This window comes from Streptomyces sp. NBC_00086 (assembly GCF_026343255.1).
Taxonomy (GTDB): Bacteria; Actinomycetota; Actinomycetes; order Streptomycetales; family Streptomycetaceae; genus Streptomyces.
Map to the genome: position 1 here is coordinate 4,956,960 of NZ_JAPELZ010000001.1, position 115,343 is coordinate 5,072,302.

Sequence of the window (115,343 nt, forward strand, 5' to 3'; positions counted from 1 at the left end):
GTGAGAACCCGTACGCGCAGCAGCCCCAGCCGCAGGGCCCGTACGGCTCGCAGCCCCAGACCCAGCCGCAGGGCCCGTACGGCCAGCAGCCGCAGGGTCCCTACGGCCAGCAGCCGCCCGGGGGCTACGGCTTCCCGCCGCCCCCGAACACGGTCCCCGGCGCCCCCGGCATGCCGCCCGGTCCGCCCGGCGGGCCGAAGAAGAAGCTCGCTGTGCTGATCGCGGCCGCCGTCGCCGGCGTGCTCATCCTGGGCACCGGCGGCTACTTCGCGTTCTTCGCCGGCGCGGACAAGGGCAAGGACAAGGTCATCGGGCAGGACACCACGCCGCCCGCCGACGACAAGGCCTCGCCCTCCGCCTCCGTGGACAAGGGAGACGGCAGCGGCAACGGCAGCGAGGAGGAGGAAGACCTCAACGCCGGCCGCAAGCAGGGTGAGGGCAAGGTCCTCTGGTTCAAGAGCAGCAAGATCAACGGCCCCGGCTCGGGCGTCGACTCCAAGGGGCAGTGGATCGTCGGCGACACCGTCGTCAAGTCCGTCTGGAAGTCGGTCACCGGCTACGGGATCAAGGACGGCAAGGAGAAGTGGACCCTCACCCTCCCCGCCGTGATCTGCGGGGTCACCGGCATGACCGAGGGCGGCAAGACCGTCGTCATGTACGAGAACGGCGAGTCCGACGGCGCCGACTGCAACCAGATGCGGATGATCGACCTCAAGGCCGGCAAGGAGGGATGGTCGAAGGAGGTCCCGAAGGAAGGGCTCTTCGACATCTTCACCTCCCCCGACCTCGCCCTCACCGGCGACTCCGTCGTCGTCAACCGGATGGGCATGAGCAGCGCGTTCAAGGTCAGCACCGGGGACAAGCTCTTCGACAACAAGCGTGAACAGGGCTGCCAGCCCAGCGACTTCTCCGCCATGAACGGCAAGATGATCGCCATCGCGACCTGCCAGGACACCGACAAGACCGTCCAGGTCATGGACGCCGACCCGGCCACCGGCAAGAACACCTGGATCTACAAGCTCCCCAAGGGCTTCCAGGTCAAGAACGTCTACTCGCTGGACCCGATCGTCCTCGACCTCGGCAACAGCGAGAGCAAGGAACGCTCCATCGTGGTCCTCGGACCCGACGGCAAGCAGCGCACCACCGTCTCCGGCGAAGGCACCTTCCCCGTCGGCTGCGGCGGCACCTTCAGCTTCAGCCGCTCGATCCAGAGCTGTGGTTCCTCCTACGTGGACGCGAACACCCTCTACCTGCCCACCAAGGCCGACATCGGCAAGGCGAACGAGATCGTCGCCTTCGACCTCGCCACCGGCAAGGTGAAGTGGCGCACCCCGGCCGGCGAGGGCCGCACCCTCACCCCGCTGAAGGCGGCGGGCGGCCAGGTCGTCGTCTACCGCGAGGCGGAGAGGGACAAGGGCGGCGAGGTCCTCACGATCCCGGCCGCCGGGGGCACGCCCACCGCGGTCCTGCGCAACCCGTCCGGCGCCGCCGCCCCGGTGGAGAGCTCCTTCCTCGCCCCGAAGGTGGACTACGTGGACGGCCGGCTGTTCGTCTCCGCCTCCCACCTGAAGGCCGACAACAAGAGCGAGAAGTTCCTGATGGTCTTCGGCAAGTGAGCGACCGCCCCGAGAACGAGCAGTCCGCCAAACCGCCCACCGAGAGGCAGTAGCACCGATGAGTACCCCGCCGCCCCCCAGCCAGCCGCCGTCCGGCGGTTTCGGCGCGCCGCAGGACCCGCCGCCGGGCGGTTTCGCCGCGCCCCCGCCCGCGCACCCGGCCATGCCGGCCGGCCCCCCGCCGCCGCCCCCGGCCCAGCCGCCGACGGTTCCGGCCGGACCGCCCGCCGGGCAGGCCTCGTACGGCTACCCGCAGGAGCAGGCCTACGGCTACCCGCAGCAGCCGCAGCCCGTCACCGCGCCCATGTACGCGGCCCAGGGCCCGGCGGTCCCGGCCGGCGGCCGCGGCAACGAGGTCCGCACCCAGCTGATGATCGTCGGCGCGGCCCTCCTGGCCATCGTCCTCATCGTCGGCGGCGGCTTCTGGTACGTGTCCGGCGAGGACGAGGGCTCCGGCAACCAGCCCGTGGCCGGCGGCAGCGCGAGCCCCGGCGGCGACAAGGCGCCGGGCGGCGGCGGCACCGAGAAGGTGCCGGCCAAGACCAAGTCGAAGACCCTGGTCAACGTCCCGATGCCGGAGTCGAAGGAGATCGTCCAGATCCCCGGCTCCTGGCTCACCGACACCACCTACGCCAAGTCCGACATGGGCAAGGTCGTCGGCTACAACCTGGCCGACGGCGCAAAGAAGTGGGAGGTCCCGCTCGGCGCCAACGTCTGCGCCGCCAGCCGCTGGGTCTCGGACAACAAGACGGCGATCCTCTTCGACGAGGCCCTGCCGACGGCCGAGAAGCCGTACCAGCCGTGCAACCAGGTCGGTGTCATCGACCTGAACGCCGGCAAGCTCCTGTGGAAGGCCACCATGAAGGCCCAGGGAGGCGGCGACAAGCCCATCAAGTTCGACGGGGTGACCGTCAGCGGCCAGACCGTGGCAGCGGGCGGACTGTACGGCGGCGGCGCCTGGAACCTCGCCGACGGCAAGGTCCTGTGGACGCCCAAGGTCGACGCGGACGACTGCAGCGACCTCGGCTACGGCGGCGGCCCGGCCCTCGGCGTGATCCGCCGTTGCGGCCGGTACGGGAGCTACGTGCTGTCCGCCCAGTTGCTCGACCCGGTCACCGGCGCACCGAAGTACTCGTACAAGCTCCCCCCGGGTGTGGAGGACGGCCAGATCGTCTCCACCAAGCCGCTGATCGCCGCGGCGGACGTCAACCACACCTCCAAGAACGCCATCGGCGTCAGCGACCTGTTCGTCGTCGACGACGCGGGCCAGCTCAAGGCGCGCATCCCGCTCACCTCGGGCAACTACAACCCCGAGTGCGGCACCGAGGTCGAGGACTGCACCAACATGGTCGTCGGCAACGGCAAGCTCTACCTGCCGACGGAGGAGCACAAGGGCTCGAGCGAATCCGGCCGCACCAACGAGATCGTCTCCTTCGACCTGGAGACCGGCAAGCTGACCGCCGACCGCGCGGACGCCGGCGAGCGCTACACGATCTACCCGCTGCGCATGGACGGCTCCAACATCATCGCCTTCAAGGTTCCGCCCTACGACGGCGGCGGCCAGGTCGTCTCCATCGACGGCAAGACGATGAAGGAGACCCTGCTCATGCAGCACCCGGCGACGAAGGAGTCCCAGCGCGCCGAGACCCAGTTCCTGCCGGACTCCGGTGAATTCCGCTACGGCAACGGGAAGCTCTTCATCGCCCGCACCGCGGTCATGAGCAAGTCCTCGGTGGCAACGGATCCCTATTACACCTTCGTCTCCTTCACCACCGGCTGAGCCGCCTCGGAACGAGTACGTTCAGGCGCCACCGCGTCAGGGTGACCTGAGCGCGCGCGACTGCACCCGAAGCCCCCGGAAGGTCCGTCCTTCCGGGGGCTTCTGCGCGGTTACCGCACCGCGCCGTCGAACAAGCGTGTAGCTTGCCGGGGCAGAAGGGCGGGGGTGGGTACCTCAATGGGCGTACGGGTCATGGTGGTCGACGAGCACCGGCTGCTGGCCGAGGCGCTCGCCTCGGCCCTGAAACTGCGCGGCCACCGGGTGCTGGCGGCTGCGGCCCCGGCCGCGGGCGCCGCCGAACTGGTCATCAGCCGGGCGCCGGAGGTCTGCCTGCTGGGCACCGCCACGCCCGCCGAGCCCGGGGTCTTCGAGCCGATCGTCCGGATCAAGCGGGAGCGTCCTCAGATCGCCGTGGTCGTCCTGGGCCCGGTGCCCAGCCCGCGCGGGATCGCCGCCGCCTTCGCGGCCGGCGCCTCGGGGTACGTACGCCACGACGAGCGCATCGAGGGCGTGGAGCGGGCGCTGGCCAAGGCCCGGGCGGGGGAAGTGGCCATCGCGCCGCAGCTGTTGCAGGGGGCCTTCGCCGAACTGCTCAACCCCGCAGCCCAGCCCGACGACGAGGGCAGCCGGCTGCTGCGGCTGCTCACCCCGCGCGAGGTGGAGGTGCTGGTCCGGGTCGCCGAGGGCGAGGACACCCGGCTCATCGCCGCCGGCATGGCCATCGCGCCGAGCACCGCGCGCACGCACGTCCAGCGGGTGCTGATGAAGCTGGGCGTGGGCTCGCGGCTGGAGGCGGCCGCGCTGGCTGCCCGTACCGGTCTGCTGGACCGGGCCGGACTGCCGCCGTCGGGGGGCGCCCGGCCCTGATCCGGGTCCGGGATTTCCCCGGCGGCGCGGATTCGGGTATGCCGGTGACCAGCACGCGTACGGCGCGTGCTTTTCCCCGGCGAGAGGCAGCAGGCACGTGAGCGAGATCGCGTCTTCCAAATACCTGGTCACCGGCGGAGCCGGATACGTGGGCGGGGTGGTCGCCGCCCACCTCCTGGAGGCGGGGCACGAGGTCACCGTCCTCGACGACCTCTCCACCGGCTTCCGTTCCGGGGTGCCGGCCGGCGCCGCCTTCATCGAGGGCCGCATCCAGGACGCCGCCGAACACCTGGACCCCTCCTACGACGGGGTCCTGCACTTCGCGGCCTCCTCGCAGGTCGGCGAATCCGTGGTGAACCCGGGCAAGTACTGGGAGAACAACGTCGGCGGCACCCTGGCCCTGCTGGCCGCGATGCGCGGGGCGGGCGTGCGCCGGCTGGTGTTCTCCTCCACCGCGGCCACCTACGGGGAGCCCGGCGACGGGCCGCTCACCGAGTCCTCGGTGACCGCCCCCACCAACCCGTACGGGGCCTCGAAGCTGGCCGTCGACCACATGATCGCGGGGGAGTGCACGGCGCACGGCCTCGCGGCGGTCTCGCTGCGCTACTTCAACGTGGCCGGGGCGTACGGGCAGTTCGGCGAGCTGCACGACCCCGAGACCCACCTGATCCCGCTGGTGCTGCAAGTGGCGCTCGGCGAGCGGGAATCGATCTCCGTGTTCGGCGAGGACTACCCGACCCCGGACGGCACCTGCGTACGGGACTACATCCACGTCGCCGACCTGGCCGAGGCCCACCTGGCGGCGCTGCGGGTGGCCGCCGAGGGGGAGCACCTGGTGTGCAACCTCGGCAACGGCAGCGGGTTTTCGGTCCGCGAGGTCATCGAGACGGTCCGCAAGGTCACCGGGAAGGAGATCCCCGAGGTCGTGGCCCCGCGCCGGGCCGGCGACCCGGCCTTCCTCGTCGCCTCCGCCCGCACGGCCCACGAGCGCCTCGGCTGGACCCCGACCCGCTCGGACCTCACGGGCATCGTGACGGACGCCTGGAACTTCACCCGCGCCCGGCGCGGCTGAGCCCACGGGCACCCCTGAACCACCCCGGTCGCAGCCGCGCCCCCGCCCCCACCAGGGCAGGGGCGCGCGTGTGGTGCGGGCGCGCCCTCGCCGGGCGCTTCGCGCGGGCGCCCGGCGTGCGCACGCCGAGTGAAATACCCCCCGTGCAACTGCCCATGGCACACCACGGGACGCAACGGGACCTCCACGGAAGGGGAGTAGTCGATTTCAAGCCATCCTGCGGCCCCTCCGGAAGCGCCTCGCCGGAAAATCGCTCGGAAAACTTCTGCAATTCGGCCAACCACGAGCCGACCCCGGCCCTACGCTGATGCGTGACACCGGTGGGGGCCGGTGTTGATTCAGGGGTCGAGACAAGTCGGGTACGACGTCCGGTCCGGGGTAGTGCAGAGATGTCACGGCGGCGGCCGGGGCGCCTGCGGATCACCCGGTCCGGGCGTCGTACCCGCAGCCGTCCGTTCCCCGACCCTTGGGGGTTTTGTGGTCCGTATCCGGGTACTCGTGGTCGACGATCACCGCATCTTCGCCGAATCTCTCGCCGCCGCGCTCGCGGCCGAACCGGACGTGGACGTCTCCGCGGCCGGCAGCGGCCCCGCCGCGCTGCGCTGTCTCGAACGCGCGGTGGCCGAGGGCCGCCGCTTCGACGTCCTGCTGGTCGACTCGGACCTGGCCGCCGTCCCCGCGGGCGTCCCCGTGCAGCGGGAGTCCGGCTCCGCGCCGCCCGCCGCCGACGGGATCGCGCTGGTGGCAGGCGTCCGGGTATCCCATCCCGAGGTCCGTACGGTCGTACTCGCCGAGCGCGACGACGCCCGCCGGGCCGCCCTCGCGCTCCAGGCGGGAGCTTCGGGCTGGGTGGCCAAGGACTGCTCGCTCTCGCGGCTCCTGGCCGTCGTCCGCGGAGTCCTGCGCGAGGAGACGCACCTTCCGCCCGCGCTGCTCACCGGAGTGCTCCGCGAGCTGACCGCGGCGCGCAAGCACCGTACCGACAGCGAACGGCTGGTGGAGTCCCTGACGCCCAGGGAGCACGAGGTGCTGCGCTGCATGGTGGCGGGGCTGGGCCGCAAGGACGTGGCCGCGCGGCTGTTCCTCTCCCCGCACACCGTCCGCACCCACATGCAGAACGTGCTGGGGAAGCTGGGCGTGCACTCGACGCTCGCGGCGGTGGCCCTGGCCCGGCGGGCCGGAGTACGCCCCGCCGACCTGCCCGGACTGCCGGGGCAGGGACTAACCGGGGATGTTGTCGAACGGAGCGGTCAACTGGCGTAGCAGGCCGGCGAGATCGCCGCGCTGCGTCCGCGAGAGCTGGGCCAGGATCGCCCGTTCCTGGGCCAGCAGCCCGGCGAGCGCCTGGTCGGCGCGGTCGCGGCCCTCGGGGCTGAGGCGCACCAGGACCCCGCGCCGGTCGTTGGGGTCCGGCAGCCGTTCGACGAGGCCCTTCTTGGCGAGCCGGTCGATGCGGTTGGTCATGGTCCCGGAGGTCACCAGGGTCTGCGTCAAAAGCTGGCCGGGGGAGAGCTGGTAGGGCGCGCCCGCTCGCCGCAGCGAGGTCAGCACGTCGAACTCCCAGGGCTCCAGGCCGTGCTCGGAGAAGGCCAGTCGGCGGGCGCGGTCGAGGTGCCGCGCGAGCCTGCTGACGCGGCTGAGCACCTCGAGTGGTTCCACGTCGAGGTCAGGGCGTTCCCGCCGCCATGCCGCGACCAGTCGGTCGACCTCGTCCTCCATGCGGATCAGTGTAAAGGGTCTGTCGACGTGAAGTCTCTTTAAATCGAGTATCTCGATTCCAAGTATCTTGACATCGAGATATATTTTTCGCCACCATGGGGCATGGAGGGGGCCGGAGCAGCTTCCGATTCCGACCGTACTGCCAGCAGGGAGGCTCGAACATGCATTCCGATACCGCGCCGGCCAGGATTCCGGCGTCGACCACCGGCACCGCCACCACGACGGCGCCCCCGACATCCGCATCCCCCACGGACGACGCGCCCGTCGCGCCGACCGCCCCCACGTGGGACCCGCAGCAGTACCTCCGGCACGCGGGCCACCGGGCCAGGCCCTTCCTCGATCTCCTGGCCCGCATACCGGAGCTCCCCTCCAAGGCCGCCCGCATCGCGGACCTCGGCTGCGGACCCGGCAACGTGACCGCGCTCCTCGCGGACCGCTGGCCCGAAGCCCACATCACCGGCTACGACCTCTCCCCGGAGATGCTCCACCGTGCCGACGCCGAATACGCCGGCCCCACCGGTGGCGGGGGCAAGCTCGACTTCCGCCACGGCAACCTCGCCGACTGGCTCCCGGAGGAGCCCCACGACCTGATCGTCTCCAACGCCGCCTTCCAGTGGGTCCCCGGCCACGCCGGCTCCTTCGCCCCCTGGATCAACGGACTGCGCCCCGGCGGTACCTTCGCCTTCCAGATCCCCGGCAACTTCACCGCCCCCAGCCACCGGATCCTCGCCGAGCTGTGCGACGCCCCGCGCTGGCGGGCCCGGCTCGCCGGACACGGAGCGCGCTACATCCACATCCTGGAACCCTCCGGATACCTCGAGCGGTTCACCGAACTCGGCTGCACCGCCGACGTGTGGGAGACCACGTACCACCAGCTGCTCCAGGGCCCCGACCCGGTACTGGACTGGGTCAAGGGCACCGCACTGCGGCCCGTGCTCACCGCGCTGGCCGACGACGAGGAAGCCGCCGCGGCCTTCCTGGCCGAGTACCGCGCCCTGCTCCGCGAGGCCTACCCCATGGGCCCCCGCGGCACCGTCTTCCCGTTCCGCCGGATCTTCGCCGTAGCCCGCAGGGAGGCCTGAGCATGCTCGCCGGAGTCGACCACGTCCAGCTCGCCGCCCCGCCCGGCTCGGAGGACCGGCTGCGCGCGTACTACACCGAGGTGCTCGGCATGACCGAGATCCCCAAGCCGCCGGTGCTGGCGGCGCGCGGCGGCTGCTGGTTCGCCGCCGGGCCTGTCCAGCTCCACCTGGGCATCGAGGAGGACTTCCACCCCGCCCGCAAGGCCCACCCGGGACTCAGGGTCGACGGCATCGTGACCTACGCCGAAAGACTTCAGGCGCGAGGCGCCACGGTCGTCTGGGACGACAACCTGCCGGGACACCGCCGCTTCTACTCCGAGGACCCGGTGGGCAACCGGCTGGAGTTTCTGGAACCGCACGGCCTGGAACCGCACGCCCCGGAACGCGCCGGCCACTGAACCGCCTCGGCGCACACGAAGGCGCCCCGCCACCGGAGATCCGGTGACGGGGCGCCTTCGCGTGGGGGTGGACCGGCCGGAGCAGGTCCACCCCGGACCGCCTAGAACAGGTCGATGTAGGCGTTCCAGCCGCCACCCGCGGGGGTGTTGCCCTGGAAGGTGTTCAGGCCCTTGAGGCCCGTCGCCTTGTACAGGTACGCGGTGCCGCCGGCGTCGACGCCGACGAGGTCGGTGCGGCCGTCACCGGTGATGTCGCCGACCGCGGCCAGCTTCTTCAGGCCGTTCCAGCCGCTGGCACCGATCTTGATGCGGTCGCCGAAGACGGAGGTGCCGTTGCCCGGGTAGGCCCACAGCGAGCCGTCGGTACCGCGGGCGAGCAGGTCGGCGCGGCCGTCACCGGTCACGTCGCCGGCACCGAAGAGCTTGTTGTAGATGCCCCAGCCGGCGCCGAGGCGGACGCGGGAACCGAACTGGTTGCCGTTGCCGCGGCTCGGGTAGAGCCACAGCACGTTGGACTTGTCACGGGCCAGCAGGTCGCCGTAGCCGTCGGCGGTGACGTCGCCGACACCGACGAGGGCGTTGTAGATGCCCCAGCCGCCGCCCACGAAGTCGCCGTTGTTGTAGAGGTCGCCGCCGACCCACATCAGCCAGTTGGTCTGGTTGAGAGCGCTGAAGGAGGAAGCCACGGACAGGCCGACCTGGTTCACCGGCGCCTCGCCGGGCGCGAAGACCTCGTCACGGTTGCCGAAGCCACCGTTCATCTTGCCGTAGTAGTAGTACACGGCGCCGTTGGAGGTGCGGGCGACCAGCTCGGAACGGCCGTGCGCGGGCACGCCGCCCTGGCCGGCGTACAGGTTGGTGTACTCCCAGTTGACGCCCATCGCCACACGGCTGTCGAAGCCGCCGGAGGCGTTGGGGCGGTAGCTCCACATCTTGCCGCCCGAGTCGCGGCCCACGACCCAGCTGGTGCCCGCCTCGCTGGAGGTCATCACCTGGAGCTGGTTGTACATGTTCCAGCCGGTGCCGCGCGCGACGCGGTTGCCGAACCCGGCGCCGTTGCCCGGGTACATGTAGAGCGCGCCGCCCGGCGTGGCCGCCAGGAGGTCGGTCTTGCCGTCGTTGTTGAAGTCGCCGCCGCCGAGGATCTGGGAGTAGATGTCCCAGCCGCCGCCGAGGGCGACCCGGCTGCCGTACGGGGTGCCCGAACCGGCCGTGCCGTTGCCCGGGTACAGGTACAGGGCACCGGCGTGCGTGCGGGCCAGCAGGTCCGGGTTGCCGTCGCCGGTCACATCACCGACACCGGTGACCTTGTTGTAGATGCCCCAGCCGTTGCCGGACGAGCCGGTGCGGTCGGCGCTGTACTTGTCCGCCTTCAGCAGCGACAGCTTGCCGCTGACGGAGAGCGTCAGGAGCTCCGGGCGACCGTCGTGGTCGAGGTCGCCGGCCGGGATGACGTCCTTGAAGTCCTCGCCGGAACCGCCGTCCGCGAGGATGTACTGCGGATCCTGCGGGTCGTTGAAGGTCTTCAGGTACCACGTGCCGTCGATCGTCCGGTACAGGATGTCCTGCCAGCCGTCGTGGTCGACGTCGAACAGCGGGGTCACCGCGGCGGCCGCGCTGCGGGTGCCGGCCTTGGCCTTGGCCGCAGGGGCCTTCGGGTGGACGCCCGTGGCGCGGGATTCGACCTTGGGCCGCTCGGCCTTCGCCGTCGGAACCGGCTTCTCGGTGGCCGAGACCGGACCGGAAAGGAGCATGCCCGCCGCGACGGCGAGGGCGGTGCAGGCCGCGATGCGGCCGGAGCGCGAGGAGCGCATGAAAGACAAGAGGTCTCCCTGGTAGTCAGGCGAAACCGGGTTGAACGATCTCGTTCACGGCGCGCGGCAGAGCTGCGCTGCACGTGAAACGGCATTCCCCCCCGGGAGTTACCGAAGACTACCTGTGTGACGGGCGTTGTCTAGACATTAAACGGGCAATTTTGATCACGTTCAGAACGCAGTGGTGCCCGGGGCTCCGGGCCCCGGGCACCAGGTGCGACGCCCCGCTCACGCACCGCGAACGGACGGCCGAGCACTCACTTCTTCCGGTGGCCCACCAGGCGCGGCTTCGCCTCCAGGTTCTCCAGTCCGTGCCAGGACAGGTTCACCAGATGGGCGGCCACCTCGGCCTTCTTCGGCTGGCGCGTCTCCAGCCACCACTGCCCGGTCAGGGCGACCATCCCGACCAGCGCCTGCGCGTACAGCGGGGCCAGCTTCGGGTCGAAGCCGCGGGCCTTGAACTCAAGGCCGAGGATGTCCTCGACCTGTGTGGCGATATCGCTGATCAGCGAGGCGAAGGTGCCCGTCGACTGGGCCACGGGGGAGTCCCGGACCAGGATCCGGAAACCGTCCGTGTAGCTCTCGATGTAGTCCAGCAGTGCGAACGCCGCCTGTTCCAGCAGCTCCCTCGGGTGCCCGGCCGTCAGCGCGCCCGTCACCCCGTCCAGCAGCTGGCGCATCTCGCGGTCCACGACGACCGCGTACAGGCCCTCCTTGCCGCCGAAGTGCTCGTAGACCACCGGCTTGGAGACTCCGGCCTTCGCCGCGATCTCCTCCACCGACGTGCCTTCGAACCCCTTCTCGGCGAACAGGGTGCGGCCGATGTCCAGCAGTTGCTGACGCCGTTCGGCGCCCGTCATCCGGACCCGGCGGGGGCGCCTGGGCTTCTCGCTGCTGGAACTGCTGCCGTCGTTTCCCACGCCCCCCATCATGCCGCGTTCGACACTTCTTCCTTGCGCCGGGCGTCGATGCGGGCCTCGGACGGCCAGCGGACGTCGGACGCCCAGCCCAGCTGTTCGAACCAGCGGATCAGGCGCGCACTGGAGTCGACCTGGCCGCGCAGCACGCCGTGCCGGGCGGAGGTCGGGTCGGCGTGGTGCAGGTTGTGCCAGGACTCGCCGCAGGACAGCACCGCCAGCCACCACACGTTGCCGGAGCGGTCGCGCGACTTGAAGGGGCGCTTGCCCACCGCGTGGCAGATCGAGTTGATCGACCACGTCACGTGGTGCAGCAGCGCGACGCGGACCAGGGAGCCCCAGAAGAACGCCGTGAAGGCGCCCCACCACGACATCGTCACCAGACCGCCCACCAGCGGCGGCAGCGCCAGCGAGAACATCGTCCAGAAGATGAAGTCGCGCGAGATGCGGCGGATCGCCGGGTCCTTGATCAGGTCCGGGGCGTACTTCTGCTGGTCGGTCTGCTCCTCGTCGAAGAGCCAGCCGATGTGCGCCCACCACAGGCCCTTCATCAGGGCCGGCACCGTCTCGCCGAAGCGCCACGGCGAATGCGGGTCGCCCTCGTGGTCGGAGTACTTGTGGTGCTTGCGGTGGTCGGCCACCCAGCGCACCAGGGGTCCCTCGACCGCCATCGAGCCCATGATCGCCAGGGCGATGCGCAGCGGCCGCTTCGCCTTGAAGGAACCGTGCGTGAAGTAGCGGTGGAAGCCGATGGTGATGCCGTGGCAGGCCAGGAAGTACATGAAGACCATCAGGCCCACGTCCAGCCAGCTCACCCCCCAGCCCCAGGCGAGCGGAAGCGCCACCAGCAGGGCGAGGAAGGGGACGGTGATGAACAGCAGCAGCGCGATCTGTTCCACGGACCGCTTGTTCTCACCGCCGAGGGTCGCGGACGGAACGGACGCGCCGGAAGGCGCCGAGGCGTCCTCGATCACGTCGGGACTGATGGTCATAGGTGTGTCCCCTGAGGGTGAGGGAGTCGGCAGGCGCGCCGCCCGGCCACACATCCCTACGGGTGCGTAACCTACGGCAACGTAAGTATGGCAAAGGTCCCCCGCGGGGCAAGAGGAGCGCGCCCGCAGCAGGGCCCATCGGCCCGAGCCGCAGGGCCGTCGTCCCGCCTGGTGACACACGGACCTGGTCACCGGTACGGGCCACCTATCCTGGTGTCGTCGGACAGCGTGGTCCGCACGGGCAGCCCGAGCTGCGCATCAGGAGCGGTGGCACCGCCGGACCCAGGTCCGGGCGGGCACCACCGCGCACACTCGGAGCCCACCTCCCAGTAGCGCTCGAAACACTGCAAGGAGCCGCACCTGTGAGCAGTGCCGACCAGGCCCACTCGACCACCGCCCCCGCGACGTCCCCCGCCGGCGCGGCCAACGCAGAGCTGCGCGCGGACATCCGCCGCCTCGGCGACCTCCTCGGCGAGACCCTCGTACGCCAGGAGGGCCAGGACCTCCTCGACCTGGTCGAACGCGTCCGGGCCCTCACCCGCACCGACGGCATCGCGGCAGCCGAGCTGCTCGGCGACACCGACCTGGAGACCGCCGCCAAGCTGGTGCGAGCCTTCTCCACCTACTTCCACCTCGCCAACGTCACCGAGCAGGTGCACCGCGGCAAGGAGCTGCGCGCCCACCGCGCCGCCGAGGGGGGCCTGCTGGCCCGCACCGCCGACATGCTCAAGGACGCGGACCCGGAGCACCTGCGCCAGACGGTCAAGAACCTCAACGTCCGCCCCGTCTTCACCGCGCACCCCACCGAGGCGGCCCGCCGCAGCGTCCTGAACAAGCTGCGCCGCATCGCGGCCCTCCTGGAGGAGCCCGTCGCGGGCGCCGGCGAGCGCCGCCGCCACGACCTGCGCCTCGCGGAGAACATCGACCTCGTCTGGCAGACCGACGAACTGCGCGTGGTCCGTCCGGAGCCCGCCGACGAGGCGCGCAACGCCATCTACTACCTCGACGAGCTGCACGCCGGCGCCGTCGGCGACGTCCTGGAGGACCTCGCCGCCGAGCTCCAGCGCGTCGGCGTGGAGATTCCGGCCGGCACCCGCCCGCTCACCTTCGGCACCTGGATCGGCGGCGACCGCGACGGCAACCCCAACGTCACCCCCGAGGTGACCCGGGACGTCCTGATCCTCCAGCACGAGCACGGCATCACCGACGCCCTGGAACTCATCGACTTCCTGCGCGGACTGCTGTCGAACTCCATCCGCTACACCGGTGCCACCGAGGAGCTCCTCACCTCCCTGCAGGCCGACCTGGAGCGCCTCCCCGAGATCAGCCCGCGCTACAAGCGGCTGAACGCCGAGGAGCCGTACCGCCTCAAGGCCACCTGCATCCGCCAGAAGCTCCTCAACACCCGCGAGCGCCTCGCCAAGGGCATCCCGCACGAGGAAGGCCGCGACTACCTCGGCACCGCCGAGCTGCTCACCGACCTCACCCTCATCCAGACCTCCCTGCGCGAGCACCGCGGCGCGCTCTTCGCCGACGGCCGCATGGACCGCACCATCCGCACGCTGGCCGCCTTCGGCCTGCAGCTCGCCACGATGGACGTGCGCGAGCACGCGGACGCCCATCACCACGCGCTGGGCCAGCTCTTCGACCGGCTCGGCGAGGAGTCCTGGCGCTACGCGGACATGCCCCGCGACTACCGCGGCCGCCTCCTGGCCAAGGAGCTGCGCTCGCGCCGTCCGCTGGCGCCCACCCCGGCCCCGCTCGACGCGGCCGGCCAGAAGACGCTCGGCGTGTTCGGCGCCATCAAGGACGCCTTCGAGAAGTTCGGCCCCGAGGTCATCGAGTCCTACATCATCTCGATGTGCCAGGGCGCCGACGACGTCTTCGCCGCCGCCGTCCTCGCCCGCGAGGCCGGCCTGATCGACCTGCACGGCGGCTGGGCCAAGATCGGCATCGTCCCGCTCCTGGAGACCACCGACGAGCTCAAGGCCGCCGACGTCATCCTCGACGAGATGCTGGCGGACCCCTCCTACCGGCGCCTCGTCTCGCTGCGCGGCGACGTCCAGGAGGTCATGCTCGGCTACTCCGACTCCTCCAAGTTCGGCGGCATCACCACCTCCCAGTGGGAGATCCACCGCGCCCAGCGCCGGCTGCGCGACGTGGCCCACCGCTACGGGGTGCGCCTGCGCCTCTTCCACGGCCGCGGCGGCACCGTCGGCCGCGGTGGCGGCCCCTCGCACGACGCGATCCTCGCGCAGCCCTGGGGCACCCTGGAGGGCGAGATCAAGGTCACCGAGCAGGGCGAGGTCATCTCCGACAAGTACCTCGTCCCCTCGCTGGCCCGCGAGAACCTGGAGCTGACCGTCGCGGCCACCCTCCAGGCCTCCGCGCTGCACACCGCCCCGCGCCAGTCCGACGAGGACCTGGCCCGCTGGGACGCGGCCATGGACACCGTCTCGGACGCCGCGCACGACGCGTACCGCGCGCTCGTCGAGGACCCGGACCTGCCGGCGTACTTCTTCAAGGCCACCCCCGTGGACCAGCTCGCCGACCTGCACCTGGGCTCGCGCCCCTCGCGCCGCCCCGACTCCGGCGCGGGCCTCGACGGCCTGCGCGCCATCCCGTGGGTGTTCGGCTGGACCCAGTCCCGCCAGATCGTCCCCGGCTGGTACGGGGTCGGCTCGGGCCTCAAGGCCCTGCGCGAGGCGGGCCAGGGCGACGCCCTGACCGAGATGGGCGAGCGCTGGCACTTCTTCCGCAACTTCCTGTCCAACGTCGAGATGACGCTGGCCAAGACGGACCTGCGGATCGCCCGCCACTACGTCGACACCCTGGTGCCCGACGAGCTCAAGCACGTCTTCGCCCGCATCGAGGCCGAGCACGAGCTGACCGTCCGCGAGGTCCTGCGGATCACCGGGGGTGAGAAGCTCCTCGACTCCAACCCGGTCCTCCAGCAGACCTTCTCGGTCCGCGACGCCTACCTGGACCCGATCTCCTACCTCCAGGTCTCGCTGCTGGCCCGCCAGCGCGCGGCCGCCGAGCGCGGCGAGGAGGCGGACCCGATCCTGTCCCGGGCCCTGCTCCTCACCGTCAACGGTGTCGCGGCCGGTCTGCGCAACACCGGCTGAGGTTTCGTACGGCGTACGACGGAGCCCCCGTCACCGGATCGATCCGGTGACGGGGGCTCCGTCGTCGGTCCCTCTAACTGTTGTACGTGGACTGCGCGCGCTCCAGGCCCTCCTGGATCAGGCACTCCACGGCGTCCGCCGAACGGTCGACGAACCAGTCCAGCTCCTTGCGCTCCGTCGAGGAGAAGTCCTTCAGCACGAAGTCGGCGACCTGCATCCGGCCGGGCGGGCGGCCGATGCCGCAGCGCACCCGGTGGTAGTCCGGGCCCATCGACTTGGTCATCGACTTCAGGCCGTTGTGGCCGTTGTCCCCGCCGCCCAGCTTCAGCCGCAGCGTCGGGTAGTCGATGTCCAGCTCGTCGTGGACCGCGACGATCCGGTCCAGCGGCACCTTGTAGAAGTCCCGCAGCGCCGTCACCGGGCCGCCGGACAGGTTCATGAACGACATGGGCTTGGCCAGCACCACGCGCCGGTTCAGCGGTCCCGGCGGGCCCATCCGGCCCTCGACCACCTGGGCGCGGGCCTTGTGCGCCTTGAACTTGCCGCGCATCCGCTCCGCCAGCAGGTCGGCCACCATGAAACCGATGTTGTGGCGGTTGCCCGCGTATTCCGCACCCGGGTTCCCGAGGCCCACGATCAGCCAGGGCGCCGCGTCGTCCGACATCAAAAGCTCCTTATACGAAGACGACCGCCGTCCCGCTCCAGTGGAGCCGGACGGCGGTCGTTCAGCAAGTGCTGAGGGTGAGCGGTGAGGCTCAGGCCTCGGTGCCCTCGGCGGCCGGCTCCTCGGTGCCCGCGCCGATGACCTGCAGGACGGCGATGTCGCCGTCGACGGCCAGGGTGGTGCCGGCCGGGAGGACCAGGTCCGAGGCGGTGATGGTGGCACCGGCCTCGAGGCCCGCGATGGAGACGGTGACCTCGGTCGGGATGTGCGTGGCCTCGGCCTCGACGGAGATGGTGTTCTGGAGGGTCTCCAGCATGTTGCCGCCCGGGGCCAGCTCGCCCTCGGTGACGATCGCGACGTCGACGGTGACCTTCTCGCCCTTCTTGACGATCAGGAAGTCGACGTGGGAGATCGAACGCTTCAGCGGGTGCTTCTGAACGGCCTTCGGGATGACCAGCTCGGTGCCGGCGCCCTCGATGTCCAGGGAGAGCAGGACGTTCGGGGTGCGCAGCGCCAGCTGGAGCGCGTGGGCGTCCACGTTGACGTGCTTCGGGTCGGTGCCGTGGCCGTAGATGACCGCGGGGGTCAGGGCGTCACGACGGGCCTGACGGGCGGAACCCTTGCCGAAGTTCTCGCGGACCTTCGCGGAAAGCTTGATCTCGGACATGCTCACTCCTCGTGGGGTGACGGAAATGGACGACAGTCACCCGGCCGGAACACGGCCTGCTACGAAGAGCGCGTCGATAACGGAGCATCCATACCCGTTTGAAACGGGTACGGCCTCCCTCGCCGAGCAACTCAAGGAGTATACCCGGCGGGGAGGCCGTACCCAAAAATGATCTAAACCCTAAGGGGTCAGCACAGTGCGGACGTGCTTACTGCTGCTCTTCGAACAGGCTGGTGACCGAGCCGTCCTCGAAGACCTCGCGCACGGCGCGGGCGATCATCGGGGCGATGGAGAGCACCGTGATCTTGTCGAGCTCGAGGTCGGACGGGTCCGGCAGGGTGTTCGTGAACACGAACTCGCTGACCTTGGAGTTCTTCAGGCGGTCGGCGGCCGGGCCCGAGAGGATGCCGTGCGTGGCCGTCACGATGACGTCCTCCGCGCCGTGCGCGAAGAGCGCGTCGGCGGCGGCGCAGATGGTGCCACCCGTGTCGATCATGTCGTCGACCAGGACGCAGACGCGGCCCTTGACCTCACCGACGACCTCGTGGACGGTCACCTGGTTGGCGACGTCCTTGTCGCGGCGCTTGTGCACGATCGCCAGGGGGGCGTCCAGGCGGTCGCACCAGCGGTCGGCGACGCGTACGCGGCCGGCGTCCGGGGAGACGATCGTCAGCTTGGAGCGGTCGACCTTGGCGCCGACGTAGTCCGCGAGGACCGACAGGGCCGAAAGGTGGTCGACCGGGCCGTCGAAGAAGCCCTGGATCTGGTCGGTGTGCAGATCGACCGTGAGGATGCGGTCCGCACCCGCGGTCTTCAGCAGGTCCGCGACCAGGCGGGCCGAGATCGGCTCGCGGCCCTTGTGCTTCTTGTCCTGGCGGGCGTATCCGTAGGACGGGACGATCACGGTGATGGAGCGTGCCGACGCGCGCTTGAGCGCGTCGATCATGATCAGCTGCTCCATGATCCACTTGTTGATCGGAGCCGTGTGGCTCTGGATCAGGAAGCAGTCCGCGCCACGCGCCGACTCCTGGAAGCGGACGTAGATCTCGCCGTTCGCGAAGTCGAAAGCCTTGGTCGGCACGAGGCCGACACCGAGCTGGTGCGCGACCTCCTCGGCCAGCTCGGGGTGGGCGCGGCCGGAGAAGAGCATCAGCTTCTTCTCGCCGGTCGTCTTGATCCCGGTCACAGCACTGTCTCCTCAGACGTGGGAAAGCTGCTCGCCCCCATGTGCGTCCGTCCCGCACACGGTGAGCCAGCCGAATTGCGTTCACCTATCACGGTACGCCGTCTCGGGCGTAGCCGTTTCCGGTCAGTTCACCTCAGCGTTCGTCGGAGTCCTCGTGGACCGCCGACTGAGCCGCCGTTGCGGCGGCACTTCCCGGACGCTTGCGGGCCACCCAGCCCTCGATATTCCGCTGCTGGCCACGGGCCACGGCCAGGGCGCCGGGCGGCACGTCCTTCGTGATCACGGAGCCGGCGGCGGTGTAGGCGCCGTCCCCGATGGTGACGGGTGCCACAAACATGTTGTCCGAGCCCGTCTTGCAGTGTGAGCCGACGGTGGTGTGGTGCTTGTGCTCACCGTCGTAGTTCACGAACACGCTGGCGGCGCCGATGTTCGTGTACTCGCCGATCGTCGCGTCGCCGACGTAGGACAGGTGCGGGACCTTGGTGCCCTCGCCGATCGTGGCGTTCTTCATCTCCACGTACGTGCCGGCCTTGGCCTTCGCGCCCAGGTTCGTGCCCGGACGCAGGTACGCGAAGGGGCCCACGCTCGCGGAGGCACCGACGACGGCGGTGTCCGCCACCGTGTTGTCCACCCGGGCGCCGGCGCCGACATGCGTGTCCTTCAGGCGGGTGTTGGGGCCGACCTCGGCCTGCTCGGCGACGTGCGTGGTGCCGAGCAGCTGGGTGCCGGGGTGCACGATCGCGTCCTGGCCGAAAGTCACCGTCACGTCGACGAGCGTGCTCGCCGGGTCGACGATCGTCACGCCGGCGAGCATGGCGCGCTCCAGCAGGCGGGCGTTGAGCAGGGCGCGGGCCTCGGCGAGCTGGACCCGGTTGTTGATCCCGAGGATCTGCCGGTGGTCCGCGCCCACGGCCGCGCCGACGCGGTGGCCGGCCTCGCGCAGGATGCCGAGCACGTCGGTGAGGTACTCCTCGCCCTGGCTGTTGTCGGTGCGGACCTTGCCGAGCGCGTCCACGAGCAGGGCGCCGTCGAAGGCGAAGACCCCGGAGTTGATCTCGGCGATGGCGCGCTGGGCGTCGGTGGCGTCCTTGTGCTCGACGATGGCGGTGACCGCCCCGTCGGCGCCGCGGATGATCCGGCCGTACCCGGTGGAGTCGGGGACCTCGGCGGTCAGCACGGTGACGGCGTTGCCGTCGGCCTCGTGCGTGGCCGTCAGGGCGGCCAGGGTCTCGCCGGTCAGCAGCGGGGTGTCGCCGCAGACGACGACCACGGTGCCGGCGGGACGGTCGGCGCCGAGCTCTTCGAGGGCCATCCGGACGGCGTGCCCGGTGCCGTTCTGCTCGTACTGGACTGCCGTGCGGACGTCGGCGTCGACCGAGGCGAGGTGCGCGGTGACCTGCTCGCGGGCGTGCCCGACGACGACGACGAGGTGGGTGGGGTCCAGCTCGCGGGAGGCGGCGACGACGTGACCGACGAGCGAACGCCCGCTGATCTCGTGCAGAACCTTGGGTGTGGCCGACTTCATGCGGGTGCCTTCACCCGCTGCGAGTACGACGACGGCTGCCGGGCGGTTGGCGCTCACGGGTGTGCCCTTCGGCTTCGGGTGGTGGACCCGTGAAGGATACCGGTGGGTTTAAGGCCCTAAACGAGGGTGGGTCCCGACCGAGGCGGTCAGGACCCGAAGTACAGCAAATGTTGCGCTGTGAGCTCCCGGAGAAGGATTCGAACCCTCATTCAATGGACCAAAACCATTTGTCCTGCCCTTAGACGATCCGGGATGGTTCGCCATTTATGTCCGATTCGACTGATCGAACTGCGATGCAGCCCCTACTATGCCGCACCACCAGCCTTCGACGCGACGGTACAGACCGGCGCTTTGAAGCACCCGTACCGCGAGGCACCCGTGGTAGCTCTCGCCGGTGTTCTTTCGGACGGTCTTCGGGTTGTGCCGCTTGAGTGTCGTTTTGAGGAACTGTGCCTGCGGCACCCCGGCGAGATCCGCCCAGAAGGCCTCCGCGCCGACGACATCGGCTGATTCGTGGATCGTCACGGCGAACCGCAGGTCCTCGTCCTTCACTCCGAGGAGACGCAGCCAGGCGAGGTAGGTGGTCACCATGCCGGCGTCGCTGTTCACGAAGACCGCACGCTCGCGTCGGGCGTACGTCTTGTCCTTGCTGCCCTCGGACCAATAGAGGCTGACGCCCACGAGGAAGAGGTCGCGCTCCGAAAAGCTGCCGATCTCCGCAGCCGCATCCCGCTTGACCTGGCGGCGCTCCTCGTCACGGATCTCAAGTGTCCGTTCCCAGCCTCGCCGCGCTATGGCGGAGGACTCCTCCCTCGTGCGTTGCCGCTCCGGCTTCGGGAGGTCGCGGACCCAGAGGGAGATGGAGCTTTTCGAGCAGCCCAGCTCGATCTGGATCTGGTCGTACGTGAGGCCCTTGAGGCGGAGCTCGCGGGCGCGGTCGCGGAGGTCGTCCTTCGCGTTCGGGCGCTTCGTCCATTCCGGTGGGGGCTCGCCCTGGAGGAGGCGGTTGAGGATCTCGCCGTTGAAGACCTGGAGGCGGTCGCGGATCTGGCGGCGGCTGAGGCCCTCGCGGCGCAGGGCGAGGGCTTGTTCGCGGAGGGTTTCGAAGTCGGCGTATTTGCTCATACATAGAGCGTCGTCCGGAATGTGGGACTCCGGTCTCAGTCCGTGGGTGATTCAGTCGGACGTGCGATTACCGGTGGTTCGTTGGAATTGGCGCCGCCGGTGTGCTGTCGCCGCTGCGTAGGCTGGACCGTATGACCAGTACGGGGGAAGAGCAGGGAGAGGCGGGGGCCGGGCGGGACGGGCCCCTGTGGTGGGAGAGTCGCAGGTCGGCCCTGCTGGACGCGGGGCTCGGGGCGGTGTCCGCCGTCGAGGGCGGGGTGGAGGGCGTCCGGTTCGCCCGCGAGGCCGGGATCCCGGTCTTCGCCGGGGTGCTGTTCGGGGTACTGGTCGGGTCCGTGCTCGTGCTGCGGCAGCGCTGGCCGATCCTCGTGGTGCTGGTCGGCATCGCGGTGTCGCCGGCGGCCATGGGGTTCCTGCTCGTGGTGGTCGGGCTGTACACGCTGGCCGCCTCCGAGGTGCCCCGGCGGATCACCGCGACCCTGGCGTCGATGTCGCTGGCCGCGTTCTTCGTGGTGATGTTCATGCGGACCCGGGCTGACCCCGAGGTCAGCCTCACCCTCGTCATCACCCTGTCCGTGTTCGTGGCGGTGGCGCTGACCGTGCCGCCAGTGCTGTTCGGGCTGTACACGGCGGCCCGCAGACGGCTGATGGAGAGCCTGCAGGAGCGCGCGGACTCGCTGGAGCGGGAGCTGTCGCTGCTCGCGGACCGGGCGGAGGAACGCGCCGAGTGGGCCCGTACGGAGGAGCGGACCCGGATCGCGCGGGAGATGCACGACGTCGTGGCGCACCGGGTGTCGCTCATGGTGGTGCACGCGGCGGCCCTCCAGGCGATCGCCGCCAAGGACCCGGTGAAGGCGGCGAAGAACGCGGCGCTGGTCGGGGACATGGGACGGCAGGCACTGACGGAGCTGCGCGAGATGCTCGGCGTCCTGCGGGCCCAGGCGCCGAAGCCGGCGGCCGTGGCCGCGCCGGTGGCGCTGGTGGGGAGCTTCGACGACGGGCCGACGCTGGCCGCGCTGGAGGCGCTGGTCGGGCAGTCGCGGGCGGCCGGGATGTCCGTCGAGCTCGATGTGCGCGGCGAGTGCTCCGCGTACCTGGCGGAGGTGGAACAGACCGCCTACCGGGTGGTGCAGGAGGCCCTGACCAACTGCCACAAGCACGCCGCGGGCGCCCGGGTCGTCGTACGGCTGGCGCACCGGGAGGGCGAGGTGGCCATGCAGGTGGAGAACGGCCCCTGCGACGGCAAGGCGGCCGAACCGGGACTGCCGAGCGGCGGGAACGGCCTGGTCGGCATGCGCGAGCGGGTCCTCGCCCTGGGCGGGGTGTTCGTGTCCGGCCCGACGGACGAGGGCGGCTTCAAGGTCTCGGCGGTCCTGCCGAGCGGGCGGGGGTAGCGGGGATGGCCTGGGATCCGGTGGCGGAGCTGACGGACGAGGAGCGGAAGAGCTTCCGGCGGGGCGGGGAGGACTCCGCGCGGTTGTGGCTGAACGTGCCGGGGCCGTTCTGGACGGGCGAGACGGACAACTGCTGGACGGGCCGGATGGAGGCCCCGGCCAACGTGCTGTACACGGCGGAGAGCGCCTACTGCACCGAGTACGTGTTCCGGCAGCCGAGGGATCCGGCGGAGGTCCGGGCGGTGGCCGAGGCCGCCTGGGCCGAACCCATCGGGGAGTACCACTGCGACGGGGACCTGCGGTGGACGCCGGCCGAGGTGCGCGCGTGGTGGGCGGACCGGGGGCGGGTCGCCCTGCACCTGGCCGAGTCGCTGGCGGACTTCGGGAAGGGCGGCTCGGTCGCCGACGCCGATGCGGCCGCCGGCGTACGGGACTTCCAGGCGTATCTGGACGGTGGCCTCGCCGTCGATCTGCGGGCGTATCTTTTCCGGCTGGAGGAAGGCCGCTACCCGGAGGCCGGGGAGCGGCTCCCGCGGTTGTGACGCGGGGCGACAGGGGGGAAGCGGGGATGACGGTGGGCTGGGATCCGGTGGCGGAGCTGACGGACGAGGACCGGAAGCTGTTCCAGGGGCGATGGGAGAAGCGGCTCTGGCTGAACGTGCCGGGGCCCTTCTACACGGGCGAGACCGACACGTGCTGGACCGGGCGGCTGAACGCGCCCCGCAACGTGATGTACGCGGCGAGTACCGAGGGCACCCTCGAATACGTCTTCCGGCAGCCGCGCAGCCCGATCGAGGTGCGCGAGGTGGTCGACGCGGCGGACGAGGAGCCCTTCCAGGAGTACGCGTACGACGGGGACCGCTGGTGGACCCCGGAGACGGTGCGCCGGTGGTGGGCCGGGCGGAGCCGGGTCGAGGAGCACCTGGTGCTCACGCTGGCCGAGTACGGGGACAGCGTCCACCCCGCCGACCTGGACGCCGCCGAGGGGGCGCGGGAGTTCCGGGCATACCTGGAGGGCGGGCTCGCCGCCGATCTGCGGGCGTACCTCTTCCGGCTGGAGGAGGGCCGCTACCCGGGAGAAGGGGAGCGGCTTCCGGAGCTGGGCGGCTGAAGGGTGCCGCGACGCAGGCCGTCCCCGACGGCCTACCCCGTCGTCAGGCGCGTCGGCTGGAGGCCGGTCAGCAGGAGGGTGAGGGCCTCGTCGAGGCTCCCGCCGAGGTACCAGTCGCCGGTGTGGTCCACGCAGTAGACGCGGCCCTCGCGGTCGAGGGCGAGGTGGGCGCCGCCCCCGGCCGGGTCCGTGTCGGCCTCGACGCCGAGCGGGCAGAGCTGCGTGGAGAGGGCGCGGCCCAGGTCCGCGAAGGTCCGGGCGAGGTGCAGGCCCGTGAGGGGGTCCAGGCGTATCGCGGTGGGCGCGATCTGGCGGCCGGGGCCCGGGGCCGAGACGGTGAGGTTCCCGAACTCCGCCCAGGCCTCGACGGCGGCCGGGAAGACGGTGTGCCGGTGCCCGGCCGGGGTGGTGTGGTCGCGCAGGGCGTCGGCCCAGTACTCGGCCTGCTTGATGTCCCAGCGGCCCGGCTCCCAGCCGGCGGTGCGCAGGGCGGAGTCCACGGCGACGGGGAAGCGGGTCGCCGAGGAGCGGGCGTACGAAGCGGAGGTCGTGGTCATGGCGGCTACTCGGGGTGAGTGAGGTCGACGGGGCGTACGCCGAAGTGGGCGAGGAGGGCCTCGCAGGAGCGGCAGGGAGGTGCGTAGCTGCCGTGGAGCGGGTCGCCGTCCTCGCGGATGCGGCGGGCGGTGATCTTGGAGTGCTTCAGCGAGCGGCGCGCCTCGCTGGGCGTCAGGGGCTTGCGCGAGGCGCGCTTGCTGCGGGCGCCCTCGACGGTGGCGAGGTGCCGGGAGAGCAGGATCGCCTCCGGACATCGGCCGGTGAAACGTTCGCGCTGGCCACTCGTGAGGGTGTCGAGGAAATCCTGTACGAGGGCGTGCAGCACGGGGGGCAGGTCGGCCTTGCCGGCGGTCCCGGTGAGGGTCTCGCCGCGCACGGACAGGGCGGCGGCCACGGTGGGCAGGATCCCGTCGCGGCGGAAGCGGAGCGTGGGCACGTCGGGACGGCCGTCCCCGCCGCCCCAGCGCAGCCGGGGATCGCCGGGGCCCTGCTCGGCCGCGGCGCGGGCCTGCCCGGGGACGGCCGCCGGGTCACCGGTTCCCGCGGGACCGGCGGGGTCCGCCGGTCCGTGGGCGCCCGCGGGGCCCGTGGATCCCTGGGCTCCCGCCCCTCCTGAGTGGGCGTCGGCCGCGTCTGTGCGTGTTGCCGTGTTCTGCATGGTTGCGCTTTCCCTCCCGTGGCCGCGGTGCTGACCGCTGTCGCGCACGCCCCCGTGCTGTGGGGACAGCCTGTCAAATGTCCCGTGGCATGTGGAAGCGGGGTCGAATATTCGTATCAATTCGGATCTTCCCGGCCGTCCCGCGGGGTCCCCGCGCACGCGCGGGTGAGGCCCTTGCCGGAGCACATAGGCTGTGGTGAACCAGCCAGATCCAGCAGGGGGCTACCGCCATGACGACAGGTCGGCTCGGGCATCAGGCCGCGCCACCCAACGCCGCTTATTCGGGGCAGGTCGTGCATTTCCCGGACCCCGTCCGGGCCGCGCGCCATCCCCACGGAGTCCGCATCGACGCGAACGGGCACCCCGACTTCGCGCTGTACGCCCGTGCGGCCGTCGAGATCGCCGAGCCCCCCGAGGGCTTCGGCGTGGACGAGCTGCGGCTGACGGACTGCGTGTCCGCGAACGCGGCCATGCGGGCGACCGGCCACGAACTGTGGGACACGGTCGGCCCGGTGTCGACCCCGCACGGCTGGACCTGGCACCACGTGTCCGGCACCCGCCGCATGGAGCTGGTCCCGGTCGAGGTGAAGTCGCTGCTGAGGCACCACGCCGGTCTGGCGACGGCGGCGGTGGACCACGGCAAGCGCGGGACGCGGGCCCTGCAGGAGGTGCGCCCGGTGCACCTGGGACTGCCCAAGACGGTGGTCTCGGTCTCCGAGCAGCAGGTCCAGGGCGTCGAGGAGGACCTCGGCTACCGGCTCCCGGAGGCGTACCGCTCCTTCCTGAAGGCGGCGGGCGGCTGCGCGCCGGTGGGCACCGGGCTCGACGTGGAGCTGGGACTGCTGGTGGACCAGCCGTTCTTCACGGTGCGCGAGGAGGCGGCGGTCAACGACCTCGTCTACGTCAACAAGTGCCTGCGGGACCACCTGACGAAGGACTACCTGTGCGTGGCCTTCGCGCAGGGCGGGCTGCTCGCGGTGAAGGTGCGCGGTGAGGGAGTCGGCTCGGTCTGGTTCTCCCCGTACGACGATGCGCGCGACCAGGACGGCTGGTCGGTCCAGGAACGCGTGGAGCGGTTGCTGCTGCCGTGCGGTGCGGATTTCGACGCCTTCCTGGAACGGCTGGCGGGCAATCCGCCGGAACTGGAAACGGTGGCCGGTCTGATGGTGGACGGCGGATTCGCGCGCTCGGTTCCCGTGACGGGTCAGGGTGAGGGAGCGGGGCCGGGAGCGGCTCCGGCAGGGCGTTCGGTTCCGGGTGCCGGTCCGGCAGCGGCACCGGTGGAAGGGTGACGGCGCGATGGTGACGTTTGCGCAGGCGCAGGAGCGCGCCGAGGAATGGATCAACGGGGACGTGCCCGGGTACCAGCACCGCGAGGTGCGCGTACGGGAGTTCGGACTCGGTTTCGTGGTGTGGGCGGAGGACCGCCCGGCGGGCCCGGTGTCCGGGGGCGGCCGGCAGCGGCTCGTCATCGCGCGGGACAGCGGGGAGGTGACGCTCTGGCCCGGCCTGCCGGTGGGTGAGGTGATCCGCCGCTACGAGGAGGAGTACGGGGCGTCGGCCGCGCAGGCCGAGGCTTCGGTGCCGGTGCCGCGCATCGACTCGGAACAGACCTCGTTCATGCTGAGCCCGCCGGAGTGGCTCCAGGAGGCGGCGGACCGGGCGGGGATCCCGGCGGCTCCGGCCGCTCCGGTGACGCCCGCCGCTCCGGTGACGCCGGTGGCTGCTTCGGCGCCGGCCGCTTCCGGCGCGGGCTCCTCGGAGCCGGTGCCGGAGCCGGTTCCGCTGCGGCGCGGGGGAGAGGTCCCCTACGAGCCGACCGCCAACGACGGGGTGCCCGCCGCCGTCCCGACCGGGGCCACGCCCTGGGCCGGCACCGACGTGAACCCCGGTGCGGACTCCGTGTCCGTGCCGCTGCCGGCGACGGTGTTCGCGCCGCCGCTGTCCGGCACGGACCTGGACGACGCCCAGGCGCCGTCGGGGCCGGGCCCGGAGGCGCGCACGACCCTGATGCCCCGGGGCAGTGAGCTGCCGAAGACCGCCGTGGTGCCGGCGCTGGACCCGGAGTCCTCCCGGTCGGGGCAGGGGCAGGGGCGGGGCTCCGGTTCCGGTTCCGGTTCCGGTCAGGCTTCCGGTTCCGGTTCCGGCGGAGACATCGCCGACGCGCCGACGAGCAAGGCCCGGGTCAACCGGTCCGGGGCCCCCGGGCCCGTGACCCCGCCGGGTCCGCCCGGTGCGCCGGGCGGGGGTGCGGAGTCGCCCTCGTACGCCGCCACGATGCTGGCGGGCCCCGGCGGGCCGCAGCAGCCCGCGCCGCCCGGCCCGCCCGGAGCTCCGGGGGCTCCCGGTGCACCCGGTGGCGGGCTGGACCATGCCGCGACGATGCTGGCGGGTCCGGCCGTGACCGGGCAGCCGCCCGCGCCTCCCGGTCCGCCGGGGTCTCCCGGGTCGTCCGGCGGGCGCGGAGACGCCTACGCCGCGACCATGCTGGCCGGTCCCGGCGTACCCCAGCCGCCCGGTCCCCCCGGGGTGCCTGGCGCCGGGCAGCCGCCCGCACCGCCCGGTCCTCCCGGCGTGCCCGGGGGCGGCGCGCACCACGCCGCCACGATGCTGGCCGGTCCCGGCGTACCGCAGCCGCCCGGTCCGCCGGGGGCTCCCGGCGCTCCCGGTGGCGGGCTGGACCATGCCGCGACGATGCTGGCGGGTCCGGCCGTGACCGGGCAGCCGCCCGCGCCGCCCGGCCCGCCCGGCCCCGCGCCGCAGTCGCCCGTACACGCGTCGCAGGCACCCGCGCCGCAGGCCTCCGCCCCCGGGGTCCCCACGGTCGGCCCCGGATACCAGGCCGTGCTGCGCTACCGCGCGCCCGACGGCTCCGAGCAGCAGCTCATCCGCCGCTCCGCGCCCGGCACCCCGCACCCGGAGTGGCAGATCCTGTACGAACTGCGGGCCATGAACGTGCCCCCGCAGCAGGTGCTGGAGCTGCACACCGAGCTGGCCTCGTGCGAGCTGCCCGGCGGCTACTGCGCGCGCATGATCCGGGAGACCTGGCCGCAGGTCCGGATCACCAGCGTGGCCCCGTACGGGACGGACCACGCGGGCCGCCAGCAGGGCATGCGGCACCTGCTGACCCACCAGGGCGAACTGCACCAGGTGGCGGACGGCCCGGCGCGCCCCGCGCCGGTGCGCGCACCGCTCCCGCAGGTGCCCTTGCAGCCGGCGATCCCGCTGGACGCGATCGCGCAGGAGCTGGCGGGGGCCTTCGGGCCGCAGGGCGTGTTCCGCTTCGAGCAGCGCGCGGTGTCCCGGCAGGGCGTGCCGGAGATCGTGGCGCAGACGCTGATGTGGTCGGGCCTGCCCGTCGACTTCGGGCCGTTCTTCTGGGCCCAGGCCGTACCGGGCGCCCCGCTGCCGACGCTGGCCGAGCTGGCGGCGCAGCGGCAGGTGCAGCCCGCCTCGGACGCGGGCTCGTACCTGGTGGTGGGCAGCGACTTCGGCAAGGCGCTGTGCGTGCAGTACGGCACCGCGCACATCGTCGCGGTGCCGGTGGAGAGCGGTCCGGGCGGGGCGCCGGTGCCCCCGCAGTTCGTCAACTCCTCGCTGCCGCAGTTCGTACGGTCCCTGGCGATGCTGGGTCACATGTGGCGGCTGCGCCAGCATCTGACGCCGGAGCAGGCGGGCCGCTGGACCGTCGATTTCCAGGCGAACCTGGCGGGGCTGGACAGTGCGGCGCTGGCGTCGCCGGAGAACTGGTGGTCGGTGCTGCTGGAGCAGATGTGGGACGGGCTCCTCTGACCGGTTCCTGCTGATCTCGCACGGATCCTCTGCGGATCCTCCGCGGATCCTCCGCCGATCCGGATGGCCGGGTCGTGACCCCCGAACGGGGTCTCGGCCCGGCCATTCGGGCTTCCGCGATCAAATGACGCATCCTTGGCAGGAACCCCGCGAGAGAGGCGCTTCCAGGATGAGTGCACCCTTTACGACCGTGCGTGGCCGTGGCTACCGGGCGGAAGAGGTGGACCGGTACCTCGCCCGGCTGTCGGGGAGCCGGGACGAGGCCTGGGAGCGGGTGGCCCGGCTGACCGTGCTGGCCAAGCAGATGGAGGCGGAGGCGGAGCGGCTGCGCGTGGAGGTCTCCGGACTGGCCCCGCAGACGTACGAGGAGCTCGGCGAGCGCGCCCGCCGGATCCTGCTGCTCGCCGAGGAGGAGTCCGAGACGCTACGGGGCGACGCGCGGGCGGACGCGCTGGCGGCGGCGGGCGCCGCCGAGGCGCACGCCGACCGGGTGGCGGAGCTGGCGCGCGGCGACGCGCAGGCGGTGCGGGACCAGACCGAGGTGCGGGCCCGGCAGGGGCTGCTGCGGGCGGGGCGCGAGGCGGACGACGCGCGGACGGCGGCGCGGGACGACGCGGCGGCGTGGCGGGCGGAGGCGCAGGCGGCGCTGGCGGACACGGCCCGCCGGGCGGACGCGCTGCTCGCGGAGCGCGAACAGGAGCACGCGGAGCGGTGGGACGCGGCGGAGCGGGAGTTGGCTGCGCGGGAGGCGGAACTGGCTGCGCGGGAGGCGGAGCTGGAGCGGTACGCGCAGTCGCGGCTGGCGGAGGCGAAGCGGACGTTCGCGCAGACCCAGGAGGCGGCCCGGCACGGGCAGGAGGACGCGGAGGCGAAGGCGGCGGAGCTGATCGCGGAGGCGCGGGTGCGGGAGGAGCGGGTCGGGCGGGAGACGGAGCGGATCCTGCGGGAGCACGGGGAGTCGCAGGACGAGATGCGGGCCCACATGAACCACGTCCGCTCCAGCCTGGCCGCCCTGACGGGCCGGGCTCCGGCGGAGGGTTGAGCCTGCGCGGCGCCGTTGCCGGTCCCCGGGCCCCTGCGCCTCAAGCGCCGGCGGGGCTGGGGGTGGGCCGGCTGCGGGTGGGGGTCGGTGCCGGGGGGGGGGTGGGGTGTCGGCCTGGACTGCATGATTTAGGCGCCCTCTCCTGAACTCCGACAGGGTTTGGGCTTGTGCCTGCGCCACAAATCACGCTCTACGTCCAGGCCGACACCCCACCCCGCCCCCGTCCCCGACCCGGGCCGCCCCTGCCGACCCCGGCCGGGCGATTGTTTCAGCCTGGCCGCCTTATCCAGACCGGGCCGCGCCAATTCAGCCGTCCGGCGTTTGAGGACCGGGGTCTGGGGCGGAGCCCCAGGGGTCCGGGCGCAGTCCGGTGCCCCGCTTGTAGCCCGTCCGGCGTTTGAGGACCGGGGCAGGGCCGGCCCTGGGAACGGTGGAAGGGCGGGTAGGGGAACTCGGCCCCGCGCACCGGCACGGGTCGCAGCGGGGAACTCCGCCCCGCGCACCGGCACGGGTCGAAGTGGGGAACTCCGCCCCGCGCAGCGGCACGGGTCATGGCCGGGGCTCCGGCCTGCGCAGCGGTACGGGTCACAGTGCGGGCTCCGGACCGTGCAGTGGCGGGGTGTGGGGGGCCGGGTCGCTGCGGAGGCCGTGGGTGGTGACCACCACCTCGAAGGCGGGCGGCGCCGTCGCGGGGAGGGGCGCGGTCAGGGTCCCGTCCGGGACGACCGTGGTCGGGAGGGCCGTGCCGTCGACCTCGACCCGCGGGTTGTCCCCGAAGCCGCCGCCCGAGACGGTGAGCAGACCCTCCGTCACGGAGACTCCGGTGATCACCGGGATGCCCCGCACCGCCACCTTGTTCAACAGGTACGCCCCGGCCGGCGCCCCGGTCAGCGCCCACATCTCCGCGGGCAGCTTCGGCAGCCCGCCGCCCACGTCCGCCAGGAAGAACGCCACCACGTACAGCATCGTGACCGCGCTCAGGGCCACGTACTGCAGGTCGACGAGGTCGGTCCGCCCGCCGTCGTTCGAGATCAGGTCGTGCACCGGGCGCCGCTCCGTGCCCTTCGGCGCCGGTTTGGCCATGGAGCCCCGCTCGACCCGCATGCCGACCACCGCCTTCGCCGCGATCAGGGCGGCGTAGGGGCCGCCGAGCAGCGGGAGGTAGACGGTCGTCAGGGTGGACAGGGGGCCCTCGGGGCCCTGGAACCAGTCGACGCCGCCGCCCGCGGTGAGCCCGTAGCCGAGGGTTGCCAGGAGGAGCCAGATCAGGATCACCGTCCAGGCCAGGGCGAGCGTGATCGAGGTGGAGAGGCGTCCGTCGCGGCCGGTGACGAAGCCGGGGCGGCGCATCAGGCGCAGGACGATCGGGGCCGCCAGGGCGGCGAGTAACGCGAGTGCGAAGAGTGCGGACGTCATGTGTGGCCCCCCGGGAGTGCGGTGTCTCCGAAGAGGGTTACCGTTTCGGCCCGGGCATGACAAGTTGCCCGCCCTCAGCCCTCCCGCTGCTCCGGCAGTACGGGGAACCGCCGCGGCGCCACCAGCAGCAGCACCAGCGCCGACGCGGCCGCCGCCAGGGTCGCGCCGAGGAAGATGTGGTCCCCGGCGGCGGCCACGGCCCGGCGCAGGTACTCGCCGGCTTCCGGGGAGAGGAGGCCGGGGTGGGTCAGGGCCCTGGACACGTCGTCCAGGGTCGCGGGGAGCCCGGGCACCGGGGCCTGTGCCAGCCGGTCGGCGATGGTGGCGTTGGCCACGGCCCCCAGCAGCGCCGCTCCGACGCTCTGCCCGACGTTGCGGCAGAACAGCACCGAGGCCGTCGTGGTTCCGCGCTCCTCCCAGCCCACCGTGGACTGGACCCCGACGATCAGCGGGAGCTGGAAGAGGCCGAGGGCCCCGCCCAGCAGCAGCATGATCAGTACGGGCTGCCAGACCGGGGCGGGGTAGGGGAGCAGGGTGAAGGAGCCGAGGATGAGGGCGGCCAGGGCGACCCCGGTGGCGGCGGTGTTGCGGAAGCCGATGCGCCGGTAGACGTGCTGGGCGAGGGCGGCGCTGATCGGCCAGCTCAGGGTCATCGCGGAGGTGACCAGGCCGGCGCCGGTGGGGCCGAGGCCGAGTACGGACTGGGCGTACGTCGGCATGAACAGCATCGGGGCGACCATCAGCAGGCCGAGCCCGGCCATGGCCAGGTTGACGGCGGCGATGGTGCGCCGGCGCCACACCCAGCCGGGCAGGATGGGCTGCTCGGCCCGGCGCTCGATCCAGACGACCAGCACGCCGAGTGCGACGGAGGCGGCGAACAGTCCCAGCGAGGGCGCCGACAGCCAGGGCCAGGCGACCCCGCCCTGGACCAGCGCGAAGAGGAGCAGCCCGCCGCAGGCGAAGACGGCGAGGGCTCCCGCCCAGTCGACGGGGCCGGTACGGCCGGGGGCCCGGGTGGGCTCGACCAGGTGGCGGCCGATGATCCACAGGGCGGCGGCGGCCAGCGGCAGGTTGATCAGGAAGATCCAGCGCCAGTCGGTGTACGTGGCGATCAGCCCGCCGAGCGCGGGGCCGGCCAGTGCCGAGGTGGCCCAGACCACGGACATCCGGGCCTGGATGCGCGGCCGGTCCTTGAGCGGGTAGAGGTCGGCGGCCAGGGTCTGGACGGTCCCCTGCAGGGCGCCGCCGCCGAGGCCCTGGAGGATCCGGAAGGCGATGAGGGCGGCCATGCTCCAGGCGGCCGCGCACAGCAGCGAGCCGAGCAGGAAGAGGCTGATGCCGAGGAGCAGGACGGGCTTGCGGCCGTAGGTGTCGGAGAGCTTGCCGTAGACGGGCAGGGTGACGGTTCCGGCCAGGATGTAGCCCGAGAAGATCCAGGAGAAGACGGCGAAGCCGCCGAGGTCGCCGACGATCTGGGGGACGGCGGTGGCGACGACGGCGCCGTCGAGGGCGACGAGCCCCATGGTCAGCATCAGGGCGGCGACGACGGCCGTACGGGGCCGGCCGGGCGGTGAGGCCGCCCGCGTACCCGTACCGGCGGCCGGGTCGTCCCCGGGTATGCCGCCGGCGCTGCCCTCGGTACTCGCGCCCGTGCTTTCCCCTGAGCCCATGCAAAACCCTTCTCCCCGCGCTTACCTGCGCGGACACCATCTCACTGCGGGATTACGGGGCGGTATCCCCTCAGGGCGCCTCGTCCCAACGAGCGAGATCCCCTAGGGGTTGGTCCTCATAAGGATCCAGGGACGGTTCGTCCCGGGGGAGGAGGAGGAAAGGCCCCGGGGCTCCTTAACTGGTTACTACAGGGCGGGAGTCCGGGGGGTAGGGCTAGCACCCCTATGGATACGGCGATTGGCACCAGCGCGCCGCGGTACCCCCGGCCAGCAGACTTCGGATGAAGCGCATCACTGCTTCGAGCCACGCATCGACACGAGGGGAAACACCGTGACAACGGCTATGACCGAAACCAGGCACGGGGGTACTGGAGGGCATGAGGCCGTCGCGGCGCGGGCGCGGAAGGTCGTCAAGGCCTACGGCTCCGGCGAGACGCGGGTCGTCGCCCTCGACGCGGTGGACGTGGACATCCGGCGCGGCCAGTTCACCGCGATCATGGGGCCCTCGGGCTCCGGCAAGTCCACGCTGATGCACTGCCTGGCCGGTCTGGACACGGTCACGAGCGGCCAGATCTTCCTGGACGACACCGAGATCACCGGTCTGAAGGACAAGAAGCTCACGCAGCTGCGCCGGGACCGGATCGGCTTCATCTTCCAGGCCTTCAACCTGCTGCCGACGCTCAACGCCCTGGAGAACATCACGCTCCCCATGGACATCGCCGGCCGCAAGGCCGACGCCCAGTGGCTGAACCGGGTCGTGGAGACCGTGGGTCTGGCGGGCCGCCTCAAGCACCGTCCGACCGAGCTCTCCGGCGGCCAGCAGCAGCGCGTGGCGGTCGCCCGCGCCCTGGCTTCCCGGCCCCAGATCATCTTCGGCGACGAGCCCACCGGAAACCTCGACTCCCGGGCCGGCGCGGAGGTCCTCGGATTCCTGCGCCGTTCGGTGAACGAGCTGGGCCAGACCATCGTCATGGTCACCCACGACCCGGTCGCCGCCTCCTACGCGGACCGCGTCATCTTCCTCGCGGACGGCCGGATCGTGGACGAGATGCACACGCCCACCGCCGACCAGGTCCTGGACCGCATGAAGGACTTCGACGCCCGTGGGCGGACGTCATGACCGTCATGAAGACCGCGCGGCGCAACTTCTTCGCGCACAAGGGGCGGATGGCGCTCTCCGCCGTGGCCGTCCTGCTCTCCGTCGCCTTCGTCTGCGGGACGCTGGTGTTCACGGACACCATGAACACCACCTTCGACAAGCTGTTCGCGGTCACCAACTCCAATGTCACGGTCACCCCGAAGGAGGCCGAGAACAGCGGGGAGACCCCCGACACCGGCAAGCCGCAGGCGCTGGCCGCCTCGGTCGTCGAGCAGGTCAAGAAGGCCGAGGGCGTGAAGTCCGTCGAGGGCGGCGTGTCCTCGATGGCGGTCACCGTCGTCAACTCCAAGAACGAGAACCTCGGCTCGACCACCGGAGCCCCGACCTTCGCGGGCAACTGGACCGAGAACGAACTGCGCTCGATGAAGATCATCGAGGGGCAGGCCCCGCGAGGCCCCACCGACGTGATGATCGACGCCGACACCGCGAAGAAGCACCACCTGGTGCTCGGTGACGACATCCGCACCATCGCCGTCACCGGCGACATCCGGTCCAAGATCACCGGTATCGCCGCCTTCACCGTGACCAACCCCGGCGCGACCGTCGTCTACTTCGACACCGCCACCTCGCAGCAGAAGCTGCTCGGCGCCCCGGACGCCTTCACGCACCTGAACGTCACCGCCAAGGACGGGGTGAGCGACGCCCAGCTCAAGCAGAACGTCGCTTCGGTCCTCGGCGCCGACACCTACACGCTGCAGACCGCCAAGGAAGCCGCGGACGCCAACCGCAAGAACATGGACTTCCTCGACATCATGAAGTGGGTGATGCTCGGCTTCGCCGCGATCGCCTTCCTCGTCGGAATCTTCCTGATCTTCAACACCTTCTCGATGCTGGTCGCCCAGCGCACCCGGGAGATCGGCCTGATGCGGGCCATCGGCGCCAACAGCGGCCAGGTCCTCAAGTCGGTGGTCATCGAGGCCTTCCTGCTCGGCGTGGTCGGTTCCCTCCTCGGCGTCGCCGCCGGAATCGGCCTGGCCATCGGCCTGATGGAGCTCATGAGCGGGCTCGGCATGAGCCTGTCCACCGAGGACCTGACCATCGCCTGGACCACCCCGGTCATCGGCATCGTCCTCGGCGTCGTCGTCACCGTCGTCTCCGCCTTCATACCGGCCCGCCGGGCCGGCAAGGTCTCCCCGATGGCCGCCCTGCGCGAGTCGGGCACCCCGGGCGACAAGAAGGCCGGCCGGATCCGCGCCGCCCTGGGCATCGGCCTCACCGGAATCGGCGCCGCGGCCCTGTACCTCGCGGGGACGGCCGACGCCGCCGGCACCGGAGCGCAGTGGCTCGGTCTGGGCGTGCTGTTCACCCTCATCGGCTTCATCGTGATCGGCCCGCTCCTCGCGAGCGTCGTGGTCCGGGCCCTGTCCGCTCCGGTGCTGCGGCCCTTCGGCTCCATAGGCCGCCTCGCCGAGCGCAACGCGCTGCGCAACCCGCGCCGCACCGGTGCCACCGCCGCCGCGCTGATGATCGGCCTCGCGCTGGTCGCCTGCCTGTCGGTGGTCGGCTCCTCGATGGTGGCCTCGGCCACCGACGAGCTCGACAAGTCGGTCGGGGCGGACTTCATCGTCCAGTCCCAGACCGGGCAGCCGGTCGTACCGCAGGCCGAGGAAGCACTGCGGGCGACGCAGGGCCTGGCGCACGTCACCGCCTACCGGGACGTCGATGCCAAGATCACCGCCCCCGACGGCACCACCGAGATGGACGGACTCGGGGTCCAGGACCCCACGTACGCCCAGGACGTGCGCCGCAAGACGATCGCCGGCGAGCACGCGGACGCGTACAAGCCGGGCTCGATGTCGGTGGGCTCCGAATACGCGACCAAGCACCGGGTCAAGCTCGGTGACGAGCTGACGGTCGCCTTCACCGGCGGCAAGACCGTCAAGCTCAAGGTCGCGGCGATCACCAGCGACGAGGGCAACCTCGACAAGGGCATGAAGTACGTCAGCACGGCAGTCGCCGAGGCGAACCTGCCGGCCGACAAGCTGCCCCGGCCGTTCATGGTGCTGGCCACCGCGAAGGACGGCCAGGACGACGCCGCCTACGCGGCGGTCAAGTCGGCGCTGGCCGAGTACCCGCAGTACCAGGTGCTCAACCAGACGGACTACAAGCAGGCGCTCAAGGACCAGGTCGGCCAGCTGCTGAACGTGGTCTACGCCCTCCTCGCCCTCGCGATCATCGTCGCGGTCCTGGGCGTGGTGAACACCCTGGCCCTCTCGGTGGTCGAGCGGACCCGCGAGATCGGCCTGATGCGCGCCATCGGCCTCTCCCGCCGCCAGCTGCGCCGCATGATCCGCCTGGAGTCGGTGGTCATCGCCCTCTTCGGCGCCCTGCTCGGCCTCGGCCTGGGCATGGGCTGGGGCGCCACCGCCCACCAGCTCCTCGCACTGCAGGGCATGAAGATCCTCGAGATCCCGTGGCCCACCATCCTCGGCGTGTTCGCCGGCTCCGCCCTGGTCGGCCTGCTGGCCGCACTGGTCCCCGCCTTCCGGGCGGGCCGGATGAACGTCCTGAACGCGATCGCCAGCGAGTAATCGCGGGCCGGTCGTACGGGGGAGCCCCGGCCCCGCCTCACCCGTTCGGGTGGGGCGGGGCCGCGGTCGTCGGGGGGAGGACCGGGTGTCCCGCCGCCATCACCGCCGGCCGTCCGAATCCCACGCGCGGCTGTCGGACCCGCGTCGTAGGGTGGGAACCCCCGGCCCGTTCGACGTGTCGGGTCCTTCGCGTTGCCGCCCCGCGGGAACTCGCCGCACCTCACCGGACGGAAAGCCGCCTTCATGAGCCTGCACGGACTGCTCGACGCCGTCACCCGGGACCCCGCACTCGCAGAGGCGCTCACCGCGGCCGGGGACGGCAACCGCATGCACGTGGACCTCGTCGGCCCGGCCGCCGCGCGGCCCTTCGCCATCGCCGCGCTGGCCGCCCGCACCGGGCGCACCGTGCTCGCCGTCACCGCCACCGGGCGGGAGGCGGAGGACCTGGCCGCCGCACTGCGCTCGATGCTCAACCCCGACGAGGTCGCGGAGTACCCGTCCTGGGAGACGCTCCCGCACGAACGCCTGAGCCCGCGCAGCGACACCGTCGGCCGCCGCATCGCCGTACTGCGCCGCCTCGCGCACCCGAGCAAGGACGACCCCGCCGCGGGCCCGGTCTCCGTGGTCGTCGCACCGATCCGGTCCGTGCTCCAGCCGCAGGTCAAGGGGCTCGGAGACCTGGTCCCGGTGAGCCTGCGCCAGGGCGAGAGCGTGGACCTCGGCGCGGTGACGCAGGCACTGGCCGCCGCCGCGTACTCCCGTGTGGAGCTCGTCGAGAAGCGCGGCGAGTTCGCGGTCCGCGGCGGCATCCTCGACGTGTTCCCGCCCACCGAGGAGCACCCGCTGCGCGTGGAGTTCTGGGGCGACGAGGTCGAGGAGATCCGTTACTTCAAGGTCGCCGACCAGCGCTCCCTGGAGATCGCCGAGCACGGCCTGTGGGCCCCGCCCTGCCGGGAGCTGCTCCTCACGGACCAGGTGCGCGAGCGCGCCGCGGCCCTCGCCGAGCTCCACCCCGAGCTCGGGGAGCTGCTGCACAAGATCGCCGAGGGGATCGCCGTCGAGGGCATGGAGTCCCTGGCCCCCGTCCTGGTCGACGACATGGAGCTGCTGATCGACGTACTGCCGGCCGGTTCGATGGCCGTCGTGTGCGACCCGGAGCGGGTGCGGACGCGGGCCTCCGACCTGGTGGCGACCTCGCAGGAGTTCCTGATGGCCTCCTGGGCCGCCACCGCCGGCGGTGGCGAGGCCCCCATCGACGTGGGCGCGGCCTCGCTCCGCGGGATCGCCGACGTACGAGAGCACGCGCGCGAGCTCGGCATGATGTGGTGGTCGGTGTCCCCGTTCGCCGCCGACGAGGACGCAGCGATCGGCCGCGACACCCTCTCCCTCGGCATGCACGCCCCCGAGGCCTACCGCGGCGACACCGCCCGCGCGCTCGCCGACACCAAGGCCTGGCTCGCCGACGGCTGGCGCACCGTCTTCCTCACCGAGGGCCACGGCCCGGCCGCCCGTACCGTCGAGGTGCTCGGCGGCGAGGGCATCGCGGCCCGCCTGGAGGCGGACGTCACCGTCCTGGAGCCCTCGCTGGTCCACGTCTCGTGCGGCTCCCTCGACAACGGCTTCGTCGACCCGGTCCTCAAGCTCGCCGTCCTCACCGAGACCGACCTGACCGGCCAGCGCACCGCCACCAAGGACCTCGGCCGGATGCCGACCCGGCGCCGCAAGACGATCGACCCCCTGACCCTGGAGGTCGGCGACTACATCGTCCACGAGCAGCACGGCGTCGGCCGCTACATCGAGATGGTGCAGCGCACCGTGCAGGGCGCCACCCGCGAGTACCTGCTCGTCGAGTACGCGCCGGCCAAGCGCGGCCAGCCCGGCGACCGCCTCTACATCCCCACCGACCAGCTGGAGCAGGTCACCAAGTACGTCGGCGGCGAGGCCCCGACCCTGCACCGGCTCGGCGGCGCCGACTGGACCAAGACCAAGGCGCGCGCCAAGAAGGCGGTCAAGGAGATCGCCGCCGACCTGATCAAGCTCTACAGCGCCCGCATGGCGGCCCCCGGCCACACCTTCGGCCCCGACACCCCCTGGCAGCGCGAGCTGGAGGACGCCTTCCCGTACGCGGAGACCCCCGACCAGCTCACCACCATCGCCGAGGTCAAGGAGGACATGGAGAAGTCGGTCCCCATGGACCGCCTGATCTGTGGCGACGTCGGCTACGGAAAGACCGAGATCGCGGTGCGCGCCGCCTTCAAGGCCGTCCAGGACGGCAAGCAGGTCGCCGTCCTCGTCCCGACCACGCTGCTGGTGCAGCAGCACTTCGGCACCTTCTCCGAGCGGTACGCGCAGTTCCCCGTCAAGGTGAAGGCGCTGTCCCGCTTCCAGAGCGACACCGAGTCCAAGGCGACGCTGGAGGGCCTGCGCGAGGGCTCCGTCGACATCGTCATCGGCACGCACCGGCTGTTCTCGCAGGAGACCAAGTTCAAGGACCTGGGCCTGGTCATCGTCGACGAGGAGCAGCGGTTCGGCGTCGAGCACAAGGAGCAGCTCAAGAAGCTGCGCGCCAACGTCGACGTGCTGACGATGTCCGCGACCCCCATCCCGCGCACCCTGGAGATGGCGGTGACCGGCATCCGCGAGATGTCCACGATCACCACCCCGCCCGAGGAGCGCCACCCGGTCCTGACCTTCGTCGGCCCTTACGAGGAGAAGCAGATCGGCGCCGCGATCCGCCGCGAGCTGCTCCGCGAGGGCCAGTGCTTCTACATCCACAACCGGGTCGAGTCCATCGACCGGGCGGCCGCCAAGCTCCGCGAGATCGTGCCCGAGGCGCGCATCGCGACGGCGCACGGCCAGATGTCCGAACAGGCCCTGGAGCAGGTCGTGGTGGACTTCTGGGAGAAGAAGTTCGACGTCCTGGTCTCCACGACGATCGTCGAGTCCGGCATCGACATCTCCAACGCCAACACCCTCATCGTCGAGCGCGGCGACAACTTCGGCCTCTCCCAGCTCCACCAGCTGCGCGGCCGCGTGGGCCGTGGCCGCGAGCGCGGGTACGCGTACTTCCTGTACCCGCCGGAGAAGCCGCTGACCGAGACCGCGCACGAGCGGCTCGCGACGATCGCCCAGCACACCGAGATGGGCGCGGGCATGTACGTGGCGATGAAGGACCTGGAGATCCGCGGCGCGGGCAACCTGCTCGGCGGCGAGCAGTCCGGGCACATCGCGGGCGTCGGCTTCGACCTCTACATCCGGATGGTCGGCGAGGCCGTGGCCGACTACCGCTCGGCCGTGGACGGCGGAGTCGAGGAGGAGCCGCCGCTGGAGGTCAAGATCGAGCTGCCGGTCGACGCGCACGTCCCGCACGACTACGCGCCGGGCGAGCGGCTGCGCCTCCAGGCGTACCGGTCCATCGCGGCGGCCAACTCCGAGGAGGACGTCAAGGCGGTCCGCGAGGAACTCACCGACCGCTACGGCAAGCTGCCGGAGCCGGTGGAGAACCTGCTGCTGGTGGCCGGACTGCGGATGCTCTCCCGCGCCTGCGGGGTCGGAGACATCACCCTCCAGGGCCCCAACATCCGCTTCGGGCCGGTGGAGCTGCGCGAATCGCAGGAGCTGCGGCTGAAGCGGCTCTACCCGGGTTCGGTGATCAAGCCGGCCGCCTCGCAGGTGCTGGTGCCGCGGCCCAAGACGGCCCGGGTGGGCGGGAAGCCGCTGGTCGGGCGGGAACTGCTGGGCTGGACCGGGGAGTTCCTCGCCACGATCCTCGGCTCGTAAGCGCGGTCCGTACGGGCAGCTCTTGAGGCACGGCGCGCGCGGGCACGGCGACGGCCGCGACGGGGACCTTCCGGTCCCGGGTCGCGGCCGTTCACGTTTTCGCGGGGGTTACTTGTTCGGGTCGTCGTCGATGCCGAGCTTCTCTTCCATCTGCTGTTGGGCCTTGTCGACTTGGTCGGCGTACTTGTTGCCGGTCTTCTCGTTGACCTCTTGTTCGAGGTTGTCCGAGATGTCCTTGCCCTTGTCCTTGAACCTGTCGAAAATCCCCATGCTCGGGCTCCTTCCGTAATCCCTTTTGCGACGTTACGCCGCTTTTGGGCCATTCGCTCGCCGGGAGGCGGTCGAGGATCGGTGCCCGGAGAGCAGGAAGGACGGGCAGGTCGGCGGGGTGGCTCAGCCCAGCTTGTCCGCGTCTATGACGTCCTTGCCGGTCGGGGCGTCGGCCTGGACCGGCTTGTTGATGCCGCTGAAGGTGAGCTCCGAGGGCTCCTTGCCGCCCGTGGTCGCCTTGAGCAGGTACGGCTCGCCCTGGGTGGCGACCAGCAGGGTCTCGGTGCCGTCGGTGGTCTCCGTGGTCAGCGTGAGGGCCTCCTGTCCGTCGACCGTGGTGACCTTGCCCTTCTCCGCGCCCTGGCTGTCGTCGAACTCCTTGAGCAGCTCGTCCTGGTCGCACAAGGCGGACAGTTCCTTCATGTCCGGGTCCGAGGCCTTCGACTTCAGCCAGTGGCCCGCCAGCTGCTTGACCGCCTCGTCCGCCTGCTCCTTGGGCAGGTCCTTCATCTGGGCGCGATAGAAGGGCTCGTCGGCCTTGATGAACACGGAGTCGGTGTTGCGGATCAGCTCGAAGGAGCCGTCCGCGTTGGACATCGTGCCCCTGCAGTCGCCGGTCTTGCTGACCGCCATGTTCAGCTGCATGGGCTTGCCGTCGTCCCAGACTCTCCCGCTCACCGTGAGCGAGGACGCGCCGCGCAGGGCGGTCACGGACTTGTCGGCGACCTGCGAGCCGGACAGCTCGGGGAACGGTCCCGACGGGCCGGACGTGAGGCCGAGGCATCCGGTGAGCCCGAGGGCGGCGGCACAGGTGAGGGCGGCGGTGGCGGTCAGGCGGTGAACGGTGCGCATGGGGGACTCTCTGCTGCGGGGGAGGGAAAGGGGACTGCGGGGGAGGGAAGGGGACTGCGGGGGAGGGGGGACTGCGGGGGGAACGGTAGCCGGGGCCGGGAGGGCAACCGGAGCCGGGTGCTCCGCAAGCGGGGTGGACCGGGAAGGTCAGCCGGACTTCTTCCAGTCCTGGCAGTCGACGGTCGCGAAGAAGCCGTCCCCGGCGGCGATCGTCACGACGGCCTGGCCCTCGGGGTTCTCGTTGGCGATGATCGTGTCGATGCTGCCCGACGCGTCCTTGGTGCGCTCCCAGTAGCAGCCGCTGCCGTCTTCGGTGGAGCCGGCGGACTTGTAGGTGCCCGGGGCGATGTCGACGCCGATCTTGAGCATGCCGGCCTTGCCGGAGATCTCGGCCTTCGGGGTGCCGGTGGCCTTCGGGTCCACGAGCTCCCAGCCCTTGCAGCCCTCGGTCTTGAAGATCTTGTCGGTGGCGGCGATGGCCACGTACGAGAGGCCCACGACGTTGGAGTTGTCGAGGATGGAATCCGCCTCGCCCTTGGAGTCCTTGGCGCGCTCCCAGTAGCAGTTGTCGTCGGCCTTGTTGCCGGCCGAGCGGTAGAGGCCGGGCTGGACGTCGGAGCCGACCTGGAACGTGCCGGAGCCCTTGATGGCCGCCTTCGACTTGCCCGTGTCGGCGGCGGGGGCGCTGCTGCTCGCCTTCGGCGGCTTCGAAGCGGCCGTGCCGGCGCCCTTGTCGGCGGTGGTCTCGGCGCCGCCGCACGCGGTGAGCGTCACCAGGGCGATGGCCGCGCCGCAGCCCGTCAGGATCTTGGTGCGGGAGGTGCGGGCGATCCAACTGGTGCGCGTGGTGTGGGACATGTGTAACTCCTGCCTGATCGGACTGCCTGTTCGGTGCGATCATCACAGCAGAGCCTGTGAACCGAGTCAACAAGTTTCTGAGAGATTGTTAAATTCACACTGTGAATGGGTCTCTCCTCTTTGCAGCTGTATGCTCGCGCACATGCCGGAGCAGAAGCCCCCCACCGAGGCCCCAGCCGCCCCGTCCACCCCGTCCCCCCCTGAAGCCGCCGCCGAAGTCACCACCCCCGAAGTCACCGCCGCCGAGATCGCCCGCCTCGCGGGAGTCGGCCGCGCCGCCGTGAGCAACTGGCGCCGCCGGCATGCCGACTTCCCCCGCCCCGTCGGCGGCACCGAGACCAGCCCCTCCTTCGCACTGGCGGAGGTCACCGACTGGCTCCGGGCCCAGGGCAAGCTCGCCGAAGTCCCGCTGCGCGAACGCGTCTGGCAGTACGTCGCCTCCCACCCCGGCGGCTCCGTGGCCGCGCTCGTCAAAGCCGGGAGCGCGCTGCTGCTCGTACGGGACCGGCCCATGGAGTGGCTGGAGGTCTCGGCCGTCTCCGACGCGCGGATGGCCACCCTGCTGGCGCCCGCCGTCGACCGGGTGCTCGCCCTGCGGTTCGGGCCCGGGCACCCGCTCGGAGCCACCGGACCCCTGCGGCCCGCCGCGATGCCCTTCCTGCGGGCCGCCGCCGAGCTCGCAGCCGAACTCGGCACCAAAGGGGCCTTCGAGTTCCTGCTCGGCCGCCATCTCGAAGCCAACCCCCGGCAGTACACGCTCACTCCGGACGGGCTCGCCACCCTCATGGCCACCCTCGCCGGACCCTCCGTCCGGACCGTCCTGGACCCCGCCTGCGGCACCGGCACCCTGCTGCGTGCCGTCCCCGAGGCCACCGCCCGCCACGCGCAGGACAGTTCGCCCGAGCTCGCCTCCCTCGCCGCCCTGCGCCTCGCCCTGCAGTCGGACGCACCGGTCCGCGCGGCGGCCGCCGACAGCCTGCGCGCCGACGCCTTCGCGCCCCCCGCCGCCGAACCGGTCGACGCCGTGCTCTGCCACCCGCCGTTCAACGAACGCAACTGGGGCCACGAGGAACTGGCCTACGACCCGCGCTGGGAGTACGGACTGCCGCCCCGCGCCGAATCCGAACTCGCCTGGGTCCAGCACGCCCTGGCCCACCTGCGCGAGGGCGGTACCGCCGTCCTGCTGATGCCGCCCGCCGCCGCCGCCCGCCGCTCCGGCCGCCGCATCCGGGCCGACCTGCTGCGCCGGGGCGCCCTGCGGGCCGTCGTCGCCCTCCCGGCCGGCGCCGCGCCCCCGTACGGGATCCCGCTGCACCTGTGGGTGCTGCGCAGGCCCGCCCCGTACGCGGCGCCCCCCGCCGGGCTGCTCCTCGTGGACACCGCCGCACTCGCCGACGGGCCCGGAACGGGTCCCGGGCGGGCCGGCTGGGCCGCCGTGCACGGCGCGGTGGAGGAGGCCTGGACGGCGTACGAGCGCGGCGGCCCGGCCCCCGACGTCCCGGGCGTGCGCCGCGTGGTGCCCGTCGTGGACCTGCTCGACGACGATGTGGACCTGACCCCGGCCCGCCACCTGCCGCCGCCCGCCGCCGGCGGCGGCGTGGCCGAGCTGACCGCCGTACGGGACCGCCTGGACTCGACGCTGACCCGCGCGGCCCGGCTCACCCCGCCGGCCCCGCCCGCCGCCTCCCCGGACCGGACCGCCGCGGCGCCCGCCCGGCTGCCGATGACCACCGTCGGCGAACTCGCCCGCGCCGGAGCCCTGCTCCTGTACACGGGCAACGGCAGCGGCGCGGGCCGGGCCCCCGTCCTGACCGAGCACGACGTGAGCGCCGGGACCGGACCCTCCGGCACCCTGGCCGACGCCACGGAGACGCCGCTGCTCACCGCGCCCGGCGACGTCGTCGTCCCGCTCACCGGAGGCGCGGGCGTGGCCCGCGTCGTCGACGCGGCCACCGCCGGGGCGGCGCTCGGCCGGGGCCTGCAGCTGCTGCGGCCCGACCCGGCCGCGCTGGACCCCTGGTTCCTGGCCGGCTTCCTGCGCGCCACCGCCAACAACCGCCGCGCCAGCAGCCACGCCTCCACCACGACCCGGCTCGACGTGCGCCGCCTCGAACTGCCCCGGCTGCCACGGACCGAGCAGGAGGTCTACGGGGCGCGGTTCCGGGCGCTCGCCGAGTTCGAGGACGCCCTGAGGCTGGCCGCCCGGCTCGGGGAGCAGCTCGTACAGGGGCTGTACGACGGGCTGTCGGACGGTACGGTCCGGCCGGAATGAGCGCGCGGGCTCAGGGCGTGTCCCCGGATCGGGCCGGGCCCGCGGTGTCCGCCGCCGCGGCCGGTCCGGCCCGATCCGAAAGACGCGCCCCGGCCCGGGCCCGGCCGGGCTGCGACCGTACAACGGTTGAGCGCATCCCCTCACTCCCGGACGGGAACGCTGTATACCCTCAGAGCCGGAATCCTCCGCACTTCCCAGCCCTTCTCAGCCCCTTCTCCGCCCTTCCTCCGCACGGCCCGTCAGGAGCAGCGATGCACGGCCCCGGCACCCCGCCGCCCCACGGTCACCAGCCCAGTACCGGGGGCGTGGTGGCGCTGCGCGTACTGTTCGCGCTGCTGCCCATCCTGAGCTGCGGGTTCCTCGCCTGGGGGACGATGCTGCGGCTCGCGCTCGTGACCCGCAAACCCCGGGACTGGTGGCTGCTCGCGGCCTGTGGCGCGGCCGAGGTCCTGTCGCTGGCCCTGATCGGCGCGGACCCGACCCCCGACGCCAGCGCCTGGCAGGGCAACGCGGGAGCCTTCGGCACGCTCCTGAACGGCCTCGCGGTGTGCATCTACTACCTCGTCGCCGACATCCGGCACTTCGAGGCGCAGAAGGCGCAGCCCGCCGCCGGCTGGTACCCGCCGCCCGCCTCCCCCTACGTACCGCCCCAGCAGCAGACCGGGCCCGCCTACGGATACCCGCCGATGGCCCAGACCACCCCGCAGCACCACCCGCTGCAGCCGCAGCAGCCCGCCCCGCAGCAGGCCCCCGAGTCCGCGCCCGCCCCGACCCCGCCCCCGCGCATCGGGCAGGTCCGCGCCGAACTCGACGAGCTCAGCGAGCTCCTGCGCAAGCAGCAGCCGCCCCACAACGAGGGCCCCCGCCCGTGACGGAACGGCTCATCGGCGACCGCTACCAGCTCGCCACCATCCTCGGCCAGGGCGGCATGGGCCAGGTCTGGACGGCGTACGACCGGCGACTGGACCGCCGCGTCGCCGTCAAACTGCTGCGCCCCGACAAGGTGGCGGGCCCCGGCTCCGTGGCCGAGGAGCTGCGCCGGCGCTTCGTGCGCGAATGCCGGGTCACCGCCCAGGTGGACCACCCCGGGCTGGTCACCGTGCACGACGCGGGCAGTGACGGGGACGAGCTGTACCTCGTCATGCAGTACGTGGAGGGCGCCGACCTCGCCGACCACCTCGCCGAGCACGACCCGTACCCGTGGCCCTGGGCGGTCTCGGTGATCGCGCAGCTGTGCTCGGTGCTGTCGGCGGTGCACGCGGTGCCGATCGTCCACCGGGACCTGAAGCCGCGCAACGTCATGGTCCGCCCCGACGGGACCGTGCTGGTCCTGGACCTCGGTGTCGCCTCCGTGATGGACACCGACACCACCCGCCTCACCAGCACCGGTTCGCCGATCGGCAGCCCCGCGTACATGGCCCCCGAACAGGCCATGGGCGGGGCCGTCGGCCCGCACACCGACCTCTACGCGCTCGGCGTGGTCCTGTACGAGCTGCTGTCCGGCAACGTCCCCTTCGCCGGCTCCACCGCGCTCGGGGTGCTCCACCGCCACCTGTACGAACCCCCGCTCCCGGTGCGCCAGTTGCGCCCCGAGGTCCCGCAGCAGCTGGAGGCCGTACTCCTGAGCCTGCTGGCCAAGGACCCGCAGGACCGGCCCGCCTCCGCGCAGGCGGTGTACGCCTCCCTCGTGCCGCTGCTGCCCCACCACGGCTCGGGCGCCCCCACCGGCCCCCTCGACCCGACCCGGCCCTTCCTGCGCCCGCAGGCCCCCTGGCCCGACCGCGCCCACGTGATCCCGCCCCGGCCGGCCACCCCGCCCCCGCCGGCACGGCCGGACGTCCCGGCGGCCGTGGAGGAGGCCAAGAAGCTCCTCGACCAGGGCAGGCTCACCCAGGCGGTCGACATCCTCGGCGGCATCCTCCCGGCGGCGGCCGAGCAGCACGGCGCGCACTCGCCGGTGGTGCGCTCCCTGCGCAAGCAGTACGCGGCCACGCTGATGGACGACGGCCAGTACCGCCGCGCCCTGCCCGAACTGCGCCGGCTCGCGGAGGAGTTCCCGGCCGGCGACCCGCAGTCCCTGCGCTTCCGCTACGACGCGGCCCAGTGCCTGGAACAGCTCGGCGAACCGGGGGCCGCCCTCGCCGAGTACCGCGCGCTGCTGCCGCTCTTCGAGAACCACTACGCGAACCCGGACCCGGGCCTCCCGCTGGAGGTCCGCCGCCGCATAGCGCACCTGCTGCTCTCCCTCGGCGACCGCCCGGCGGCCCACGACACCCTGGCCCGCCTCCTCTTCGACGCGGAACGCCTGCACGGCCCGAACCACCCCTTCACCGAGGAGGTCCGGCGCACCCTGCTCTGGCTGGGTCAGGTCCGCTGAGGCTCAGGCCGCTTCAGGTCCGCTGACGCTCCGGCCGGGGCAGGTCGTGCCGGTGCCCGGGCCGGGGCAGGTCGAGCCGGCCCTCCGGCAGGGCCGGCCCGCGCCGACGCCGCCGGCCCGCCGCGAGCGGTCCGGGTCGGCCGGGCAGCCCCAGCAGGGCCGCCAGGACCAGCAGGGCCGCCGCGGCGACCGCTGCGCCCGCGACGAGGCCCGGGGGCCGGAAGGTGCAGTTCACGCTGGTGGTGCGGCCGTCCAGCGGGATCGCGACCAGACCCAGCCGGGAGGCGGCCGGGCGTCCGTTGCAGGTCCAGCCCGCGATCGCGGGGGCGGAGAGCACCGCCGTGCCCGTGCTGCCCGGCGGGAGCACCGCACGGACGCCCGAGGACCCGACCCGCACGGACACCGCCGCCGTGGCGCGCAGCCGGTCGACGGCCGCCGTCAGCAGGGAGCGGTCCAGACAGGACAGCTGCCACTGCGCCGGCGCCGCCTCCCCGAAGACCAGCGCCGAGGCCGCGCCGCGGGAGACCCCCAGGGGTTGCAGGGCGGCCCTGTTGCGCGACGTGTGGGCGCTCAGCCGGAAGGCCGGGCCGTCCGCGCGGCGGGCCGTCCCGTTGTACTCGGGAGCCCACAGGAAGGCCTCCGTCCCCGCCCGGCAGACCCCGGGGGAGAGCGGATCCTCGTAGACCCGCGCGCCCAGCAGCAGCTCCTGGTTGGCGAGGGGCGAGGCCCCGTACACCGGTTCCGGGCCCGGCGGGCGGACCGTGACCAGCGGCGGGACCTCGGCGCGGGTCACCGTGCCGTCGGGCTGCAGCCGGGCGCCGACGGAGAACACGGCGTCCGTCACCGGGTTGTCGATGCTCTGCACATTGCGGCCGCGCGAGGTCCAGCCCGCCCCGAGGGCCGCCATGGTCCGCGTGAACAGGTCCGGGGTGTGGCTGCTGTAGTACGCGCCGCCCTCCCCGCCCAGCAGCATCGGGTCGTTGCCCGTCAGCGCCGGCCGCCCGGCGTCCGTGCGGTACGCGGGCCAGCCCTCGGCGTCCTCCAGGGCCCCGGCGCGCGCGGAGTGCGCCGCGCCCCACACCGGGTAGTCGTCCAGGTCCCCCAGCTTGCCCCGATGCCCCTGGGCGGTGGTCGCCGCCGCCTGGGCCAGCAGGACCAGCGCCAGCACGGCCGCCGCCGGCAGGACCAGGCGCCGGTGGCGCAGCGCCCACCAGGCGCAGCCCGCCAGGGCCAGGCCGCCGCCGAAGAGGGCGAGCCCCCACGAGGTCGTGAGCGTGCTCCCGCTCGCCGCGAGCAGCACGACCGCCAGGACCGCCGCGCCGCCCGCCAGCGCCCGCGCCCCGGGCGGGCCGGCCGCCAGCCCCGCCCAGGCGGCCATCACCACGATCCCGGCCAGCACGAAGGTCTGCCGGTACGCGCTGCCGTTGGGCGTCGCGAAGAGGTGCCAGGCCAGGTGCGTCGGCATCCACTGGAAGGACAGCAGCACCAGCAGGACGAGCCCCGTCCACACCAGCCGATCCCGCCCCGCCAGAGCCCGGTGGAAGGGCAGGGCCGCCACGAGCAGCAGGGTCCCGGTGCCGATGAACAGGGCGGGGGAGGAGAAGGAGTAGGTGGCGGGCAGCAGCCGGGACAGCAGGTCCTCGGTCGCCACCGGCTCGAACGGCCTGGACCACCCCGGGTAGGCCTGCTTCGAGCTGAGGAAGAGGGGGACGAGCACCGGCGCCGACAGGGCGACGCCCAGCGTGGTCGTCAGCGCCGCCCGCACCAGGACCCGTAGCTGCCGCGCCGCACCCTTCCGGGTGAGGAGCAGCCGGACCAGCAGCACCAGGACCGCGCCCAGCGTCGCCATGTAGGCGGTGTAGAAGTTCGCCGTCCAGCAGAGCGCCACCACCACGACGGCCACCACCGGCCGGCGCGAGCGCAGCGCCCACTCACCCGTCAGACACAGGAGCGGGAAGGCGATCAGCCCGTCCAGCCACATCGGGTTGTACGAGGCCTCGATCACCGACCAGCCGCACAGCGCGTACGAGGCCCCGAGCAGCCCCGCCGCCCACGCCGGCCCGCGCCGCTGGGTGCGCAGCAGCCAGGCCATCGCGGCGGCGGCGGCCGCCGTCTTGACCACCGTGACCACGTACACCGCGAGGTCGATGTCCTGGCGCGGGAACAGCCCCACCAGGACCGCGAACGGGCTGGTCAGATAGGTCCCGAAGTCGGGCAGGAAGCTGGTCCCGTACCCGGACTGCCAGTTCAGCAGCAGCCCGCCCCCGGCCCGCCCGTGCAGCAGGTCCCACAGGTGCGCGTGGAACGGCACGAACTGATTGCCGAGGTCGTTGATGCTGCGGTGACGCGGCCCGTACGGGAAGACGCGCGCCACGGCGTCTCCGGCGCACACGGCCACCGTCGTGACGAGGGCGGCGAGTGCCGAGCCGAGCAGGCCGGGGCGGCGCGGGGAGCGGTGCGGAGTCGACATGGTGGGCCGACCCTGGCACTCCCGATGGGCCGAAGGATGACCATCGGTGGACGCGAACCCCAACACCCCCGGAATCGTTGGTCGAACCAGTGGCTCTGATCACCCCGACTGCATAACATCGATCACCGCACGGCCCTTGTGCACCGAAGCACAATCTCCCGGCCCTGGAGGCTCCTTTGCACCGTCGCACAGCGCTCTCCGTTTCCGCCGCCCTGCTCCTGGCGGCCCCTCTGCTGTCCGCGTGCTCGGGCGAAGCCCGCCCCGGCACCGCGGCCGTGATCGGCGGCGAACGGATCACCACCTCCGCGCTCCAGGCCCAGGTGAACGACGTCCGCACCGCACAGAACCGCTCCGAACACGCGGCCGAGCTCATCGCGGCCGTCCCGCAGCTCGACCGGGTCAAGCTCAGCACCATGCTGCAGAGCCGGATCCTCGACCGGATGGCGAAGGACGCCGGGATCACCGTCACCCCCAAGGACCTCCAGGAGGCCCGCAAGGCCTACGACGAGGGCAACCGCGGGGCCGCGGCCTTCGAGGAGGCGATCTTGCAGAAGGCCGCCGTCGCCCCCGACCAGATCGAGCGCTGGGTCCGCGACCAGGTGCTCTTCGAGAAGCTGAACGCCAAGTACGGCGAGGGCAAGCTCGCCGAGCCCGCCGCGAAGGCCGCGGCCAAGCTCGGCATCGAGGTCAACCCGCGCTACGGCGTCTGGGACCCCCAGCGGGTCACCCTCGGCGAGCACTCGACCCCGTGGATCACCCAGGTCACCCGGCCCGAGCAGCCCCCGGCCGGCGCCTAGCCGCTCGCCCGGGGGAGGTAGGTTCGGAGGGTGACTGACGACGTGTCCTCCGAGCCCACCGGCCGCATCGTGCTGCTGACCACCAGCCACCGGGTGGCCCCCGGCATGCTGTCCTGGCCCGCCTGGCAGACCCTGCACGCCGCGGACCGGGTGCTGTGCGCCGACCCGGGCCACGTCCAGCTCCCCTACCTCCGCGAGGCGGGCGTCGACGTGGCCCTGGAGACGCCGGACGCCCAGGCGCTGATCGAGGAGTGCGCCGGCGGGCAGACGGTCGTCGTCCTGCTCAGCGGCGAGGGAGACCGGCGGCTCACCGACGGGCTGGCCCGCTTCGCCGGCTCGGGCCGGGTCGCCGTACCGGACCTGGAGCTGCTGCCGGGCTCGTACGATCTGCCGGGCGCGCGCCTGCTCGACCTCGTCCAGGTCATGGACCGGGTCCGGCGCGAATGCCCCTGGACCTCGGAGCAGACGCACGAGGGACTGGCGAAGTACGCCATCGAAGAGGCCTACGAGCTGGTCGAGGCCATCGAGGCCGGGGACCGCGAAGAACTGCGCGAGGAGCTCGGCGACGTCCTGCTCCAGGTGGTCTTCCACGCGCGCATTGCCGAGGAGGGCGGCCCCGGTGAAGAGGACGAGCCGTTCTCCATCGACGACGTGGCAGGGGCCCTCGTCGAGAAGCTGATCCACCGGCACCCGCACGTCTTCGGCGACGCGACCGCGGAAACCCCGGAGGACGTGAACGCGCACTGGCAGCGCACCAAGCAGGTGGAGAAGCAGCGGGAGTCGGTGACCGACGGGATCCCGCTCGGCCAGCCCGGTCTCGCGCTCGCGGCCAAGCTGGCGGGCCGTGCCCGTGCGGGGGAGGTGCCCGTGGAACTGCCCCGCGGGGAGGGCGTCGGGTACGAACTGCTGGATCTGGCGGCGCGCGCCGAGGCGGCGGGGACCGACCCCGAGACCGCGCTGCGCGCGGCGGCCCGGACCTACCGGGACGCGATCCGTGCGGCCGAGGGCGTCGGCGAGTAGCCGTTGCTTTGATCATCAAGTGATCTCAGCAATCCCGGTGTTTCCACCGGAATGGTCCGTAACGGGTCACCAGAGTGCGAGTTGCGCGCTGGCGTCCTGTTGACGGTCACCCGTTTCCTTCCCGGCCCGGGGGCTGGGGATTGCGCCACCTGCCCGCCCCGGTCCGGCCTTGCGGCGCGGGCGGGTGGTGCGGGTCTTGCGGTTGGCTCCACGGGGCTTCGACTCCGACTTGGCGGGGTCCAGGTCTCCGGCCGCTCCGGTACCTGTCGTGCGGGCCGCTAGAGCGACCAAGTTACGTCCGGCGTTCGTGTCCCGGTCGAGGACGAGGCCGCAGTTGTCGCACTCGAAGACGCGCATGCTGAGGGGCAGCTTGGCTTTCACCACACCGCAGCGGGAGCAGGTTTTCGAGGAGGGGTACCAGCGGTCGGCCACGACGAGGCGGGTGCCGTGCCGACGGGTTTTGTAGGTGAGCTGGCGTCGGATCTCGCCGAACGCGGCGTCCGCTATACATCGGGACAGGCGGCGGTTGCGGCCCATGCCGGCGACGTTGAGGTTCTCGACGACGATCGTGCCGTACTTGGAGGCGAGGCGGGTCGTCATCTTGTGGAGGGTGTCCTCGCGGAGGTTCGCGACCCGGTGATGGATCTTGTTTCGGGCCTGGTTGGCCTTCTCCCAGCGCTTCGACGCCTTCTGCCCGGAGTGCCGGTCGGGGCCGCGCCGACGGGAGGCGATCCGGCTGGCGCGGCGCAGCTGTTTCTGGGCGCGGTCGAGGTGGCGTGGGTTGGGTTCCTCGCTGAGGACACCATCGCTGTCCGCGAGGACGGCCAGCGTTTTGATACCGAGGTCGATACCGACCGCCGTGTCCGGGCGAGCCACCTTCCCGAGCTGGTGTTTCTGCTCGGCCTGAAGGGACACGAACCAGCGGCCTCGGTCCAGACATGCGGTCGCGGAGAGGATCCGCATGTCCCCCGCGTCGATGAGGGCTCGCAGGTCGGCTCGGTTCTCGTGGATGCGGACGGTGCCGATCCTGGGCAGAGTGACGTGCCGGCCGTCAGGCTCGATGCGGATCGTGCCCGTGGTGAACCGGCAGGTCAGGCGTGCCTTCCGTTTCAATTTGAAGCGAGGGACACCCATCTTCGGGCCCCTGCGCTTGCCGCTCTTCGACTTCGTGAAGTTGTCGAACGCAGCTGAAGCGTTGGCTAGGCCCGTGTTGTACGCCTCTTTGGAATTCTCCTCCCACCAGTCGGCGAAGTGCGGGTTGCTGTGCTTGTCCTCGTTGAACGCCTTCCGCAGCGAGGGCAGCGACCACGATCGCCACGGAGTCAGCTCGTCCTCGGGGATGCCGTACGACTGCTCAGCCTTACGCTGCCACCACACAGTGGTGACGTACACGACCGCCCAGTTGTATGCGGCCCGCGCCCCACCTCCGTGTGAATGCAGGCGGCGGTTGGCCGTTGCGTTCGGGTCCAGGGCGAGCTTGTGCGCGCGGACGGTGAAGCCCAGCTGCGGCTTGAACTTCTTCACAGCATCAGGATATTTGCTGAGAATACGAGATATCCACTGGAAGAAATGGGAACTGTTGTTCAATCCTCGTCGCGCTGGAAAACGTCCAGCGCGCTCAGTACTCCCGTGGGGCGCGGCCCGACGGGTTGTGCCAGTGCGGGTCGGGCCGGTTCAAGAACCACTCCCCGAAGCCCATCGGGCGGTTTCCCGGCTCGTGGCTCTTGCCACTGGCAGGTACGGAGTCGTAGAAGATCCGGTCGGGGCGGGCGCCGAGCTCCTCCAGGAGGTACGAGGTCTCCCGGATGAACTGCGGCGGACCGCTGAGGTAGACGTCCTGGTCGGGCCAGAGCCCGCGGTTGCTGAGCGCGGTCGCCAGCCGGTCGGTGGCCTGGTTGCGGTGCTGACCGGGGGCGGGGGTGATGTAGGTGACGCTCAGCCAGGCCAGCGAAGCCGCGTACTCGTCGATGAGCGGGCGGTCGTAGAGGTGGGCGGCGTCCCGGGCGACCACGAAGAGCCGCACGTCCTGATCGGGAGGGTGCTCCGCGAGGTCCTCCATCATGGCGCGGACCGGGGCCCAGCCGGTGCCGGCGGCGATGAAGCTGACCGGGCGGTCCTCGCGGCGGAAGGTCATCTGCCCGCCGGCCGCGCCGAGCCGCAGCACGTCCCCGGGCTGTGTCTCCCGGATCAGGGCGGTGCTGAGGCGGCCCCCCTCGATCCGGCTGACGTGCAGGTCGAGCGTCCCGTCGGCGCGCGGCGCGTTCCCCAGGGAGTACGTGCGCCAGGTCGTCGGGACCCGGTCGCTGCTCACGCTCGCGTACTGGCCGGGGAGATGGGGGAAAGGGGTGTGCGGGCGGAGGGTGAGGACGCCGATGTCCTGCCCGTACAGCAGGTGGCGTACCACTTCCGCGTCCCACCAGGGCGGGTCGTCGCTGTCGGCGGCGCCGGCCATCATCGCGTCGGCGATCACCTGATATGCCTCTGACCAGGCCTTTTCTGCCTGGGGGTGCCAGGCGGACCCGGAGGCCTCGGCGAGCGCGGCGATGAGGCTGGTGCCCACGGCCGCGTAGTGCTCGGGCCCCGCCAGGAACTTGCGGTGGTCGCGGCCGAGGTCGCGGAGATAGGGGACGAGCGTTTCGTTCTCCAGGTGGGCGATCACATGGGTGAGGGCGGCGAAGAGCCGGTCCCGCTGTCGTTCCATGTCTTCGAAGGAGGCCGGGAAGAGATCACGGACTCCGGGGTTGTGCCAGAACAGGTGGGAGTAGAAGAACTTGACCGCATGCTCGGCCCGTCTCTCCACCACCGCGAAGCTGCTTTTCAAGATCCTCACATCCACAAAACCGAAAGTAGGAACGCCGGGGAACGTGAGGTCAAGCCAGAGCCGATCTACGGACAGCCGCGATAAATAGGCCATATGGGGTGATGGGCGGCGGGCGGGATACGGTCTCCGGGTGCACGAGCAGACCTCCGCAGCCCCCGAAGAACCCGCCGCCGACCAGTCCGTGGACGGAGCCGCCCCGCCGCCGACCCTGTTCGACTGGGAGTTCGCGACCGACCCGTACCCGGCGTACGCCTGGCTGCGCGAGCACGCGCCCGTGCACCGCACCACGCTCCCCAGCGGGGTCGAGGCCTGGCTCGTCACCCGGTACGCCGACGCCCGCCAGGCCCTCGCCGACCAGCGGCTCAGCAAGAACCCGGCCCACCACGAAGGCTCCGCGCACGCCAAGGGCCGGACCGGGATCCCGGGCGAGCGCAAGGCCGAGCTGATGACCCACCTCCTCAACATCGACCCGCCGGACCACACCCGGCTGCGCCGCCTGGTGTCGAAGGCGTTCACCCCGCGCAGGGTCGCCGAGTTCATCCCGAGGGTGCAGGGGTTGACCGACCACCTCATCGATCAGTTCGCGGAGAAGGGGGAGGCTGACCTCATCCACGAGTTCGCCTTCCCGCTCCCCATCTACGCCATCTGCGAGATGCTCGGTGTACCGCGAGAGGACCAGGACGACTTCCGCGACTGGGCGGGCATGATGATCCGCCACGGCGGCGGGCCGCGCGGCGGAGTGGCCCGGTCCGTGAAGCAGATGCGCACCTATCTCGGGGAGCTCATCCACCGCAAGCGCGACGACCTCGGCGACGACCTGATCTCCGATCTGATCCGGGCCAGCGACCACGGCGACCACCTGACGGAGGCCGAGGCCACCGCGATGGCCTTCATCCTGCTGTTTGCGGGGTTCGAAACCACGGTCAATCTCATCGGCAACGGGGTCCACTCCCTCTTCATGAACCCGGAGCAGCGCGAACGCCTCCAGCTCTCCCTCGCCGCCGGCGAGAGCGGGCTGCTCGCCACCGGCGTGGAGGAGCTGCTGCGCTACGACGGCCCCGTGGAGCTGGCCACCTGGCGGTTCGCCACCGAGCCCTTCGAGCTCGGGGGCCAGGCCATCGCGGCGGGAGATCCCGTACTGGTGGTCCTGGCGGCAGCCGACCGGGACCCCGAACGGTTCGAGGACCCGGACACCCTGGACCTCTCCCGGGCCGACAACCAGCACCTCGGTTACGGGCACGGCATCCACTACTGCCTGGGTGCCCCGCTCGCCCGGCTCGAAGGGCAGACCGCGCTCGCGACCCTGCTGACGCGGCTGCCCGATCTGGAACTGGCCGTGCCCGTCGGGGAGCTGCGGTGGCGGGGCGGGCTCATCATGCGGGGGCTGCGGACGCTTCCGGTCCGCTTCACGGCCGAATCAAAGCACCAAAACAGCTGAAACCACCCTGACCGGAAGTCAGTTCGCTGCCCAAACTTGTGACTGGCGTTCGAAGGCCGCTAGGTTCTGCCGTTACCCCGCCGTTATGCGAAAGGTGCAGCCTCATGCGTTCCGGGAACGGCCGCCACAGACGCCCCCGACAAGTGCCCGCACTTGTCGTCACTGCCGGAGTCACCGGCACCGCACTCGCCCTGCCGCTGCTCGCGGCCACCGGCGCGAGCGCCGCGGAGACCTCCACATGGGACAAGGTCGCCGAGTGCGAGAGCGGTGGCACATGGAGTGCCAACTTCGGAGGCGGCGCGTACGGCGGGCTGCAGTTCAGCCAGGAGCAGTGGAAGAGCGCCGGCGGACTGGACTTCGCCGAGCGCGCCGACCTCGCCAGCCGCTCCCAGCAGATCGCCGTGGCCGAACGGGTCCTGGCGTCCCAGGGCCCCCAGGCGTGGCCGCTGTGCGGAGTGCAGGCCGGTCTGACGCAGGACGCGCCCGCCGCCGTGGTGGACCCGGGCCTGCCCGGTGGTTCCGGATCCGTCGCCCCCGCTCCGTCCCGCCCGGACGACGCGGTGCCCCACACCGGTTTGGGCAGCACGTCCACGGACTTCGGGGCCCCGTCGCAGGAGGGTCCGAGCTCCTCGGCCTCGGTCCTGCCCGAGTATCCGATCGGCGTGCCGGGCGAACTGCCCGTCATGCCCACGCCGGACCTCCAGACGCCGACTCCCGGCCTCCCGGGCGACCCGACGGCTCCCACGAGCCCGGCGGACCCCACCACCCCCGCGCCGCCGTCCGTGGACCCGACGCTGCCGGTCGATCCGACCCTGCCCGTGGATCCGACCCTGCCGGTCGACCCGACGGCTCCGGTCACCCCGTCCGACCCGGGGAACTCGGCAGACCCGACGAACCCGGCAAATCCGGTCAACCCGGTTGATCCCACGGCCCCGACGACTCCGGCCGCACCCGGCGAGTCCGCCTCCCCGACCGCTCCGGCGACCCCCGGAGCGACCGAGGGCGGCGGCAAGCACCGCGGCGCGGCCGCCGTCGAGACGCCCGCCGCCGCTGACGCCGCGTCGGAACCGACGTACACCGTGCAGGAGGGCGACAGCCTGATCGAGATCGCGGACGCCAACGGAGTGAAGGGCGGCTGGAAGGGTCTCTATGCGGCCAACGAGCAGGTCATCGGCGGCGATGCGGACCTGATCAAGCCCGGTCAGAACCTGGATCTAACGCAGCAATAGGGACACTTGAGGCGCCCGGAACCAGCTGATTGTCCGTTTTCTGTAAGTGAGACATGTGTCTCTTCAGGTCAACTGGCGTGTCCGGCCCGCAGGGTTCCGCAAACCCCGCCCTCACCTGCGCAAACGCCCTTTCGGGGAGCGCAAGTAGGCACGTTTCCCCCCGATGTCGCTCGTTGAACATCGGGGGGAGACCTGTCTACCTTCTGAATCGCTCGCCACCGCGGGCTCCTTCGACCGCATCGCCGAATCCTGCCGGCGGACGGAGGGAACACTCGTCGCGTAAAGCGCCGAAGGCAGGAGCGGGGGAACCAAGGTAGGCGCCGGAACCGGCCGTTGAGAGACGGTCACGGAACCGGCTAGGGGTTAAGTCGAGCGCTAGGTCGCTCGGCCGGGCACTCACTCGCCCGAACCCGACAGCTCACCTCGTAGGCGTCGGTGAGGAGAACTCCATGCTGCTTTCGGGCAAGGGCAAGCACCGTCGTGGCTCCAAGGCCGTCCGCATCGTCACGCTCGCCGGCGTCGCCGGTGTCGCCGTGGCCGCGCCGCTGATGGCCGCGGGTACCGCCTCGGCCGCGACCGCTTCCGAGTGGGACCGCGTCGCCTCGTGCGAGTCCGGCGGCAACTGGTCCATCAACACGGGCAACGGCTACTACGGCGGCCTGCAGTTCTCGTCCTCCACGTGGGCCGCGTACGGCGGCAAGGCGTACGCCTCGCAGGCCAACCAGGCCTCGAAGTCCCAGCAGATAGCCATCGCCGAGAAGGTCCTCAAGGGCCAGGGCAAGGGCGCCTGGCCGTCCTGTGGCGTGGGCCTGTCGAACTCCTCCTACACCGGCGGCTCGGCGGAGGCACCCTCCAAGCCGAAGACCCAGCCGAAGCAGGAGAAGAAGCAGGAGAAGAAGGTCGAGTCGAAGAAGGCGACCGAGCGCGTCGAGGCTCCGACCACCCGCTCCGAGCGTCCGGCCGCCGCGCCGAAGACCGAGGCCCCCAAGACGGGCAACGGCTCCTACGCGGTCAAGTCCGGCGACACGCTGGGTGCGATCGCCGACGCGAACAACGTGACCGGTGGCTGGGAGAAGCTCTACGAGCTCAACAAGGACATCGTCTCGGACGCCGACCTGATCTTCCCGGGCCAGAAGCTCAAGCTCAGCTGAATCCGGACTCCGGCCGAAGTCGGACTCGGGCCGAGGCCGGACCACGGCCGAAGCTGAACCCCGGCTGAAACCTGCGAGAACGGTCGTGTCCGCTTTCGCGACGCGCAGTAGTTCCACCACGCAATTCCACCGCCCGGCGCGCAACCCCCTTCGCGCCGGGCGGTGCTGTGTGCGGATGCCTCCGGTCTGACGGAGCCTCCGAAAGACCGATGATCAAGGGTCCTATGTCCTGTAAGAGGGGCATTCAGGCCCTTTTTCGTCCCAGCCTCCGGGCGGTCGGCTGGCCGAGTGCCCGGAGACGGTTAGGCTCTAAGCGGCCAGGCCATCCCACGGCCTGACATGCCACCGCACACCCAGCGTCACATCCCAGAAGGAGATGCTCGTGCCGTCCATCGACGTCGTCGTAGCCCGGGAAATCCTGGACTCCCGAGGCAACCCCACGGTCGAGGTCGAGGTGGGCCTCGACGATGGCAGCACCGGCCGTGCTGCAGTCCCGTCCGGCGCCTCCACCGGAGCGTTCGAAGCCGTAGAGCTCCGTGACGGTGACCCCAACCGCTACATGGGCAAGGGCGTAGAGAAGGCCGTCCTCGCCGTCATCGAGCAGCTCGGCCCGGAGCTCGTCGGCTACGACGCCACCGAGCAGCGCCTGATCGACCAGGCGATGATCGACCTGGACGCCACCGAGAACAAGGGCTCCCTCGGCGCCAACGCCATCCTCGGCGTCTCCCTCGCCGTCGCGCACGCCGCGTCCGAGGCCTCGGACCTGCCGCTCTTCCGCTACCTCGGCGGCCCGAACGCGCACCTGCTGCCCGTTCCGATGATGAACATCCTGAACGGTGGGTCGCACGCCGACTCCAACGTCGACATCCAGGAGTTCATGATCGCCCCGATCGGCGCGGAGTCCTTCTCCGAGGCCCTTCGCTGGGGTGCCGAGGTCTACCACACCCTCAAGAAGGTCCTGCACACCAAGGGCCTCTCCACCGGTCTGGGCGACGAGGGCGGCTTCGCGCCGAACCTGGAGTCGAACCGCGCCGCGCTCGACCTCATCGTCGAGGCCATCAAGCAGGCCGGCTACGTCCCGGGCAAGGACATCGCGCTCGCGCTCGACGTCGCCGCGTCCGAGTTCTACAAGGACGGCAAGTACGAGTTCGAGGGCCAGTCCCGCTCGGCCGCCGAGATGACCGAGTACTACGAGGAGCTCGTCTCCGCGTACCCGCTCGTGTCCATCGAGGACCCGCTGTACGAAGACGACTGGTCGGGCTGGAAGACCCTCACCGACAAGCTGGGCGCGAAGGTCCAGATCGTCGGCGACGACCTCTTCGTCACCAACCCCGAGCGTCTCGCCCGCGGCATCGAAGAGGGCTCGGCGAACGCCCTGCTCGTCAAGGTGAACCAGATCGGTTCGCTGACCGAGACCCTGGACGCCGTCGAGATGGCCCAGCGCAACGGTTTCAAGTGCATGATGTCGCACCGCTCCGGTGAGACCGAGGACGTCACCATCGCCGACCTCGCCGTCGCCGTGAACTGCGGCCAGATCAAGACCGGCGCCCCGGCCCGCTCGGACCGCGTCGCCAAGTACAACCAGCTGCTGCGCATCGAGGAGATCCTCGACGACGCCGCGGTGTACGCGGGTCGCAGCGCGTTCCCGCGCTTCAAGGGCTGATCAGTCCTTTAGGGCGCAAGCCTCCCTACGTCCCCGCACTCGGTCCCGTACCGTGTGCGGGGACGTAGTGCGTCGTGCGCATATAGGGGAGGCGGATCAATGGCCGGGAACCGGGACCGGTTCGCCACGTTCTCGACCGCGACCAGGCTCAAGCAGCTCGGTGAGCGGACCGCGGCGCACGTGTACCGCTCGCAGTCCCGCCGGCAGGTCCGCCGCAGCCGGCTCACCGGCCGGGCCGCCCTGCTCGTCCTCGTCCTCTGTACCCTGGTCGTCGCCCTCGCGTATCCGATGCGCCAGTACGTGTCCCAGCGCTCGGAGATCGCGAAGCAGCAGAAGGAGGCCGTCGCCGCGCGGGACCGGCTGGAACGGCTGCGCGACGAGAAGGCCCGCTGGCAGGACAACGCGTACGCCGAGCAGCAGGCGCGCAAGCACCTGCACTTCGTCCGGCCGGGGGAGATCAGCTACATCATGACCGACCCCGGAGCCGACGGCGCCGACAAGCGCCGCAGCGGACAGGCCGCCACCGACCGGCCCTGGTACTCCAACGTCTGGGACGGCGTCGACAAGGCCGACCGCCCGGGCGACTGAGTCCCACCCATCCACGAGAACGAAAAGACTTCCTCCAGGCATGCAGACGCCCCCGCCCCAGACCGACCGGACCGAGCCGACCGCCGCCGACATCGAGGCGTTCGAACAACAGCTCGGCCGCCCCCCGCGCGGGCTGCGCGCGATCGCGCACCGCTGCCCCTGCGGGCAGCCGGACGTGGTGGAGACCGCCCCGCGGCTCCCCGACGGCACCCCCTTCCCGACGCTGTACTACCTGACCTGCCCGCGTGCCGCCGGTGCGATCGGCACGCTGGAGGCCAACGGCGTGATGAAGGAGATGCAGGCCCGCCTCGCCGTGGACCCGGAGCTGGCCGATGCCTACCGGGCCGCGCACGAGGACTACATCACCCGCCGCGACGCCATCGAGGTGCTCCAGGGCTTCCCGAGCGCCGGCGGCATGCCGGACCGGGTGAAGTGCCTGCACGTGCTGGTCGGCCACTCCCTGGCCGCGGGCCCGGGCGTGAACCCGTTCGGCGACGAGGCCCTGGCGATGCTGCCCGAGTGGTGGGCCAAGGGCGCCTGCGTCACCCCGTGCGGCGAGAAGAAGGCCGAAGAGAAGACGGACGAAGAGAAGACGACCGAAGGGAACGCGGCGCAGGAGGCCGGCGCGTGACCCGCGTCGCGGCCGTCGACTGCGGTACGAACTCCATCCGGCTCCTCGTCGCGGACCTCGACCGCGCCACCGGCGAGCTGATCGAACTGGACCGCCGGATGATCGTCGTCCGGCTCGGCCAGGGCGTCGACAAGACGGGCCGGCTGGCCCCGGAGGCCCTGGAGCGCACCTTCGCGGCCTGCCGCGAGTACGCGGCGGTCATCAAGGAGCTCGGCGCCGAGCGGGTGCGCTTCGTGGCGACCTCGGCCTCCCGGGACGCCGAGAACCGCGACGAGTTCGTCCGGGGCGTCCTGGACATCCTGGGCGTCGAGCCCGAGGTGATCAGCGGCGACCAGGAGGCCGAGTTCTCCTTCACCGGCGCCACCGGTGAGCTGACCGGCCGCACCGATCTTGAGCGCCCCTTCCTGGTGGTGGACATCGGCGGCGGCTCCACGGAGTTCGTGGTCGGCGCCGAGCACGTCGGGGCGGCCCGCTCCGTCGACGTGGGCTGTGTCCGGATGACCGAGCGCCACCTGACGGTGGACGGGGTCGTCACCGACCCGCCGACCGGGGAGCAGATCGCCGCGATACGGGGCGACATCGAGGCGGCGCTGGACCTGGCCTCCGAGACCGTCCCGCTGGCCGAGGCGCGCACCCTGGTGGGCCTGGCCGGCTCGGTGACCACGGTCGCCGCGATCGCGCTGGGCCTTCAGGCGTACGACTCGGCGCGGATCCACCACTCCCGGATCCCCTACGAGACGGTCCGCGAGGTCAGCGAGCGGATGCTGACGCTGACGCACGCGGAGCGCGCGGCCATCCCGGTGATGCACCCGGGCCGGGTCGACGTGATCGGCGCGGGCGCCCTGGTCCTGCTGGCGATCATGGAGCGGGTCGGCGCCTCGGAGGTCCTGGTCTCGGAGCACGACATCCTCGACGGAATCGCCTGGTCCATCGCCTGACGACGGGCTCGAACGCACGAACCCACGAACGTACGAACGCGCGCACGCGCTCGCGCGCGAGCACGGTGCCCCCGGCGGATCCCGCCGGGGGCACCGTCACGTCCGGACGATCACACGTCCAGCCGGACCGGCATCAGGAGCGAGAACGCCTCCTCGTCGTCGGGGCGGCGGATCACCACGGGGGCCTTCGGGGCGCCGAGCTCCAGGATCAGCCGGTCCCGGTCTGCGGCGGCGAGGGCGTCGAGCAGGAACGTGCGGTTCAGGCCGACCGCGGCCGGATCTTCCTCACCGTCGTCGCAGAGGGACACCCCGCCCCCGTCGGTCACCTTGAGCACGCTGACGTCGCCGGTCGCGCCGTCCTGCTCGCGCTCGGCCGGGCGGACGGGGCCGGTTTCCAGGGCCTTGCGGAAGGCCGGTACGTCGACGGGGACGCGGCGCCCCGCGGGCAGCGTGACGAGGCGGCGGTAGTCGGGGAACTCGTGGCCCAGGCACCGGCCGGCCGCCTGGCGGTCCGCCGACTCCGTCTCCAGGGCCACCCGGTCGCCGTCCACGGTGAGCCGGACCGGGGCGTCGTCGCTCAGCAGCGCCCGCATCGCGTCCGCGAGCGGGGCGGGTACGAGGAGCTGGAGGCGGGGTCCGGTGTGGCCGGTGACCCCGGCGCGGGCGACGGCCAGCCGGTACCGGTCGGTGGCCACCACGCGCAGCGCCCCGTCCTCGATGTCGAAGAGGATCCCGCCGAGCACCGGCAGCGTCGGGTCGGCGGCGACGGCGAAGCGGACCGCGTCCAGGGCGGCGGCCAGCTCGGGTCCGGACACGGTGAGCCGGGCGGTCGGGGCGGCGGCGGCACGGGGCGTGCTCACGGACGCGCCGCCGGACGAGTCGATGGACGTGCCGGTGGAGGCGTTGTTGGACGAGCCGATGGACGTGATCACGGGGTTCTCCCTGCGGTCGAGTAGTGCGCGGATCGCGGAGAACTCGCCGCGCGCATCGGACAGGCCCCGTTCGAGCCGGTGCAGGTGCGCCCGGAGCAGACCGCGGACCAGGTCGGTGTCCGCGCCGGCCCAGCCGGCCAGCACCAGCCTGATGTCCGCCACGGGCATCCCGGCCCGCCGGAGCCGGGCCAGCAGCCGGGCCTCCTCGACCTGCTCGGGCCCGTACCAGCGGTACCCGCTCGCCGGATCCACGCGTACGGGAACCAGCACGCCGGCCCCGTCGTAGAACCGCAGGGCACTCACGCTCAGGCCGCTGTCGCGGGCCGTCTCGCCGATACTGCGCATCTCGTTCTCCACGCCCCAGACCCTGGCGCCTCGACCAGGTCGAGGGTCAACAGCGGGGGGCAAAAGCGGTCCCGGAGGGCCGTTCGGGGGTCTTAGGTCCCGTCGTCCACATGAACTTCGTGAAGTTCTTCACAAGGAAAAGGTGCCTGTGAGGGGTCCAGAGGAGCCTTTTGGGCGAGTCCGGAGCCCCTCGGGCCTTCTTTTTGCTCGAGTTCGTGTGATTGGCGGACGCCGCGAGCCTCTGGCGGTAGGTATCCACGAAGGCTGTGGTCTACTCCGCTTGAGGGCCTGGAGGCCAGGTCGGGACTGGTGTTCAACGACTCCCGTTACACCCTGGTTCCCGCTTCGCGCCATGACCTCGGTCACGTGGGCCGCGGAGTGTAGCAGAGGGTCCTCAGGTCCTTGTGAAGGGGCTCACGAGCGTCACCCCTTGGGGTGCTGGATACTCGTTCCATGAGCACCACGGAGCGTCCCAGGATCCTCGTTGTAGGAGGTGGGTACGTAGGCCTGTACGCAGCCAAGCGCATCATGAAGAAGATGCGTTACGGCGAGGCGACCGTCACGGTCGTCGACCCGCGCTCGTACATGACCTACCAGCCCTTCCTCCCCGAAGTGGCCGCAGGCAGCATCTCGCCTCGGCACGTCGTCGTACCGCTGCGACGCGTGCTGCCCAAGGCTGAGGTTCTCACCGGCCGGGTCACGAACATCGACCAGGACCGCAAGGTCGCCGTCGTCACGCCGCTGGTCGGCGAGGCGTACGAGCTGCCCTTCGACTACCTGGTGATCGCGCTCGGCGCCATCTCCCGCACCTTCCCGATCCCCGGCCTCGCCGAACAGGGCATCGGCATGAAGGGCGTGGAAGAGGGCATCGGCCTGCGCAACCACGTACTTGAGCAGCTCGACAAGGCCGAGTCCACGACGGACGAGGACGTCCGCCGCAAGGCCCTCACCTTCGTCTTCGTCGGCGGCGGCTTCGCCGGCGCCGAGACGATCGGCGAGGTCGAGGACATGGCCCGCGACGCCGCGAAGTACTACACCAGCATCAAGCGCGAGGACATGCGCTTCATCCTGGTCGACGCGGCGGACAAGATCCTTCCCGAGGTCGGGCCCAAGCTCGGCACCTGGGGCAAGGAGCACCTCGAGTCCCGCGGCATCGAGATCTACCTGAACACCTCCATGGACTCCTGCGTGGACGGCCACGTGGTGCTGAAGAACGGCCTCGAGGTCGACTCCAACACCCTCGTGTGGACCGCCGGCGTCAAGCCCAACCCGGTGCTGGCCCGCTACGGCCTGCCGCTGGGCCCCCGCGGCCACGTGGACGCCGAGCCGACCCTCCAGGTCAAGGGCACGGACTACATCTGGACCGCCGGCGACAACGCCCAGGTGCCCGACCTCGCCGCCCGCAAGGCCGGCGTGGAGAACGCCTGGTGCCCGCCGAACGCCCAGCACGCGCTGCGCCAGGCCAAGGTCCTCGGCGACAACGTCATCTCCGGGATGCGCGGCTTCCCGCAGAAGGAGTACGCGCACTCCAACAAGGGCGCGGTGGCGGGCCTCGGCCTCCACAAGGGCGTGGCGATGATCGTCATGGGCGGGATGAAGATCAAGCTCAAGGGCCGGCTCGCCTGGTACATGCACCGTGGCTACCACGGCATGGCCATGCCGACCTGGAACCGCAAGATCCGCGTCTTCGCCGACTGGACCCTCGGCATGTTCCTCAAGCGCGAGGTCGTCTCCCTCGGCGCCCTGGAGACCCCCCGCGAGGAGTTCTACGAGGCCGCCAAGCCGGCGCCGGCTCCGGCCGCCGTCGCCGCGGCCCCGGCCGAGAAGGCCAAGGCCTCCTGACCCCGTAGGACCGGCAGGGCCAGCGGTACGAGCAGGAACAGCAGTACGCGTACGAGTACGACCCAGCGTGTCCCCGAAGGGGCCGCCCGCCATCCGTGGTGCGGGCGGCCCCTTCGGCATATTCGAGGCCGGATCCGGGTATGCCGTGCGGTCGGAACTTGTCTGAGCTCGCCTGAGGTTGTCTGAGCTTGTTGTCGCTTGTTGTTGCTTGTCGTCGCTTGTCGGAGGTTCTTGCATGAACGACGCCGCGCCGCGGCTGGCCGCTTTAGCCGAAACCCTGCTGGGAGCACCTCTCCCCGTGCGCATCCGGGCCTGGGACGGCAGCGAGGCCGGCCCGCTCGGCGGACCCGTCCTGGTCCTGAACAACCGGCGCGCCCTGCGCCGGATCCTGTGGAAGCCGGGCGAGCTCGGCCTGGCCCGCGCCTGGGTGGCCGGGGACATCACCGCCGACGGGGACCTGTTCGATCTGCTGGACCGGGTCGGCGGACTGCTCTGGGAGCGGGACCGCGAGCCCGCGCCCGAGGCGGAGGCCAAGGAGAAGGGGACCGCCGCCCTGCTCCGCGATCCCCGGGCCCGGGCCGCCGTACGGGGCCTCGTGGGCATGGCGCGGCCGTGGACCAAGCCGGCCCCGCCGCCGGAGGAGGCCGGCCGGCGCGGCGGACCCCGGCAGCCCCGGCACACGAAGGTCAGCGACCGGCGGGCCATCAGCCACCACTACGACGTGGGCAACACCTTCTACGAGCGGGTGCTCGGCCCGTCGATGGTGTACTCCTGCGCCTACTGGACCCCCGGCGGGAGCCTGGAGGACGCCCAGCGGGACAAGCTGGACCTGGTCTGCCGCAAGCTCGCCCTGCGCCCGGGGGACCGGCTCCTGGACGTCGGCTGCGGCTGGGGCTCGATGGCCCTGCACGCGGCCCGGGAGTACGGGGCCAAGGTCACCGGGATCACGCTCTCCCGCGAACAGGCCGCCTACGCCCGCAAGCGGGTCGCGGAGGAGGGTCTGGCCGACCTCGTGGAGATCCGGGTCCAGGACTACCGCGACGTCAAGGACGGCCCGTACGACGCCGTCTCCTCCATCGGGATGGCCGAACACGTCGGCGCCGAGCGCTACCGCACGTACGCCCACACGCTGTACCGCCTGCTGCGGCCGGGCGGGAGGCTGCTCAACCACCAGATCGCGCGGCGCCCCGAGCCCGACGAGGAGGCCTACCGGATCGACGCCTTCATAGACGCCTACGTCTTCCCCGACGGGGAGCTGTCCCCGCTGGGCACCACCGTCGGCGAGCTGGAGCGGGCCGGCTTCGAGGTCCGCGACGTGGAGGCCCTGCGCGAGCACTACGCGCTCACCCTGCGGGCCTGGGTGGCCCGGCTGGAGGAGCACTGGGAGGAGGCGGTACGGCTGACCTCGCCCGGGCGGGCCCGGGTCTGGCAGCTGTACATGGCCGCCTCGGCGCTCGCCTTCGAGCACAACCGGCTCGGGGTCAACCAGGTGCTCGCGGTGCGCACCGGGACCCGCTCGGCCTCCGGGATGCCGCTGCGCGCCCGGGAGTGGCCGGCGTAGCCCGTACGGGCCGGGAAACGCCGCAGGGCCCCGCGACGGGATGTCGCGGGGCCCTGCGGCTTCGTACGGATGCGCTCCTACGGCTGTCCCGGCTACTCCGTCTTGATCGCGGTCAGCATGTTCAGCCGGGCCGCGCTGCGGGCGGGCCACATGGCCGCCAGGGCGCCGACGATGCCGGCCAGCAGCATGAAGATCGCGATCCGGTCGAAGGGGATCACCAGGGCGTAGTTCGGGATCGAGCCCTTGATGGTCTCGCCGACGGCCCAGGCGATGAAGGTGCCGAGGGCCACGCCGATGACCGCGCCGAAGAGGGAGATCACGATGGCTTCCAGCCGGATCATGTTCTTGACCCGGCCGCGGTCCAGGCCGATGGCGCGCAGCATGCCGATCTCCTGCGTCCGCTCGTAGACGGACATCGCCAGGGTGTTGACGACGCCCAGGACCGAGATGATCAGCGCCATGGCCAGCAGGCCGTACATGATGTTCAGGGCGGTGTTGATCATGCCGCCCATCTCGTTGCGGATGTCCTGCTGGGTGGCGAAGGTGATCGCCGGGTTCTTGCCGAGGGCGTCGACGAGGGCCTTCTCGCCCTTCTCGGAGGCGCCGCCGTCCATCTTGACGAAGACCTCGCGGATGTACGGCTCCTCGCTGTGCTTGCCGAGGATGTTGTAGTCGATCACGTAGGGGGAGAGCATGCCCTCCATGTCCTTGTAGATCGCGCCGACCTTCAGGTCCGCCTTCTTGTTGTCGTCGAAGGTGGTCTTGAGGGTGGAGCCCACCGACAGGCCGTTCTCCTTCGCGGTCTTCTCGGCGACCGCCACTTCGCCCTTGGCGAGGCTGGTCAGCTGCCCGCTGACCACGTCGAAGTTGAGGAGCTGCCCGATGGTGGCCGGGTTGACGCCGGAGACGGACTGGTAGTCGTCGCCGTCGCCGGTCCGGATGCCGCCGGCCATTTGCGGGGAGACGGCCTTGACGCCCGGGGCCTTCTCCAGGGCGGGGAGCACCGAGGGGTTCATGCTGCCGAAGGCTTCGCCCATGGAGACCTTGTAGTCGGCCTTGAGGTTGTCCGTCGTCATCCGGTCGATGGCCTTGCCCATCGTGATGCCGAGCACGGACAGGGCGGTGACCAGGGTCAGGCCGATGGCCAGCGAGGCGGCGGTGACGGCGGTGCGGCGCGGGTTGCGGACCGCGTTCTGCGCGGCCAGCTTGCCGGCGACGCCGAAGGCCTTCTCCAGCAGCGGGCGGACCGCCGCGATGACCGGGCGGGAGAGGGCCGGCAGCAGGATGATGATGCCGATCATGGTGAGGAAGGCGCCGGCGCCGATGAGCATCTTGCCGTCCTTGCCCGTCATCGCGCCGCCGAGGATGCCCAGCAGGCCGAGCAGGGTGACGGCGCCGCCGATGCTGTTGCGCAGCACCAGGGACTTGGCGGAGGCCGGCAGGTGGGCGCTGCCCATGGCGGCGACCGGGGAGATCTTGGCGGTACGGCGTGCGGGCAGCCAGGCGGCGAGCATCGTGACGACGATGCCGATGCCGATCGCGGCGGCGATGGTGGCCGGGGCGACGACCAGCGGACCGGCCGGGATCTTGACGTCGAAGGCGTTCATCGCGGAGCGCATGGCGACGGCCAGTCCGACACCGGCGATCAGGCCGATGGCGGAGGAGATCACGCCGACGACCAGGGCCTCGGCCAGGACCGAGCGCTTGACCTGGCCGCGGTTGGCGCCGACGGCGCGCAGCAGGGCCAGCTCCTTCGTGCGCTGGGCGACCAGCATGGTGAAGGTGTTGTAGATCAGGAAGATGCCGACGAAGAGCGAGATCAGCGCGAAGGTCAGCAGCATCTGGTTCATGCTGCCCATGCCGGCTTCGATGTCCTTGGCCTGCTCGGCCGCGAGCGCCGCGCCGGTCTGGGCCTTGGCGTCCTTGCCGACGATCGGCTTGATCTCGGCGAGCAGCTGGTCGGCGGAGGCGCCGGCCTTGGCGCTGACCGCGAGCTCGTCGTAGTAGCCGGGCTGCAGGTAGAGCTGCTGGGCGGTCGGGGTGTCGAACAGGACGAGCGAGCCGCCCGCGTTGACCGCGCCGTCCTCGGTGGTGAAGACGCCGGCGAGCGTGTACTCCTTGGCCGGGCCGTTGTCGGCCACCCGGACCTTGTCGCCCACCTTGTACGCGCCGCGCTTGGCCGTGTCCTTGTCGAGGGCGATCTCGCCGGCCTTGGCCGGGCCGTTGCCCTCGGTGAAGGCGTAGCGGGGGTCCTTGCCGTCCTTGAGGGGGACGAAGTTGGCGCCGGTGTTGGACCAGCCGTTGCCGATCAGCTTGCCGTCCTGGTCGCCCACGGCGGCGAAGCCGTGGACGCGGCCGGAGGCGCTGTCGACGCCGCTCAGTGCCTTGACCTTGTCGAGGGACTGCTGGCTGATGCCCGGCTCGCCCTCCTTGACGCCCGCCTCGTTGCGGGAGGGGCCGTGGGAGGTGACCGAGACGGCCACGCCGTCGAAGCTCTTGGCGGACTGGTTCGACATCGCCTTGCCGACGGTGTCGGTGAAGACGAGCGTGCCGGAGACGAAGGCGACGCCGAGGACGACGGCGAGCACCGTCATCAGCAGCCGGGCCTTGTGCGCGAGCACGTTGCGCAGGGCGGTACGGAACATGGTGGAGGGATCCAGGTCTGTGGGGTCAGCGGGGAGGGACGGCTGCGAGGGGGCGCGTCCCTCAGCTGGTGCGGCCCTTGGCGTCGAAGGCCTTCATGCGGTCGAGCACGCCGTCCGCGGTGGGCTGGATCATCTCGTCGACGATGCGGCCGTCGGCGAGGAAGATGACGCGGTCCGCGTAGGAGGCGGCGACCGGGTCGTGGGTGACCATGACGACGGTCTGGCCGAGCTCGCGCACGGAGTTGCGCAGGAAGCCGAGGACCTCGGCGCCGGAGCGCGAGTCGAGGTTTCCGGTGGGCTCGTCACCGAAGATGATCTCGGGGCGGGAGGCCAGGGCGCGGGCCACGGCCACGCGCTGCTGCTGGCCGCCGGAGAGCTGGGTGGGGCGGTGGGAGAGGCGGTCGGAGAGGCCGACCATGTTGATCACCGAGTCCAGCCACTGCTTGTCGGGCTTGCGGCCGGCGATGTCCATGGGGAGCGTGACGTTCTCCAGGGCCGTCAGGGTCGGCAGCAGGTTGAAGGCCTGGAAGATGAAGCCGATCTTGTCCCGGCGCAGCTGCGTGAGCTGCTTGTCCTTCAGGGTGGACAGCTCGGTCTCGCCGATGCGGACGGACCCGGCGGAGAAGGTGTCCAGGCCGGCGACGCAGTGCATCAGCGTGGACTTGCCGGAGCCCGAGGGGCCCATGATCGCGGTGAACTGGCCCTGCGCGAAGTCCACGGAGACGTTGTCCAGAGCGACCACCTGGGTCTCGCCCTGGCCGTACACCTTGGAGAGCCCGGAGGCGCGCGCGGCGACGGCCTGGGCGGTGTGCGGGGCGTAGTTCATGGTGGTCACGGGGGCGACTCCTGTCGGGGGCGGGGCATGCGGACCTGGCTCACGGTCCGCGGTCGGCGGGACCCCTCCATCGTCGCGGCGCCCACCCCCGCTCCGGATCAGCCGTGATGCCCGTTCTCCGGGCCACCGGAGTCTGACCGCGGAGGGCCGCGCCTCCTCCTTTGGTATGACAGCCGCCCGGTGCGAGTACGGGGGAGGCCGTCGGCCGGGCGGCCCCGGGGGCGGCTGGTGGAGGCCCGAGCGAAGGCCTCGGCGGAGGCCGGAGCGGGGACGGGACCGGAGGCGGGGAGGAGGCGGAACGGGGGCGGAAACGGAGCCGGGCCGAGGGGGTGGCGCACGGGGTGGCGTGCGGGGTGGCGCGGGCCATCGAAATCCCGTCAATCCCGCGGCGGCCATGATCGACGCCCGGAACGTGCCGACCGCGCCTTCTGTCCCCTGACGTGCCATCAATCGCCAATAAAATCAGACAACATCGGCGAGACGCCCAGGTGAGGGCGCAAGTGTTCCGGATAGGCTCGGCGCAGCGTTCAAGGCTTTTCCTACGGGGCCGCTACGCCCTGCCCGGATGGTGGAATGCAGACACGGCGAGCTTAAACCTCGCTGACCCTCGGGTCGTGCCGGTTCAAGTCCGGCTTCGGGCACGATGATGGTGACGATGTTCCGATTCAGGCCGGAACGCGTGAGGGCGGGGGCGCCACGGGTACCCCCGCCTGTACCCGCGGAGCGGGCCCGTACCGGCGGGGAAAGATCCTCCTCCAGCAGTAGGGCGATTCCTTTGCGTTCGCATTACTCTTGATTCCAAGGCCGCGCACGGTGGCCATGGAGGAGTGAGATGAGGAGCAGCAACCCGGTCTTCTCGCGACGGGGATTCAGCCGCGACAACGGTGCTAACGCGGGCTTCGGCACGCAGCAGCCCCAGGCCCAGGCCGGGACCGCCACCAACCCGTACGCGACCAACCCCTACGCGACCGACCCGGCCACGGGTATGCCGCAGGCGCCGGTCCGCGGCAATGCGATGACCATCGACGACGTCGTGAGCCGTACGGCTCTGACGCTCGGCACGGTCGTCCTGACGGCGGCCATCTCCTGGATCGCGCTTCCGGTCGACCCGGCCAACATCAACAAGTCGTACGGCATCGCCATCGGCGCCGCGCTCATCGCGTTCGTCTTCGCGATGATCCAGTCGTTCAAGGCCAAGCCGGTCCCCGCGCTGATCCTGGCGTACGCGGCGTTCGAGGGTGTCTTCCTCGGCGTCATCAGCTCGGCCGTGAGCACCTACGTCAGCCCCGGTACGGTCGTCCAGGCCGTCATGGGCACGATGTGCGTCTTCGCCGGCGTGCTGGTCGCCTACAAGATGCGCTGGATCAGGGTGAACCGCCGCTTCGTCGGCTTCGTGATGGCCGCCGCCATGGGCTTCATGCTCCTGATGGTCGTCAACCTGCTGTTCTCCGTCTTTGCCGGCGGCGACGGCCTCGGCTTCCGCAGCGGCGGCCTCGGCATCCTCTTCGGTGTCATCGGCATCCTGCTCGGTGCCGCCTTCCTCGCCATGGACTTCAAGATGGTCGAGGACGGCGTGGCCTACGGCGCCCCCCGCGAGGAGTCCTGGCTGGCGGCCTTCGGCCTCACCATGACCCTGGTGTGGATCTACATGGAGATGCTGCGCCTGATCTCCATCCTCAAGGGCGACTAGTACGCACTGCTTGAGCAGAGGAAGGCCCCGCGAGCACATGCTCGCGGGGCCTTCCCGCATGTCGGGGGTCAGCGGATCGAGTGATCGGACGGTCGGGACGTCGGGGCTGCGGACGGGGGCAGGGGCCGGCTCAGCCGAACTTGCGGGCGGCCCTGCGCAGGTCGTGCTCGTGGATGATCGCCTTGGCCTGGCCGTACGACAGCTCGTGCGCGCCGAGCAGCCAGCTGACCTTCTCTTCGAACCGGACGAGGGAGGGGCCGTCGTCCACGGCCCGGAGCCAGTCGGAGAGTTCACGACCGGTGGTCTGGGGGATTCTGTCGATCATGTTGCGGTGGGTCTGTTCGGAGAACTCGACGGACATGGGCGCCTCCGGGGGTTATCGCCGTGCTGTGCTGTTCTCTTCACGCCACCGTGCCGGAGAGTTCGCCCGTTGGCAATGGCGCCGCGGCGGCGCGTAAGGTCGGCCGGGTGCTCGATACCTCACCCCTGACCGCCGCCGTGGAACGTTTCGCCGACCGGCTGCGGGCGGCGCCGCAGAGCCGCCTCCAGCAGGGTGCCGCCGAGGTGGCGCTGGACCTGGCCCGGGAGCTCTCGCTGCGCGCGCAGCGGCTGGAGGCGGCCGTCACGGCCGTCACGGCCGCCGGGGACGGCGCGGGGGCGGCTCCGGCGCGGACGATGCCCGACGCCGGGATCTTCGTGGTGGGCGACCAGCTCGCCGTGGCGGGGCTGGACCTCGCCGAGGCCCTGCACGCCGCTGCGGGCGGCCCCGGTGGCGCTACGGCTGCGGACATGGCGAAGGCCCCGTCCGAGATGCTGGACGAGGCCGTTCGGCTGGTGGATCAGGCGGAAGCCGGGGCGCTGCGGTGACGCGAACCGATGCGCTGGATCAGAGCGATGCGATGACGCGGTCGGCGAGGATGTAGACGTTGCTGTCCGGGTCCTCGGAGTCGCCGCAGGAGAAGGTCAGCGCGTAGGCGCCGGAGATGCCCGAGCCGCCCAGCAGGACCGGTGCGCTGCCCGAACGCAGGGCGTCGGCGAGCCGCTCGGCGGTCTCCCGGTGTCCCGGGGTCATGCAGAGCGTGGTGCCGTCGGTGAAGACGTACACGTCCAGGGTGCCCAGCGGGCCGGGGCGGACGTCCGCGAGGGCCGTACGGGCCTGCGCGAGCTCCTCCAGGCGGTTGACCGTGCGCTCGTGGTCGGCGCCGGGGTGCGAGGCCTGCACGGGGACGAAGTCCGGGTGCGAGGGGTGGCGCCGGCGGGCGGCGGCCAGCTCGGCCGAGTCCTCCGGGTAGGTCTGGTAGTCCTCGGCGTCGTCGCCCAGGAGCGGCTCCAGGCCGACCATGTCCGCCTGCCGGGGCAGGAAGACGGGGCTCTCGAAGACGGGGCTCTCCTCGCCGAGGGCGGACAGGCCGCCCAGCAGCGAGGGGGCGTCGGCGGCGTCACGCGCCTCCTGAGCGGCCCAGAAGGCGCGCGCCTCGGCGAGCTCGCGCTCGCGCTCCTCGGCGAGGGCCTCGGCGACGGCGGCTCGTATCTCGGCGGCGGGGGACTCCACGGCGCTGCGGGCGTGCGGGACGGTGGCACCACGGGGATGCGTCACCGTCAGCTCACCGCGCAGTGCGGTGACCTGCTTGCGCAGGCCGTGGACGGCGTGCAGCGCAGCAGCGCCGACGGCCGTGGCAGCGGCCGTGGTCAGCAGTAGGGCAAGAGACATGGCGCTCACTGACTAACTCCTGATTGATTCGATCCCCCGACTTCCTACATCAGCTTGTCCTGCCCTGGGAATGGCTTGCAGTGCATTACGTCATGAATTGGACAGGCCTTTCGTCCCGAGCGCCCCACCCGAACCAGGCCTGACCTGCAAAAACAACGGTCCCCCAGGACTAAGGTCACATCCTGGGGGACATTTGGTCACAGAATGGCCGCGACAGGGTTAGATTCGGTGTCAGCACGGCGTACGGGATCAAGCGGATCCCTTACGGCGCCTGGCCTCGGCTCTTGATCCCGACGGCCTTGCCCGGCGAAACCTAGCTGAGACGCTCGATCCTGTGGTCGCGCTGAGCTTCGCCTCCGCGGCGGGCAGGTGCCGTCCTTCGTGCCTCAGGACGACCCCTACCCGCCGCTCCGGCTCAGCTCAGCCGCTCGATGATCATGGCCATGCCCTGACCGCCGCCGACGCACATGGTTTCGAGGCCGAACTGCTTGTCGTGGAACTGCAGGCTGTTGATCAGCGTGCCCGTGATGCGCGCGCCGGTCATCCCGAACGGGTGACCGATGGCGATGGCCCCGCCGTTGACGTTCAGCTTCTCCAGCGGGATCTCCAGGTCCCGGTAGGAGGGGATCACCTGGGCCGCGAAGGCCTCGTTGATCTCGAACAGGTCGATGTCGCCGACGGTCAGGCCCGCCCGCTTCAGCGCCTGCTTGGAGGCCTCGACCGGGCCCAGGCCCATGATCTCGGGGGACAGGCCGGTGACGCCGGTGGAGACGATGCGGGCCAGCGGGGTCAGGCCCAGCTCGCGCGCCTTGGTGTCGCTCATGACGACCAGGGCAGCGGCGCCGTCGTTCAGCGGACAGCAGTTGCCGGCCGTGACCAGGCCGTCGGGGCGGAAGACGGGCTTGAGGCCCTGGACGGCCTCCAGGGTGACCCCGGCGCGGGGGCCGTCGTCCTGCGAGACGACCGTGCCGTCCGGGGTGGTGACCGGGGTGATCTCGCGGGCCCAGAAGCCGTTCTTGATGGCTTCCTCGGCCAGGTTCTGCGAGCGCACGCCGAACTCGTCCATGTCGGCGCGGGTCACGCCCTTGAGCCGGGCCAGGTTCTCCGCGGTCTGCCCCATCCCGATGTACGCGTCGGGGGTGCGGCCGTCCTCGCGCGGGTCCTGCCAGGAGGAGCCGGTGGACTCGCCGACCTCCTTGGTGCGGGCCTCGGACTCGGCGAAGAGCGGGTTGTGCGTGCCCGGGATGCCGTCGGAGGAGCCGTTCACGGACCGGGAGACCATCTCGACGCCCGCGGAGATGAAGACGTCGCCCTCGCCCGCCTTGATGGCGTGCAGCGCCATCCGGGAGGTCTGGAGCGAGGAGGCGCAGTAGCGGGTGATCGTGGTGGCGGGCAGGTGGTCCATGCCCATCTGCACCGCGACGATCCGGCCGAGGTTGTGGCCCTGCTCGCCGCCCGGCAGGCCGCAGCCCAGCATCAGGTCGTCGATCTCGCGCGGGTCCAGCCCGGGGACCTTGGCGAGGGCGGCCTGGATGATCGTGGCGGTCAGATCGTCCGGGCGGACGTCCTTGAGGGATCCCTTGAAGGCGCGACCGATCGGCGAACGGGCGGTGGAAACGATGACGGCTTCGGGCATCGGGGCTCCAAGGGAGGTGGTGTCGTACCGGGACCGCATGCGAAGTTACCGCCCCGTACCGTCGAGGTCACTGCCCTTGCGATGTGACTCCGGTCGCTCTGGGCGCCTCCGCGCTGCCGCCCGCCGCGCCGCCGGCCGGCGCGGCTCCTCCAGTCTGCTCCGTGAGGTCCTCGCCCGGCACCCGGCGCCTGCGCCGGTATTTGAGCAGGGCCCACGGGCCGCGGGCCCCGGTCACCTCCGTGCCGGCCTGGCCCGCCGCGGCCGAGGCGGCCTTGGCCACCGGGAGCATGTCCTCGTTGCGCGAGACGTCCAGCCGGTCGGACTCGGGCCAGACGCCCAGGGCGGCGCACAGGGTCGGCAGTATGGCCATCGCGGCGGTCGCGTACCCCTCCGCCGACGGGTGGTAGGAGTCCGGTCCGAACATCTCGCGGGGGTTCGCCGCGAACTCCGTTCCCATCAGGTCGCCGATCGAGACGGTACGGGCGCCCAGCGCGAGCACCCCGATCGTCTGGGCGGCGGCCAGCTGGCGCGAGACCCGGCGGGCCAGCCACCGCAGCGGCTGGTACACCGGCTCGATGGTGCCGAGGTCCGGGCAGGTGCCGACCACCACCTCGGAGCCCGCGAGCCGCAGCCGGCGTACGGCCGCGGTCAGCAGCCGCACCGACTGGGTGGGCGGCATCCGGCGGGTCACGTCATTGGCGCCGATCATGATCACGCACACGTCGGGGGCCGGGCCGTCACCATCCAGCAGCAGCCCCGTCTGGCGGTCCAGGTCGTCCGACATGGCACCCGAGAGCGCCACGTTGCGCAGCTCGACCGGCCGCTCGGCCACCGCCGCCAGCCCCGAGGCCAGCAGGGCGCCCGGAGTCTGCCGGGCCCGCCGCACCCCCAGCCCGGCGGCCGTGGAATCGCCCAGCACGCCGAACCGCAGCGGGCCCGGACTCAGCTCGGGGCCGCCGAACTCGCTCCCGTACAGCCCGTCCGCGCGCGGCGGATCCGGCAGGCCGGTGCCGACGGTCCGCTTGGCGAACTGCATCTCCGCCACCACCAGGCCCACCGCGGCCGCTCCGACGAGCCCGAGCCCGCCACCGCCGTACGCCGCTCCCGCCGCGATGCGGCGGGCCGTCCTCGCCCTGGACACCCTTCAAGCCACCTTCTCGGTCCCTTGGCCGGATCCCTGCGTCGCATTCGCCGACCCCGCCGTCCTGTTGACCTACCTGCCCCGTACGGCCGGTCGGCCAATCCCTTTCCGCATAGTCTGGCCGTGCCTCCCGGAGAACCCGTGGAGTCCCCTCCTTGGAGAACATGGTGCAATTCCACGACTCGATGATCAGCCTCGTCGGCAACACCCCGCTGGTGAAGCTCAACCGTGTGACCGAAGGCCTCCAGGCCACCGTGCTGGCCAAGGTCGAGTACTTCAATCCCGGCGGATCCGTGAAGGACCGGATCGCCGTCAGGATGATCGAGGCCGCCGAACAGAGCGGAGCCCTCAAGCCCGGCGGCACCATCGTGGAGCCCACGAGCGGCAACACGGGTGTAGGACTCGCCATCGTGGCCCAGCAGAAGGGCTACAAGTGCATCTTCGTCTGCCCCGACAAGGTCTCGGCTGACAAGATCAACGTGATGCGCGCGTACGGCGCCGAGGTCGTGGTCTGCCCGACCGCCGTCGACCCCGAGCACCCGGACTCGTACTACAACGTGTCCGACCGCCTCGTGCGCGAGACCCCGGGCGCCTGGAAGCCCGACCAGTACAGCAACGCGAACAACTCGCGCTCGCACTACGAGACCACCGGCCCCGAGCTCTGGGAGCAGACGGCGGGGAAGATCACCCACTTCGTCGCCGGCGTCGGCACGGGCGGCACGATCTCGGGCACCGGCCGGTACCTCAAGGAGGCCTCCGACGGCCGCGTGAAGATCATCGGCGCGGACCCCGAGGGCTCGGTCTACTCCGGCGGCTCGGGCCGCCCGTACCTCGTCGAGGGCGTCGGCGAGGACTTCTGGCCGACCGCCTACGACCCGACCGTGACCGACGAGATCATCGCGGTGTCCGACAAGGACTCCTTCCAGATGACCCGCCGCCTCGCCAAGGAGGAGGGCCTGCTCGTCGGCGGCTCCTGCGGCATGGCGGTCGTCGCCGCGCTGCGGGCGGCCGAGGGCCTCGGCCCGGACGACGTGGTCGTCGTCTTGCTCCCGGACAGCGGGCGCGGCTACATCAGCAAGATCTTCAACGACGAGTGGATGGCCGGACACGGCTTCCTGGAGGACGCGGGCCCCTCGGCCCGCATCCGGGACGTGCTCGCGGACAAGGCGGGCGGCATTCCCTCCCTGGTCCACATGCACCCCGAGGAGACCGTCGGGGAGGCCATCGAGGTGCTGCGCGAGTACGGCGTCTCGCAGATGCCGATCGTCAAGCCGGGCGCCGGTCACCCCGACGTGATGGCGGCCGAGGTCATCGGCTCCGTGGTCGAGAAGGAGCTGCTGGCGGCGCTGTTCGCGGGCGGCGCCTCCCTCGGTGACCCGCTGGAGAAGCACATGAGCGCGCCGCTGCCGCAGGTCGGCTCGGGCGAGCCGGTCTCCGAGCTGATGGCGGTGCTCGGCGAGGCCGACGCGGCGATCGTGCTGGTCGAGGGCAAGCCGACCGGTGTGGTGAGCCGTCAGGACCTGCTGGCGTTCCTGGCCAAGGGCGCCAAGTAGCCCGTACGAGGCTGCGTTCGAGTCCGCGTTCGGGTCCGGGTACGGGCCCGCGCGCGGACGACGCGCAAACGGTACGGGCCCGACACGTGACGGCAGCACCCGCTTAACAAGGCTCCGGCACAGTGGTGGTTGTCGGCAGGGAAGCCCGGGAAACCGGGACCCGGCCGGCACCACGAACGGCGTCGGCGCACCTCCGGAGCGGCTCCCGGACCGCGTTGGACGCCACGGACGCGCGGACGGCCCTGACCCGGCCCGTGTCCTGCGCGGGGACCGCCGTCGTCCCGCCCCCGGGAAACCGGGGTGCGGCGGTCCCCGCGCATAAACATGTCCGCGGGCGGCCAGCCGGGTTTTCTCTCCGCGCTGTCTGCCCGTCAGTCCAGCTGATCGGTACCGCGCTCGCCGCGGAGGAGCCCGCGGAACTTCGCCGCGTGGACGTAGTTGACGCCCAGGATGCCGAGCCAGGCCACGACCAGGCCGCTCAGACCGGCCTGTGCGGCGCCGATCGCGGACAGCGGGATCGCCAGCACCAGGGTGATGATCGCGAAGCCGAAGCGCTCGCCGAAGTTGCCTTCCGCGGAGTCCGCCGCGCCCGGACCGGTGCCGCGGGCCGCGGAGAGCCGCTCCTCCGCGAGGCGCCGGCGCACCTGCGTGTCGACCTTCTCCACGAACGAGTCCACCAGCGCGGCCTCGTACTCCGCCCCCAGCTCCCGCCGGGCGTCGAGCGTGGCGGAGAGTTCCTTCTTCAGCTCTTGCGACTCCATCCCGTCACCCTAGGAGCCGCCGTCCTTGCCGGCACTGGGGATAGCCCCCGTATCGCGCCGCACGAGCCCGCGGACGGGCCGGACGACGATGAGGGCGAGGGCGCAGCCGAGGCTGATCGCGGCGCCGGCCAGCAGGAGCGGGCGGACGCCGAAGAGGCTGCTCGCCGGGCCCGAGAGGACCTGGCCGAGGGGGATGGCGAGGATCGAACCGCCCACCTCGTACGCCGTCACGCGGTTGAGCCGGTCCTCGGGGATCTGGGTCTGCACCGTGGTGGACCACTGGACGCCCCAGAACGCCCAGCCCACACCGCTGATCGCGTAACCGAGCATGAGCAGCGGCAGGGCCGGAACCAGGGCCGCGGCCAGCGGCATCATCGGGAACAGGAACATCGCGAAGCCGCCGCCGAGCAGCGGGCGGGCCGGGCGGAGCCGGATCGCGACGAGCCCGCCGAGGACGCAGCCGGCCCCGAAGGCGCCCTCCGCGTACCCGAAGGCGGCCTTGCCGTGCTCGGCGATGATCGAGGCCGCGCCGAGCGGGGTGAGCGGCCCCCAGACGAAGACCCCGAGCACCCACCAGATCAGGATCACCGTCCACAGCCAGGACCTGGAGCGGAACTCGTCCCAGCCCTCCCGCAGGTTCGTGAGGGTGGACTGCGAGCGGTCGGGTGCGAAGCGGGGGAGCCGCAGCGCGAGCAGGCAGACCCCGCTGATCGCGAAGGTGGCGGCGTCGATCACGAAGACCCAGGCCGTCGAGGTGGCGGCGACGAGGACGCCGGCGAGCGCCGGCCCGGCCATCGTGGCCATCCCCTGGCTCACCCGCAGCACCCCGTTGGCCTGGGTGGGGTCGGTGGAGACCTGGGGGACGAGGCTGGAGGTGCCCGGCTGGAACATCGCGGTCGCGATGCCGCCGAGGACCGATCCTCCGATGACGAACCACAGGGTGGGGTGGCCGAGCCAGAGGTACACGGCGAAGGAGCCCTGCGCCACGCACCGGACCGCGTCGGCGCCGATCATCTGCGGCAGGGGGTGGAAACGGTCCGCGATCACCCCGCCGAACACGATGAAGAGGGCGAAGGACCCCATCCAGGCGCCCAGCGCGTACCCGATGCCGCTCACCCCGTAGCCGAGGGAGATCATCGCGACGGCCAGGGCGACCGGCATCATCATGTCGCCCAGCATCGACACGATGCGGGCGGTGAAGAACAAGCCGAAGTTCCTGGTCCACAGGCGGGTTCCGGGCAGGGGTGGGGCGGAGACGGACGAAGTCACCATGAGGGCCAATTCACTTGAATTCGGTGGGGGTTGACCGGGTGGAGCTCGGCGGCCGGCCCTTGAGGATCAAGCGCCGGCCGCGGGCCGGTCAAGCGAATTGAGCCCCGGTGGCGTCTTCGTCAGGCGCCGCTTCCCGCCCGCGAGGCGCGGATCGCGTTCACCAGCCCGGTCACGAGGTTCGCCCGTTCCGCCATGGACCCGATCACGAGGTACTCGTGGTCGGCGTGGGCGCCGCCCCCGACCGCGCCCAGGCCGTCGAGCGTCGGCACCCCCAGGGCCGCCGTGAAGTTGCCGTCGCTCCCACCGCCGACCGCCGTGCCTTCGAGGCCGGGAAGCAGGTCCAGCGCCATGGCGAACAGCTCGGTCGACGCCGACTCGGGCATCGGGGGGCGGCCGACCGCACCCTGAACCGTGATCTCCGCCTCTGCGAGATGCGGAGTCAGGGCTGCGAACGCGGACTCGATCCGGGCCTTCTCGTCGGACGACTCGACCCGGACGTCGACGATCAGGGAAGCCTCTGCCGGAACGACGTTGTCCAGGGTTCCCGCGGACGCGACGGTCGGAGTGACGGTCGTGCCGACCTCGGGCCGCCCGAGCGCTGCGATGTCCAGCACCTGGTGCGCCGCTTCGATCAGGGCGTTGACTCCGGCCGCAGGCTCAAGGCCCGCGTGCGATGCCCGGCCCTTGACGGTGACCTGGAACGTTCCGCAGCCCTTCCTGCCGGTCTTCAGCGCGCCGCCGTCCGCCGCACCCTCGAAGACGAGCACGGCGCCGCAGGCGCGCGCCCGTTCCTCGATGAGAGCACGCGAAGTGCGGGAACCGACCTCTTCGTCGGCGGTCACCAGGATCTCGACACCCGATCGGTCATCGAGTGCCGCAAGTCCGTGGACGGCCTGCACCAGACCGCCGAGCATGTCGAAGACCCCCGGACCGGTCGCGTGCCCGCCCTCCACCTTGAAGGGGCGGCGTTCCAGGGTCCCGAGCGGAAACACCGTGTCGTGGTGTCCGAGAATCAGAACCCTCGGGTCGCCGCCGCCGGACCAGTGGACGTGGGGCCCGGCATCGCTGTGGACGAGAACGGCCTGCCCGCCGAGCCGACTCTCGATGAGACCGGCGACTACCTTGGCCGATGAGCTCAAGGCTTCGAGATCACGCGAGGGAGATTCGACCTCGACGAGTGTCCTGAGATCTTCGAGCATCGTCTCGACATTCACGGCCATGGCCTTGCGCATCGTCATACCGGGAGGCTACCTGCGATGAGAACGGTGTTCATGGCCGAGCCCTGCAGGGCATTGATGACCTGCCCGCCGCCGGGGCAACTGTGCCGGACGAAGATGTTGGAGATCTGCCGGCCGAAAAGGAACGGTCCCAGCACGAAGGGCACCGATTCGCTGCGCACCGTGCCTGTTCGATCGTCGTAGAACGCCATGTCCGTCCGGTCGGCCTGTACGAAGCGCTGGAGGACGTGGCCGCCCTTGGCCACGGCGCGGCGCAGGGCGGTTCGCCAGGTCTCGTCATCCACGGCCCGGCCCAGAACGACCCCGTCACCGCCGTGTCCGTTCGCGGGCTTCAGCACCCAGTCCTGCCGGTCGGGGATCACTTGACGAACGGTGTCCTCCTGCTCCGGGGTGACTGCGACGGTCAGCGGCAGATGCGTGTGAACGAACTGCCGGTCCTCCGGTGCGAGGCGCTCGATGTCCTCCCAGAGCCAGGCGAGTACGGCCTTGTTGCTCAGCAGCCAGCTCGCCTCCGGGGTATGCATCTGAACGGCTCCGTGCTGGACGGAGTTGATCAGTGCGGTGAAACCCGCCGAGGGCGGCTCGACGGCTGTGATGAACAGCCGCAGTACGGCATCGAAGCGCGTTTCACCGGAAACCAGCCGGAAGTCGGCATCGTTGCCCAACTCGCGCCACGGGCAGGGAACCGCGACGATGCCGAGACGCCGGGCACTGTCGACCATCGGCTGGTGACGGCGGATCCGATCGGCCTCGGTGGCCGCGCCGGGGAGAATTCCGTGCGCGTACATCGGAATGGCGAGGTGCACCTCCCCCGCTCCGTCGAACTGAGCCCGGATCTGCGCGAACCGCGAGTCGACCGCGGACGGTGGAACGGTGAGGCTCAATTCGGGCAGCTCGGCTTCGAGCACCGAATGGAAACGGCTGGAGACCAGGTCGGCCTGTGCCGTTCCGCCGACGGCACCATCGATGTTGATCTCTACGAACTTGGGTATGCCCCGTTCCAGCACCACATCGGGACGAGTCGCCTCGATGAGGTGGTCGCCGAGCGGCTCGTCCTTCCGAAGGAGTGGCATCTGCTCGGCCGGAACGCCGAGCAGGTCCAGCAGCTCTCCGGCCGTACCGGCCCGTCGCCGGCAAGCCTCCAGGACCAGCACGGCGAGGCGGTCGCTGAGCTCTCCGAGTTCCTGGTGGAATGCCGCGCTGAACACCATGGGCCGCAGCGGCCACCACGGCCCGGCGGCTCCCGCAACGCCGTCGAAGACATGGCCATAGCGCTGCTGTGCTGCGCCATGAGCGCGGTCCTGCCACGATGCAGGAAGCCGAGGCCACAGGTCGGCGCCGAGATGGGGCGAACTCTTGAGCTCCACGGGTCTGTTGATCTCCTCGTCGTTGTCAGCGTGGCCGATGGCCACGGCACGTGCTCCGGCCGGTTCTGTCGGCCGGCATTCGTGTATCCAGGGGTTTCCACACCTGCCGATGTCAGGAACTCGTGGCCATCGCGGGCAGGTCACGCATGGTGCGCAGCGGCGATGCGAGGACCCACAGAGTGGACAGGGCCATTCCTGCCACGGCTACGGCCACTGCCAACCGCACGCCGCCCCATTCGCCAAGGGCGCCGCCGATGAGCCCGCCGAGCGGGAGGACGCCCCAGATCAGGAAGCGAACGGTGGCGTTCATCCTGGACAGCATCTCCGGGGGGCAGATCCTCTGGCGGAAGCTGACCTGCGCCACGTTGTAGATGACCAGCCCGAAATTCACGATGAACCACGAAACGCCGAACAGCACGGTTCCCCAGCCACCTGATCCGAGCGGAAGCAAGAAGCCGAAGGGCATGCAGGCGGCGAGGGACAGCCAGATCACCCGGGCGGGCCCGGCCCAGTCGGATATCTTGCGGGCGGATATCGCACCGACGAATCCGCCGATCCCGCCGGAGGCCATCAGAGCACCGGCCGCCCAATCCGGCTGGTTCATGGCATCGACGAGCAACACCACCAGCAGCGGCGAAGCAACTGCGTAGAAGAAGTTGAACGTTGCTGAAGTGCCGGTGAGCGCCCGCATGAGCGGGTCGCCGAGCACATAGCGCAGACCGGCCTTGATCTCGGGAATCATGGGCTTGCGGGCGCGTGCTGCCGGTGGCGGGGATTCTTCCCGGATGCGGTTCAGGCTGGCGGCAGACACGAGGTAGCACAAGGCCTGTACCCCCACCGCGTTCGCCGAGGACATCAGGCCGGTCAGGCCGCCTCCGGCCGCGGGGCCGGCTACCTGGGCCACCGTGCGACTGCTCTCCAGACGTGCGTTGCCCTCCGTCAGATGGGCCGGGCCCACCAGCGGTACCAGGTAGGACTGGTAGGCGACGTCGAAGAAGACCGTGGCGCAACCGCCGAGCAGGCCGATGACCAGCAACTGGCTCAAGGTCAGGCAGTCCAGCCACCATGCCAAGGGGACGCTGAGCAGCAACAGCGCCCGGACGACGTCCGAGAGGACCATGACCGTGCGAGGCGGCATCCGGTCGACCAGGACACCGGCCGGCAGCCCGATGACCAGGAAGGCGACGGACTGTACGGCGTACAGCAGGCCCATCTCGAACGGCGTCGCGGCCAGCGCGGTCATCGCGACCAACGGCATGGCCACCCGGTTGACATGCGTACCGAACTGGCTCGCGGTCTGCCCGACCCACAGGCAGCGGAAGCCCTGGTGCCGCAGCAGGCTCATACGATCGCCGCGTACAGGTCGTTCTTCTCCAGGTCCCGGATCCGCTGGTAGTCGTCGTGAACCTGGCCGGCATCAGGGTGGGCCAGGTAGACCGACCCGAAGGAGCTGACCAAGTCACGCGTCTTGCGGACGGGCCCGACCGCACCCTTGAGGCGCATGGAGTGGAAGGACGGAAGTTCCCGGACCTCGCGGAGGTCCAGGTCGGCCTTCAGCACACCATCGCGCGGGCAGTGCAGCGCCACCTGTGCCAGCGTCGCCCGGTGGGGGAGGGGCTGCTCGGTGGCGGCCAGGAAGTGGTCGGGGGCGGTGTACGCGGCCGCTGTCATCAGCGCAAGGTTCGAGCCGTAGACCGGGAGGGTGATGCCCGGGGCGATGCCGCCGTGCAGCCGAGCGCCGAGTTCGATGAGCACGGGGCCGGACTCGGTGAGCATCACCTCGGTGTGGGTGGGGCCCCAGCTGATGCCGAAGGCGTCCAGCACCGTGGTCACGTAGTCGGTGAGTACCGGCCACACCGGACTGTCAGGCGCGATGAGAGCGCTCAGATCGTAGATCCGGGAGCCGTCGACCACGCTCTTGTCGGCCCGCCACACCTCGATGACGCGATGGTGACCGCTCACGGAGACCACGTCCACCATGTACTCCTCGCCCACTAGCATCTCCTGGGCAAGGAAGGCCTCGTTGGAGTTGCCCCACATGTCGGTGGTGCCGAGCCTGCGGGCGAAGTAGGCATCGCTCTCGGCAGCCGAGTGCACCAACTCGACACCGTTCGTCGCCGCGCTCTGCAGCGGCTTCAGCACGATCGGGTAGCCCTCGCCCGCGGCAGCGAAGACGCGTGCCTCCGCGGCCGTGGTGACCTGCGCCGAGCGAGCGTGCCGGATTCCGGCGTTGCGCACCACTTCGACCATCGCTGCCTTCTCGCGCTTGGCCGCAGTCAGCTCGATGCCATTTCCCGTAGGTACACCAAGGAGGTGGGCCAGGTGGTCGGCCACGTAGACGCCGCTTTCCAGGCCGGACACCACGTGTGCGACGTGGTAGGAATCGAGGCGGGCCGTCACGCCTTCGTAGTCACCGTGGAAGTCGATGACTTCGATCACCCCTGCCGCCCGTTCGGGGTGCGCCCACGGGGCATATTCCTCAACGCGGTTGCGCACATGCACCGTCGGGAGGCCGTAGGCGTGGAATGCTGCGGGCAACAACGCTCCGCTGCTGTAGGCATCGACAATCACACAGACGGTTTCTTTGTTCTTCATGGGCTTCCTCCCGAGGTGGTGTGCGCCCGCCGGCCGGGCGGACATCGAGGCCGTACGAAACCGGCCCGCGACGCGTTCTAGGCGAGTCGCGGACTGACGGCCGAGACGGCCTGCATGGCGCTCTCCAGGGCAGTCAGGAAGGACTCGTCGGTCTCTGTTGTCTGCGGCAGCGACAGGGTGACGAAGCCGCTCTTGCCGATGTAGATGCCGCGTTCCAGCAACTCGTGGAACAGGAGCTCCACCGGCCGCCGGTCCGTGCCGGCCAGGTCCGAGGCGCGGTCGACGGACACGTCGGTGGGGTGGATCCCCATGAGGGACCCCCAGCCGGTGGCCTGGAATCCGTGGCACCGCAGCAGGGTGTCGGCACGCTTCCGCAGCTCTTCGCCACGCTCGAACAGCCCGTCGAGGGCCGCCCGCGTCAGTACGGTGCCCAGCATGGCCGAACTGGCCGCCATGGAGAACCGGTTGTTGTTGAAGGTGCCCGAGTGGTCGTAGGACCGCTCCCCGCCCCGCGCGATCTGAAGCATCAGCTTCTCCGCACCACCGACCACGCCGAATCCGAACCCGCCGCCGATGTACTTGCCCAGAGTCGTCAGGTCGGGGCGGACACCGAGCAGCGACTGGGCCCCGCCGTACGACATGCGGGAGGTCTGAACCTCGTCGAAGACGAGCACGGACCCGTTCTCGTCACAGAGCGCCCTGAGCCCCTTCAGGAAATCCGGAGCTGCCTGGATGCGCCCCCCGGAACCCAGCATCGGCTCCACCAGCACGCACCCGATCTGCTCGGGCCACTGACGGAATGCCTCGCGCACGGACTCGAGGTCGTTGTAGTCGCAGATGACGGAGTCGAAGGGAACGTTCAGGGACGGGCGCCCACGGCTGAAGCTGAGGAAGCCACCGTGGTATCCGCCGTCGAACACCAGGAGCTTGTTCCGCCCGGTCGACTTCAGGGCGAGTGAGATCGCCGCCAGATTGGCCTCGGTGCCCGAGCTGGTGAACCGGACGAGGTCCATCGATTCGAAGCGCTCGCACAGGAGCCGCGCGACTTCGGCCTCTTCCGCTGCGACCGCCCCGAACGACCAGCCGTTCTCCAGGACCGATGCGACAGCTTCTCGTACCGCTTCGGGATTGTGCCCTGCGAGGCCGACGCTGTAATCGCCCAGGTAGTCGAGGTACACCTGGCCGTCGATATCCGTGAGATGACAGCCGGCCGCGGAGGCGACGGTGAAAGGGAAAGGATCGAAGTCCAACACGGACCGCGTTGTGCCCGAAGGGAGGAACATTCTGGCGTGTGCATGCTGCTTCTCGCTGAGCGGACGCTTCACGGCGTACCGCTGGTAGGAGCTTTCCAGCGCATTATTGATCATGGCACTCTTCATCATCGTCTCGGGTCCACGAGAACCCGACAAGCCTGTTTTTGACATGTGAATTGCGGTAGACGCGCTACACGAGCTGTGGAATGGCGGCAGCGCCATGTGGATGGTGGAGCAGCTGCTTTACGCCCTCGATGCCGGTGTCGATCTTCTCGAGGTAGGGCAGGTACATCGTGTAGTCCGAGGATTCCGCCCCGATGTCCTGCAAACCGGCCAGTACCTCGCGGAAGTATGCTTCCGTGTGCGGCATCTCCAAGCCGATCGAATCGGCCAGCCAGCGGATCGTGTAAAAAGCGGGAACGTCCTCCAGGAGAACCCGTGAATCCCGCAGCTCTTCAATGCTTCCGCTGGAGAGCGATCGGTAGATCCCGCGGCACGACTGCATCATCGCGTAGAAGGAGTCCTGCGGTGGGAGACCGTACTGCCGTTGGATGATCTCGGGGAACTCCTGCGCTTCGGCTCCGAGCTCGCGCGCCAACAGGACACGCTCCTTGTCGAGCCGATCGAGCCTTTCGGCGAGTGCAGGTGAGATGCCATCGATGTAGTGCGTGTACCTGATGCCCTTGCGCGTCTTCTCCAGGTTTTCCCGGGCAAGGGCAACCCCCACATGGATGATGTAACCCAGCGGATTGAAGAGCAGATCGATCCCGCCGCAGACATGCATGTCCGGCCAGGACGGTCTGCCGATCTGGTCGCCGAGCGGGAACATGCGGCGCAGTGCGGCCAGCGCAGCTTCCGGAGCAAGGGAGTAGATCGCCACGTTCACGGAGATCTTGCGCTTGAACTGGACGCGCGATCCGATCACGCGCGTTCCGTAGAACGAGTCTTCGACAAGGATGACCGAAGTGTCCCGCAGATGGGGGGAATCTCTGATCCACTTCGCCAGGACAGGCTGTCCACCCTGGCCTCCGCGCACAAAGACGATCACCTTTCCCGAAAGGTCAACCGAATGCTCAAGGTGATCCAGAAGTTTCAGTCGGAGGTGCGGTATGTCGGGCACCGTCACGACGATGATGCCGGCGCAATTCAGCTTCCGGAGGCCTTCCGGGCTCCAGATCGAACCGAATTGACTCCTGGACAGTGAACAGGTTTCCGTCGAACCGGTCACGAGGTTTTCCATGACCAGCCTGGTCCAGTTCCTGCTGCGCTCCTCCATCGCGGTTGAATTCTCGATGGAGAGGAGATGGGTACTGAGTCCGTGGCGGGACTTCGTCAGTTCCAGGTCTGCCAGCAGGGTGAGGCCGACGTGTCCTGCGCCAATGATGACGATGTCAGACATCGAGCGAGTCACCTTCTTTAGCTGCTGAGCTGGACCATGCTGTTGCCGTGCCGTGCCGCGATGGCATCCGGCAGGACGTAGGACCGAAGGAGCAGCCGCTCGCACTTGCCCGGCTGGATCGTGTCCCGGCCGTGTACACAGTGGTCATTGGGAATCAGCACCGACTCACCCTTGAGGATCGAGATGCCGTACTGCCGGCCGACCTCGAGGGCGGCGCGGCTCAGCTCGGTCAGGGCCTTCGACGCCCGCTCCCGCTCGGAGCCGTCGAGGCCGGCGGCCGGGGTGTACGTGCCGAAGTTGAGGCGGATCACCGGAGGCTTCCCCTCTTCTTCCACGAGCAGCTCCATACGCCGCACCCGCTCGTGTCCCCAGGACAGTGCCGATCCCGAACGGGCCTCGAAGTGCCGGAGTCGCAAGGCGTCCTTGGTGTCCTCGGACAGGACCGCGAGCACGTCGCGCGCCGGCGCCAGGAGCGTCTTCGGGACCTCCCCGGCAGCCACGTGCGGTACGAGCACCAGCGTGCGCGGGCGGCAGTTGTCGCTCGCCCAGGCGAGGTCGTTGTGCATGCTCAGCAGGTCGGTGCCGGAGCTCTTCTCCGACGAAAGCGTGGTCGGCCGGATGTCGGTGATGTACGAGTGGTTGTACTCGGCGTACGCGACGCAGGTCCCGATCGCTTCTCCGAGCAACAGGCAGAGGATCTTGCTCTTCTCGACGTCGTCGAACTGCGGCAGGTTCCGCACGTGCACGGGGTCCCCACCTGAAGCGGTGAACGCTGCGTCCACGAAGGGGAGTTCACCGCGCACGTCGAGCTGCTGGCGTGCGTAGGAGAGATAGCGGAACTCGGTTTGGCCCGGGCAGTTCGCCAAGACCGTCTCGACGAGGTCGGTGAGACGGCTCTGATCCTCAAGCGTCAGGTCGAGGCTTGGCATGGTGCGCATGAAATGTCCTTTGTGCTGTGCCCATGGCGGATTGGTACGTCCATGGAGGTTCCGTTCGGCCTCGAAATCGGCCGTCATCGGAACGTCGGTGAAGGAGCGATGGCCGCCCGGTGGGGTCGCGGCCAGGGGGCGGCGCCCCGGCGGTGTTGGTCACGCCGGGGCGGGGACGGCAGTGATGGATGGTGGGCCTGGACGAGGTCAGGCGAACGCGACGAAGACCTGACGCTCGCCGCTGTAGGGCCGCCGGCCGTGCATCGCCGCGCGGTTGTCGACGAGAAGCACGTCACCGGCCTCCCACTGCACCGGCACCTCGCACTCGTTCAGCGTGCGCTGCACCAGTTCCATGTACTCGCTGGGGATCTCGCTACCGTCCCCGAACGTGGCGCCGTATCCGATCCAGGTCTCCCAGCGCTCCATGTCCGTCACATCGGGAACGGTGCTGGGGTCCTTGCGCCAGATGTGGGTCTGGTTGAACCAGGCCTGGCGCTTGTCCGCGCCGACTTCGAACGTGCCGGGTGTCCGATTGGTGGTCAGAAGGCCGAGCGGAGTCCACTTGGCGGACGTGTAGCTGGCCCGGCAATGCTCCATGACCTCGTCCTTCGAGTCTGTCTCGAAGGTCTCCGCCCAGGACTTGATTCCACTGGGATCGCCCACCGCGTTCGGCAGGTGCTGGATGTAGGTGACCCCGCGGTCCCTGAAGGCCTCCCGGACCTCGGGCGGAAGCTCCGCGTACACGCGGCGGCCGTCCACGATCGTGGTCGCCCCGCCTTCCTCGGCCACCACGCTGCATCCGAAGATGAGCGTCCCAGGGTGCCAAGGGGCGTAAGACAGCTCGTTGTGCGCCCTTACGGCACGGGTCTTGTCGGGCCCGGAAGCGTTGTAGACCAGGCCTCTTTCCGCGTGGCGAGGGGCATCGCCGCCCTTGTAGGCCGCGAGCTCACCGAGCAGGCTGCCGGCGGCATCCTCGAACTCGTCGATCGACAGCACGCCGAATCCGCGGAAGAGCACGGCTCCGGTTTCTTGGAGAAGGCGCCCTGCCAGCTCTCGCTGCTCGGGTTCGAGATGTGCCAAGATTTTCGCCGGGTTCGACTCTTGTTGAGTCAATTGAACAAGCGAAGGGAACCCGGATGTGAATGAAACTGTTCCCGCGGTAATGCTTTCCATGCCAAAGACCGTATTTCATAAATTCGGGGCGCGATCGTGACCGCGGCCGTTGTGTGCCGTATCCCGGCAAGGCGGTCGACTGCGGCCTGGCAAGTGCTTCGACCCACCAGCGGTGGATGCTCGGGCCGGCTGTATGTGCAGGAGCCACGCCATGGGGCGGCGAACCGTCCCTGTGCTCCGGCATCTTCGCCGGAGTCGGGTAACCCTCGAAGCCCATCCCCGCAGGGGGGCAATGGAGGGGTTTCCTTCATCTTTCAGTAAACCGAGTCGGCTGAATGCGGCAGCTGCGGCCGTCCCGCCTCCGTCACATTCGCCGAGCGCGCCCAGAGGTGCTCCATCCGGGTCCGCATCCCTGCGTGGTCATCCCGGTCGACCTCCTTGGGGTGTCGGTGTGTGGTCTGTTCCAGTTACGACTGCAACCTGACACGTTGAGTGATGGTGAGTCAACAACCTCTCTGACCTGCAATTTCCTGCGATCCACCTCCTTGCGTGCAACATCATCTTTGCTGGGTGATGTCCTGAGTGACCCTCAATGTGCCGAGGTGGGTCGCCACGTCGAGGCGGAGCCGACGGGGGACTCGGCGGGGGAGTCGCGATGCGACGGATGTGCCTCAACCTCATTCTGTTGTGGGCTCGTTGGCCGGTCGAGCCGGCGAGTGTCGAGTGCGCCGAGCGCGCGGAGTGCGCGGGCGATCCCTGTCGGGTGGCGTCATTCCGCCCACCGTCCTTGCGTGCGCCCGAGCTGCCGGATTCTTTACCCTGCATTGAATCGACGTCCGCATGGTGAGATATCGGCACTGTTGTGGCGGCGGAGATCTGTCGTGAATCCGGCCAAGGCCGAGCGGTTTCCCGTAATGCTCGCGTGAATCGCCTGATGGATTTGGTGACTTTATGGGGCAGGCGTAGCCCGTGAGGTGAAACCGGGGCGGGTCGGGCATTGCTGCACTTCAATGCCGACATCTCGCGGCAGGTTTGGCGGGGCGGGAGTCGGGGGCGGCGGCGATGTGGGCCGGACGGACCTCGGCTGTTCGTGGTCGCAACTCTTGTGGTTCCCGGGCCGGCTCCCGCTTGCCGTCCTGCATAGCCGCATGCAGAGTGCTCCGTGACTGAATATCCCATCGGTGGCCGACCGGCTGCCCGGCAGATGGGACGTACAGGATGTACGGAACTTAGGGGACGGAGGGGAAACAGGATGAGCGAGAGCCCTGCGGCCCGGCTGCAGAAGCTGTTCGAGGGGCACCGGCTGACGCCGACCCAGCGGCGCATCGCGCACTGCATGGTGCGCGGCGCGGCGGAGGTGCCCTTCCTGTCGAGCGTGGAGCTCGCCGAGCTGGCCGGGGTGAGCCAGCCGTCGGTGACCCGGTTCGCGGTGGCGCTGGGCTTCGACGGCTATCCCGCGCTGCGCCGGCACCTGCGCGAAGTGGCCCCCGCCGAGCGGGCCGCGGGCGGGGAAGAGGACGCGTACAACGAATACCAGCAGGCCGTGCAGGGCGAGATCGAGAACCTGCGCCGGCTCTCCGCGATGCTCGCCGACCCGGCGCCGGTGCGGGAGGCGGGGCGGCTGCTGGCCGGGTCGAGCCCGCTGCCCGTACTGGGGCTGCGCGCGGCCTCCTCGCAGGCGCGCGGGTTCGCGTACTTCGCCGCGAAGGTCCATCCGGACGTCCGGCTGCTCGACGAGGGCGGCTCGATGCTCGCCGACCGGATCGACGCGGCCGCGGGTGCCGGGGCCTCGGCCCTGCTGTGCTTCGCGCTGCCGCGCCATCCCAAGGAGGTCGCCGAGGCGCTGGAGCACGCGCGGGGGGCCGGGCTGAGGGTGGTCACGGTCGCCGATTCGGCCTTCGCGCCGGTGGCCCGCCACTCCGACCTGCTGATCCCGGCGCCCGTCGGCACCGGCCTCGCCTTCGACACGGCGTGCGCGCCGATGCTGCTGGGGCGGGTGCTGCTGGAGGCGATGGCGGACGCGCTGCCGGACGCGCAGGCGCGGCTGGAGGCGTTTGACGCGCGGGCCGCGGCGCGGGGGCTGTTCGTGGAGTAGGCCGCCGGCCGGGTGGGGCTGTGGTCGTGGGGCTGGGGTCGTGGGCCTGCGGTCGGGTGGGCCTCGCGCGGGGGCGGCCCTAGCGGTAGTTCAGTTCCGCCAGCTCCGTGGCCAGGCGCTTGTTCAGTGCCGGGATGCGGGCGAGGAGCGGGAGCAGGGTGTTGCGTACGGCGCGCAGGGCGGGGTTCCGGGTGGTGGCGATCCGGGTCATCCGGTCGGTCAGCGCGACCACGCGCAGGGCAACGGGGCGTCGGGTGGCCTCGTAGGCGTCGAGGGCGTCGTCGGTGCCGGTGCCGGTGCCGGTGCCGGTGCCGGGTCCGGTTCCGGTTCCGGTGGTGAGGGTTGTGGTGAGGGCGAGGCCCAGGGCGTGGCCGTCCTGGATGCCGGTGTTCATGCCCTGGCCGCCGGCCGGGCTGTGTACGTGCGCGGCGTCGCCGGCGAGCAGCAGGCGGCCGGCGCGGTAGTGGTCCGCGACCCGGTGGTGGACCCGGAACCGCGAGGACCAGACGACCTCGGTGACGGTGGCCTGGGCGGGGGCGCGGGCGTCCAGCAGGGCCTGGATGAAGGGCAGGCCGGGCTCGGCGGGGGCGTCGTCGACGGTGGCGACCACGCGGTAGCGGCCTCCGGGGAGCGGGGCCACCACGGTGAGACCTGCGGCGGCGAAGGTGAGGGAGACCTCGCGGGGGCCCGGGGTCCAGTTCATCGTGATGTCGGCGAGGACGAAGGACTCCTCGTAGGCGCTGCCGGTGAAACCGATCCCGGCGGCCTCGCGGACCGTGCTGTGCATCCCGTCGGCGCCGACGGCGTAGGCGGCGCGCAGGGTCTCGCCGGTGGCGGTGGTGAGGGTGACCCCGGCGGCGTCCTGGCTGACGGCGGTGACCTCGTACGGGCGGTGGACGTCGTGTCCGAGGGCGTGCAGCCGGCCGAGGAGCACGGCCTCGGTCTGGTCCTGGGGAACCATCAGGGCGTACGAGTGGGCCGTGGGCAGGCCGTCGAAGCTGACGGCGGCGAGCGGCCGGGCGCCGTCGCGGATCCGGAACCGGGTGACGGCCGTGCCCCGCCGGACCAGCTCGGCGCAGGTGGCCGGGTCGAGCTCGTCGAGGACCTCCAGGGTGCGGGCGTGGACCACGGCGGCGCGGGAGGTGTTGGCGCCCTCGGCCTGCCGGTCCAGGAGGACGAAGTCGATGCCGGCCCCGGCGAGGGTCAGGGCGAGGGTGAGGCCGGTGGGGCCGGCGCCGACGATGGCGACGTGGGTGGTGGCGGGGAGCGACATCTTTGTTCTCCTCCTGGATGCCAACGGGTGTTGGCCAACGACTGTTGACCTAAGGATGCGGTGGTGGAGGTGGCATGTCAACGGTTGTTGGCCTACGGTTGTTGGCATGACGCGAGACGGAGTGGCAGGGGTGGCGGGGGAGACCCGGGGCGGGCAGACCAAGGCGGCGATCCTGCGGGCGGCGCGGGAGCGGTTCGCTGCGCAGGGGTACGAGCGGACGACGATCCGCGGCGTCGCGGCGGACGCGGGGATCGACCCCTCGATGGTGATGCGGTACTTCGGCAGCAAGGAGCGGCTCTTCGATGCGGCCCTTGCGGTGGATCTGCGGCTGCCTGATCTGTCGGGGGTTGCGGTGGGGGAGCTGGCGCAGGTGCTGGTGCGGCACTTCGTGGAGCGGTGGGAAGGTGATCCGGCGGATGATGCGCTGCTCGTGCTGTTGCGCTCCGCGGTGACCAATGAGGCGGCGGCGGCGCGCATGCGGGAGGTTTTTGCGACCCAGGTCGCGCCGGCGCTGGCGGGGGCGCTCGGGGTGGAGCGGGGGCTGCGGGTGGCGGGCCTGGTCTCCACCCAGCTCCTGGGGCTGGCCCTGACCCGCTACCTGCTGCGGCTGCCCCCGATGACGGCGCTCTCGCCGGAGGCGGTGATCGGGGCGCTGACCCCGGTGCTGGAGGCGACGCTGTCCACCCCGTGATCCCCGGGCGGGGCCGGGGGTTCGCCTCAAACGCCGGCGGGGCTGTGTTGTGGCGGGCGTCTGTGTGTATGTGGGGCGGGCTGCGGTGGGTCGGTGCCGGGGCCGGGGTGGGGTGTCGGCCTGGACTGCATGATTTAGGCGCCCTCTGCTCTACTCCGACAGGGTGCGGGTTGCTCCAGCGCCACAAATCACGCTCTACGTCCAGGCCAACACCCCACCCCGTCCCCGTCCCCGCCCCGCCGGGCCCGTCCCCTCCGACTCCGGCCCCGCCGGGTCTGTCCCCTCCGACTCGGGCCCCGCCGGGTCTGTCCCCTCCGACTCGGGCCCCGCCGGGTCTGTCCCCTCCGACTTGGGCCCCGCCGGGTCTGTCCCCTCCGACTCGGGCCCCGCCGGGCCCGTCTCCTTCGGCCCCGCCGGGTCTGTCCCCTTCGGCTTCGGCCCCGCCGGGCCCGTCTCCTTCGGCTTCGGCCCCGCCGGGGGTTGAACTTTCAGCCGCCCGGAGCCGGATCCTTCCAGCCGTCTGGGCCATTCCAGCTCCGCCGGGGTTTGTCTTTTCAGCCGTCCGGCGTTTGAGGACCGGGGTCTGGGGCGGAGCCCCAGGGGTCCGGGCGCAGCCCGGGACCCCGCTTTCAGCCCGTCCGGCGTTTGAGGACCGGGTCCGGGCAGCGCCCGGGGGTATCCCCCAGCCCGTCCGGCGTTTGAGGACCGGGGTTCGGGCAGCGCCCGGGGGTATCCCCCAGCCCGTCCGGCGTTTGAGGACCGGGTCGGGCAGCGCCCGGGGGCATCCCCCAGCCTCGTCGGCGTTTGAGGCGCGGGTCCGGGCAGCGCCCGGGGAACGGTGGAAGGGCGGGTAGGGGACTTCGCCCCGCAGGGCCGCGCCACCCGCACTCGCCCACTGGCCCCGCGCAGCGGGTTCGCGGGGCTCGGCCCCGGGGCTGGCCGGAGGGCCGGGCTGCCGAGCCGGGCCCCGGGTCGGGCCCCCGGGTGGGGCCCCCGGGTCGGGCCCGGGTGGGGCTGCCGGGTCGGGCTCCCGGGTCGGGCCCGGGTGGGGCTCCCGGGGCAGGCTCCCGGGGCGGGCCTCGGGTGGGCTCCAGGGGGCTAGGGCCCGGGGGTCAGAGGAGGGCGTTCGGGGTGGCTGCGCCTGCCTCCGGGGGGATGGTGGAGACGGGCTGGGCCGCGCGGGCCAGGGTGAAGTGGACCTTGGCCGAGGGGGTCACCGTGAAGCCGTGTACCGGTGGGCGGGGCAGGCTGTTGTAGCCGTAGTGCGCGGTGAAGGCGTACGCCCCGGTGTCGGGCACGCAGACCAGGTCCCCCGGGGCCAGCAGCGGCAGCTCCCGCGCGGCGGCAAGGAGGTCACCCGCGAAGCACGCCGGCCCGGCGATGTCCTGGGCGACGAGGGGCCCCGTCAGCGGAGCCCCCTTCGCGGAGTAGGGGAGGATGCGCAGCGGCCAGGCCGCCGGGGCGTACACCGTGCGGGTGGCCAGCTGGACCCCCGCGTGCGTGAGCGCGATCGCCCGCCCGCCGGTGGTCTTCGTGTATTCGACGCGTGACAGCACCAGCCCGTGTTTGGCCGTCAGGGACCGCCCGAACTCCGTGACCAGCCCGTACGCCCCCGAGAAGAGCCCGGGGACGGCCGAGCGCAGCGCGCTCACGTACTCCGCGTAGGTGGGGGTGGCCGCGTCCGAGGTGAAGTTCACCGGGAGCCCGCCGCCGATGTCCAGGGTGTCGACCTGCCGCCGCCCGGCCGCCGCGTTGATCTCCTCGGCCAGGAGGTGGAGCTCCCGTACTCCTTCGGCGATCAGTGGGAGCGGGACCCCCTGGGAGCCCGAGTGGGTGTGCAGCCGGGTGAGCCAGGGCCGGTCCAGGTAGGCCCGTACGAGCCACTCGCGCGCGCCCGGATCACGCAGGGCGATGCCGAACTTCGAGGTGGCCGTGGCGGTGGAGAGGGCGTCGATGGTGCCGGCGCCGGTTTGGGGGTTGATGCGTAGGCCGATCGGGGAAGTGGTGGCCGTCGTCGCGAGGAGCGCGTCGAGGCGTTCCAGCTCCTGGCGGTTGTCGGCGTTCAGCGCGACGCCCAGGGCGAGGGCTTCGCGCAGCTCGGCGGCCGTCTTCGCGGGGGAGTCGAGGACGATGCGTTCCGGCGCGATCCCGGCCGCGCGGGCCAGGGCCAGCTCGCCGGGGCTGGCCACCTCGCAGCCGAGCCCGGCGTCGGCGAGCAGCCGCAGCACCGGGACGAGCGGGGCCGCTTTGACGGCGAAGGCGTGCAGGACGGGGGTGCCGGGGGCGAGGGCCCGGGCGAAGGCGCCGGTCAGGGCGGCGGCGGAGGCGCGGATGCCGGCCGTGTCGAGGAGGCAGAGGAGGGGCGTGTCCTCGTCGAGCAGGCCTTGCTCCACTGCGGCTCGTACGGCCAGGTCCCGTCGCCGGGCGGCGTCCTCGGCGGTGGGCTCGGAGGTGACCCCGGAGCCGTCCTCGGCGGAGCCTCCGGCGGCGTGCGCGTGTGCGTCGACTGCCATGTCCGTCATCCCATCATCCGGCGCGTCCGCCCGCAGCTGTTGACTGAATCTATTCAGGGAGTGAAGATGTGAATAGATTGACCAACAACGGAGGAGGCACCGCCATGTCAGGACCCCGCCCCGTACGTGCCGCGCGAGGTACCGAGCTGAGCACCCTGGGATGGCAGCAGGAGGCCGCGCTGCGGATGCTCCAGAACAACCTCGACCCCGAGGTCGCCGAGCACCCCGACAAGCTCGTCGTCTACGGCGGCACCGGCAAGGCCGCCCGCGACTGGCGCTCGTACGACGCGATGGTCCGCACCCTCCAGACCCTCAAGCAGGACGAGACGATGCTCGTCCAGTCCGGCCGCCCGGTCGGCGTGATGCAGACCCACGAGTGGGCGCCGCGCGTGCTGCTCGCGAACTCCAACCTGGTCGGCGACTGGGCCAACTGGGAGGAGTTCCGCCGCCTGGAGAACCTGGGCCTGACCATGTACGGCCAGATGACGGCCGGTTCGTGGATCTACATCGGCACCCAGGGCATCCTCCAGGGGACGTACGAGACCTTCGCCGCCGTCGCCGCCAAGAAGTTCAACGGGACGCTGGCCGGCACCATTACCCTCACCGCCGGTCTCGGCGGCATGGGCGGCGCCCAGCCGCTCGCCGTGACGATGAACGACGGCGTCGCCATCTGTATCGACGTGGACCCGCGCGCCATCGACCGTCGCATCGAGCACCGCTACCTCGATGTCAAGGCCGACAATCTGCGCCACGCCCTCCAGCTCGCCGTCGAGGCCCGTGACGCCCGCAAGCCGCTCTCCATCGGCCTGCTCGGCAACGCCGCCGACCTGCTCCCGCAGATGCTCGCCGAGGGCGCGCCGATCGACATCGTGACGGACCAGACCTCCGCCCACGACCCGCTCGCCTACCTGCCGGTCGGCGTCGACTTCGACGACATGGCCGACTACGCGGCCAAGGACCCGGCGGGCTTCACCACCCGCGCCCGCGAGTCCATGGCCACGCACGTCGAGGCCATGGTCGGCTTCATGGACGCGGGCGCCGAGGTCTTCGACTACGGCAACTCCATCCGCGGCGAGGCCCAGCTGGCCGGCTACGACCGCGCCTTCGCCTTCCCCGGCTTCGTCCCCGCCTACATCCGGCCCCTCTTCTGCGAGGGCAAGGGCCCCTTCCGCTGGGCGGCCCTGTCCGGCGAGGCCTCGGACATCCACAAGACCGACAAGGCGATGCTGGAGCTCTTCCCCGAGAACGAGTCCCTGCACCGCTGGATCAAGATGGCCGGCGAGCGCGTCCACTTCCAGGGACTGCCCGCCCGCATCTGCTGGCTCGGCTACGGCGAGCGCGACAAGGCCGGCGAGCGCTTCAACGAGATGGTCGCCGACGGCACCCTCGCCGCCCCCCTCGTCATCGGCCGCGACCACCTGGACTGCGGCTCGGTGGCCTCCCCGTACCGCGAGACCGAGGCCATGCTCGACGGCTCCGACGCGATCGCCGACTGGCCGCTGCTCAACGCCATGGTCAACGTGGCCTCCGGCGCCTCCTGGGTCTCCATCCACCACGGCGGCGGCGTCGGCATGGGCCGCTCCATCCACGCGGGCCAGGTCACGGTCGCCGACGGCACCAAGCTCGCGGGCGAGAAGATCCGCCGCGTGCTCACCAACGACCCGGGCATGGGCGTCATCCGCCACGTCGACGCCGGCTACGACATCGCCGAGACGGTCGCCGACGAGCGGGGCGTCCGCATCCCGATGCGCGAGGGCGACGACGCGTGAGCGAGGACGCCACGGCCGGAGCCTCGTTCCACGCCATGTGGGCCGAGCTCCGGCCCATCGGCCGGGACGCGGGCAGCGGCGGCTACCGCCGCTACGCGTGGACCGGCGCCGACGCCGACTGCCGGACCTGGTTCCGGGCGCAGGCCGAGGCGCGCGGGCTCGCGTACGAGACCGACCGCAACGGCAACCAGTGGGCCTGGCTCGGCACTGAGACATACAAAGACGTCCTGCCCGGTGACGCCGTCGTCACCGGCTCCCACCTGGACTCCGTCCCCGACGGCGGGGCCTTCGACGGCCCCCTCGGGGTGGTGTCCTCCTTCGCGGCCCTGGACGAACTCCGCAGGAGGGGAGCGGAGTTCTCCAGGCCCCTGGCCATCACCAACTTCGGCGACGAGGAAGGGGCCCGCTTCGGCCTCGCCTGCGTCGGCTCCCGGCTGGCCGCCGGGCAGCTGACCAAGGAGAAGGCGTACGAGCTCCGCGACGCGGACGGCATCAGCCTCCCGCAGGCGATGGAGGCGGCCGGATACGACCCGGCCGGCATCGGCGCCGACCCCGAACGCCTCGCCCGCATCGGTGCCTTCGTCGAACTGCACGTGGAACAGGGCCGGGCCCTGGACCTGTCCGGGGACCGGGTCGGCGTCGCCTCCGCGATCTGGCCGCACGGCCGCTGGCGCTTCGACTTCCGGGGCGAGGCCAACCACGCCGGCACCACCCGGCTGGCCGACCGCCGCGACCCGATGCTGACGTACGCGCAGACCGTGCTCGCGGCCCGCGCCGAGGCGGCCCTGGCCGGGGCCGTGGCCACCTTCGGGAAGATCTCCGTCGAGCCGAACGGGGTCAACGCCATCCCCTCCCTCGTCCGCGGCTGGCTCGACTCCCGCGCCGCCGACCAGGCCACCCTCGACACGGTCGTGACCGCGATCGAGAAGGCGGCCCGCGAGCGCGCGGACCAGGAGGGCATCGACCTGGATGTGGTCCGGGAGTCCTTCACCCCCGTCGTCGAGTTCGAGCACGCCCTGCGCGAGGAGATGAACCGGATCCTCGGCGGAGCCGTCCCCGTGCTCGGCACGGGCGCGGGACACGACGCCGGAATCCTCTCGGCGGCCGTCCCGACCGCCATGCTGTTCGTACGCAATCCCACCGGGGTCTCCCACTCCCCGCGGGAGTTCGCCGCCGAGGACGACTGCGTGGCGGGCGTCCTCGCCCTCGCCGACGTACTGGAAGGCCTCGCATGCAGGTGAAGGGGCACGTGCTGAAGACGTACTGGCTGGAGCACGCCTGGCTCGGCACCCATGTCGAGCCGGGCGTAGCCCTGGACGTATCCGACGACGGGCGGATCTCCGCCCTGCGGACCGGGGCCGAGACCCCGCCCCCGGGGGCCGAGGTCCTGCGCGGCCTGACCGTCCCGGGCCTGGCCAACGCGCACAGCCACGCCTTCCACCGGGCCCTGCGCTCGACCGTGCAGGTCGGCAGCGGCACCTTCTGGACCTGGCGCGACTTCATGTACAAGGTCGCCCAGAACCTCACCCCCGACAGCTACTTCGCGCTCGCGCGGGCCGTCTACGCCGAGATGGCGCTGGCCGGCATCACGTCGGTGGGCGAGTTCCACTACGTCCACCACGCCCCGGGCGGAGCCCCGTACGCCGACCCCAACGCCATGGGCGAGGCCCTGATCGCGGCCGCCGCCGAGGCCGGCATCCGCATCACGCTCCTCGACACGGCGTACCTGTCGGCGGGGTTCGGGAAGGCCCCCGAACCCCACCAGCTGCGCTTCTCCGACTCCACCGCGGACGCCTGGGCCGAGCGGGTCTCGGCCCTCAAGCCCCGCGAACACGCCCTGATCGGCGCCGCGATCCACTCGGTTCGCGCGGTCCCGGCGGGGCAGCTCGCCACCGTCGCCGCCTGGGCGTCCGAACGCCGGGCCCCGCTCCACGTCCACCTCTCGGAGCAGACCGCCGAGAACGACGCCTGCCTGGCGGCCCACGGCTGCACCCCGACGCAGCTGCTCGCCGACCACGGGGTGCTCGGCCCGCGCACCACCGGCGTGCACAACACGCACCTCACCGACGGGGACATCGCCCTCCTGGGCTCCACGACCACCGGCACCTGCATGTGTCCCACCACCGAACGCGACCTCGCCGACGGCATCGGGCCGGCCGTACGCCTCCAGCGCGCGGGCAGTCCGCTCTCGCTGGGCAGCGACAGCCATGCGGTGATCGACCTGCTCGAAGAGGCGCGGGCGATGGAACTCAACGAGCGCCTGAGCAGCCGTACGCGGGGCCACTGGACGGCGAACGCCCTGCTCACGGCCGCTACGGCGGATGGCCACGCGGCCCTCGGCTGGTCCGATTCCGGCCGCCTGGAGGCGGGGGCGCTGGCGGACTTCACCACGATCGCGCTGGACTCCGTCCGTACGGCGGGACCGCTGCCCCGCCTCGGAGCGGAGACGGCGGTCTTCGCGGCCTCCGCCGCCGATGTCCGCCACACGGTCGTGGCCGGCCGCCACATCGTCCGCGACGGCGCCCACACTCTGGTCGAGGACGTCCCGTCGGCCTTGGCATCGACCATCGCAGCCCTCCGCTCCTGACCCCCCTGCCTGCGGCGCTTCCCCCACCCCGCCCCTTCCCGAACTGGGGCTCCGCCCCAGACCCCGCGCCTCAAACGCCGGCGAGGCCGCATTCAGCCCGCGCGGCGTTTGAGCGCACCGGGCGCGGAGCGTCCGAACGGGGGCCGGGCGCAGCCCGTGCCCCCAGCGGGGGCCGGGGCCGCAGGCCCCAGTTTCGGGAAGGGGCGGGGTGGGGGAACAACAACTCGACGACCCCGAGGAATCATGACCACCACAGCCATCACCAACATCGGCAGCCTCGTCACCAACGACCCCGCCCTGGGCGACGGCACCCCCCTCGGCCTCATCGAGAACGCCGCAGTCGTCATCGAGGACGACAAGATCGCCTGGGTCGGCCCCGCCGACAAGGCCCCCGCCGCGGACACGGCGTACGACGCCGAGGGCCGCACCGCGATCCCCGGCTTCGTCGACTCCCACTCCCACCTCGTCTTCGCGGGCGACCGCACCGCCGAGTTCAACGCCCGCATGTCCGGCCACAGCTACTCCGCCGGAGGCATCCGCACCACGGTCGCCGCCACCCGCGCCGCCTCCGACGCCGCGCTCGAAGCGAACCTGGTGCGCCACCTCCACGAGGCCCGCCGCCAGGGCACCACCACCTTCGAGACCAAGTCGGGCTACGGCCTCACGGTCCAGGACGAGGCACGAGCGCTCCGCATCGCCTCCGCGCACACCGAGGAGGTCACCTACCTCGGCGCGCACATCGTCTCCCCGGACTACGCCGACGATCCGGCCGGCTACGTGGACCTCGTCACCGGCGAGATGCTGACCGCCTGCGCCCCGTACGCCCGCTGGGTGGACGTGTTCTGCGAGAAGGGCGCCTTCGACGGGGAGCAGGCCCGGGCGATCCTCACGGCCGGCGCCGCCGCCGGGCTGATCCCGCGCGTCCACGCCAACCAGCTCTCCCACGGACCCGGCGTACAGCTCGCGGTCGAGCTGGAGGCCGCCTCCGCCGACCACTGCACCCACCTCACCGACGCCGACGTGGACGCCCTCGCCCAGGCGGCCGGGACGACCGTCGCCACGCTGCTGCCCGGCGCCGAGTTCTCCACCCGCGCGCAGTGGCCCGATGCCCGCCGGCTCCTCGATGCGGGCGTGACCGTGGCGCTGTCGACCGACTGCAACCCGGGCTCCTCCTACACGAGTTCGATGCCGTTCTGCATCGCGCTGGCCGTCCGCGACATGGGGATGACCCCGGACGAGGCCCTGTGGTCCGCCACCGCCGGCGGCGCCCGCGCCCTGCGCCGCGCCGACATCGGCACCCTCACCCCCGGCGCCCGCGCGGACCTCGCCCTGCTCGACGCCCCCAGCCACGTCCACCTCGCCTACCGGCCGGGCGTTCCGCTGGTCTCGGCCGTCTGGCAGAAGGGCCGCAAGACGGCCTGAAACAGCCGTAATCCGGACGCCGCAGACCGCCCCCGGGGGCGGTCTGCGGCGTATGGACGGGCTGTTGATACGGCGCCGTCCTTTGTCTTCCCTCCGTAAGGCCCCGGGGCTACCTTGAGCCACCAATCTGATGTGCCGTCAGTAACTTGTGGCCCAAGGTTCGAGGGGAAGACGAAGGTGTCCGACCGGAAACGTTCCACCGCGCTCGCGCTGGCCTCCGCGCTGGCGGGGGCGGCGGTACTGCTGGCCGCCCCCGCAGCCCATGCGGCCGTTGTCGACGTCCAGTACGACTGCAAGACCCCCATCGGCCCCAAATCGGCGGTCTCGCCGATCGAGATCAAGGGGGTCAAGGAGGGCAACGGCTACAAGCTGACGATGTCCTTCCAGAAGGGCGTCTCCTCCAGCCCCATCGAGCTCGGCAAGGGTGCGATGACGCCCAGTGCCGTGATCATGCTGGACGGCGCGGAGAAGGTGTCGGTACCGGTCTCCGGTCCGCCCAACTCCGAGGCCGTTCCGGCCAATACGCCCATCAAGATCAGCGACCTGTCGGGCACGTACACGCCCAAGAAGTCCGGCAAGGTGACGCTCACCGCGGGCGTGCTCACGATCAAGGCGATGGGTACGACCACCACCTGCACGGCGGGCAACAGCCCCAAGCCGTCACTCGAACTCGACGTGACGGCCGCCGGCGGCAGCGCCACCGGTTCGACCGGCTCCACCGGGGACAGCCTCCCGCAGACCGGCCCCGAGGACTCCGCCATAGCCCTCGGAACCCTCGGCGCCACCGTGATCCTCTCCGGCGCCGCAGGCGTGCTCTGGCTGACCCGGCGCGGCCAGCGGGCCGGGTCCTGAACGGAGCGCACCCGGTCATGCCCGTGCTCCCCTCGCCCCGAAGGCCCGGCGGGTTCCTCCTCGCCGCCGTCGCCGCCGTGGTCACCGCCGTGCTCTCCTGCGCGATGGCGGCCCCGGCCGCCGCCGACGGGCCCGGCTGGACCGCCGAGCCCGCCGCCGGGACTGCGCCGGCGGCGGCGAAGGCCGGGGCCCGCCCGTACTTCTACCTCTCGGGTCCCTCCGGCACGGTGCTGGAGGACCGCCTCGCCCTGGTCAACACCAGCGACCGGGAGCACACCGTCACCCTGCGGGGAGCCGACGCCTACAACACGGCGGCCGGCGCCTTCGCGGTGCGCTCGGCCAAAGAGTCCATCGGCGCGGGCCTCTGGATCAGCTTCGGCGCGGGCACCACGGTCAAGGTCCCGGCGCGCACCCGCGCCGTGGTCCCCTTCACCGTCACCGTGCCGCCCGGCTCCCCGCCCGGCGACCACCCGGCCGCCGTCGTCGCCACCGAGTCCGGCCGCGAGGTGGGCGTACGGGTCCACTTGCGCGTCGGCGGCCCGGCGCTGGCGGCGCTCACGGTCGAGGACGTCTCCGTACGGGGCAAGGGCGCGACCGCGCGCGTCGCGTACGCCCTGGTCAACCGCGGCAACGTGGCCCTCGCCCCCGAGCTGGTCATCAGCGCCGAGGGAACCCTCGGCAAGGTCGCGGGCCGCAGCGCCCGCACCCTGCCGGTCGAGGTGCTGCCCGGCCAGCGCGTGGAGCTGACCGAACCCTGGCCGGGCGCGCCCGTGTTCGACCGGGTCGCCCTGACCCTCACCGTGACGGCCCCCGGCGGCGCCCGCGCCACGGGGAGCACCTCGGCCTGGTTCGTGCCCTGGGGGATCGCGGGCGCGACCGGCCTCGGGCTGCTGGGCCTCGGGGCCGTCGCGGCGGCCGCCCTGCTCCTCGAACGCAAGCGGCGGATCTGGTCCGGCAGGTCTGGACCGGGGTCCGCGCCCGCGCCGCACGGGAGCGCCGTACCCGAAGAAGCCCCAGCGCCGGAACACGAGTTGACGGGAGCACCCAGGTGAGTGCCAAGGCCGGTGTGAGACACGGCGGCAAGGTCAGGGCCCTGGCCGCGGCGGGACGCGCGGGGCTGGCGGCGGGGCTGCTGGCGTGCGCGCTGGCGCTGTTCGCGGCGGCCCCGGCCACCGCGGACGACGGGGCCAAACCCGCCGTGGCCCTCTCGCTCAAGGAGGCCGCCAAGGGCACGGAGATAGCCGTGACCGGAACGGGCTGGCCGGCCAAGACCATGGTGATGCTGCTGGTCTGCGGGCAGAACATGATCGGCGGCACCAACAGCTGCGCCAACGCCGACGGGGTGGCCGTCTCGGTCGCCGACGACGGGCACTTCTCCGCCCAGCTCCCGGTGGTGGCCCCGCCCAAGCCCTGCCCCTGCGTGGTCAACGTGACCTCCGTCAACGGGGACCAGTCCACCGTCGCGGCCCCGCTGAAGATCACCGACCACCCGGTGGCCGACCTGCCCGCCGAGGGCGGCACGGCCCGGCTCGCCCTGCTCACCGGGGTCCAGCTCAAGGGGGAGGACGGGGTGCTGACCTGGTTCGGGGCCCCGCCCGGCCGGAAGTTCACGGTCACCGTGGGCAATCTCGGCTCCGCGGCCGTCAAGGACCCGGTCTTCCAGCTCGGCACCGCCCACGGGGTGTTCGCGCCGACCTGGGAAGAGGTCCGCTGGAAGGGCACCATCCCGCCCGGCGGCAAGGCGGAGGTCTCCCTCGACGCCACCCTGACCGCCGGCGCCCACGGCGACTACACCCTCTCCCTCAAGTACGGGGAGACGGTGCTGGCCACGCAGCCCTGGGGCGTGGCCCGCCCGTACGGGGTGCTGCTGTTCTGGGGCCTGCTCCTCCTGGTGGTCCCGGCCGCGATCTTCCGGATCGGCATGGCCGTCGTCGACAGGGTCCGCCCGCGCGAGTCCGGCCGCCACCGCGGCCACCGCCCGCAGCCCGACCCGGCGGCGGCGGTGACCGCCCGGCTGCCCAAGATCCCGGCGCTGCGGGGGCCCGCGCGGGGCTCCGTACGAGGAGGACCGCCGGCCCGCTCGGGCCCGGCGGCCGAACCCCCACAGACCACCACGGCGGTACTGCCGTGGTTCACCCCGGACAGCGCGCCGGGGACAGCAGCACCACCCGACGCACCACAGGCAGCACAGACGTCCGCACCGTCTGAGAACAGTCCGACGACGAAAGGAAAACTGTGAACACCCAACGGAGGATGAGCGCGGCCGCGGTCGCGCTGCTTCTCGGCGGCGCGGGCATGGTGATGGTGGCCGCTGCCCCGGCCGGCGCGGCCGAGATCTCGTTCCCGACCGTGTGTGATCCACCGATCGGTAGCAACATCGAGGGGACGACCACGGCCGAGGTCACCGTGACGCCCGCCGAGGCCAAGGTCGGCGATGAGGTGGAGGTGGTCTGGAAGACCACCAAGGCGGCCTCGGACAACCCGGGCTACACGGATCTGGCGGCGAACTCCGTGACCCCGTCCGGGGTGATCAAGCTGGGCGGGGACGCCACCGGCGAGCTGGCGGTGCAGGGCAAGGCGGAGAACCCGGCGATCCCCAAGAACTCGCCGATGGTGGTCACTCCCATGAAGGCGAAGCTCAAGCTGACGAAGGCCGGCACGGTCACCCTGACCCCGGCCTCGTACAAGATCAACGTGATGAGCACGGACACCGTGTGCACGGCCAAGGAGGGGACGACCGTCCCGGTCGGGGCCACGATCAAGGTGACCGGCTCGGGCGGCCCGGGCCCGTCGCCCAGCACCACGCCCCCCACCAGCCCGCCGCCCACCAGCAAGCCCCCCACCACCCCGCCGCCCACCACGGCTCCGCCCACGAGCCAGCCGCCCGCCAGCCCCTCGCCCTCCGCGTCCGGCGGGGGTCAGACCGACTTCCCGGGCCAGACCGTGGACGTCACCTTCGACTGCGGGTCCTTTATCCAGGGAGGCCCGCTCAAGGGCAAGGTGACGATCAACGCGAAGAAGAACGGCGGCACCTACGACCTGACCGCCACCACCGCCAAGGGCGTGATGAACAGCCCCATGGACCTTCCGGCGGGAGCCCTCCAGCCCTCGATGGACATCAAGCTCGGCGGAGCCGACAGCGGGATCGTCAAGGTCAGCGGCCCGGGCAACCCCGAGCCGATCAAGGGGGGCGCACCGGTCAGCCTCAGTGACATGAAGGGCACCTACAAGCCCGGAAAGACCGGCAAGACCACGCTGACCCCGGACAAGCTGACGATCAACGTGGTCATGGCCCCGGGCGCCGCCCCGATCGTGGTGCCCTGCGCCGCGACGGCCAGCTCGGTGTCGCTCACGCTGGACACCGCCGCCCAGCCCGGCGGCTCCGGCACCTCCGGCACCTCGGGCAGCGCCGCCACCTCCGGCGGCCTCGCCCAGACCGGAGCCTCGGACGACGGCGGCATCAAGGCCCTGGCCCTGGTCGCCGGCACGGTCATGCTGCTCGGCGCGGCTGTCTTCACCTTCACCCCGTGGCGCCGCCTGCGCGGCCAGCGGTAAGCCCCACCCGGAACGAAGGAACGGCCCGGCACACCTTTCGGTGTGCCGGGCCGTTCGCCCTGTCGGGGGGTGCGTCAGTGCACGCCGCCCATGAGGGGCTGGACCTTCTTGCGGTACATGTAGATCGCGATACCGGCGAGCACCGCCAGCGCGCCCTGGCTGGCGAACCAGCCCTGGGTGTCCGTCGGGGCACCGATCAGCTGGAGCAGAGCGATCGTGGAGTCGCCCGCGGTGACCGCGAGGAAGAAGACGCCCATCATCTGCGAGGCGTACTTCTGCGGCGCCAGCTTGGTGGTCAGCGACAGGCCGACGGGGGAGAGGGTGAGCTCACCGACGGTCTGGATGAAGTACACGCCGACCAGCCACATCGGGCTGACCTTCGTGTCACCGGTGGCCAGGCCCTGGGCCATCATCATGACGCCGAAGGAGACGCCGATCATGACCAGCGCGAAGGAGAACTTCGCGAGGGTGGTGGGCTCCTTGGAGCGACGGGCCAGCGCCACCCACAGCATCGCGAAGAGGGGCGCGAGCGCCATCACGAACAGCGGGTTCAGGGACTGGAACCAGCTCTCCGGGAAGTTGAAGCCGAACAGCGTGCTGTCCGTGCTGTCCTTCGCGAACAGCGCCAGCGTGGAGCCGGTCTGGTCGTAGATCGCCCAGAAGATCGCGGCGGCGGCGAAGAACCAGACGTACGCCGACATGCGCGAGCGCTCGACCGTGGAGAGGTCCTTGTCGCGCTTGATGCGCAGGATCGCCCAGGCGGGGAGGACCAGACCGGCGATGGTCAGCGGCCACAGCGCGTAGTTGATCGTGAAGATGCCGGCCAGGCCGATGACCGCGTAGGCGGCGACGGCGACGCCGAGCCAGATCAGGCCCTTCTTGAGGACGGAGGACTTCTCGGCGGCGCTCAGCGGGCTCGGAACCTGGTTCGAGACCGGGTTCAGGTGGCGGAAGCCGAAGAAGTAGAAGGCGAGGCCCAGGGCCATGCCGACACCGGCCATGGCGAAGCCGAGGTGCCAGTTGACCTCCTGGCCGACGTAGCCGATGGTCAGCGGCGCGACGAAGGCACCGAGGTTGATGCCCATGTAGAAGATCGTGAAGCCGCCGTCACGGCGGGGGTCGTTCTTGTCGGTGTACAGCTGGCCGACCATCGTGGAGATGTTGGCCTTGAGGACACCGGAACCGGCGGCGATGAGCGCCAGGCCGATGAAGAACGAGATGGACGAGGGCACCGCCAGCAGGAAGTGACCCGTCATGATCACGACACCGGCAACGGCCACGGCCTTGCGGGCACCCCACACGCGGTCACCGAGCCAGCCGCCCGGGAGGGCGAGGAGGTAGACCATCGCGTTGTAGACGGAGTAGATCGCGACCGCGGTCGCGTCGTTCATCCCGAGACCACCGTCGGCGACGTTGGTGGCCAGGAAGAGCACGAGCAGCGCGCGCATGCCGTAGAAGCTGTAGCGCTCCCACATCTCCGTCATGAAGAGGAAGGCGAGGCCGCTGGGGTGGCCGAGGAAGGTCTTCTCGGTGGCGTTACCGGCCGAGTCCTTCGTCAGGCTGGAAGCCATGGTCGATCCTTGCTTGCTCGGGACGCTTCGCTTCGTGAGCGGAACTGCGCCCGGGACGAGTGGCCGGTACCGGCGGCGGACCTCCCACCCCACGCCCGGGGGTCTCGCCCCGGCGGGGGCGAAGGAACATCCGTAACCGGGATCCACGCCCGCTCGCGCACCATCGCGCGGCGGGCCCGGCCCATAGGTCATTCACTGTCATCGAGGCCGGACGGGTGAGTCCTATCCAGACTTCCCGTCCGATCAGGACAGAAATAGAGACTTTCGGCTGTGTTTGGCTCGAAAGTCTCTTGGAGGTAGTGCATCAGGCGTCTCGACACCATACGACACGACAGCGGCGGATATGAAAGTACTTGAGATATGGATCACAGGTTGTGGCGGAACCAACTGGGTACATTCGAAGGCCGTTAGCCGTTCATAAGCCCAGATAGACAGGGGTCTGCACGTGGGCCTCTTCTTTCCGCCGCCGCGGACTACCATCACCCACATGACGCGTGTACTGCTCGCCGAGGACGACGCATCCATCTCGGAACCCCTGGCCCGCGCCCTGCGCCGGGAGGGGTACGAGGTCGAGGTCCGGGAGGACGGCCCCACCGCCCTGGACGCGGGACTGCAGGGCGGCATCGATCTCGTCGTCCTGGACCTGGGCCTGCCGGGCATGGACGGTCTTGAGGTCGCCCGAAGGCTGCGCGCCGAGGGCCACGGCTTCCCGATCCTGGTCCTGACCGCCCGCGCCGACGAGGTCGACACGGTCGTGGGCCTGGACGCCGGCGCCGACGACTACGTGACCAAGCCCTTCCGTCTCGCCGAGCTGCTCGCCCGCGTCCGGGCCCTGCTGCGGCGCGGCGCCAACGAGGCCTCCCAGGCGCCCGCCACCCACGGGGTGCGCATCGACGTCGAATCGCACCGCGCCTGGATGGGCGAGGAGGAGCTCCAGCTCACGGCGAAGGAGTTCGACCTGCTGCGCGTCCTCGTCCGCGACGCCGGCCGGGTCGTCACCCGCGACCAGCTGATGCGCGAGGTCTGGGACACCACTTGGTGGTCCTCCACCAAGACCCTCGACATGCACATCTCCTGGCTGCGCAAGAAGCTCGGCGACGACGCGGCCAACCCCCGCTACATCGCCACCGTCCGTGGAGTCGGCTTCCGCTTCGAGAAGAGCTGAAACCACCCCGGACCGCATATCTAGGGCATTGTCTGAGCCATGCGCCGCCGCCTGATCAACTCCACGCTCGCCGTCGTGCTCGTGGTCATCGCCGTCTTCGGGGTCTCCCTCGTCATCGTCGAGACCCGCACCATCACCAGCAGCGCCCAGGACCGCATCGAGTCCGAGGCGCTGCGGCTGGTGGGCATCGTCGAGAGCGACGTCCTGGAGAAGAAGCAGGTCGACCCCGGCACCCTCGCCGAACAGCTCGACCCCGGCCGGTACGCCCGGATCACGATCCCCGGCCGGGAGCCCGTCGAGATCGGCACGCGCATCACCGACAGCGTCATCCGGGGCACCGCCCGCGGGGAGCAGGGCGAGACCGTGGTCGTCGAGGAGTCCCGCTCCACCGTCACCCGCGAGGTCGGCCGCACCCTGGCCGTGGTCGGCGCGGTCGCCCTGCTCGCCGTCGTGGCGGCCGTCCTGCTCGCCGTACGCCAGGCCAACCGGCTGGCCTCCCCGCTGACCGACCTCGCCGAGACGGCCGAGCGCCTGGGATCCGGCGACCCGCGGCCCCGCCACAAGCGGTACGGGGTCCCCGAGCTGGACCGGGTCGCGGACGTACTGGACTCCAGCGCCGAGCGGATCGGCCGCATGCTCACCGCCGAGCGGCGCCTGGCCGCGGACGCCTCGCACCAGCTGCGCACCCCGCTGACGGCCCTGTCGATGCGGCTGGAGGAGATCACCGTCACCGACGACCTGGAGACCGTACGGGAGGAGGCGACGATCGCCCTCACCCAGGTGGAACGGCTCACGGACGTGGTCCAGCGGCTCCTGACGAACTCCAGGGACCCGCGCACGGGCTCCGCCGTCCCCTTCGACCTCGACGAGGTCGTCAAACAGCAGCTGGAGGAGTGGCGCCCCGCCTACCGCAGCGCAGGCAGGGCCGTCGTCCGCTCCGGGAAGACCGGCATCCGCGCCGTGGGCACCCCGGGCGCCGTCTCGCAGGTCCTGGCGACCCTCGTGGAGAACTCCCTCATGCACGGCGGCGGCACCGTGGCCCTGCGGACCCGCGTGATCGGCAACCAGGCCGTACTGGAGGTCACGGACGAGGGGCCGGGCGTCCCGCCCGACCTCGGCAACCGGATCTTCGAGCGGGCCATCAGCGGCCGCAACTCCACCGGCATCGGCCTCGCCGTGGCCCGGGACCTCGCGGAGGCCGACGGCGGCCGCCTGGAGCTCCTCCAGACCCGGCCGCCGGTGTTCGCCCTCTTCCTCAGCCGGACCGCGCCGACGCCCTCCGAACCGGAGCAGACGGTCCGCTGAGGGCGGTCGCGACGCCGGGGGTACGGGCCGGGGCCTCAGTTCGCGGCGGTCTCCGGGGTCCGCGCCGGCGCCTGCACGTCCGCCGGGGCATGGCCGTCACGCTGCTCGACGACCAGGGAGGCCGCGGCCGGCGTGGGCAGGGCCTTGAAGACCCAGGTCCGATAGGACCAGAAGCGGAACACGGTGGCGATGCCGATGCCGGTGAACTTGAAGAAGTTCGAGGCGAGCGGCCCGTCCCAGTGGAAGCCGTACGTGGCCGTGAACAGGATGCCGTTCTCGATCACGAGCCCGATCGCGCTGAAGGCGACGAACAGCCCGAGCTCACGGGTGCGGCCCGCTCCGGTCCGGTCGGCCCGGTCCCGGTAGGCGAAGTAGCGGAAGCCCAGGTAGTTCGTGACGATGGCCACCAGGGTGGCTATCACGCTCGCGCGCACCACCTGGAGGTCGGTGACCTGCCTGATCAGGTTGAAGACGCCCAGGTTGACCAGGACTCCCAGCCCGCCGACGGCCCCGAACCTGGCGATCTCGCGCGCGAGCCCGCGCACGCGGTCGAGGACGGATCCGCTCTCCGGCTTGCTCATATGAGGCTCAGTCCTGTCTTCGGGGCCCCCGTATGAGGCGTCACACGTTTTACTGCGCGCGCCCATGCTAAGTGTCGCCCCATCGGTACGTCTGCGCCTTCGGACACCGTGCGACACACGGCACACCCGTGACCCCCCAGTGCCGAGTACCGGCCACGGACACCCCGATGCGCGTCCGGATGGCGGAATACCGCCGGATACCCTGGAGGAGTGACGTTCCCGGTAGTCGGCATGGTCGGCGGCGGACAGCTCGCCCGCATGACCCACGAGGCGGGTATCCCCCTCGGCATCAGATTCAAGATCCTCAGTGACACCCCACAGGACTCGGCGGCCCAGGTCGTGAGCGACGTCGTCATCGGCGACTATCGCGATCTGGAGACCCTGCGCGCCTTCGCGCGCGGCTGTGACGTGATCACCTTCGACCACGAGCACGTGCCCATCGCGCACCTGCGGGCCCTGGAAGCCGACGGCGTACCCGTCCGCCCGGGGCCCGACGCGTTGATGCACGCCGCGGACAAGGGGGTGATGCGCGCCAAGCTCGACGAGATCGGCGCGCCCAGCCCCCGCCACCGGATCGTGAGCGATCCGGCGGACGCGGCGGCCTTCGCCGAAGAGGTCGGCGGGTTCCCCGTCATCCTCAAGACGGTGCGCGGCGGGTACGACGGAAAGGGCGTGTGGTTCGTCCGTACGCCGGCGGACGCCGAGGCCCCGTTCAAGGCGGGCGTCCCGGTCCTGGCCGAGGAGAAGGTGGACTTCGTCCGCGAGCTCGCGGCCAACATCGTCCGCTCCCCGCACGGCCAGGCCGTGTCCTACCCGGTCGTGGAGTCCATCCAGGTGGACGGGGTGTGCGACACGGTCATCGCCCCCGCCCCGAACCTCTCGGAGGCCCTCGCCGGCGAGGCCCAGGCCCTGGCCCTGCGCATCGCCATGGAGCTCGACGTGACCGGCCACCTGGCCGTGGAGCTCTTCGAGACCACCGACGGCCGGATCCTGGTCAACGAACTGGCGATGCGCCCGCACAACAGCGGCCACTGGACCCAGGACGGTGCCATCACCTCCCAGTTCGCCAACCACGTACGGGCCGTCCTGGACCTCCCCCTCGGCGACCCGCGCCCCCGCGCCCGCTGGACGGTCATGGCCAACGTGCTCGGCGGGGACTACCCCGACATGTACGCGGCGTACCTGCACTGCATGGCCCACGACCCCCAGCTGAAGATCCACATGTACGGCAAGGACGTGAAACAGGGCCGCAAGGTCGGCCACGTCAACACCTACGGCGACGATCTTGACGATGTGCTGGAGCGCGCACGTCACGCAGCCGGCTACCTCAGAGGAACGATCACCGAATGAGCACCTCCGCAGCAGCTCCCGTCATCGGCATCGTCATGGGCTCGGACTCCGACTGGCCCGTCATGGAGGCCGCCGCCCAGGCCCTCGACGAGTTCGAGATCCCCTACGAGGTCGACGTGGTCTCCGCGCACCGGATGCCGCGCGAGATGATCGCGTACGGGGAGCGGGCCGACGGGCGCGGCCTCAAGGCGATCATCGCGGGCGCGGGCGGCGCCGCCCACCTGCCCGGCATGCTCGCCTCCGTCACCCCGCTGCCGGTCATCGGCGTACCGGTCCCGCTGAAGTACCTCGACGGCATGGACTCCCTGATGTCGATCGTGCAGATGCCGGCCGGAATCCCCGTCGCCACCGTCTCGATCGCCGGCGCCCGCAACGCCGGGCTGCTCGCCGTACGGATGCTGGCCGCGCACGACCCGGAGCTGCGCGCGCGGATGAACGACTTCCTGCAGGACCTCAACGACCAGGCGACCGAGAAGGGCAAGCGGCTGCGCAACAAGGTGGCCGGCCAGGACTCCTTCGGATTCGGCAAGTGAGCGCGGCGGGCACGGCGGGCGGGACGGGCGCCGCCCGGCACCTGGACGCCGCGCGCGAACTGCTCGCCGAGCACCCGGTCGTCGACGGCCACAACGACCTGCCCTGGGCCCTGCGCGAGACCGTGCGCTACGACCTGGACCGGCGGGACATCGGCCGCGACCAGAAGGGCCACCTGCACACCGACATCCCCCGGCTGCGCGCCGGCGGGGTCGGTGCGCAGTTCTGGTCGGTCTACGTGCGCTCCGACTACGCGGGGGACGACGCGGTCAGCGCCACCCTGGAGCAGATCGACGTCGTCGCCCAGCTGATCGACCGTTACCCGCGCGATCTGGTGCGGGCCCTGACGGCCGACGACATGGAGGCGGCGCGCGCCGAGGGCCGGATCGCCTCGCTGATGGGCGCCGAGGGCGGGCACTCCATCAACAACTCGCTCGCCACCCTGCGCGCCCTGCACCAGCTCGGCGTGCGGTACATGACGCTCACGCACAACGACACCATCGACTGGGCGGACTCCGCGACCGACGAGCCCCGGCACGGCGGTCTCAGCGATTTCGGCCGCGAGGTCGTCCGGGAGATGAACCGGATCGGCATGCTCGTCGACCTCTCGCACGTCGCCGCGACCACGATGCGCGACGCCCTCGCGGTCACGGCCGCGCCGGTGGTCTTCTCGCACTCCTCGGCGCGGGCGGTCTGCGACCACGTGCGCAACATCCCCGACGACGTGCTGGCACTGCTGCCGGCCAACGGCGGGGTCGCGATGGCCACCTTCGTGCCCAAGTTCATCCTGCCGGCGGCCGTGGAGTGGACCCTGGCCGCCGACGAGAACCTGCGCGCGCACGGCCACCACCACCTCGACACCACTCCGGCGGCGATGGCCCTGCACCGGGCCTTCGAGGAGGCGCGCCCGCGCCCGGTGGCCACGGCCGCCACGGTCGCCGACCACCTCGACCACATGCGCGAGGTGGCCGGCGTCGACCACATCGGCATCGGCGGGGACTACGACGGCACCGCCTTCACCCCGGCCGGGCTGGACGACGTGGCCGGGTACCCCAACCTGGTCGCCGAGCTGCTGGCACGCCGCTGGTCCAAGGCCGACCTGGCCAAGCTGACCTGGTCGAACGCGGTACGGACGCTGCGCGACGCCGAAGCGGTGGCGCGCGAGCAGTCGGCCTCCCGGGGCCCGTCCAACGCGGTGCTGCCGGCGCCCGCCGCCCCCTGACCGGCCCCGCCCGGCGGATCCGGCGCACGGGCTGTGACCAGCGGACACCTGCTGGTTACACCCGAACGCCACATCCGCCGGGCGCCTCCGGCGTCCCACATGTCACGGTGGCAACATCTTCCCTGCTTCTCTCCCGCTGCTTTTCGCAACGACACAGCCGCCGAGACCGGAGCGCACGCCATGGCCGACCTGCAGGACGAACCGCACACGAACTCGGTGACCCCCGTGGGCCCGGGCTCCCTAGGAGCCGAGGATCCCCCGGGCGCATTGCTCCCGGGCGCCCTGGAGCGGGCCTCCGCACTGCTCAGCGTCCATCCCGTGGCGGATGGCTGCAACACCCTGGTCTGGACCCTGCGCGAGAGTCCGTACCACGACATCGAGACCTCGGACACGGGCGTCGACACCGACATCCCGCGGCTGCGGGCCGGGGGAGTGGGCGCCCAGTTCTGGTCGCTGCTCACGCCGCGCGAGGCCGAGGCCACCGACCAGGTGGTGTCCGACACCCTCGAACAGATCGACGGGGCCCTGGCCCTGATGCGCCGTTACCCCGACAGCCTCTGCCTCGCGCTGACCGCCGACGACCTGGCGGACGCCCGCAACCGGGGCCGCATCGCCTCCTTCCTCGGACCCGTGCCCGGCCGCACCCTGACGGACTCGCTGGGCACGCTGCGCGCGTTCCACGCGCTGGGCGTACGGATCCTCGCGCCGGCCGGGGCCCCCTGGGCGACGGGGGGACTGACCGCCTTCGGCCACGAGGTGGTCAAGGAGATGAACCGGCTGGCGATGCTGCTGGACCTCACGGGCTGCCCGCCCGCGCCGGCCTGCCAGCTCGCGGCGGCCTCCAAGGCGCCGGTGATCATCTCGCACACCGGGGCGGCCGCCCTCAATCCGCACCCGGACAACGTGACCGACGAGGTGCTGCTCGCGCTGCGCGCGGCGAACGGCCTGGCGATGGTCAGCTTCGACACCGCGCTGACCGGGGACTCCCTGCACGCGGTCGCGGACCACGTGGATCACGTACGAGCCGTCGCGGGCCCCCACTGCGTGGGCCTGGGCGCCGGCTTCGGCGCCGAGCCGGGCCTGGCCCGGCCCGCGGGCCTGGCGGATCCCTCGGGCTATCCGCGGCTGATCGCGGAACTGCTGGAGCGGGGCTGGCCGGAGACCGATCTGGCACTGCTGACCTGGGGGAACGCCCAGCGGGTGGTGCGCGACGCGGAGTTCACCGCCCGCGCGGCGCAGCACCGTAGGGCGTCCTGAGCGGGAGTCAGACGCGCGCCGGCACCTCGGAGCCGGCCTTGGGCGCCGGGGCCACGACGGTCTCGGCGCCGTTCGCGTTCACGGCTCCGGTCCCGGTCCCGGGGACGGGGCTCACGCTCGCCCGCCACAGGCGCAGGCAGGACCAGACGGCGGCCCAGCCCAGCAGGCCGTTGCGGAGCACCAGGAGGAACGTGCCCAAGCCGGTGCCCGGGAGGATCTCCGAGCCGTAGGTCAGCGGGTAGATCACGGTGCTGAGCGCGGTGGAGGCCACGATCAGCCAGGCCACCGGGCGCTGCGTGGTGTGCTTGCAGGTCAGGCAGACGGCCGCGAGGCCGACCAGCCAGATCAGGTACTGCGGGCTGAGCACGCGGCTGGTGATGGTGAAGACGAGGATGGCGCACAGTGCGGCGTCCAGCGGGGTCGCGGTCGTCCAGCGCCGGGCCTTGACCCGCCACAGCAGCAGCCAGCCGAACCCGACGACCGTGAGGCCGACGGAGAGCAGGGCGACGCTGGAGACGTACGGGCCGAGGTACTCGTAGGCGCCGTAGCGGACCTCGACCTTCCCGGACCAGGCGCCGACGAGCTTGCCGAGCATCAGGGCCGAGCCGCCGAGGGACTCGACCTGGATGCCGCGGTTGCCCTGGTTGCCCAGGAAGCCGAGGGTGTCGCGGAAGAACAGCGCGAGCACGGCGAGCAGGACGGCCCCGGCCGCCACGGCCGAGACCACGGCGTCGCGGGTGGTGCGGCC

The 115,343-nt window shown here is 71.3% G+C and carries 91 protein-coding genes, 2 tRNA genes and 1 riboswitch (2 of these 94 cut by a window edge); of the genes, 51 read left to right on the forward strand and 42 right to left on the reverse strand.

Features of this window, described 5'->3' with window-relative positions; all coding sequences use genetic code 11:
- From OG276_RS22380 to OG276_RS22400, 5 genes are all read left to right on the forward strand, one after another.
- Positions 1 to 1,616, forward strand: the 3' portion of a protein-coding gene (locus OG276_RS22380) for a PQQ-binding-like beta-propeller repeat protein (RefSeq protein WP_266908082.1). The gene continues 100 nt to the left of window position 1, outside the view; 1,616 of the gene's 1,716 nt are visible here — the last part of the coding sequence; the start codon falls outside the window, past its left edge; the stop codon is at positions 1,614 to 1,616.
- 58 nt (positions 1,617 to 1,674) lie between these two features.
- Positions 1,675 to 3,396, forward strand: coding sequence for a PQQ-binding-like beta-propeller repeat protein (locus OG276_RS22385; RefSeq protein WP_266908084.1), 1,722 nt, complete (start codon positions 1,675 to 1,677; stop codon positions 3,394 to 3,396).
- A gap of 177 nt (positions 3,397 to 3,573) precedes the next feature.
- Positions 3,574 to 4,263, forward strand: a complete 690-nt coding sequence (locus tag OG276_RS22390; RefSeq protein ID WP_266913012.1) for a LuxR C-terminal-related transcriptional regulator — start codon at positions 3,574 to 3,576, stop codon at positions 4,261 to 4,263.
- A 97-nt stretch (positions 4,264 to 4,360) separates the two neighbouring features.
- Complete coding sequence (gene galE, locus OG276_RS22395; protein WP_266908086.1) at positions 4,361 to 5,335, forward strand: UDP-glucose 4-epimerase GalE; 975 nt, start codon at positions 4,361 to 4,363, stop codon at positions 5,333 to 5,335.
- A gap of 477 nt (positions 5,336 to 5,812) precedes the next feature.
- The gene (locus OG276_RS22400) at positions 5,813 to 6,598 is read left to right on the forward strand and encodes a response regulator transcription factor (RefSeq protein ID WP_266908088.1); all 786 of its coding nucleotides are present in this window, start codon (positions 5,813 to 5,815) and stop codon (positions 6,596 to 6,598) included.
- On the opposite strand, the gene OG276_RS22405 is transcribed toward OG276_RS22400, so the two are convergent.
- Entirely contained in the window at positions 6,557 to 7,054 is a 498-nt protein-coding gene (locus tag OG276_RS22405; RefSeq protein WP_243335294.1) for a MarR family winged helix-turn-helix transcriptional regulator, read from the reverse strand. The two genes, OG276_RS22400 and OG276_RS22405, sit on opposite strands and share 42 nt — an antisense overlap.
- Positions 7,055 to 7,215: 161 nt before the next feature.
- Here OG276_RS22405 and OG276_RS22410 point away from each other — a divergent pair, with 161 nt between their 5' ends.
- Together OG276_RS22410 and OG276_RS22415 are read left to right on the forward strand one after the other, a co-directional pair.
- Positions 7,216 to 8,136, forward strand: a complete 921-nt coding sequence (locus OG276_RS22410) for a trans-aconitate 2-methyltransferase (RefSeq protein WP_266908090.1) — start codon at positions 7,216 to 7,218, stop codon at positions 8,134 to 8,136.
- A 2-nt stretch (positions 8,137 to 8,138) separates the two neighbouring features.
- Positions 8,139 to 8,534: a VOC family protein gene (locus OG276_RS22415; RefSeq protein ID WP_266908092.1), complete on the forward strand. Its 396-nt coding sequence runs from the start codon at positions 8,139 to 8,141 to the stop codon at positions 8,532 to 8,534.
- A 101-nt stretch (positions 8,535 to 8,635) separates the two neighbouring features.
- On the opposite strand, the gene OG276_RS22420 is transcribed toward OG276_RS22415, so the two are convergent.
- From OG276_RS22420 to OG276_RS22430, 3 genes are all read right to left on the reverse strand, one after another.
- Positions 8,636 to 10,348: a VCBS repeat-containing protein gene (locus OG276_RS22420; protein WP_266913014.1), complete on the reverse strand. Its 1,713-nt coding sequence runs from the start codon at positions 10,346 to 10,348 to the stop codon at positions 8,636 to 8,638.
- A gap of 257 nt (positions 10,349 to 10,605) precedes the next feature.
- On the reverse strand, positions 10,606 to 11,277 hold the full coding sequence (locus tag OG276_RS22425) for a TetR/AcrR family transcriptional regulator (RefSeq protein WP_266913016.1): 672 nt from the start codon (positions 11,275 to 11,277) through the stop codon (positions 10,606 to 10,608).
- Positions 11,277 to 12,257, reverse strand: coding sequence for an acyl-CoA desaturase (locus OG276_RS22430; protein WP_266908094.1), 981 nt, complete (start codon positions 12,255 to 12,257; stop codon positions 11,277 to 11,279). The genes OG276_RS22425 and OG276_RS22430 overlap by 1 nt, the downstream gene beginning before the upstream one ends.
- Before the next feature lie 434 nt (positions 12,258 to 12,691).
- On the opposite strand from OG276_RS22430, the gene ppc reads away from it, so the two are divergent.
- Complete coding sequence (ppc, locus tag OG276_RS22435; protein ID WP_266913018.1) at positions 12,692 to 15,385, forward strand: phosphoenolpyruvate carboxylase; 2,694 nt, start codon at positions 12,692 to 12,694, stop codon at positions 15,383 to 15,385.
- A 73-nt stretch (positions 15,386 to 15,458) separates the two neighbouring features.
- Here ppc and pth read toward each other — a convergent pair whose 3' ends face one another.
- From pth to OG276_RS22465, 6 genes are all read right to left on the reverse strand, one after another.
- Positions 15,459 to 16,049 carry an aminoacyl-tRNA hydrolase gene (gene pth, locus OG276_RS22440; protein WP_266908096.1) on the reverse strand — a complete coding sequence of 197 codons (591 nt, stop codon included), beginning with the start codon at positions 16,047 to 16,049 and terminating at the stop codon, positions 15,459 to 15,461.
- A 91-nt stretch (positions 16,050 to 16,140) separates the two neighbouring features.
- The gene (locus OG276_RS22445; RefSeq protein ID WP_266908098.1) at positions 16,141 to 16,716 is read right to left on the reverse strand and encodes a 50S ribosomal protein L25/general stress protein Ctc; all 576 of its coding nucleotides are present in this window, start codon (positions 16,714 to 16,716) and stop codon (positions 16,141 to 16,143) included.
- A 208-nt stretch (positions 16,717 to 16,924) separates the two neighbouring features.
- Positions 16,925 to 17,902, reverse strand: a complete 978-nt coding sequence (locus OG276_RS22450; RefSeq protein WP_112451977.1) for a ribose-phosphate diphosphokinase — start codon at positions 17,900 to 17,902, stop codon at positions 16,925 to 16,927.
- Positions 17,903 to 18,035: 133 nt separating this feature from the next.
- Entirely contained in the window at positions 18,036 to 19,484 is a 1,449-nt protein-coding gene (glmU, locus tag OG276_RS22455) for a bifunctional UDP-N-acetylglucosamine diphosphorylase/glucosamine-1-phosphate N-acetyltransferase GlmU (protein ID WP_266908101.1), read from the reverse strand.
- Between the two features lie 125 nt (positions 19,485 to 19,609).
- Positions 19,610 to 19,680 (reverse strand) — tRNA-Gln (locus OG276_RS22460).
- 11 nt (positions 19,681 to 19,691) lie between these two features.
- A complete protein-coding gene (locus OG276_RS22465; protein WP_266908103.1) occupies positions 19,692 to 20,552 on the reverse strand; it encodes a hypothetical protein in 861 nt (286 codons plus the stop codon).
- A gap of 131 nt (positions 20,553 to 20,683) precedes the next feature.
- On the opposite strand from OG276_RS22465, the gene OG276_RS22470 reads away from it, so the two are divergent.
- Genes OG276_RS22470 through OG276_RS22480 form a run of 3 tightly spaced genes read left to right on the forward strand, consistent with a single transcriptional unit; the run spans position 20,684 to position 23,057 of the window.
- Positions 20,684 to 21,946, forward strand: coding sequence for a sensor histidine kinase (locus OG276_RS22470; protein WP_266908105.1), 1,263 nt, complete (start codon positions 20,684 to 20,686; stop codon positions 21,944 to 21,946).
- Positions 21,947 to 21,951: 5 nt separating this feature from the next.
- Positions 21,952 to 22,488 (forward strand): hypothetical protein, encoded by a 537-nt coding sequence (locus OG276_RS22475; RefSeq protein ID WP_266908107.1) that lies wholly within the window; start codon positions 21,952 to 21,954, stop codon positions 22,486 to 22,488.
- A gap of 26 nt (positions 22,489 to 22,514) precedes the next feature.
- On the forward strand, positions 22,515 to 23,057 hold the full coding sequence (locus OG276_RS22480; RefSeq protein ID WP_266908109.1) for a hypothetical protein: 543 nt from the start codon (positions 22,515 to 22,517) through the stop codon (positions 23,055 to 23,057).
- Positions 23,058 to 23,089: 32 nt separating this feature from the next.
- Here the strand turns inward: OG276_RS22480 and OG276_RS22485 are convergent, their stop codons facing one another.
- Positions 23,090 to 23,614 carry an SUKH-3 domain-containing protein gene (locus OG276_RS22485; RefSeq protein WP_266908111.1) on the reverse strand — a complete coding sequence of 175 codons (525 nt, stop codon included), beginning with the start codon at positions 23,612 to 23,614 and terminating at the stop codon, positions 23,090 to 23,092.
- Between the two features lie 5 nt (positions 23,615 to 23,619).
- A complete protein-coding gene (locus tag OG276_RS22490; protein WP_266913020.1) occupies positions 23,620 to 24,084 on the reverse strand; it encodes a YwqJ-related putative deaminase in 465 nt (154 codons plus the stop codon).
- A gap of 419 nt (positions 24,085 to 24,503) precedes the next feature.
- Between OG276_RS22490 and OG276_RS22495 the strand changes: the two genes are divergently transcribed.
- The 3 genes from OG276_RS22495 (at position 24,504) to OG276_RS22505 (ending at position 29,107) form a co-directional block, all read left to right on the forward strand.
- Positions 24,504 to 25,565: an SMI1/KNR4 family protein gene (locus tag OG276_RS22495; protein ID WP_266908113.1), complete on the forward strand. Its 1,062-nt coding sequence runs from the start codon at positions 24,504 to 24,506 to the stop codon at positions 25,563 to 25,565.
- A 7-nt stretch (positions 25,566 to 25,572) separates the two neighbouring features.
- Positions 25,573 to 28,065: an SUKH-4 family immunity protein gene (locus tag OG276_RS22500; RefSeq protein WP_266908115.1), complete on the forward strand. Its 2,493-nt coding sequence runs from the start codon at positions 25,573 to 25,575 to the stop codon at positions 28,063 to 28,065.
- A gap of 169 nt (positions 28,066 to 28,234) precedes the next feature.
- Positions 28,235 to 29,107, forward strand: a complete 873-nt coding sequence (locus tag OG276_RS22505) for a DivIVA domain-containing protein (protein WP_266908117.1) — start codon at positions 28,235 to 28,237, stop codon at positions 29,105 to 29,107.
- A 585-nt stretch (positions 29,108 to 29,692) separates the two neighbouring features.
- Here OG276_RS22505 and OG276_RS22510 read toward each other — a convergent pair.
- Entirely contained in the window at positions 29,693 to 30,523 is an 831-nt protein-coding gene (locus OG276_RS22510; RefSeq protein ID WP_266908119.1) for an IPT/TIG domain-containing protein, read from the reverse strand.
- 74 nt (positions 30,524 to 30,597) lie between these two features.
- Positions 30,598 to 32,193 carry an MFS transporter gene (locus OG276_RS22515; RefSeq protein ID WP_266908121.1) on the reverse strand — a complete coding sequence of 532 codons (1,596 nt, stop codon included), beginning with the start codon at positions 32,191 to 32,193 and terminating at the stop codon, positions 30,598 to 30,600.
- 331 nt (positions 32,194 to 32,524) lie between these two features.
- Here OG276_RS22515 and OG276_RS22520 point away from each other — a divergent pair, with 331 nt between their 5' ends.
- The 3 genes from OG276_RS22520 (at position 32,525) to mfd (ending at position 39,663) form a co-directional block, all read left to right on the forward strand.
- Positions 32,525 to 33,313, forward strand: a complete 789-nt coding sequence (locus OG276_RS22520) for an ABC transporter ATP-binding protein (protein WP_266908123.1) — start codon at positions 32,525 to 32,527, stop codon at positions 33,311 to 33,313.
- Positions 33,310 to 35,883 (forward strand): ABC transporter permease, encoded by a 2,574-nt coding sequence (locus tag OG276_RS22525; protein WP_266908124.1) that lies wholly within the window; start codon positions 33,310 to 33,312, stop codon positions 35,881 to 35,883. Before OG276_RS22520 ends, OG276_RS22525 begins: the two co-directional genes overlap by 4 nt.
- A gap of 243 nt (positions 35,884 to 36,126) precedes the next feature.
- On the forward strand, positions 36,127 to 39,663 hold the full coding sequence (mfd, locus tag OG276_RS22530; RefSeq protein WP_266908126.1) for a transcription-repair coupling factor: 3,537 nt from the start codon (positions 36,127 to 36,129) through the stop codon (positions 39,661 to 39,663).
- 108 nt (positions 39,664 to 39,771) lie between these two features.
- Here the strand turns inward: mfd and OG276_RS22535 are convergent, their stop codons facing one another.
- The 3 genes from OG276_RS22535 to OG276_RS22545 all read right to left on the reverse strand — a co-directional run bounded on the left by OG276_RS22535 (position 39,772) and on the right by OG276_RS22545 (position 41,643).
- Entirely contained in the window at positions 39,772 to 39,933 is a 162-nt protein-coding gene (locus tag OG276_RS22535; protein WP_250737350.1) for an Rv0909 family putative TA system antitoxin, read from the reverse strand.
- A gap of 123 nt (positions 39,934 to 40,056) precedes the next feature.
- The gene (locus OG276_RS22540; RefSeq protein WP_266908130.1) at positions 40,057 to 40,785 is read right to left on the reverse strand and encodes a hypothetical protein; all 729 of its coding nucleotides are present in this window, start codon (positions 40,783 to 40,785) and stop codon (positions 40,057 to 40,059) included.
- A gap of 147 nt (positions 40,786 to 40,932) precedes the next feature.
- On the reverse strand, positions 40,933 to 41,643 hold the full coding sequence (locus OG276_RS22545; protein WP_266908132.1) for a hypothetical protein: 711 nt from the start codon (positions 41,641 to 41,643) through the stop codon (positions 40,933 to 40,935).
- A gap of 142 nt (positions 41,644 to 41,785) precedes the next feature.
- Here OG276_RS22545 and OG276_RS22550 point away from each other — a divergent pair, with 142 nt between their 5' ends.
- The 3 genes from OG276_RS22550 to OG276_RS22560 all read left to right on the forward strand — a co-directional run bounded on the left by OG276_RS22550 (position 41,786) and on the right by OG276_RS22560 (position 46,292).
- On the forward strand, positions 41,786 to 43,915 hold the full coding sequence (locus OG276_RS22550; RefSeq protein WP_266908134.1) for an N-6 DNA methylase: 2,130 nt from the start codon (positions 41,786 to 41,788) through the stop codon (positions 43,913 to 43,915).
- Between the two features lie 251 nt (positions 43,916 to 44,166).
- Positions 44,167 to 44,787: a hypothetical protein gene (locus tag OG276_RS22555; protein WP_266908136.1), complete on the forward strand. Its 621-nt coding sequence runs from the start codon at positions 44,167 to 44,169 to the stop codon at positions 44,785 to 44,787.
- Positions 44,784 to 46,292, forward strand: a complete 1,509-nt coding sequence (locus tag OG276_RS22560; protein WP_266908138.1) for a serine/threonine-protein kinase — start codon at positions 44,784 to 44,786, stop codon at positions 46,290 to 46,292. Before OG276_RS22555 ends, OG276_RS22560 begins: the two co-directional genes overlap by 4 nt.
- 13 nt (positions 46,293 to 46,305) lie before the next feature.
- Here the strand turns inward: OG276_RS22560 and OG276_RS22565 are convergent, their stop codons facing one another.
- A complete protein-coding gene (locus OG276_RS22565; protein ID WP_266908140.1) occupies positions 46,306 to 48,762 on the reverse strand; it encodes a YfhO family protein in 2,457 nt (818 codons plus the stop codon).
- A 176-nt stretch (positions 48,763 to 48,938) separates the two neighbouring features.
- Between OG276_RS22565 and OG276_RS22570 the strand changes: the two genes are divergently transcribed.
- Positions 48,939 to 49,559, forward strand: a complete 621-nt coding sequence (locus tag OG276_RS22570) for a SurA N-terminal domain-containing protein (RefSeq protein WP_266908142.1) — start codon at positions 48,939 to 48,941, stop codon at positions 49,557 to 49,559.
- Between the two features lie 42 nt (positions 49,560 to 49,601).
- Positions 49,602 to 50,579, forward strand: a complete 978-nt coding sequence (locus OG276_RS22575; RefSeq protein WP_266913022.1) for a nucleoside triphosphate pyrophosphohydrolase — start codon at positions 49,602 to 49,604, stop codon at positions 50,577 to 50,579.
- 66 nt (positions 50,580 to 50,645) lie between these two features.
- Here OG276_RS22575 and tnpB read toward each other — a convergent pair whose 3' ends face one another.
- Together tnpB and OG276_RS22585 are read right to left on the reverse strand one after the other, a co-directional pair.
- Entirely contained in the window at positions 50,646 to 52,166 is a 1,521-nt protein-coding gene (tnpB, locus tag OG276_RS22580) for an IS607 family element RNA-guided endonuclease TnpB (protein ID WP_266908143.1), read from the reverse strand.
- Between the two features lie 31 nt (positions 52,167 to 52,197).
- Positions 52,198 to 53,382, reverse strand: a complete 1,185-nt coding sequence (locus OG276_RS22585) for a globin domain-containing protein (RefSeq protein ID WP_323182358.1) — start codon at positions 53,380 to 53,382, stop codon at positions 52,198 to 52,200.
- Between the two features lie 199 nt (positions 53,383 to 53,581).
- Between OG276_RS22585 and OG276_RS22590 the strand changes: the two genes are divergently transcribed.
- The 7 genes from OG276_RS22590 (at position 53,582) to OG276_RS22620 (ending at position 61,038) form a co-directional block, all read left to right on the forward strand.
- The gene (locus tag OG276_RS22590; protein ID WP_266913024.1) at positions 53,582 to 54,838 is read left to right on the forward strand and encodes a cytochrome P450; all 1,257 of its coding nucleotides are present in this window, start codon (positions 53,582 to 53,584) and stop codon (positions 54,836 to 54,838) included.
- A gap of 104 nt (positions 54,839 to 54,942) precedes the next feature.
- A complete protein-coding gene (locus OG276_RS22595) occupies positions 54,943 to 56,067 on the forward strand; it encodes a transglycosylase family protein (RefSeq protein WP_266908146.1) in 1,125 nt (374 codons plus the stop codon).
- A gap of 275 nt (positions 56,068 to 56,342) precedes the next feature.
- A riboswitch (cyclic di-AMP (ydaO/yuaA leader) is annotated at positions 56,343 to 56,514 on the forward strand.
- Between the two features lie 2 nt (positions 56,515 to 56,516).
- Positions 56,517 to 57,218 (forward strand): transglycosylase family protein, encoded by a 702-nt coding sequence (locus tag OG276_RS22600; RefSeq protein ID WP_266908148.1) that lies wholly within the window; start codon positions 56,517 to 56,519, stop codon positions 57,216 to 57,218.
- Between the two features lie 376 nt (positions 57,219 to 57,594).
- Positions 57,595 to 58,881, forward strand: a complete 1,287-nt coding sequence (gene eno, locus OG276_RS22605; protein ID WP_266908150.1) for a phosphopyruvate hydratase — start codon at positions 57,595 to 57,597, stop codon at positions 58,879 to 58,881.
- Positions 58,882 to 58,980: 99 nt separating this feature from the next.
- Positions 58,981 to 59,469 (forward strand): septum formation initiator family protein, encoded by a 489-nt coding sequence (locus OG276_RS22610; RefSeq protein ID WP_266908152.1) that lies wholly within the window; start codon positions 58,981 to 58,983, stop codon positions 59,467 to 59,469.
- A 40-nt stretch (positions 59,470 to 59,509) separates the two neighbouring features.
- A complete protein-coding gene (locus tag OG276_RS22615; protein ID WP_266908154.1) occupies positions 59,510 to 60,100 on the forward strand; it encodes a DUF501 domain-containing protein in 591 nt (196 codons plus the stop codon).
- Entirely contained in the window at positions 60,097 to 61,038 is a 942-nt protein-coding gene (locus OG276_RS22620; protein ID WP_266908155.1) for a Ppx/GppA phosphatase family protein, read from the forward strand. Before OG276_RS22615 ends, OG276_RS22620 begins: the two co-directional genes overlap by 4 nt.
- 110 nt (positions 61,039 to 61,148) lie before the next feature.
- On the opposite strand, the gene OG276_RS22625 is transcribed toward OG276_RS22620, so the two are convergent.
- Entirely contained in the window at positions 61,149 to 62,315 is a 1,167-nt protein-coding gene (locus tag OG276_RS22625; protein WP_266908157.1) for a MerR family transcriptional regulator, read from the reverse strand.
- A gap of 453 nt (positions 62,316 to 62,768) precedes the next feature.
- Here OG276_RS22625 and OG276_RS22630 point away from each other — a divergent pair, with 453 nt between their 5' ends.
- Together OG276_RS22630 and OG276_RS22635 are read left to right on the forward strand one after the other, a co-directional pair.
- Positions 62,769 to 64,157, forward strand: coding sequence for an NAD(P)/FAD-dependent oxidoreductase (locus OG276_RS22630; RefSeq protein ID WP_266908159.1), 1,389 nt, complete (start codon positions 62,769 to 62,771; stop codon positions 64,155 to 64,157).
- A gap of 235 nt (positions 64,158 to 64,392) precedes the next feature.
- Positions 64,393 to 65,718, forward strand: a complete 1,326-nt coding sequence (locus OG276_RS22635; protein ID WP_266908161.1) for a cyclopropane-fatty-acyl-phospholipid synthase family protein — start codon at positions 64,393 to 64,395, stop codon at positions 65,716 to 65,718.
- Between the two features lie 92 nt (positions 65,719 to 65,810).
- Here OG276_RS22635 and OG276_RS22640 read toward each other — a convergent pair whose 3' ends face one another.
- Both OG276_RS22640 and OG276_RS22645 read right to left on the reverse strand, forming a co-directional pair.
- Positions 65,811 to 68,363: an ABC transporter permease gene (locus tag OG276_RS22640; protein WP_266908163.1), complete on the reverse strand. Its 2,553-nt coding sequence runs from the start codon at positions 68,361 to 68,363 to the stop codon at positions 65,811 to 65,813.
- 61 nt (positions 68,364 to 68,424) lie between these two features.
- Positions 68,425 to 69,189, reverse strand: coding sequence for an ABC transporter ATP-binding protein (locus tag OG276_RS22645; RefSeq protein ID WP_266913026.1), 765 nt, complete (start codon positions 69,187 to 69,189; stop codon positions 68,425 to 68,427).
- A 568-nt stretch (positions 69,190 to 69,757) separates the two neighbouring features.
- On the opposite strand from OG276_RS22645, the gene OG276_RS22650 reads away from it, so the two are divergent.
- A tRNA-Leu gene (locus OG276_RS22650) sits at positions 69,758 to 69,839 on the forward strand.
- A gap of 191 nt (positions 69,840 to 70,030) precedes the next feature.
- Complete coding sequence (locus OG276_RS22655) at positions 70,031 to 70,888, forward strand: Bax inhibitor-1/YccA family protein (protein ID WP_266908165.1); 858 nt, start codon at positions 70,031 to 70,033, stop codon at positions 70,886 to 70,888.
- A gap of 130 nt (positions 70,889 to 71,018) precedes the next feature.
- On the opposite strand, the gene OG276_RS22660 is transcribed toward OG276_RS22655, so the two are convergent.
- Entirely contained in the window at positions 71,019 to 71,249 is a 231-nt protein-coding gene (locus tag OG276_RS22660) for a DUF4287 domain-containing protein (RefSeq protein ID WP_266908167.1), read from the reverse strand.
- Between the two features lie 107 nt (positions 71,250 to 71,356).
- Here OG276_RS22660 and OG276_RS22665 point away from each other — a divergent pair, with 107 nt between their 5' ends.
- Positions 71,357 to 71,755 carry a hypothetical protein gene (locus tag OG276_RS22665; RefSeq protein WP_266908169.1) on the forward strand — a complete coding sequence of 133 codons (399 nt, stop codon included), beginning with the start codon at positions 71,357 to 71,359 and terminating at the stop codon, positions 71,753 to 71,755.
- Positions 71,756 to 71,774: 19 nt separating this feature from the next.
- On the opposite strand, the gene OG276_RS22670 is transcribed toward OG276_RS22665, so the two are convergent.
- From OG276_RS22670 to OG276_RS22680, 3 genes are all read right to left on the reverse strand, one after another.
- Positions 71,775 to 72,599 carry a hypothetical protein gene (locus OG276_RS22670; protein ID WP_266908171.1) on the reverse strand — a complete coding sequence of 275 codons (825 nt, stop codon included), beginning with the start codon at positions 72,597 to 72,599 and terminating at the stop codon, positions 71,775 to 71,777.
- A gap of 415 nt (positions 72,600 to 73,014) precedes the next feature.
- Positions 73,015 to 74,235: an acetyl-CoA C-acetyltransferase gene (locus OG276_RS22675; RefSeq protein WP_266908173.1), complete on the reverse strand. Its 1,221-nt coding sequence runs from the start codon at positions 74,233 to 74,235 to the stop codon at positions 73,015 to 73,017.
- 67 nt (positions 74,236 to 74,302) lie between these two features.
- Positions 74,303 to 75,376, reverse strand: a complete 1,074-nt coding sequence (locus tag OG276_RS22680; RefSeq protein WP_266908175.1) for an SGNH/GDSL hydrolase family protein — start codon at positions 75,374 to 75,376, stop codon at positions 74,303 to 74,305.
- 167 nt (positions 75,377 to 75,543) lie between these two features.
- Between OG276_RS22680 and OG276_RS22685 the strand changes: the two genes are divergently transcribed.
- Positions 75,544 to 76,929 carry a cystathionine beta-synthase gene (locus tag OG276_RS22685; protein ID WP_266913028.1) on the forward strand — a complete coding sequence of 462 codons (1,386 nt, stop codon included), beginning with the start codon at positions 75,544 to 75,546 and terminating at the stop codon, positions 76,927 to 76,929.
- Positions 76,930 to 77,300: 371 nt separating this feature from the next.
- On the opposite strand, the gene OG276_RS22690 is transcribed toward OG276_RS22685, so the two are convergent.
- The 10 genes from OG276_RS22690 to OG276_RS22735 form a co-directional block, all read right to left on the reverse strand.
- On the reverse strand, positions 77,301 to 77,690 hold the full coding sequence (locus OG276_RS22690; RefSeq protein WP_266908177.1) for a hypothetical protein: 390 nt from the start codon (positions 77,688 to 77,690) through the stop codon (positions 77,301 to 77,303).
- 9 nt (positions 77,691 to 77,699) lie between these two features.
- On the reverse strand, positions 77,700 to 78,962 hold the full coding sequence (locus OG276_RS22695; protein WP_266908179.1) for an MFS transporter: 1,263 nt from the start codon (positions 78,960 to 78,962) through the stop codon (positions 77,700 to 77,702).
- A gap of 119 nt (positions 78,963 to 79,081) precedes the next feature.
- Positions 79,082 to 80,200, reverse strand: a complete 1,119-nt coding sequence (locus OG276_RS22700; RefSeq protein WP_266908181.1) for a M20 family metallopeptidase — start codon at positions 80,198 to 80,200, stop codon at positions 79,082 to 79,084.
- Positions 80,197 to 81,612, reverse strand: a complete 1,416-nt coding sequence (locus OG276_RS22705; RefSeq protein ID WP_266908183.1) for a hypothetical protein — start codon at positions 81,610 to 81,612, stop codon at positions 80,197 to 80,199. The genes OG276_RS22700 and OG276_RS22705 overlap by 4 nt, the downstream gene beginning before the upstream one ends.
- Positions 81,613 to 81,679: 67 nt before the next feature.
- Positions 81,680 to 82,912: an MFS transporter gene (locus OG276_RS22710; protein WP_266908185.1), complete on the reverse strand. Its 1,233-nt coding sequence runs from the start codon at positions 82,910 to 82,912 to the stop codon at positions 81,680 to 81,682.
- The gene (locus OG276_RS22715) at positions 82,909 to 84,162 is read right to left on the reverse strand and encodes an ATP-grasp domain-containing protein (RefSeq protein ID WP_266908187.1); all 1,254 of its coding nucleotides are present in this window, start codon (positions 84,160 to 84,162) and stop codon (positions 82,909 to 82,911) included. Before OG276_RS22715 ends, OG276_RS22710 begins: the two co-directional genes overlap by 4 nt.
- 77 nt (positions 84,163 to 84,239) lie before the next feature.
- On the reverse strand, positions 84,240 to 85,637 hold the full coding sequence (locus tag OG276_RS22720) for an aminotransferase class III-fold pyridoxal phosphate-dependent enzyme (RefSeq protein WP_323182360.1): 1,398 nt from the start codon (positions 85,635 to 85,637) through the stop codon (positions 84,240 to 84,242).
- A complete protein-coding gene (locus OG276_RS22725) occupies positions 85,606 to 86,814 on the reverse strand; it encodes an NAD/NADP octopine/nopaline dehydrogenase family protein (protein ID WP_266908188.1) in 1,209 nt (402 codons plus the stop codon). Before OG276_RS22725 ends, OG276_RS22720 begins: the two co-directional genes overlap by 32 nt.
- A gap of 17 nt (positions 86,815 to 86,831) precedes the next feature.
- Positions 86,832 to 87,752, reverse strand: coding sequence for a TauD/TfdA family dioxygenase (locus OG276_RS22730; protein ID WP_266908190.1), 921 nt, complete (start codon positions 87,750 to 87,752; stop codon positions 86,832 to 86,834).
- A 198-nt stretch (positions 87,753 to 87,950) separates the two neighbouring features.
- Positions 87,951 to 88,916, reverse strand: coding sequence for a TauD/TfdA family dioxygenase (locus tag OG276_RS22735; RefSeq protein WP_266908192.1), 966 nt, complete (start codon positions 88,914 to 88,916; stop codon positions 87,951 to 87,953).
- Between the two features lie 1,192 nt (positions 88,917 to 90,108).
- On the opposite strand from OG276_RS22735, the gene OG276_RS22740 reads away from it, so the two are divergent.
- The gene (locus OG276_RS22740; RefSeq protein WP_266908194.1) at positions 90,109 to 90,951 is read left to right on the forward strand and encodes a MurR/RpiR family transcriptional regulator; all 843 of its coding nucleotides are present in this window, start codon (positions 90,109 to 90,111) and stop codon (positions 90,949 to 90,951) included.
- 79 nt (positions 90,952 to 91,030) lie between these two features.
- Here OG276_RS22740 and OG276_RS22745 read toward each other — a convergent pair whose 3' ends face one another.
- Positions 91,031 to 92,224 (reverse strand): NAD(P)/FAD-dependent oxidoreductase, encoded by a 1,194-nt coding sequence (locus OG276_RS22745; RefSeq protein WP_266908196.1) that lies wholly within the window; start codon positions 92,222 to 92,224, stop codon positions 91,031 to 91,033.
- Positions 92,225 to 92,330: 106 nt separating this feature from the next.
- On the opposite strand from OG276_RS22745, the gene OG276_RS22750 reads away from it, so the two are divergent.
- Positions 92,331 to 92,915 carry a TetR/AcrR family transcriptional regulator gene (locus OG276_RS22750; protein ID WP_266908198.1) on the forward strand — a complete coding sequence of 195 codons (585 nt, stop codon included), beginning with the start codon at positions 92,331 to 92,333 and terminating at the stop codon, positions 92,913 to 92,915.
- 1,112 nt (positions 92,916 to 94,027) lie between these two features.
- Here OG276_RS22750 and OG276_RS22755 read toward each other — a convergent pair.
- Complete coding sequence (locus tag OG276_RS22755) at positions 94,028 to 95,428, reverse strand: diaminopimelate decarboxylase (protein ID WP_266908200.1); 1,401 nt, start codon at positions 95,426 to 95,428, stop codon at positions 94,028 to 94,030.
- A gap of 104 nt (positions 95,429 to 95,532) precedes the next feature.
- Between OG276_RS22755 and hutU the strand changes: the two genes are divergently transcribed.
- From hutU to OG276_RS22795, 8 genes are all read left to right on the forward strand, one after another.
- A complete protein-coding gene (gene hutU / locus OG276_RS22760; protein ID WP_266908202.1) occupies positions 95,533 to 97,197 on the forward strand; it encodes a urocanate hydratase in 1,665 nt (554 codons plus the stop codon).
- A 35-nt stretch (positions 97,198 to 97,232) separates the two neighbouring features.
- Positions 97,233 to 98,438, forward strand: coding sequence for an allantoate amidohydrolase (locus OG276_RS22765; protein ID WP_266913032.1), 1,206 nt, complete (start codon positions 97,233 to 97,235; stop codon positions 98,436 to 98,438).
- On the forward strand, positions 98,429 to 99,784 hold the full coding sequence (locus OG276_RS22770; RefSeq protein WP_266908204.1) for a formimidoylglutamate deiminase: 1,356 nt from the start codon (positions 98,429 to 98,431) through the stop codon (positions 99,782 to 99,784). Before OG276_RS22765 ends, OG276_RS22770 begins: the two co-directional genes overlap by 10 nt.
- Positions 99,785 to 100,027: 243 nt before the next feature.
- Positions 100,028 to 101,206: an imidazolonepropionase gene (hutI, locus tag OG276_RS22775; protein WP_266908206.1), complete on the forward strand. Its 1,179-nt coding sequence runs from the start codon at positions 100,028 to 100,030 to the stop codon at positions 101,204 to 101,206.
- Between the two features lie 177 nt (positions 101,207 to 101,383).
- A complete protein-coding gene (locus OG276_RS22780; RefSeq protein ID WP_266908208.1) occupies positions 101,384 to 102,058 on the forward strand; it encodes an LPXTG cell wall anchor domain-containing protein in 675 nt (224 codons plus the stop codon).
- A 17-nt stretch (positions 102,059 to 102,075) separates the two neighbouring features.
- On the forward strand, positions 102,076 to 103,110 hold the full coding sequence (locus OG276_RS22785) for a hypothetical protein (protein WP_266908210.1): 1,035 nt from the start codon (positions 102,076 to 102,078) through the stop codon (positions 103,108 to 103,110).
- Positions 103,107 to 104,297, forward strand: a complete 1,191-nt coding sequence (locus tag OG276_RS22790) for a hypothetical protein (protein WP_266908212.1) — start codon at positions 103,107 to 103,109, stop codon at positions 104,295 to 104,297. The genes OG276_RS22785 and OG276_RS22790 overlap by 4 nt, the downstream gene beginning before the upstream one ends.
- Positions 104,298 to 104,311: 14 nt before the next feature.
- Positions 104,312 to 105,613, forward strand: coding sequence for a hypothetical protein (locus tag OG276_RS22795; protein ID WP_266908214.1), 1,302 nt, complete (start codon positions 104,312 to 104,314; stop codon positions 105,611 to 105,613).
- A 74-nt stretch (positions 105,614 to 105,687) separates the two neighbouring features.
- Here the strand turns inward: OG276_RS22795 and OG276_RS22800 are convergent, their stop codons facing one another.
- The gene (locus tag OG276_RS22800; protein WP_266908216.1) at positions 105,688 to 107,184 is read right to left on the reverse strand and encodes a peptide MFS transporter; all 1,497 of its coding nucleotides are present in this window, start codon (positions 107,182 to 107,184) and stop codon (positions 105,688 to 105,690) included.
- A gap of 487 nt (positions 107,185 to 107,671) precedes the next feature.
- On the opposite strand from OG276_RS22800, the gene OG276_RS22805 reads away from it, so the two are divergent.
- Positions 107,672 to 108,349: a response regulator transcription factor gene (locus OG276_RS22805; RefSeq protein ID WP_250736849.1), complete on the forward strand. Its 678-nt coding sequence runs from the start codon at positions 107,672 to 107,674 to the stop codon at positions 108,347 to 108,349.
- A gap of 39 nt (positions 108,350 to 108,388) precedes the next feature.
- Positions 108,389 to 109,654, forward strand: coding sequence for an ATP-binding protein (locus tag OG276_RS22810; protein ID WP_266908219.1), 1,266 nt, complete (start codon positions 108,389 to 108,391; stop codon positions 109,652 to 109,654).
- A 35-nt stretch (positions 109,655 to 109,689) separates the two neighbouring features.
- Here the strand turns inward: OG276_RS22810 and OG276_RS22815 are convergent, their stop codons facing one another.
- The gene (locus OG276_RS22815; RefSeq protein WP_266908222.1) at positions 109,690 to 110,235 is read right to left on the reverse strand and encodes a GtrA family protein; all 546 of its coding nucleotides are present in this window, start codon (positions 110,233 to 110,235) and stop codon (positions 109,690 to 109,692) included.
- A 210-nt stretch (positions 110,236 to 110,445) separates the two neighbouring features.
- Between OG276_RS22815 and OG276_RS22820 the strand changes: the two genes are divergently transcribed.
- From OG276_RS22820 to OG276_RS22835, 4 genes are all read left to right on the forward strand, one after another.
- Entirely contained in the window at positions 110,446 to 111,585 is a 1,140-nt protein-coding gene (locus OG276_RS22820) for a 5-(carboxyamino)imidazole ribonucleotide synthase (RefSeq protein WP_323182361.1), read from the forward strand.
- The gene (purE, locus tag OG276_RS22825; RefSeq protein WP_266908224.1) at positions 111,582 to 112,118 is read left to right on the forward strand and encodes a 5-(carboxyamino)imidazole ribonucleotide mutase; all 537 of its coding nucleotides are present in this window, start codon (positions 111,582 to 111,584) and stop codon (positions 112,116 to 112,118) included. The genes OG276_RS22820 and purE overlap by 4 nt, the downstream gene beginning before the upstream one ends.
- Positions 112,115 to 113,338, forward strand: coding sequence for a dipeptidase (locus OG276_RS22830; protein WP_266908226.1), 1,224 nt, complete (start codon positions 112,115 to 112,117; stop codon positions 113,336 to 113,338). Before purE ends, OG276_RS22830 begins: the two co-directional genes overlap by 4 nt.
- Before the next feature lie 180 nt (positions 113,339 to 113,518).
- Positions 113,519 to 114,595: a membrane dipeptidase gene (locus tag OG276_RS22835; RefSeq protein ID WP_266908228.1), complete on the forward strand. Its 1,077-nt coding sequence runs from the start codon at positions 113,519 to 113,521 to the stop codon at positions 114,593 to 114,595.
- 7 nt (positions 114,596 to 114,602) lie between these two features.
- Here the strand turns inward: OG276_RS22835 and OG276_RS22840 are convergent, their stop codons facing one another.
- A protein-coding gene (locus OG276_RS22840; protein WP_266908230.1) for a glycosyltransferase family 87 protein crosses the window boundary here: on the reverse strand, positions 114,603 to 115,343 show its 3' portion. Its footprint extends 570 nt past the window's final position; only the last 741 of its 1,311 coding nucleotides appear in the window; its start codon lies beyond the right edge, outside the window; its stop codon occupies positions 114,603 to 114,605.

What these genes read in the sequence shown, in the direction of transcription:
- OG276_RS22645 (WP_266913026.1), bottom strand. Translation starts at nt 69,189, where the DNA reads ATGAACTACGCCCCGCACACCGCCCAGGCCGTCGCCGCGCGCGCCTCC.
- OG276_RS22470 (WP_266908105.1), top strand. Translation starts at nt 20,684, where the DNA reads ATGACCAGTACGGGGGAAGAGCAGGGAGAGGCGGGGGCCGGGCGGGAC.
- OG276_RS22515 (WP_266908121.1), bottom strand. Translation starts at nt 32,193, where the DNA reads ATGGGCTCAGGGGAAAGCACGGGCGCGAGTACCGAGGGCAGCGCCGGC.
- OG276_RS22480 (WP_266908109.1), top strand. Translation starts at nt 22,515, where the DNA reads ATGACGGTGGGCTGGGATCCGGTGGCGGAGCTGACGGACGAGGACCGG.
- OG276_RS22745 (WP_266908196.1), bottom strand. Translation starts at nt 92,224, where the DNA reads ATGTCGCTCCCCGCCACCACCCACGTCGCCATCGTCGGCGCCGGCCCC.
- OG276_RS22595 (WP_266908146.1), top strand. Translation starts at nt 54,943, where the DNA reads ATGCGTTCCGGGAACGGCCGCCACAGACGCCCCCGACAAGTGCCCGCA.
- hutU (WP_266908202.1), top strand. Translation starts at nt 95,533, where the DNA reads ATGTCAGGACCCCGCCCCGTACGTGCCGCGCGAGGTACCGAGCTGAGC.
- OG276_RS22770 (WP_266908204.1), top strand. Translation starts at nt 98,429, where the DNA reads ATGCAGGTGAAGGGGCACGTGCTGAAGACGTACTGGCTGGAGCACGCC.
- OG276_RS22660 (WP_266908167.1), bottom strand. Translation starts at nt 71,249, where the DNA reads ATGTCCGTCGAGTTCTCCGAACAGACCCACCGCAACATGATCGACAGA.
- OG276_RS22385 (WP_266908084.1), top strand. Translation starts at nt 1,675, where the DNA reads ATGAGTACCCCGCCGCCCCCCAGCCAGCCGCCGTCCGGCGGTTTCGGC.
- OG276_RS22805 (WP_250736849.1), top strand. Translation starts at nt 107,672, where the DNA reads ATGACGCGTGTACTGCTCGCCGAGGACGACGCATCCATCTCGGAACCC.
- OG276_RS22755 (WP_266908200.1), bottom strand. Translation starts at nt 95,428, where the DNA reads ATGGCAGTCGACGCACACGCGCACGCCGCCGGAGGCTCCGCCGAGGAC.
- OG276_RS22640 (WP_266908163.1), bottom strand. Translation starts at nt 68,363, where the DNA reads ATGTTCCGTACCGCCCTGCGCAACGTGCTCGCGCACAAGGCCCGGCTG.
- OG276_RS22430 (WP_266908094.1), bottom strand. Translation starts at nt 12,257, where the DNA reads ATGACCATCAGTCCCGACGTGATCGAGGACGCCTCGGCGCCTTCCGGC.
- OG276_RS22690 (WP_266908177.1), bottom strand. Translation starts at nt 77,690, where the DNA reads ATGGAGTCGCAAGAGCTGAAGAAGGAACTCTCCGCCACGCTCGACGCC.
- OG276_RS22655 (WP_266908165.1), top strand. Translation starts at nt 70,031, where the DNA reads ATGAGGAGCAGCAACCCGGTCTTCTCGCGACGGGGATTCAGCCGCGAC.
- OG276_RS22565 (WP_266908140.1), bottom strand. Translation starts at nt 48,762, where the DNA reads ATGTCGACTCCGCACCGCTCCCCGCGCCGCCCCGGCCTGCTCGGCTCG.
- OG276_RS22615 (WP_266908154.1), top strand. Translation starts at nt 59,510, where the DNA reads ATGCAGACGCCCCCGCCCCAGACCGACCGGACCGAGCCGACCGCCGCC.
- OG276_RS22735 (WP_266908192.1), bottom strand. Translation starts at nt 88,916, where the DNA reads ATGGAAAGCATTACCGCGGGAACAGTTTCATTCACATCCGGGTTCCCT.
- mfd (WP_266908126.1), top strand. Translation starts at nt 36,127, where the DNA reads ATGAGCCTGCACGGACTGCTCGACGCCGTCACCCGGGACCCCGCACTC.
- OG276_RS22600 (WP_266908148.1), top strand. Translation starts at nt 56,517, where the DNA reads ATGCTGCTTTCGGGCAAGGGCAAGCACCGTCGTGGCTCCAAGGCCGTC.
- OG276_RS22390 (WP_266913012.1), top strand. Translation starts at nt 3,574, where the DNA reads ATGGGCGTACGGGTCATGGTGGTCGACGAGCACCGGCTGCTGGCCGAG.
- OG276_RS22610 (WP_266908152.1), top strand. Translation starts at nt 58,981, where the DNA reads ATGGCCGGGAACCGGGACCGGTTCGCCACGTTCTCGACCGCGACCAGG.
- OG276_RS22700 (WP_266908181.1), bottom strand. Translation starts at nt 80,200, where the DNA reads ATGACGATGCGCAAGGCCATGGCCGTGAATGTCGAGACGATGCTCGAA.
- OG276_RS22810 (WP_266908219.1), top strand. Translation starts at nt 108,389, where the DNA reads ATGCGCCGCCGCCTGATCAACTCCACGCTCGCCGTCGTGCTCGTGGTC.
- eno (WP_266908150.1), top strand. Translation starts at nt 57,595, where the DNA reads ATGCTCGTGCCGTCCATCGACGTCGTCGTAGCCCGGGAAATCCTGGAC.
- OG276_RS22535 (WP_250737350.1), bottom strand. Translation starts at nt 39,933, where the DNA reads ATGGGGATTTTCGACAGGTTCAAGGACAAGGGCAAGGACATCTCGGAC.
- OG276_RS22465 (WP_266908103.1), bottom strand. Translation starts at nt 20,552, where the DNA reads ATGAGCAAATACGCCGACTTCGAAACCCTCCGCGAACAAGCCCTCGCC.
- OG276_RS22730 (WP_266908190.1), bottom strand. Translation starts at nt 87,752, where the DNA reads ATGCGCACCATGCCAAGCCTCGACCTGACGCTTGAGGATCAGAGCCGT.
- OG276_RS22670 (WP_266908171.1), bottom strand. Translation starts at nt 72,599, where the DNA reads ATGTCTCTTGCCCTACTGCTGACCACGGCCGCTGCCACGGCCGTCGGC.
- OG276_RS22785 (WP_266908210.1), top strand. Translation starts at nt 102,076, where the DNA reads ATGCCCGTGCTCCCCTCGCCCCGAAGGCCCGGCGGGTTCCTCCTCGCC.
- OG276_RS22750 (WP_266908198.1), top strand. Translation starts at nt 92,331, where the DNA reads ATGACGCGAGACGGAGTGGCAGGGGTGGCGGGGGAGACCCGGGGCGGG.
- OG276_RS22795 (WP_266908214.1), top strand. Translation starts at nt 104,312, where the DNA reads ATGAGCGCGGCCGCGGTCGCGCTGCTTCTCGGCGGCGCGGGCATGGTG.
- OG276_RS22425 (WP_266913016.1), bottom strand. Translation starts at nt 11,277, where the DNA reads ATGGGGGGCGTGGGAAACGACGGCAGCAGTTCCAGCAGCGAGAAGCCC.
- OG276_RS22540 (WP_266908130.1), bottom strand. Translation starts at nt 40,785, where the DNA reads ATGCGCACCGTTCACCGCCTGACCGCCACCGCCGCCCTCACCTGTGCC.
- hutI (WP_266908206.1), top strand. Translation starts at nt 100,028, where the DNA reads ATGACCACCACAGCCATCACCAACATCGGCAGCCTCGTCACCAACGAC.
- OG276_RS22485 (WP_266908111.1), bottom strand. Translation starts at nt 23,614, where the DNA reads ATGACCACGACCTCCGCTTCGTACGCCCGCTCCTCGGCGACCCGCTTC.
- OG276_RS22550 (WP_266908134.1), top strand. Translation starts at nt 41,786, where the DNA reads ATGCCGGAGCAGAAGCCCCCCACCGAGGCCCCAGCCGCCCCGTCCACC.
- OG276_RS22510 (WP_266908119.1), bottom strand. Translation starts at nt 30,523, where the DNA reads ATGACGTCCGCACTCTTCGCACTCGCGTTACTCGCCGCCCTGGCGGCC.
- OG276_RS22555 (WP_266908136.1), top strand. Translation starts at nt 44,167, where the DNA reads ATGCACGGCCCCGGCACCCCGCCGCCCCACGGTCACCAGCCCAGTACC.
- OG276_RS22800 (WP_266908216.1), bottom strand. Translation starts at nt 107,184, where the DNA reads ATGGCTTCCAGCCTGACGAAGGACTCGGCCGGTAACGCCACCGAGAAG.
- purE (WP_266908224.1), top strand. Translation starts at nt 111,582, where the DNA reads ATGAGCACCTCCGCAGCAGCTCCCGTCATCGGCATCGTCATGGGCTCG.
- OG276_RS22765 (WP_266913032.1), top strand. Translation starts at nt 97,233, where the DNA reads ATGTGGGCCGAGCTCCGGCCCATCGGCCGGGACGCGGGCAGCGGCGGC.
- OG276_RS22445 (WP_266908098.1), bottom strand. Translation starts at nt 16,716, where the DNA reads ATGTCCGAGATCAAGCTTTCCGCGAAGGTCCGCGAGAACTTCGGCAAG.
- OG276_RS22815 (WP_266908222.1), bottom strand. Translation starts at nt 110,235, where the DNA reads ATGAGCAAGCCGGAGAGCGGATCCGTCCTCGACCGCGTGCGCGGGCTC.
- OG276_RS22675 (WP_266908173.1), bottom strand. Translation starts at nt 74,235, where the DNA reads ATGCCCGAAGCCGTCATCGTTTCCACCGCCCGTTCGCCGATCGGTCGC.
- OG276_RS22545 (WP_266908132.1), bottom strand. Translation starts at nt 41,643, where the DNA reads ATGTCCCACACCACGCGCACCAGTTGGATCGCCCGCACCTCCCGCACC.
- OG276_RS22740 (WP_266908194.1), top strand. Translation starts at nt 90,109, where the DNA reads ATGAGCGAGAGCCCTGCGGCCCGGCTGCAGAAGCTGTTCGAGGGGCAC.
- OG276_RS22710 (WP_266908185.1), bottom strand. Translation starts at nt 82,912, where the DNA reads ATGAGCCTGCTGCGGCACCAGGGCTTCCGCTGCCTGTGGGTCGGGCAG.
- OG276_RS22500 (WP_266908115.1), top strand. Translation starts at nt 25,573, where the DNA reads ATGGTGACGTTTGCGCAGGCGCAGGAGCGCGCCGAGGAATGGATCAAC.
- pth (WP_266908096.1), bottom strand. Translation starts at nt 16,049, where the DNA reads ATGTCGGACGACGCGGCGCCCTGGCTGATCGTGGGCCTCGGGAACCCG.
- OG276_RS22505 (WP_266908117.1), top strand. Translation starts at nt 28,235, where the DNA reads ATGAGTGCACCCTTTACGACCGTGCGTGGCCGTGGCTACCGGGCGGAA.
- OG276_RS22835 (WP_266908228.1), top strand. Translation starts at nt 113,519, where the DNA reads ATGGCCGACCTGCAGGACGAACCGCACACGAACTCGGTGACCCCCGTG.
- OG276_RS22630 (WP_266908159.1), top strand. Translation starts at nt 62,769, where the DNA reads ATGAGCACCACGGAGCGTCCCAGGATCCTCGTTGTAGGAGGTGGGTAC.
- OG276_RS22725 (WP_266908188.1), bottom strand. Translation starts at nt 86,814, where the DNA reads ATGTCTGACATCGTCATCATTGGCGCAGGACACGTCGGCCTCACCCTG.
- OG276_RS22715 (WP_266908187.1), bottom strand. Translation starts at nt 84,162, where the DNA reads ATGAAGAACAAAGAAACCGTCTGTGTGATTGTCGATGCCTACAGCAGC.
- OG276_RS22475 (WP_266908107.1), top strand. Translation starts at nt 21,952, where the DNA reads ATGGCCTGGGATCCGGTGGCGGAGCTGACGGACGAGGAGCGGAAGAGC.
- OG276_RS22410 (WP_266908090.1), top strand. Translation starts at nt 7,216, where the DNA reads ATGCATTCCGATACCGCGCCGGCCAGGATTCCGGCGTCGACCACCGGC.
- OG276_RS22695 (WP_266908179.1), bottom strand. Translation starts at nt 78,962, where the DNA reads ATGGTGACTTCGTCCGTCTCCGCCCCACCCCTGCCCGGAACCCGCCTG.
- OG276_RS22525 (WP_266908124.1), top strand. Translation starts at nt 33,310, where the DNA reads ATGACCGTCATGAAGACCGCGCGGCGCAACTTCTTCGCGCACAAGGGG.
- OG276_RS22625 (WP_266908157.1), bottom strand. Translation starts at nt 62,315, where the DNA reads ATGCGCAGTATCGGCGAGACGGCCCGCGACAGCGGCCTGAGCGTGAGT.
- OG276_RS22415 (WP_266908092.1), top strand. Translation starts at nt 8,139, where the DNA reads ATGCTCGCCGGAGTCGACCACGTCCAGCTCGCCGCCCCGCCCGGCTCG.
- OG276_RS22405 (WP_243335294.1), bottom strand. Translation starts at nt 7,054, where the DNA reads ATGGAGGACGAGGTCGACCGACTGGTCGCGGCATGGCGGCGGGAACGC.
- OG276_RS22495 (WP_266908113.1), top strand. Translation starts at nt 24,504, where the DNA reads ATGACGACAGGTCGGCTCGGGCATCAGGCCGCGCCACCCAACGCCGCT.
- OG276_RS22720 (WP_323182360.1), bottom strand. Translation starts at nt 85,637, where the DNA reads ATGGCGCTGCCGCCATTCCACAGCTCGTGTAGCGCGTCTACCGCAATT.
- OG276_RS22420 (WP_266913014.1), bottom strand. Translation starts at nt 10,348, where the DNA reads ATGCGCTCCTCGCGCTCCGGCCGCATCGCGGCCTGCACCGCCCTCGCC.
- OG276_RS22635 (WP_266908161.1), top strand. Translation starts at nt 64,393, where the DNA reads ATGAACGACGCCGCGCCGCGGCTGGCCGCTTTAGCCGAAACCCTGCTG.